The organism is Mycobacterium sp. 4D054 (genome assembly GCF_052245755.1).
Classification (GTDB): Bacteria; Actinomycetota; Actinomycetes; order Mycobacteriales; family Mycobacteriaceae; genus Mycobacterium.
The window spans coordinates 1-96807 of record NZ_JBQQCF010000021.1; the positions used below are offsets into that span (position 1 = coordinate 1).

A 96807-nucleotide genomic window follows, 5' to 3' on the forward strand; every position below is an offset into this window, starting at 1 on the left:
ATGCGATTCTACAATCATCAACGTAGGCACTCGGCGATCGGTCAGCGCTCACCAATTAGCTACGAACGCACCATGAGTGTCACCCTGGAAGCAAGCTAACCGCGTCCACTTTTTCTGGGGAACCCCAAGGACACAACCGGCATTGGCCCAGACGGCACCTTGTACTACTGTTCGCGACTGCAGTACACCGACGGCTACCAATGGTCGCGGACACCGGGCGTAATCCCGAATGTGCTTCCCCCACTGGATATTCCGCCCGGGAATCCATGCATGGTGCCCGGTAGTCAGGCCAACACAACATCAGGACCGATGTGGTGCAGGCCAACCGGCTACGGTGGCTGGGCATGGCTGCCGTAAGCTTCGCCACCACTAGACCCTGAACCGGTGACAATAATCGGAAGGTTGGTTGCGGCGAGGAGGCGTCGTCGATCGACCAGCGGGATCTAAGATTGCGCATCTGCTGCTGACGGGGGTTTCTTCAGCGATAGCTTGATCAATGCACCACCGGTCACCTGGATTCCTGGGCAACCGCTGTCATCACGATCATTGACGAATCGGCTTCACCGGAGTCACGATCTTTGACCTCTACGAGGTGGCGCCGAGAGCCGAAGTCGGGGGTTTGGGATCGCGACGTCGGTAGGCGAGCGGATACGCGTAGTTGTCGAGGTCTCCGGCGACGAGGAGGTCTCGCGAACTGGGCAGTCCGACGTCGAGGCGCAGCGCAGGGCGGCCGTCGATCCGTGAGGTGGCTACCAACGCCTCGGTGTCGTCCAGGTAGGCCCGGAGTCGAACTTGGTCTGGGATGGTCGGCTTTGTTCCATGACGCCAGCCGCGGCGCGACTTCAGCTCCAAGGCGTCGTTTTCTGGGCGGGCAAACCAGCAGACCCCTTCTTAGCCGATTCCCCTCAGAAGTGTCGGTGCGCAACGCTACTTGTGTCGATGCGTTGGATCTTCGCTGCATCTCGACAGCGGTCGAGTTGCAACGATGTTTAACAGACCACTTCGCGTGTTTCACAAGTTGTTAGCTGATGAAACTCAATCCGCCGCCACACTGGGTCAGGCGGCATCCAGGACGTCCCGCTCCTGGGCCCAGCGGGCGAATCCACCACCCCATACTGGTCCTCACAGGATGATCGAAAGCGAATCCCATGGCCCGACTTGCTAATACACCTGCTACCCGCTGCTCGTTCGACGTCAAGCCGTCCACCCAGGTGAGCCGTCGCGCGTGACTCCACCGTCCGGAATCGATCCGACCGCGGTGAACGTCTTCGGCTGAACCCAATCGAGAACGCCGTGGTTTGAGAGCGCGGCGCGCGGGTAGGCACGGCCGATGGGGTCAGCCCACATCACCGTGCACGTCGACGGCGTCGAGCGTTCGGCCCGCGTCGACAACCGTGTCACCATGCTCGACCTGTTGCGCGAGTACCTCGGTGTGACCACCCCTAATAAGGGCTGCGACCACGGCCGGTGCGGAACCTGCACCGTCTTGCTCGACGGCCGCCGCGCCACCACCTGCCTCGCCTTGGCGGTCTGCCACGACGGCGCGCACATCGTCACCGCTGCCGCCCTCGTCGGCGCCCCTGCCACCGAGGAGCCTTTCCGTCACGGCGCGGATGCCGAGCTGGAACGTGCAGAACCGTTGTCCGGCAACGAGTGCAAGGCCGATCTGGCCTGGCGCAGGTTGGTGGCCACGTTGACCGCCCTCGCGGAAGGAAGGCAGCAGTGACCGGCATTGAGCCTCGCGCCATCGGCACCGCGCTGACCCGGCTCGACGGGCGGGCCAAGGTCACCGGCACCGCCCCGTACGCGTTCGAGTACCGCGTGAAAGACCCGCTGTACCTGCACCCTGTGCAGGCCACGATCGCCAGAGGACGCATCACGGCGATGGACACCACCGAGGCCGACGCCGTAGACGGTGTCACGGCCGTGCTGACCGTGTTCGACGCGCCTCGTCTGGCTGATACCTCTGACGGCGACCTGACCATCCTGCAGGACGACCAGGTGCACTACCACGGCCAGATCATCGGCGGCGTCATCGCCGAAAGTGCTGAAAACGCCCGCCACGCTGCCAGTCTGGTGCGGGTGCGCTACGACGCCGATGCTCACGACACCGAACTGCGCTCCGACCACCCGGAGTTGTACGCGCCCGAGAAGGTCAAGTCGTTCCCTACCGACACCTCCGACGGCGATATCGAGGCCGCGCTGCGCGACGCGCCGGTCACGGTCGATCAGACGTACACCACGCCGCTCGAGCACAACAACCCGATGGAACCCCATGCCAGCATCGCGATTTGGGATACCGACGGCGACCGGCCACAGCTGACGCTGTACGACTCCACTCAGGGTGTGCACGCCTGCCGGAAGCAGATCGCGACGACGTTCGGCCTCGGCCAGGAGCAGGTGCGTGTCGTCGCGAAGAACGTCGGTGGCGGCTTCGGATCGAAGGGCGCACCGCATTCGCACAACGTCCTCGCCGTCATGGCCGCACAACGCGCCGAAGGGCGACCGGTGAAGTTGGCCGTCACCCGCCAGCAGATGTTCGCGTTCGTCGGCTACCGAACCCCGACCATCCAGCACATCCGCCTCGGTGCCCAGCGTGACGGAATGCTGACCGCAGTCAGCCACGACGTCGTCGAACAGAGTTCGCGGGTCAAGGAATACGCCGAGCAGACCGCGACGGCGACGCGGATGATGTATGCCGGCCCCAACCGCAAGACCTCACATCGGCTCGTGCCGCTCGACGTGGCCGTCCCATTCTGGATGCGGGCACCCGGCGTGTGCCCCGGCATGTACGCCCTCGAGGTCGCGATGGACGAGCTCGCCGTCGCCTGCGGCATCGACCCCATCGAGCTGCGCAGCCGCAACGAGCCCGATGTCGACCCCGAGACCGGCCACCCGTGGTCGGACCGCCGTCTCGTCGAATGCCTTCACACCGGCGCCGAGCGCTTCGGCTGGGTATCGCGCGATCCCACACCCGGAATCCGCAGCGACGGCGAATGGTTGGTCGGCGCCGGCGTCGCCTCGGCGGTATATCCGGCAAAAACTGTGCCCGGTAACGCAGCCCGTATCGAGACCGTCGCACCTGACCGCTACGCGGTGCAGATCGGGGCGGTGGACATCGGCACCGGAACCTGGACCGCGCTGACCCAGATCGCCGCCGACGCGCTCGGCTGCGAGACGACAGCTATCGAGCTGCAGATCGGGGACACGGCATTCCCGAACGCTTCGGTGGCCGGTGACTCGGCGGGCATCAGCTCGTGGGGTGGCGCCGTCGTCGCCGCCGCGCAGCGATTTCGGCGGGAACACGGCGAACAGCCGGCCGTCGGCGCCAGCACCACGGTCGAGGCGCCGAAGAACGAGGAGGCCCAGAACTACGGAATGTATTCGTTCGGAGCGCAGTTCGCCGAGGCGCGGGTCAACCGCGTCACCGGCGAGATCCGGGTGTCCCGCATGCTCGGTGTCTTCTCGATCGGCCGGGTGATCAACCCGACGACGCTGCGCTCACAGCTGATCGGCGGCATGACCATGGGTCTGTCGATGGCACTGCACGAAGAAAGCGTGCTCGACCACCGATTCGGCCACGTCGTCACCCAGGATCTGGCCACTTATCACATCAGCGCGCACGCCGACATCCCCGACATCGACGCCATCTGGCTCGACAGCGTCGACGCGCACTCCAACCCGATGGGGTCGCGCGGCGGGGGCGAGATCGGCATCGTCGGTGCGCCCGCAGCGGTGACCAACGCGATCTACCACGCCACCGGCCTGCGGGTGCGCGACCTGCCCATCACCTGCGACGCGCTACTGGCAGTGCCAGCCGGCGGCCGATCGTTGCCGATGAAGTCACCCGAAACGTAGTGACCGCAAACCGTTCTTGTGCAGCATGACGGGGCCGACGATGGTGGTGGCCCCATCGTCGGGTTGAACCCACCAGGCCCAGTTCGCCGGCGCAATGTTGCGCCGGCGGGGCGAAGCGCGGCTTGACGCGCTGCTGTGATGGTGAGTGCCATGAAGACGGCATCGCGTTCCGTAGCTCTTCCGGCGGACCTGGTCACGATCGACGCGGCATTCCCGCCGCCGACGCGACCACAGTCGCTCGAAATGCTTTGAGCCGGAGCCGAAACCACTCCCGCAGGAAAGGTAAGGACGATGTCGCAGATGACCGATGAGGAATACCGGCGGTTCCTGGGTGCGGGCACCAGAACCGCGAAAGTCGCGACCACCCGCGGCGACGGCCGTCCGCACGTGGTCCCGGTCTGGTTCCTGTTGGACCACGACGACCTTGTCTTCACCACCGGCAAGACGTCCGTCAAGGGCCGCAGCGTGCTGCGCAGCGGCCATGTCGCGGTGTGCGTCGATGACGAACGGCCCCCGTATGCGTTTGTCGCTGTCGACGGCAGGACCACGACCAACGACGATCCAGAGGAACTGCTCAGCTGGACGACCCGCATCGCAGCCCGATACGTCGGCCAGGAGCGCGCCGAGTACTACGGCAAGTTGAATGCCGGACCCGATCAGATGGTGGTGCGGGTCAGGCCGACGCGGGTTGTGTCCGGGAACAACGTCATGGGTGAGTAATCGTATGGCCCAGCCGTCGCGCACACGGTTCACAACGCTCCACCAGAGACTCTCCGAAATCACCGGGCGGTTGAACGCGTTGCCGGCCTCGGCGTGACTGCGCACTATTGCCGCCCTGCATCGCGGCGCGAGGGAGGTGGGGACGACGACTGTTGCGTACCAGACGGATTCGGGTATGTCAGGTAAGCGCGAAGCGCAGCCACGGGCACGTCCACCGCTGAGAACCGATGAGCCCCAGGCCCGAGGTGGTCATCGGTGAGCGCTAGCGGCAGGCGCCGCCGCGGGCATTGTCGTCGCCGCCCCGGCCGGCGTGCCACGATCGGCGCGAGCAGCACCGCATAGCCGGTGCATTTGAACAGAGGGGTGCTGGGAAGGCGGGACCAAGCTGGGCGGCACACCGCTATCGTCGAATAGGTGACATACCGTCGCGCGGAGGCTGACCAGTGTTGCCTGAGTCGCCGTGGCTGCTGATCGACCCCGGGCGTCAGCCGCGTCTCCCTTCGGTGGATCGGACACCGCGGCGGCTCGGGCAGCTGCCCTCACCGAGGCGACCCGCGACGATCCCGCCGGGCGCTTGCGTCTGCTCGAACGAACCTACCGTGGCCCGTACGACGAAGCCGGGAGACACCTGCCGTTTCGCCGCGCGGCCGTGTCGTTCATGGCGTGGCAGTTGCGGCGCGGCGTTCTGAATCCGCTGACGGACCGCCAGCCCGGCAGCCCGTGGTGGCGCGCGGTCAACGAACGGTTGCTGCGCGACCAGTGTGAGGCGGTCGCGGGTGCGGGCGGCGCGGGCGGCGCACCATCGTCACCGACGATCGCGCCGTGGACGGACTTCGTCCAGTCTCCAACAGGCCGCAACTGGTACCGGGCACACAACAAGAGCATCGTCGCTGCCTACGTCGACCACGAAGCGTCCGCGCGCCAGGAGAACGAGGCGGAGCGATTCTTCCTCAATGTGACGCTGGTGCGGGTGCTGTTCGCGCACGCACTGGCCGCGGCGCCCAAGATGGCGTTGGGCCCACTCAGCTCTGTGGCGCGCGTTCTCGGTGATCCCCGCCTGGGAGCTGTCGGACTGTTCATGTCACTGAGCAAGGTGGTGCCGACGGTTTATCCCGCCGATCGAGAGGTCAAGGTCTATCTCGCTGAGGAGAACCGGCTGAGCCGGCTGCTCGACTACGGGGTCATCGTGCCCCGCCTGCAGCGTCTCTACGGCTGGTCGGCCAGTGAACTCGAGCAACCTGAACTCCTGCGCTTCATTCAGGACGGCGCTCCGGTCTATGCCTGGCCGTACGAGTCGCGGTGGGTATGGCAACCCGCCACCCCCAAGCTGCCGACGCGGCTGGTCCGTGCGGCGACGGTGCCCCGTTAGACCGCCGGGCCGATCTTGTCCGCGAGCGCGGCCAGGGAGGCAATCGTAATGGGCCAGGTGCCTTCGGCGCGGGGATAGTCACGGGCGAAAGCGATTGTATCCAGCTGTATCTCGGCGCCGCCGAGGTCGACGGCGTACCCGCGTTCTCGGATGGTGGACAGCAGCTCGCGGCACTGCGCCACTTCGTCCTCACACAGTGGGGCTATACAGCTTCGCAAGCCACCGGTCGACCCGGTCTGGCGGCACCCCGCTGCGAATGCCGTGCCGAGCGGCGCCGTAAGCGGAAGGAGTCACCCTTCCGTGGCTGTCAATGGCCAGGTTGAGGTATCCGCTGGTGGCCAGGTGAACGTATCCACCCCGTGCGGTAGTTCCTAAGTTGGTGTGGGCTGCTCCTTCCGGTGTTGGGCGTCTTTCATGCGGTAGGAGTCTCCGTCGGTGATGACGGTCGCATGGTGCAGCAATCGGTCGAGGACCGCTGTTCGCGGACTTCGATACTTAGGTTGGTCGAATCATTGTGCAGCCATTCCTGATTCGCGCCAATATCAACAAGCGTGTACGCAAATCATCGACTGGGGAGATTCGGAGTTGGAAAGAAGCAGATCTAACTAACCACCACGGGATTTCGCGATGACCATCGAAATTTGCGGAAATGTTGCCGACCGCATCTGCGGATACGTCGCGCCGGATCAGCGGCCCTGCGCGCGTATGTAGGTGTTGAGCACATCGACCAACGTTCGGCGATCCCTGCTGGTGTCGAGCGGTTGCGGGGAAACCATCTGGGCGAGCACTATTCCCCGTAGCGTTGCCCAGATGAGGTTTCCGATCTCGGTGGCCTGGGGGGCGTCGAGATCTTCTCCGAGATGCCTGCCGAGTTCAGTGAATTGCCGCATCGTATCGGACAGTTGGGCATTGATGTCACTGTCACGCGCCGCGCGGGTGGAGATGAGGATCTCGAGCGCGGCCATGGAGGTGGGACTGGAGAACGCCTGCCACAGCGCGTCGACGACGACCTCGGTGCGGTGCTCGGTGGGCAGGTTCCCTGTTTCGTGGCGCAGTCTGTCGAGCGCCTCGGTGAGTTCGGTGATCCCCTGGTCGACCACTGCCATGAGCAGTCCGCCGAGGTCGCCGAAGTGGTACTGCACCACTCCCCAGGTGAGGCCGGCGCGTTCCATGATGCGCCGCACGCTGGGTGCGGCGAAGCCTTCGTCGAGTATGTAGCGCACCGTTTCGTCGATGACGGTTCGGCGGGTGCGTTCGGCGCGTTCCTGGTTGCCGCCGGGCGGGCGCCGGGGCGCTGGGGACCGTGCCATGCGCCCTATGTCACCACATCGTGCCCGGTAGATGGTCCAGGGGTCGCAAGTCGTGGGCGGCGAGGAAACCGGCGGGTGCCCGGCACACCGCGTCGATGGCGTTCACTGCGCGGGCAGCGGTGGCGACGACACCGCCGATGCGCAGGGGTCAACGCCCGACCCGCCGACATGAGTGTCGATCCGGATACCGGGATCGCCCTCGACGGTGACGCGGTGTACGCCCGGCCTGCCGTCGGGGGGATAGGCCCACTGCGGTGCGTCGGCCGGGGTCAGTCTGTTGATGTGCTCCATGGTGATGATGACCTCGCCGTCGCGCAGCCCTTCCACACCGAACCGGACCGCGGCCACCCGGCCGGGCGCGACGTCCATCATCGTGGTGGAGATCGGTTCGGGAGTGACCCATTTCTCGTGCCGCTCGCGTACCTCGTCGAGTGTCACGCCGAGGTCGCGGGCCAGGCTGCGCACCTGGATCCCCCACATCGACGCCAATATGCCGGGCGCGAAAAGGATCGGTTCGTGTTCGGGCTCGGTGCCGAAACCGAAGCTCACACCGGTGAATTCGGCATCGTCGTAGCTGCCGTACTCGCAGATCTCTTGGACGGTGATCGCAGTGGCGCGCCCGGCGAGGCTCAATGCTGTATACACCAGGGTGTCGCCGGAGAAGCCCGGATCGATGCCGTTGACGTACAGCGTCGAATTGCCGTCCCGGCACGCCTGCTGCAGTGGTTCACGCAACCATTCGTCGGTGAACTCTGGTGCCACCAACCAGACGAAGGATGTGCCGACGACGTTCGTGCCGGCACTCAAGAAGCGGATCAGATCGGCCATAGCCTCGTGCGGCCGTGTTTCGGCCTGCGATGTGTACACGACGCAGTCCGCTTGTAGCGCAACAAGTTCGTCGACGTCCGAAGTCGCGATCACCCCGGTCGGAGTGGGCATGCCGCAGAGATCTGCGGCGTCGTGCCCGACTTTGGCCGGCGATGCGGCATGCAGCCCGACGAGTTCGAGGTCCGGGCGCCCGATGATCGTGCGGAGCGCGTGGGTTCCGACGTTGCCGGAGGAGAATTGAATGACGCGGTGGCTCAATGCCTTTCCTTCAGAGTAGGTCGGTGATGGTCTTGAGGCCGGCATCGTAGAGAACGCCGGGGAGCATGCCGCCGTCGATCTCGATGGTGGTGCCGTTGATGTAGTCTGCTGCTCCAGAGGCGAGGAAGACGCAAGTGCGGCCCACTTCGGCGGGTTGACCGCCGCGCTTGAGCGGAATGGGGTCGAAGTACTTCTCGCCGTCCGGGTCATCATTGGGGAGGACAAAGGACTGGAAGTTCTCGGTCACGGTTGGCCCGAGCGCGACACAGTTCACCCGTACAGCCGGGCCCCACTCCTGGGCGAGCGATCGTGTCATCTGGTTGAGGCCTGCTTTGGCCGCACCATAGGACACCAGGGTGGGCGATCCGGCGGCGTGACTGGCTCCGCTGGAAATGTTGATGATGTAGCCGGTCCCGTCCTGCTTCTTCATCTGCTGGTAGGCGCGGATGGCGAACCAGAGCGGACTGATTAGGTTCATCTGCACGGCGAAGGCGTGGAACAGCACACTGCGTTCATAGTCGTCGTCGCTGGCGGGGGCCCCTTGGATGCGCGACACAAGGCTGGGCACGGCATCCACCGACGGGGACGGGACTGTGCCTCCGGCGTTGTTGACCAAGATATCGATGCGTCCGTAGTTGTCGACGACCTGGGTGACGAGGCGTCGATGGCCCGATAATCGGCTTGGTCGCAGACCATCTGTGCGGATCGCGCGGTCCAGGCCGAATCGTTTTCGGTACCGGGTAATGCGTCCATCGGTGCCCGTGAGCAGCCGATCACTGTCGCCCCGGCACGCAAGAGTTCGTGCGCGATGCCCACCCCGACGCCGCGGCTCGTCCCAGTGACAATCGCGACTTTCCCGTCCAATTCAGCCATGTGAGTACTCATCTCTGTGTTAACGGAAGATCGGTGGACAGCAGGGTGCCGCCGTCCCAGTCCAGCAGCACCCGCAGCCCGAAATCCTCGAGTTGAACTCGGAAAAGTGGAAGCGGTCGGATCCGACATGCCAAAAGATTACATCTGTTATCTTTCTAGGAGTGCGGAATCGCTAACCGAGGCGCACGTTGAAAGGGCAACGATGAGCAACGTTCCGAGTCGTCGCGCGCGCCTGGCGCACGCGGCAAAGCACGCTGAACTGTGGAATGCCGGCAAGAAGGAAGAGTGGGTGGCGTCGTGGCGCACCATCTGCCCGGGCGAGGTCCGGATGTTTGATCCGGTCGGTACCGAGGAGAAGCACGGCTTTGCCGCGGCCACCACGGACGCGTTCGACATGTTTCAGTCGATACTGAAGATCAGGATGATCACCGTGCAGGTCAACGGCGATGAGATGGCCTGGGTGTGCGAGAACTCGTTCGGTACGGTGCCCGACGTCCAGTCCGCGTACAGCATCGAGACTTTCGCGTGGGATCAAGCCGGCAACCTGCTGATCAAGACCTATTATCCGATGCCCGAAAGCGTTGGGGCCGACAGTGACCCGTACGCACACCTTCTCCGGGCCGACACGCCAGAATCCCGCTGAGTCGATGCCCGATTCAACGAGACCCACGCTGCGGGTAGCTCAGTGGACCACCGGCAACGTCGCCAGGGAAGCGGTGAAAGCCACACTGGCGCGACCGGATCTGGCCTTGGTCGGCGCGTACGCGTATTCATCGGAGAAGACCGGTATGGACGTGGGAACGTTGTGCGGGATCGGCCGTGAGCTCGGGGTGTACGCCACGAACGACGTGAGCGCGCTGCTGGCGCTGGCACCGGACTGCATCGTCTACACACCCCTGCACTTCGAGGTCGCAGAGGTGCGACAGATCCTGCGCGCAGGGGTCAACATCGTCACGAGTGCCGAGTTTCTGACGGGTATCAATCTGGGCCCCGATGACCGCATGCTGATAGAAGCTGCGGCCGGCGAAGGTGGAGCCACCATCTTCGGCAGCGGGATGAACCCCGGATACGCCCAGATGATCGCTGCGCTATCGAGCGGCATTTCCACCAACGTGCGCCACGCCTCGATGACCGAGTCCGTCGATGTCTCACAATTCATCGGCGACGCGAACTTCCAATCGGTCGGCTGGGGTCGGCCCAACAATGATCCGTCCCACACCGATGACGTGCGCCGAGGTACCGTAGTTTTCGCCGAAGCCGTCGATATGTTCGCGAGGCTAATGCACATCGACCTCGACGAAATCTCGTGCGATGTCGCCTTTGCCCACGCCACCGGAGACGTCGTCGCCGATGGAGTGTCGATACCAGCCGGGCACGTAGGTGGAATGGACGTCAAGTGGTACGGAACCTCTAATGGCCGTGAGGTTTTAGCGGTCAACCAACGCTGGATCGCCACCCCGCTGCTAGAACCGGCGTGGACCGTCGAACACGGATACCGCGTCGACATCGTCGGCGACCCCAATGTGCACGTCAAGGTCGACCTGATGCCGACGGTTGCAGATCTCGCTGAGCTGACGCCCTCCCGGATGCGGGGCATCGGCCTGCGGATCACAGCCGCCCCGCTGATCAACGCGATCCCAGCGGTTTGTGCGGCCGCACCCGGAATCGTCTCCTACGCCGACATCCCCGTGGTCGCGGCCCGCTTGCTGAGCGCGACAAGCGAATAACCGCAACAAAACAACGGCGTGAAGGATCTCGACCTCTACACCTTTGCGCGGAACCCCCAGCGTGGGGTATCCGTATCGCCGCCGCGGCGTTGCTGACTTCGGTGTGTCCGAGCATGGCCGACATTCCGATGATCATGATCTCGTGGGTAGACGCGTCGACATGGTGCAGGCACGGATCCCGAAGGTCACCGCTTCGCCCGCGTGCGTCGGGCGGCCGCGATCAGTGCGGCCGTGTACGGGTGCGCAGGCGCGTCGAACACCTCGGTGGTGCGCCCGTGCTCGACGACCCGACCCCGCCGCATGACGGCCACCCGCGCACAGCCGTGCCCGACCAGGGCGAGGTCGTGGGTGATGTGCAGGATCGCAACACCTTTGGTGACGGCCAGTTCGCTGATCAGGTCGACGATGTCGCGGCGCAGCGTCGCATCGAGCATCCGGGTGGGCTCGTCGGCGAGCACCAGCCGAGGCTCGGTCACCAGCGCCCTGGCGAAAGCCACTCGTTGCCGTTCGCCGCCGGATAGCTGATGCGGGTAGCGGGTGAGGTGGCGAGGATGCAGGTTGACGGCGTTCAGAGCATCGGCGGCTCGCTCCCGGTGCTCCTTCCGGTCACCGATGCGGTGGATGACCAGCGGTTCGGCGACGATGTCGAGGACTCGCAGCGTCGGGGGCAGGGCGGCGTACGGGTCCTGGGACACCAGGTGCAACCGCCGCCGCTGGCGCCGCGCGGCCCGGCGGCGCAGTCCCACGAGGTCAACCCCGTCCAGCCGGATGGCCCCCGAGTCGGGCGTGACGAGTCCGGCGACAGCTCTTGCGACGGTTGACTTTCCGACGCCGGACCCGCCGACGAGCCCGATGGTTTCCCCCGCCGCGATCGTGAGATCGAACTCGTCGACAGCCCGTACCCCACCGAAGCTCACGACGAGCCCCTCGACGTCGAGCGCGGGTGACTGTTCGCCCCTCACGAGGTTGTTCCCGCGGTCGTGAAACGCGGTACCGCGTCGACCAGACTGCGCGTGAAGGGGTGTGCCGATGCGGTGAGCACCTGTTCGGTCGGGCCGGTTTCGACGATCCGACCGGCCTGCATCACCGCGATCCGATCGGCGATCCGCCCGACCACGTTCAGATCGTGCGACACGATCAGCAATGCGAGGTTCAGCCGGCGACGGATGTCGTCGAGCAGATCGAGCACTTCGCCCTGAACGACGCCGTCGAGCCCACTGGTCGGTTCGTCGGCGACGACCACGGCGGGGTCGTTAATCAGTGCCATCGCAATGACGACACGTTGGCACATGCCGCCGGAGAACTGGTGCGGATAGTTCGCGCCGCGAGCCGGATCGAGCCCGACCAGGTCCAGCAGCTCGTCGGCCCGCGCGCGTGCCGCGGCCCGCGTGACCGGTCGGTGGGCGCGAACTGCTTCGGCGAGCTGCGAACGGACGGTACGGACCGGGTTCAGCGCGCTGATCGCGTCCTGCGGCACCAACGCGATCCGGTCGCCGCGCAGTGCCCGCAGCTCCTCGGCTGTGAGCGTCGCCAGGTCCCGGCCCTGAACCGCGACGGTGCCTTCGGTCACCGTCGCCGCTGGCGGCAGCAGCGCGATGGCGGCCGCAGTGACCGTGGATTTGCCGCTACCGGATTCCCCGACCAGGCCGACCAGCTCGCCTGCCCTGACGGTAAGGCTCAGATTGTCCACGGCGGTGACGACACCACGGTCGGATTGATACGTGACGGTCAGATTTCCGATCGCCAGCGGCGGGGCCTCCGCGTCGACCGGGCCGGCGGCACGGGCCGGCGCGGATCGAGACGGTAGACCGTCGCGCAGCGAGGGCCGGGCGCGTTCTTCGAACGCGTAGCCGAGTAGTGCGAAGGCCAGGACTGTGACCGCGATCGCCAGGCCCGGTGGGACCACCCACCACAGCCAGGCGTCGGTGAGGAATGCGTTGCGGGAGTGTGCGTTCGAGAGCGTGGAGCCCCAGCTCTTGGCGGTGACGTCACCGAGTCCGAGGAAGGCGAGGGACGCCTCCAACAGGATCGCGGACTTGGTGGCGAGGACGAACTGCGGCACCAGCAGCGGGGCAACCGCCGGCAGGATGTGCCGAGGGAGGACGTGGCCGGCACCGGCGCCCATGGCGCGCAGCGCCTGGATGTGGTCGCGTTCGCGCAGGGAAAGCACCTGCGCCCGCAGCTCGCGCGCGATACCGGCCCAGATCACGGCACTGATGACAATGACCTGGGTGATCAGGCCCGGGCCGGCGAACACCCCGATGACGATGGTCAACGGCAGTACCGGCAGTGCCAAGACCACGTCGACGAGGCGCATCAATACGGTGTCCACCCAGCCTCGGGCGTAGCCCGCGAGCAGTCCGATGCTCGCCCCGATGACCGTCGCCGCCAGCGCCGCGACGATCCCGATCAGCAGGGAGATGCGCGCGCCGTAGATAAGCTCGGTCAGCAGATCGTGCCCTACGTCGTTGGTGCCCAACAGATGCGCGGCCGACGGAGCCGAGAATGGCCGCGCGACCCGATCGCCTGGCGCGTAGGGCGCCAGCAGCGGTGCCGCCAGGGCAACGAATACCAGCACTCCGAGGAGGGTGAGGCCTACCATCGCGAGCCGCCGCGAGCGGGTTCTCATGACGGCACCGTCGGCGTCGCGGCCGGGTCTCGGTGTTCGCGCCGTACCCGAGGATCCAGGAGTGGATAGGTGAGGTCGGCCAGCAGATTCGCCGCCACGATCCCGATCGTGATCAAGAGGAAACCGCCCTGCAGCAAGGAGTAATCCCGTGCTGTGACCGCGTTGAACATCAACCGGCCGATCCCCGGGTACGCGAAGACCGTCTCGACGACGACGGCGCCGGACATCAACGTCCCGACGGCGAGCGTCACGTTGGTGTACACCGGCAGCAGCGCGTTCCGCAGCGCGTGGGTGAGCACGATCCGTCGTTCGGAGAGGCCCTTGGCCCGAGCGAGCCGGACGAACGGCTCATCCAGGACGGTTGTCATCGCAGCCCTGGCCAGCAGGAAGAACCCGCCGACAGTGGCCAGTACGAGCGTGGCCACCGGCAACACCATGCGAGCGGCGACGTCGGCGAGCCACTCCAGGCCGTCGCCGTCGATGGCCGCAGCACCGTAGGACGGGAAGAGCCCGAGCTGCACCGCGAACACGGCCACAAGGACCATGCCGATCCAGAAGCCGGGCATGGCGTCGAGCAGCAGGACACCGATGACCGAGCCCGCGTCGCGACGGGTGCCGCGCCGCCAGGCCGCCCACGCGCCGACAAGGGTGCCGATCAGGAAGGCGAGCAGGATCGATACGGCGGCCAGGGCAACCGTCCAGGGCAGGTAGTCCAGCAGAATGTCGACGACCGGCCGGTTGAACTCGATCGATGTTCCCAGGTCACCCCGTACCAAGTCAGCCCAGAACGAGCCGTACTGTTCGAGGATGGAGCGGTCCAAGCCGTAGCTGGCCCGGATCTCGTCCAACAGTTCCGGTGCCAGATCCCCATTCTGGCCGTACAGGTAGACGATCGGATCGCCACCGGAGAGGTGTGGCAGCGCGAAATTCATTGTGGCCGCGGCCCATAACACCAGTGCGTACTGCCCGATCCTCGCCAGTAGCCGGCCGGACTTCACCCGTCCGGGGCCGTGGTCCGCGCTTCGTGAGGCATACACGGGTGCCTCACGGCGTCACCACGGCGTTGGCCGCTTCAGCCCTGTCGCGCGGAATCAGCGACCATTTGTGCACGATGCCGTACCCCGGTGAGTCGACGAACCCGGCGTAGCTACCGGCCCGGTAGGCGAAGTACTTGTCGGGATGGTAGAGCGCCACCACCGGCGGCACCTCGTTCAGCAGCCGCTGGATCTCGAAGCCTGCCTCGCGCCGGTCTTCCAGCGTGGCGGTCTGCTTCCAGCTGTCGATCTTCTGCTCGAGTTCCGGGTACGGGTACTCGTCGAGATTCCAGGAGGAGCCCGAAAACAGGCTCAGCACATACTGTGTGGGGTCGGCCACGGTATGCGGGACTCCATCCCGAACCAGGAGATCAAAGGTCTCCATGTCCTTGCCGGAGGCAGCGTGCCGCCCAGCGTCCAACGGCCGCACATCGACTGCGAGGCCGACTTCACCGAGCTGTTCGGCGACTACCTCGGCAGCGCGGACCTGTGTGGGTTCGGCACCTTTCACCTCCACGGTGAGCGTGATCGGAGAGCCATCGGGACTCTCGCGCAGACCATCTCCGTTGACGTCGCGATAGCCGGCCTCGTCGAGGATCGCGCGTGCTCGCTCCGGGTCGGTCGGTGTGGAGGCCTCGGGATCTGCCCACGGTGAGTCGGGATGCATCCGTCCCAGCGTCGCTGCGCGTCCGCGACCCAGCACAACGACCTCGAGCAGCTCCTCCTTGTCCAGCGCCAGCGATACCGCGCTGCGCACCCGGGCGTCGGCGAACATCGGTTTGGTGTAGTTCATCCGGAGGTCGACCTGTTCGAGCGGGGTGGTGTTCACGACCTCGATCGTGTCGGAGGCCTCGAACGCGTCCAGCAACTCCGGCGGAACCTGACGGGCGGCCACGTCGATCTCACCCGAGCGCAACGCCGTGAATGTGGCCGAGGGATCCTCGATGACCGTCATCACCAGCTCGTTGACTTGGGGCTTGCCGCCGAAATACTCGTTGAATGCGGTGAATCGGTAGCCGGTGATCGGGTCGTACTCGGCGAGCCGGTATGGGCCGGTGCCGACCGGCAGCGCGGTGACCTCTTTGACGCTCTCCGGCGGAATCTGCGACCAGATGTGTTCGGGCAGGATCGGAAGGTCGGCAAGCGTCACCGTGCCGAGCTCCGGGCAGGGAAACGCGCACTCGAAACGTACTGTGTCACTGTTGATTCGGGTCGTCGAGGTGATCTCGGGAATCGTCGTGATGTGGTGGGTCCAGCGGCCGGTGTCGGCCTTTTGGCCGTAGGCGAAGGTGAACTCCACATCGGCGGCGGTGAACGGCTCGCCGTCGTGCCAGGTGACGTCGTCTCGGACGGTGACGTCCCAGGTGCTGGGGTCGACCATGGTGACCTCGGAGGCCAGCCACGGCTGCGGATCGTCGACAAACGGAGACGGTGCGACGAGCTTGTCGTAGACCAGCTCGCTGATCCATTCCTCGTGCTCGACGAAGATGTTGACCGGGCCGACGTCCAGCGGGATCGCCACGGTGAGCCGGTCAACCGTGTCCGGGCCGGCACTGGGTCCTGAGCCCTCGTCGGCACATCCGCCAATCATCAATGCAGACACGCACATCAGTGCGCTCCACCGGTATTTCATCGCACACTCCCGGGTAGCAGGGTCGTTGTCACCCAGGGCAGAAATGCGGCCAGGAAACGCGCGCTGGCGGGTGCCCGGGTATGGCCGAAATGCGCTAGTGGATCGATGGTGCTGACCATCAGCGTGCCGCCCGACGCCGGGCGCTCCAGATATGCGACGGCCGATCCGTCGGGTGCGCTGAGTAATACCTCGGCCCCGGCGGGCGCATCGAGGACACCGTGGTGGTGCAGGGCCTGTCCGGCGGCGCCCACCTCGTTGTGTGACCAGGCCCCGCCGAGGCGGGTCTGTCCGGCGCCACCGACCGGGCGGAAGGTCCAACGCAGCGATCGCGGCCATCCCCCCTGCTGCTCACCGAACATCAACACGATCCCCCCGCGCTCCAGCAGTGCCTCCAGCTGCGGAGCAAGCCGGGACAACCGGCGTTGGGGGGTCCCCTCGGGCACCCAGACCGCCTGCGCGTCGTCGATCGCCGAGTGGTCCGTCGAGCCCGTGTACACCACCGCATCGAGGTGCGCGCGGTGGTCCGGCTCGGCGAATGTCGCGGTTTCCGCAGCCGATCCGCTGGTCAGCGCGACCAGTCCGGTCATCGGGTGGCGCCCGCGATCCACTGGATCAGCTGCGGCATGATCCGTGCGGCCGTGGTGGTGGTGACGCCGTTCGCGATCAGGTTGTTGCCACTGTGCACCAGAACCGTGCCGGCTCCCGCCTTCGCGACGTAGGTGCCCGGTGTCTGGTCTGCTCGCCACGCGATCACCTCGGCATGCGCCGGTGGACGATGCCAGCCGTTGGCGTAGAGGAACGAGTGCCCGAGCTCTTCGGGCTTGACGCCGGCGAACACCGGGTGGTCGGCAAGCACCGGCAGTCCCGCGGTGTCCATGTTGCTTTGATGCCATTCGAATGTCGTGGTTTCGGGGAGCCAGTCTTCGGCGAGCTGGCCGCTGAACACCACGGTGCCGCCCCGGTCGAGTAGGCCGGCGATGCGCTGTTTCATTCCGGCAAGCAACAATTGGTCGGCGCGGCCCGCGATGATGAGACCGGCGAACCCGTCCAGATCGGCGTCGGGCAGGTCGTCCATGTCGAGCAGCGTCACTGGCATCGCGTCGAGCGCGGCGTCGCGGCCGTCGACTCCGCCGGCGAGGGTCCACAACCGGTGGATCTCGTCCCAGTCCGTCTCGCCGCTCTGGCCCGGCCCAGGCGTCGGGTGCACCGCGATGGCGACTTCATGCAGCCTGAGGTAACAGGTCACGGCAACTTCCTTAGGTTAGGCGAAGCATACCTGTCCTGTTTAGCACACCAACAAAGCTCCGGCTACCCTTACCGCAGGGGCGAAAGATGGTCGGAGCCAACGGACTTGTGCGCGCAGACCTCGGACGGGGGATTCGCGCCCAGCACGTCAAACCGCCTGGCGCGCTGTGCAACGTTGTGCCGGTTCACCCGGTGTCGACCCGAAAGTCGTTGCGGCGCACGCCTGGCGGTGTGACGGGTGCGGCAGCGCGAATTCGACGGTGGCGTAGTGCCAATTACGCACTGCCCCAGACGGTCCCGTGTGCGTCGGACCGCCTTCAACGCAGGATTACATCACCGAATTGTGGCGTCGTAGACTTCCTCGGCGGGGTGGCTCAGAAGGCGTTGTGCCATATCCTTCTTCAGCCAGACAAGACGCTCTTCCTCTTCAGGGCTGCGATCCTCTTTGCGTGCCAGCGTGATGAATTCGTCGGCAACCAGTCCGGGGCGCAGCGTGAGGTCGACGGTTCGGCCCCGGTACTTCAACCGGAACAGGTACCTACCCTTCGGACTTTGCAAGACATCGTCGCCGGCCAGCGCCACGTCGACGTGATAGCGCCCACCGGTCACGACCCGGGTGACGATCTCAAATGCGTCGCGGCCTCCCGGGCCGGGGAACGCGGTTTCTATGGAGAGGTCCGCCCGCTCGGGCGCGCTACCGTCGTCCAACAGCGGGAAGCCGCGTTCCATGACCTTGAATGCATGCGCCACCCCGCCGGGAAACTCGAAGCCGTGGTATCTCAACATTTCACCGAAGGTGAACTCGATTGGCTGGCCACCCTCGGTGACTGTCAGGGTCGCGGTATCAGGGTATGACATGTAATTCCTTCGGTTGTATCAAGAGATTGCACCTGCCGAGCGTTGATCGCCGAACGCCGTGGACGCGCGCACTGCGCGCTGTATGCCTGGCCTCAGGATGGGCGGCTGCGCAACTCCTTCCTGGGTACGAAACCACCCGCATAATAGCTCGGTCTCAGAGGTATTATGCAAGGTGTGTCCGGCCACTCCGAAATCGCAGCCGACATCTTCGACACCCTTGGGCGTTTCCGACGCCAGGTGCGTCGGACGGCCGGTCGTGCCTTCACCACCGGACTGCCCGAATCGCAAGCCGACCTGGTGCGGCTCATCGGCCGACAACCCGGCATCTCGGTGAGCGCTGCGGCGGCCGAACTCGGACTGGTGGCCAACACCGCTTCCACGCTGGTCTCCAAGCTGTCCGGCGACGGCTTGGTGATCCGCGAAGTTGACCCGACGGACAGGCGCGTGGGCCGACTGCGGCTCAGCGCGAAGGCACAGCGCATCGCCGACACTTCGCGCAAGGCCCGGCGTGCAGCGCTGGCGGGAATCCTCGACCAGCTCTCCGACGATGAGATCGACTCGCTCGCTGACGGATTGACGGTGCTCAACAAGATGATCGAGTTGCTCGACGAAGGACAGCCGTCGTAACCACCGAACCGGCTCTGCGCGGGGATCGACCTCGGGTTTGGGCTATTAGGCGGGTGTACAGGCCCTTCCGTGCGGCCAGGAGATTAGGCGCTACACCGTCCGGGGCGGATTGGGCGACGTGAGCAGCCTGGTGAAGTCCACAGGGAGCTGTGACATGAAGTCGTTGAACTCCTTCCGGTCGATCGCCTCCCGTAATGTCAGCAGCACCGCCTCCACACCGGTCATGGTCTCGGCCTTGGTCAGTCTGGTGCGGCCGCTGACGCGCACGATCAGATCATCCAGGTCGAACAGTTCCGGACCTTTGCTGTTCCACCGCACCGAGTTGACGAGCTCTTCAGGGAGCTGTCGGATGAGGTGCTTTACCTCTCCGGCGCTGACTCGCATCGACAAGACCTCAAGCACCGCGCGGGTCAAATCGGCTGCCTCCCCCTTCGAGAGCATCGTGCGCTCGGCGACTTCGCGATAAAACTCCTGGGCATCCATCGGATCATCTCCAACTGTCTGTGCCACAGACAGCTGAAGACTGTCTGTTCCACAGACGACGGTTCCACCGGAGAATGCCCGCTTCTGCGTTGCACCGCACCAACCTGTGGTGAGTAAGACTCGATGGAGCACCTGTTCTGGCAGATCGAGAGCGCCGCAAAGGACCCTCAGGTCTAGCGAAGCCGACAGTTTTCGCACCTGTGTGTCCAAGACCCGAGGCAATGTCAGCGGCAGCATGTCGACGAAGACGGTCGGATCATCAAAGGAGGTACTCGATGGCTCGAATACTGATTGTGCTCTCCGGCAGCGATCACTGGACGTTGTCTGATGGCACCCGCCATCCCACTGGATTCTGGGCCGAAGAATTCGTCGAACCCCATCGCACCTTCCGCGACGCGCAGGTCGACGTCGACATCGCCACCCCCGGTGGTGTCCGGCCGACCGTCGACCAGGTCAGCCTGGCGCCCGACCGGGCCGGCGGCGAAGAGCGTGCCGCCGAGCTTCGCAGCTACTTGGAATCGCTGGAGCACGAGCTCGCCGCGCCGATGTCGCTGGAGCACGCCGCCGACAACCTCGGCAACTACGACGCCGTCTTCATTCCGGGCGGCCACGGGCCGATGGAAGATCTGCCGGACTGTCGACCGCTCGGCCGAATTCTGACCGGTCTGTTCGCCACCGGACGTGTCGTCGCTGCGGTCTGCCACGGGCCGGCCGGATTGCTGGCGGGCCGCCGCGTGGACGGCGCCTGGCTGTTCGCCGGCCGACGGGTGACCGCCTTCACGAACGAGGAGGAGCGACAAGCGGGTCTGGCCGACCGTGCGAAGTGGCTCTTGGAGACCCGACTGCGCGAGGAGGGTGCGGACTTCGACCAGGGACCGCCCTGGCGTTCGCACGTGGTGGTGGACGGGCACCTTGTCACCGGCCAGAATCCGGCGTCCTCCAAGCAGGCAGCCGAACGCACGCTTGCCGTCCTCATGGCGGCACAGTCCCCGCCGCCGTGACGACTGAAGGAGCTACGGATGCATGTTCGGTACACGCTGATCACCGCCGACCCTGAACGGATTGACGACGCAATCGCCTACCTAGCTTCTGACGGCCGATCGAGCCTCGAGTCAGAACCTGGCGAGAGAGGAATGTCGCTGCAGGTATCTCCCGACCTGGCGGTCGCGGTCCTCGAGTCGTTCTGGGTCTCACACGACGCCATGCGAGAAAGCGAACGCGTAGAGGCCGGTGTCCGCGACGAGGCGATCCGCCTTGCGCTCGGCACCGCCTCGGTCGAACGTTTCCGGAGGGCGAGCGTGACTCGGGTCGGGCGAGAAGAGGCCGGAGCGGGCGTGCGCCACACCGTCTATCAGACGGATCCGGCCGTCCTCGACCAGGCGATCGCCGGATATGAAGACACAGTCGTGCCTTGGCTGACGGAAACCGTCGGGTTCGTCAGTGCAGCCCTGCTGGTGGACCGCCGGTCGGGACGACAACTCAGCCAGACGATTTGGCGTGACATCGATGCGTTGGTAAAGAGCCGTAGTCCTGCCGCAGCGATCCGGGTGGACGCCGTCGCGGCGACCGACAGCACCGTAGTCGCACTCGACGAGTTCGGGCTCGTGTTTCGGTCGGTCCGGGCGGAATGATCCAGTGCCGGTCCGACATCTCATCCCACTGGCAGACGCCGCGTACTGACACCTACCCGTCGAGGTTCACGAAGCGCACACTGAAATCATGTGCGGTAACGGCAGCGGGCTCGCCGACGAGGTGGCGGCTTCCAGCCCGCGCCGAGCAGAAGGCCCGGCGGTGGACCCGATCGCCTTGGAACCGGTCGATGAGGTAATCGTCACCACCCTGATGGACAACAGCTACGACGCGCTGATGGGCGATACCGGACCCGCCCGCCGCACCTCGTTCACCCGGGTACCCGAGGTTGCGGCTCCGCAATACGTAGACGGTCGCACAGTACCTGGTTTGGTCGCTGAGCACGGATTCTCGGCGCTCGTCTCGACTCGCCGCGGAAACACCACCCACACAGTCTTGTTCGATACCGGGGTCTCCCCGGAAGGCATGGCCACCAACATTGAGCGCCTAGGCCTGGACGTGACCGCGATCGAGGTGCTGGTGCTCAGCCACGGCCACTTCGACCACGCCGGCGGCTTTCCCGGCCTGGCCCGGCTGCGCGGACGAAGCGGGATGCCGCTCACGGTTCACCCTCTGGTGTGGAGTCGGCGCCGCCTGGCCCTACCCGACCAAGACCGCTGGACCATGCCGACCCTGAGCCGCTCGGCCCTGGAGTCCGAGGGGTTCGAGGTGATCGAACGGCGGCAACCTTCGCTGCTGCTGGACAAGTCGGTACTGATCACTGGAGAGGTCGACCGCACCACCGACTTCGAGCGCGGCATGCCGAATCACGAGCGGTGGCATGACGGGCGTTGGGAACCCGACCCGCTGATCCTCGACGAGCAAGGGCTGGTGGTGCACCTCCGCGGACGTGGGCTCGTCGTCATGACCGGATGCGGGCACGCCGGCGCGGTGAACATCGCCCGCCACGCGATGCGGTTGACCGGCGTGGACCGACTGCACGCACTGCTCGGCGGCTTCCACCTCACCGGCCCGGCGTTCGAACCCATCATCGAACCCACTGTCGCCGCCTTCACCGACATGGCGCCCGACCTGCTGGTCCCCGCGCACTGCACCGGCTGGAAGGCGCAGCACCGCCTTGCCGCCGCGTTCGTGCCGAATGCGGTCGGGACCTCGTACGCGTTGGCAGGATAAGTAGCCTGGCGATCCTCGAGTCAGCGAGTCGTGCGGCAGGCTGTCAGCGAATTATCCTGGGAAACACTGCTTTTAGCAGAGGGTCAGGACCGAAGTGATTCCTCGTGACAAGTTCGGGGGCTCAGAATCGAGCTGCTGGGTCGACCACTGCCGACGAACGAGTGAATACCGTTGACCGCATGGCTAAAAGCACAGAAAACCAGCAGACCACCGACACCCAAACCGAGAACCAGTCCACAGATTTAGCGGCGCCCGGAGGTAACCCGGACAACCGCGAAACCGTTCAGAACATGGACGCACCCGAACTACGCAATGCCGTGATAGAGCTGCTCACGATCATCGACGATTCCGATGACATGGACGTGGTCATCACGATTTCGGACGACGGCACCGTCGTCGTCGAGGCCGCGTAGTCCGACGAGCACTGGAGAGAATCTGATGACACAGGAACTTCGAGGCCAGCGCGTCGGCATATTGGCCGCCGACGGAGTCGAGCGGATCGAACTCGAGCAACCCCGCGGGGCGTTGCACGGCGCGGGTGCCATGACCGAGGTCATCTCGCTGCATCCCGGCGAGATTCAGGCTCGGCAATGGGACATGGAGTCGGCCGGAACCTTTCCCATCGACCGCGTTGTCGCCGACGTGTCCGTTGACGACTACGACGCGCTCCTGATGCCGGGCGGAACGGTCAACCCTGACCAACTGCGAATGAACGCCGACGCGGTCGGCTTCGTCAAGGCATTCGCGAACACTGGCAAACCGATCGGAGTGATCTGCCACGGTCCGTGGACTCTCGCCGAAGCGGACGTCATCCAGGGAGTGAGGATCACGTCATGGCCGAGCATCCGAACGGACCTCCGGCGAGCGGGAGCGGACGTCGTCGATGAGGAGGTGGTGATCGATCGTCAGTTCGTCTCCAGTCGATCACCCAACGACCTACCGGCTTTCTGCGCCGCAATAGTGGCCCAGTTCGCGAAGGCGAAACAGCACACCTGATCGCGCAGACCCGCAGCCCTCCGGCGGCGGGCGAAAGCACGGAAACGGCTCAGTGCGTTGCGGTCGGGCTGTCCTCGTGCCGAGGGGCACCGGCCGGGAGCTTTGCGGCGAGGACATCGGCTGTTTCGAGTACCGGGGTTTCCTCGAAGAGATGGTCATTGGCTTTGAGTGCTGCGGCAACCTTCCCGGTCAGATGAGCCTTCCTGGCGACCTCATCGGGAAACACCATGTACAAACCGAATTCGAGCAACCCGAAGCGAACAGCGAACCACGCAGTAGTGCCCGGTTCTTGCTCGACATCCGCGAGACCGCCGGACAGCAAATCCGCAACCTCTTGCGACTTGGTGGGCTTGGCCACGAGCCGCGCAGCCAACGCATATGTGGCGGTCATGATGTGCTCCTGAACAGTGGACAACGTAGCGGGAGTGTCGGTACTTCAGGCTAGGTTGGGCGGGCCTGGGGGAAATGGCACCGGCAGCAGCAACTGCGCACGCCCAATTCGGCCTGCCAGGTCGAATGTGCTGGTGAACGTCTGCTACACAACGATTCCCACCACCCCACCTTCCGCGGCAATTCTGCCGAACCAATTGGCGCACGTGCACTATGCATGGCACACGAGGCTGATTCGCCGCCAGAAATTCACCGCGCCAGACGGAGGTATCCGCCGTCTCGGCGGGGCACCATGTCGCCCTGATGAGGGGCGGCGCTTCTAGCGGCTGGGGCGCCATCCAAGCAGCCCAAATGCCCTTTCGATGGTGAGGACCGGCATGAATAACACCGCAGATGACCTGGCTCTCGCGCTGTCGTTGGCAGACGAGGCCGAATCGATGACGATGCCTCGGTTCACGGCCGTGGATCTCTACGCGAAGGCCAGGCTGGAGGACGAGCCACTAACAGATGCTTACCGCGACGTCGACGTCGCTCTCCGCAGAAGACTGGCCATGAAGCGACCGCAAGATGCGATTCTCGACGAAACGATCCGCGGCCCAGAGCTGTTGGCCGGACGACGCTGGGTCATCGAGCCGCTCGACGGCAGGAGGAATTTCCTCCGCGGGGTACCTTTCTGGGCCACCGTTGTCGCCCTGATAGTCGACGGCGTGCCAACCGTGGGTGTCGTCGCCGCCCCCGCTCTGCGTCGGCGGTGGTGGGCAGCAGCCGGGCAAGGCGCGTTCGCAACGCGGTGGACTGAGCCGACGCGACGGCTGGCTGTATCGGCGATCGATGACTTGGGGACAGCCAATCTGACCTTCTCCAGTCTGGCCGGATGGGGCATTCTCGGCATGCGCGAGCGCTTCATCGTCCTGACCGACGACGTCTGGCAGGCACGCGGTTACGGCGATTTCTACTCGTACTGCCTGGTGGCCGAGGGAGTCGCCGACATCGCATTGGCTGCGCAAGCGTCCACCCGGCAGTTCGCGGCCCTCGACGTCCTGGTGCGTGAGGCCGGCGGCACATTCACAGACCTGGAAGGTTCGCCCGGACCACACGGCAAGACCGCCGTCGCCACCAATGGCCCACTACACAATGCGGTCCTTGGCCGCTTCTACGGCGCCGCAGCGGTGCCTCAGCCGGTGTGAGCACCTGGCAGACAAGAAGCATCCGAGACCGTGCTTTTTGCCCTGGCGGGTCGAAGTCGGCCGGGCATGCCGTCAATACACTCGACACATATGGCGGCGACCACGCCCCGCGATAAACCGGGTTACCACGCGTTCGTTTTTGACATGGACGGCGTGGTCACCGACACCGCGAAGATTCACGCCGCGGCATGGAAAGCCCTGTTCGACGAGGTGCTGACCCGGATCGGAACACCCGGTCAACCGCCGTTCGATCCGGTACGCGACTACCTCACCTACATTGACGGCCGCACACGCGAGGACGGTGTCAGGGCCTTCCTGGCCGCCCGCGGCATCGAACTGCCGGAGGGCAGCCCGGACGACGGCCCGGATCGGATGACCGTTCACGGGCTCGCTGAACGTAAGCAGCAGCTGTTTGCCGAAGCCATCGCCCGCACCGGGGTCACGGTGTTCCCCGATGCCGCCGATCTTCTCGCCAAACTCCTCGACCGCGGCATTCCCACCGCGCTCGTCACCGCGAGCCGCAACGGCCGGGCCGTCATCGACGCCACCGGCCTTTCTGGCATGTTCACCACCATCGTCGATGGGTCCGACGTCGCGCGGCTCGGGTTGCGGGGCAAGCCCGACCCTGCGATGTTCCTCGAGGCTGTAGACCACCTTGGTGTGGAACCGGCCGACGCCGTCGTCCTCGAAGACGCCATCGCAGGCGTGAAGGCAGGTGTGGCAGGTGGTTTCGGGCTCGTCGTGGGAGTCGACCGGGTGGGACACGGCGCCGAGCTGGCCGCAGCGGGCGCCCATCTCGTTCTCACCAGCCTCGATCAACTCGACGCGGTGGTGCGTGACGGCGGGCAGGCCGGCAAGTGGATCGGCGGTGCCGACAGGACCAGCTCCGATGCTTGGCACCTCGTGTACGAGGACTTCAACCCACTGCTTGAGGGAACACGCGAGGCGCTCTGCACGCTCGGCAACGGGTACTGGGCGACGCGCGGCTCGGTACCGGGTTCCATCGCCGACGGCGTGCACTACCCGGGTACCTACGTCGCCAGGATCTACAACCGGGTCATCAGCACCATCGGCACGCGAACGATGGAGACCGAACACCTGGTGAACACGCCTGACTGGACATACCTGACGGTCCAAACGGCCGACGGGCCTGTGCTGCGTCCGGGTATTCCTGAAATGCTCTCCCACCACCAGGACCTTGATCTGCGTGCCGGAATGCTGACCCGCGTCAACAGGTATCGCGATCACGACGGACGAACCACGAAGATCACATCGCGTCAGATCGTCTCATTATGTGAAACGCACACCGCCGCCTTGGAAGTCACGATTGAGGCCGAGGACTGGTCGGGCGAGGCGACTGTGGAGTCCGTCATCAATGGCGCAGTCGCGAACCGAAATGTCGCTGCCGATCTTCAACTCACGTCGCAGCATCTCGAATCGGTCGGCTCGACGGTCGTCAACGACAACACAGTGCGCCTCGAGGTGCGGACCAACCAATCGGGTATCGACATCGCGGTGGCGGCGCGGCATCGCGTCGGCCCCGCCGAAAATGTTGCAGACCGGCGGCCGATCGCTGAGGAAAGCCGTGCCGGCCATGCGTTCACCATTGTCCTCCGGGCCGGCGTCCCGGTGACTGTCGAGAAGACCGTGGCCGTGGCGACCTCGCGCGACAGCGCCATCTCCACCGCAGCACTGGATGTGGACAAGCGCATCGCACGCGCGGGAAGGTTCGATGACCTCCTGGAAGGGCAACGCACCGTTTGGCGGGACATCTGGCAGCGGTTCGGCATCGGCCTGGAGATCGGGTTCGAGCAGGCATTGGCACTCAACTTGCACATCTTTCACGTGCTGCAGGTGGTCGTCGCGGCCGACACCGATCTCGATGCGGGCCTGCCCGCGCGCGGGTTGCACGGCGAGGGCTATCGCGGACACATCTTCTGGGACGAGCTTTACGTCTATCCGTTGCTGACCATGCGGAGGCCGGCACTGACCCGCTGCTTTCTGCTGTACCGATATCGGAGGCTACCCGCAGCGCGGGATTTGGCGTGGACCAACGGTTTTGATGGCGCGATGTTCCCCTGGCAGTCGGGCAGCGACGGCCGCGACGAGACGCCGAGCGAGCTGTTGAATCTCCGTAATGGCCAATGGATGCCGGACAATTCCCATCGACAGCGTCATGTCGGCCTGGCGGTGGCCTACAGCGCGTGGCAGTACTACCAGGCGACCGGCGACAAGGGCTTCCTCGAGGACTACGGCGCCGAGCTCATCGTGGAGGTCGCTCGGCTGTTCGCCAGCATGGCAGTTCACGATCCGGTCGATGACCGGTACAACATCAGCGGCGTGATGGGACCCGACGAGTATCACGACGGCTACCCGGATGCCCCGGGCCTGGGTGTCCGGAACAACGCCTACACAAATGTGTTGGCGGCCTGGGTATCAGCACGGGCAGTCGACACGGTCGACCTGCTGGTCGGCCGCGACTGTGTCCCGCTGTGGCGCCGACTGGACATCAGGCCGGGAGAACGCGAGCACTGGCAGCGGGTGAGCCGACGGATGCGGGTGCCGTTCCACGAAGGCGTCATCAGTCAGTTCGAAGGATACGAGGCGCTGCAGGAACTCGACTGGGAGAGCTACCGCGAGCGCTACGGAAACATCGGGCGGATGGACCTGATCCTGCAGGCAGAAGGCGACTCCACGAACAGATACAAGTTGTCCAAGCAGGCCGATGTCGTGATGCTGTTCTGTTTGTTCTCCACCGAAGAACTGCGTGAATTGTTCAACCAGATGGGTTACTCCCTTGATCCAGATCTCGTGCAGCGCACGGTGAAGTACTACGAGGCGCGCACGACGCACGGCTCTACGCTGAGCAGGGTCACCCACAGCTGGGTGTTGGCCCAAAGCGACGTCGCCCAGTCGTGGTCGTTGTTCACCGAAGCCCTCAAGGCAGACCTGCAGGACACTCAGGGCGGAACGACTCGCGAAGGGATCCACCTTGGGGCGATGGCCGGAACGGCCGACATAGTGCTGCGCTGCTACGCCGGTGTGGAGACACGGGGCGACGTGCTTCACCTCAACCCGATGCTGCCGAACGAGATCGGCCGGGCGTCGTTCGAGATCATCTACCGCGATCAGCCGGTGGACATCGAGTTGACCCACAAACATGCGCGGCTGCGGCTGTTGCCGTGCGCAGCCGACCCGATCGAGGTGTGCGTGAGGGGCACCAAGAAGACCCTGGGCCCGGGCCAATCGTGGGCGGCGCGTCTTCCCGCCCGCTAAAGGCCTGGACGTCGCCGGCGCCCCCGGGGGAACTCAGCGGGACGGGTCGCCGCGCCAGCTGAAGCTGTTGACGTACTTGCCCATATCCAGCGCGAGTTGGAGGTTGGCCGCCGAGGGTTTACCGGAACCGAAGTCGGGTCCGAACGCGCGGTACGGACCCACCGCTCCCGCGATCAGCGCCAGATCGTTCTTCACCGCGACCATCACGATGACGCGCATCCTGGTCGAACTGCTCATCGCACCCTGGGGCCAGAAATCGGCGGTGAACCCGAATCCACGGTGATAGCCGACCATCGTGTTCGGGATCTCGTAGGCGGTCGTGGTGTCCGGAAAGGTCTTGTTCACCAACTCGACGGCGATCTCCTGCGCGCTGCGCCCACCAGCGGGAAGGCTGAACAACCGCATCGTGCCTCCGTCACCGGCTTGCAGCACCGCGGTCACCCCGTCGGTGTGCGTGGTCACCTGGTAGGCGGATCCTTCGGACGGATACGACACCGAGAACGCCCCGTCCGCGGCGGTGAAGCGCGGGTTGATCTCTACCGCCCGGTTCGTCGGTGGACTACCGCAATCGGGTGGACAGACATACCTGGGCGCGGGTTTCGAAAGAAGGCCCGACAGCCCGACCAATCCACCGGCCAGCACCACGACGGAGACTCCGAGCGCCAGCGCCACGGTGCGGAACGACGACGTCGACGGCCGGTCCGCCGTGAAGGTGCCGGACTGGATCGAATAACCGGGCAACAATCCGACGACGATTTCTCCGGCCGCCGGGTCCTCGGCCAGCCGGATGGGACGATGCTCGCGGCGGGCCCGGCGTGACCGCTGTGAGCACGCCTGCATCGCAGCACCGCACCGGGCGCAGAACGGCGCATCGGGCACCACATGGTTGCACTCGACGCACAGAATGGGCTCGTCGACGTCGGATTCGTCGTGCGCCTCGTGCAGCAGCGCCAGATGCAATCCGATCCGCAGTGCGAACAACGCCATCGCCGCCAGCATCAAATGCACTGCCAGTTGCGCCAATTGGGGAAGTCGGGCCACGTCGGCCATCCCCAGCAGGGCATAGATGACAACCACCACGACCGCGATCAGGATCAGGGTCGTGCGCACGAAGCCTCGGTGCTGGTGGGCCTTGGTCGGTGGCCGGGTGAACCAGAGCGCGGTGCCGACGAGGCCGCCGACGGCCGCGGCGGTCAGCGGCATCGCGATGCCGCGGATCCCGGCCTCGACGAGCAGCCCGTCCAGCGGCCGCACGCGGTTGATCATTCCGGTGGTGACCTGGGGCGCCAACCGGGTCAAGGTGGCGGCGGCGGTGAACGTCAGGGCGCCCAGCGCGCCGATCACGTAGCCGTCCAAGGCTGCTCGGCGGCCGCGCCACGACCAGCGGGTCAGCAGGGCCGGGAACAGCATGAGCAGCATGCTGCCCAGCGGCACCCCGATTCCGTCGCGCAGGATTCGCGTCCCGGCGATGCCCGCGCCGAGCGGGACACCATAGGCGCGGGCGACCGCCGCGCCCGTCAACAATGCCCACCCGACGCCGAAGATGACTCCCAGGACCGCCGTCAGTACCAGTGGGCTGCGCGGAAGATCCCGGAACACATCGGATTCCCGGAGATAGAGGACAAACAGCAGCGGAAGACCGAGTGAGGCGATCGCGGTGAGTGCGGCAGGCATCCGTAGAAGCGTGGCGACGGCGAGTGCGGCGGCGAGCAGGCCGAGACCCATCAGAAACACCGTGCGCGACCGCGGTGTCAGGTGCGGGAACAGCGAACTGGTCAGCGCCGGCGTGAACAGCCGCTGTCCGGGGGCGGCACTGAACGCGCGTGCACGCAGCCAGTGGGGACCGTCGCCTTTGTGGTGTTCGGCCAGCGGCACACCGCACAGTCCGCAGTATTCGCCTGCGGGAACGTCCATCTGGCAGACCGGACACTCCACCATTGCCGGAGGCGCGCTCATCAGGCCTGTATCTTCTGGGCGATCTGGAGGTTGCGCACCAGGTTGTCGATATCCGGGGTGCCGAGCCCGGTGACCAGGTCGTAACCGGGACCGGCGTTGTCGACGGCGTTGCCACCCAACGTGATGTCCCGGTAGGCGGGGCGTGGAGCGCCCTCGGCGACGCGGTACAGCAGCGGGTTGATGTCACCGATGAGGGAGCCGTCGTGTTCGGTCAGATACTGATTCATGACGGCGGTCAAACCGGCCCAGATCGGCGCGGACTGTGAGGTGCCGCCGCCGACGAGCACCTGATCGTTGAGCACGATCCTCACGCCGGTGAACGGGTCGGCGACGGCAGCGATGTCCGGGGTCATGCGCTTGCCGCTGTGGCGGTCGGCCGGTACCGCGCCCGCGGCCGCACGCTGCCAGGGCGGCATGTCGAACAGCGCCGAGACGCCGCCACCGGTGCCCTGGGACAGCGGCACGTCGAACCAGGTCTGCTCGGACACCCAGGTCCCGTCCGCGTCAGTGGACAGGGTGGTGCCTCCGACACTGGTCATCTCGGGCAGCGACGCGATCGAGTCGAGGCCGATGTCCTGTTCGCTCGGCGGTGACGACCAGTCTTGTCCGCCACGGCATTCCATGCCGGCCAGGTCACCGCTGGCGTTGAACGCGGTGGTGCCGTGCGACTGGGCGATGCGCAGCGCCGACCGCACCGGGGCCAGGTCGGCGGCGGTGATGAGCTTGTCGCAGCCCCAGCCGATCGAGAAGCTCCACACCGCCCCCGGGAACCGGCGGTCGGTGTCCTCGAGCATCTCGCCGATCTTGCGATATCCGCCGTCGCCCTCGACGGTCGGGCGGGCGTTCACCACGACCTTGCGGGCGTCGGGTGCAATGGCATGTGCCACTTGAAGATCCATCGACAGCTCGCCTCGCGGCTCGCCGGGGGATCCGCCGACGACTTCCGGCGTGAACTGCGGCAAGCCGAACATGGTGGCGAACGTGTCGAGGTCGGACTGATGGAACCCGTCGAAGGCGAAGACCACGATGGTGGTGCCCTTACCGGTGAATCCGGCCCGGTTCAGATCGTCGGCGTTGTAGGTGTTCAGCAGGGCGTCGGGAGCCAGGCCCCGATCGGGAACATCGAGCGGGATGTGGTCGGGTCGCGACATGCGGTGCGGGAGGTAACTGAGGATCCGGCCCATTTCCGACACCTCGCCGCGCAGGTGCTCGGGCACCGCCGGCTGATGCGGTGACGCATAGAAGAGTCGCCCTGTCCGACCCCGGTAGTCACGCACCGAGACATCGAACGCCCGCCCGACCGCATCGGGGGAGCCCTCGACGATCACCCAGTCGTCACCTGGCCGCCACCGCACCGACAGTGACCGGTCCCGGGCCCACTCGATCAGCCCGGTGGGGCGAGACGGGTCGGTGAGGCTGGCGGTGAACTCGATGCTCTGCTCGCGCGCCGGCCCGAGGTCGGTGGACGCACCGAGCAGAGAGGCGTAAGGCCCCGCGATGAGTCTGTCCTCGGAGGGACGCTCGGCGGCGGATAGGTCAAGCGCCGCCAGCACTGCTCCGAAGAGAAGCAACGCGGCCAACCATCGAACGGTCGCCGTGGTCATGACTCGGACCCGAACTCAGCGCGTGCCCGGACAGTGTCCGGGCACGGCTCGCTCAGTTCCCGTAGTCGTCGCGGCCCGGGTTGAGCGTCGGCTGCGGCGCCCTGACCGGAGGAGTGAAGATGTTCGGGTTGCCGGGGTCGGGGGCCTTCTCGGTGGGGGTCAGCGGCGGCGGCGGCGTGGTGGTCGTGGTGGTCGTGGTCGTGGTGGTCGGCTCTTCGGGGGCCTCGCTCTCCGTGCCGCACGACGCGGTGAGGCCGATCATCGCGAGAACGGCAGCACCGCCCACCGCTGCCGAGATACGACGACCCAGACGATTCAATGCCATGTTCGGTCCTTTAGTTGTTGACTGCGTGGTATCTCCGGCCAGCGCGATCCGCCACCCTGTGGGACATGTCCATCCTAGGAGGAAAGTCGAGATTCGGCGTGTAACCGAAACCCGGCCCGCGGCATTCCCACCGGCAGCGGCGGTGAGGGCCGAGGCTGCTGCGGACAGCGGGACGGGGCGCAAGTTAGCTGGGTGGACATCGTCGGTGCCAGTTCGTACCCTCACCAAGACTCGACAGCCGGACCGGTACCGGTCTCTGCAGAGAAGGATCGTGATCATCCGAATCACCGCGGCGCGCCTTTGGGTTCGGCGGACGGCCTACGGTGCCGCGGCGACGGTCCTGGCGCTTGCGGTGTCGATCGGCGCCGTGGCGGCCGACCCGGCGTCAGACGCGCTGTCCCGGCTCAACGAATTGTCGCGTCAGGCGGTGCAGAGCCGCGAGGCGGTCACCGCGGCGCAACACGACGCAGACGCCAAACAGGCGGACCAGACCGCGGCCGAAGAGCGGCACCGCGGCGATCTGGAAGCGCTGGACGCCGCGAACGCGAAGCTGGCGCCCTATCAGGCCGCGGTGAATCGGGTCGCGGCGATGACCTATATGGGTGGTCGCACCGGCCAGGTGTCGGCCGTGCTCGGCGCGTCCTCCCCGCAGCAGCTCATCGACGAGCTGGCGGTGGAGCGTGCGGTGGCCGCCGAGATGGCCGCTCAGATGACGGCCTTCAAGACCGCACGTGAGCGCGCGGCCGCCGCTGCCCAGGCCTCGGACCGCTCGGCCGCCGAAGCTCGCGCCGCGGCCGAGCAGTCCGCTGCGGTGCGCGCGGACCTCGAAACCAAGTGGGCTGACCTGCAACGTCAGATACTCGCCGCGGAGGCGCAGTACGCGGCGCTGACACCGCGCCAGCAGGCGGTGATCGACAATGCCGCGGCAGTGCTGCCTCCGGCCCCGAATGCGCCCGGTCCGGCAGACCCCCCGCTGGCCGCGATTCCCGGCGTCCCCCCCGGCGACGTCGCTCCACCGCCCGCGGCGGTCCCGGACCTCCCGGAAGCGTTGCCGGTCGGTGTCGCGTCGGAGGCCGGGCTCCAGCCCAACACCATTCTGGCTGCCCGCGCCGTCAGCGCACGGTTTCCCCAGATCGCCGACATCGACGGAGTGCGGCCGGACTCGAAGCCGTGGCATCCGAGCGGACTGGCGATCGACATCATGATTCCCAACCACGACAGCCCCGAGGGCATCGCGCTCGGAAACGAGATCCTCGCCTTCATGATGGCCAACGCGGCACGCTTCGGGTTACAGGACGTGATCTGGCGCGGCACGTACTACACGCCGGGCGGTCCGCGGGGATCCGGTTACGGGCATTACGACCACGTGCACGTCACGACGACACCACGCCGCTGAGCGACGAGCGAGACGCTTTGCTACGGATGAAGATTCCACTGGCCGCAGTCCTGGGCCAGCACGTCGTTGACATCGACGCGGATGCCGCCGACTACCGGGCCGGGATTCGAGGCGGTGTCGATGATCCGCTGATAGAGAACCGCGGCGGGGTATATCTGACCGCGCGACCAGGACCGGGTCTGCCACGCCCACACGCGACCCGGCGTGCCTGACCGCCCGATGACACCGTCGGATGCGGCCCACTGGCAGGTGTTGATCCCGCCGTACACGCCGGTGCGCTGCACGCCGAGCACCGAGTTGATCCCGCGGAACCACGGCAGTGCGAGGGTGTCCCACGCATGGCGGTCTATGTCATCGTCGACGCTGAAGTAGATCGGCGCGCTCCGCCCGCCGCCTGCCGCGGTGTGCAGCTGCCAGGCGGTGCGTGCGTCGGCGACGCCGCCGGCGTATCCCCGCGTGAAATCCGAAGGGGCTGTCCCACCCGGCTTTCCGTACTGGTAGTTGCTGACGATGACCAGACCGGCGGCGGTCAGAGACTTGGCGTAGGGCAGGGTGATCGGCTTGGCGCCGAAGTTGGAGCCGGGCCGGGACGTGGACACGTAGTTGATGACCCCGGCGTGGCCGGCGGCCCGGATGTCTTGGGCCGGGATCTGGCGCATCGCGTAGTCGATCAGGGTCGGAGCGGCGGCCGACGCGGCATGCATGCCGGCGGCTGCCGACGCGGCACCGAGCCCGGCCAACGCGGACGCTGCGGCGGCGTAGCGCAGCGCGTCGCGGCGGGTCACCGGACGCGGGCGCTGTCCGCTGCTGGTTCCCGGCGTCTCACGCACCGGGGGAGGTTAACAATGTGACAGCTGTGAACTGTGTTGCCACGCCGCGGGCCGGTGATCGGCCGACCGCTATCCGCGATCTTGACCGGGCTGTGCCGCCAACCATGTGGCGACGATCCCGCCCTCATCCGCCTCGACCGACCGCAGCTCGGTCAGTGTCGGGTGCCCGGCGTCGAGCAGTGCGCTGTCGGTGCCCTCTTCCGGCTCGTCGGACACCTCCACCTCACTCAAGCGCACGCCGCCGTCGCGCACCTCCTCGACCCGGGTCTGCACCGCCCCGCCCCGGGCCAGCCGCGCGTGGCGGATCGGACCCACCTCCGCCGCGGGCCGATCGGGGACGTTGAGGGACAGCACGGTGCCCTCGGGTGTGTCGAACAGCAAATCCAGCACCGGTGCGAGCAGTCCGGCCGCCGTTCTCCAGTGCCGCTCGCCGGTGGGATTCAAGGCGACGTCCAGCGAGACCGCCAGGGCGCGGGTGTCGCTGATCTTGGCGGTGAGTGCCGCGCCGACGGTGCCGGAGTGCAAGACGGCCCGGCCGACGTTGGCGCCGTGGTTGATTCCGGACAGCACGAGATCCGGACGCGGATCGAACCAGCCGTTCAGGGCGGCGGCGACGATGTGTCCCGGTTGGGCATGCACCGCCCACGCCTGCACGTCGAGGCCGGGCAATTCCCGGGGCTCAACGACCGTGCGACCGTCGCGGCGGACGGCGCTGAGCGCGGCGCTCGCGCCGCTGGCCTGCTCGGCCGGCGCGGCCACGATGACGTCCAACCCGGCGTCCAGCGCTGCGAACGTCAGGGCGTGCAAGCCTGCGGAGTCGATCCCGTCGTCGTTGGTCACGAGTGCGAGGGGCACGAGCCAACCTCCTGAATCGGGACGGTCACTTCGTCCATGGGCGCAGCTCCACCCGTTCGGCGAGTGTCTCGACGGCCCGGGCACCGCCGGTACCCAGCCCGTGCCGCACCACGTTGAGCGCTCCGCAGGCCGCGCCGATCTGCAACGCCCGGGGCAGCGGGCGACCGCTCGCCAGCGCGGCGACGATGCCCGCGGTCATGGAGTCCCCGGCGCCCGCCGAATCCGCCGGCTCCAACGCCGGCATGCAGATCTCGACGACGTCACCGCCGCGCGTTCCGCCGCGGCCGGACTCCCGGTCGTCGAGCAGGGCGAGGGCCGGCGCTGAACCCGCCCGCGACACCACGATCGTGCCCGCACCCTCGTCTCGCATGGAGTGCATGGCCGCGACCAGATCCTGCGCGTCGTCGGACTTCGCCCGCCCGTCGTCGAGGAGCTCTTCGTGGCTGACCTTGATCAGGTCCGGCTTGCCGGCGAGCACCGCTTCGAGCCGGTCGCCGGAGAGGTCTGCGGCCACCTTGCAGCCGTTGGCGCCCAGATCGGTGGACAGTCGCCGGTAGAGGTCGGCGGGCACCACGTCCTTCTCCTGCGGCCCGGACAGCAGGACCCGGCCGTGGGTGAGTCCCTCGGTGAGAGTGAGCTCGTAGAGCGAGTCGAGTTCGTGGCGGTCCAGCGGAGTGCCCGAGGCCTCCGCGACGACTTCGCGCTTGCCCGAGCGACGGTCATGTACGTACGAGCCGTTTCGTGCGCTGACCGGCACCACGCGCAGGGTGACGTCGCAGATGGGCAGCAAGTGCCCGAGGACATCACCCGTCTCCCCGCCGAGCGCCGAACACAACACGACCGGCACACCGAGCGACGACATCATGCGCGACTGCCAGACACCCTGTCCTCCGGCATGGACGTGGATGTCGGCTTCGCCCGAACGGTCCTCGACCGTCACCGTGAGAACGGGGAGCGGAGCGAAGATGACGACGGGATGGCGATCATCTGACTGGTCGCCGCGAGGTTCCTGCTCTTCCGTGGGGTCTGCCATGGGCTTGGGTGTACCCACCCGCACCGGGAAGCCCACCCGGGGAGCACCGGTCATTCGATGCCCGGCGAGCCGTGCCTGACCGGAGCGGCAGCCGCTAGCGCATACCTATCCGGATGTTCTTGACTTGCTGGAACTCGTGCAGGCCGGCGGCGCCGCCGGTTCGGCCGAAGCCGCTCTGTTTGTATCCGCCGTAAGGCCCCTGCGGCGAGATTCGGCTGTTCTGGTTGACCCAGACCGAACCGGCTTCCAGTTGCCGTGCCACGCGATGTGCGCGGTTGAGGTCATTGGTGTGGACGAACGCGTTGAGTCCGTACCGGGTGTCGTTCGCGATGCGCACCGCGTCAGACTCCTCCGCAAAGCGCATGACCGACGACACCGGGCCGAAGGTTTCAATCTGCGCCAGATCCGAGGTGTTGTCCACGGCACCGAACACCGTCGGCTCGATGTAGTAGCCGGAGGCCAGAGCGCCGCCGAGTCGTGTTCCGCCAGTGAGTAGTTCACCGGATCCTGCTTCCGTGGCGGCGGCGATGACGGACAGGATGCGATCGGCTGAGGACTCGCTGATCACCGGTCCGAAAGAGACCGTGGGGTCGAAGGGGTCACCGATCTTGGCGACGGCGACCGCGGCGAGGAACTTCTCGATGAAGGCGTCGTAGACCGATTGATGAACCAGGATGCGGCTGGCGCACGCGCAGCTTTGACCCGACTGCATCAGTAGCCCCTGGTGCACGGACAGCGCCACCGCGAGCTCGAGATCGGCGTCGTCGAAGACGATGCCGGCTGACTTGCCGCCCAATTCCGCGACGACAGGGGTGAGATGCGTGGCGGCGTCCCGGATAACCCGTCGGGCGGTCTCGCCTCCGCCGGTGAAGCAGATCTTGCCGATGTCCTGGTGCCGAACGAGTGCGCTTCCGCCCTCGGCAGCGGCGGGTATGACGTTGACCAGACCGAGTGGCAGGCCGGCTTCGACGCACAGCTCACCGAATCGTCGTGCCGCCAACGGCGCCAGTTCGGAGGGCTTGAAGACCACGGCGTTTCCGGCGGCCAGGGCGGGCGCGACGCAGGAGGCGGCCACCGCCAGCGACCCGTTCCACGGTGCGAGAACGGCCACCACGCCGTACGGTTCCCGCTCCACGAAGTTGAGATCGGACGAGCCGCTCACCGGCGTGCTCGACCCGTGGGGTTTGTCGGCGTAACCCGCGAAATGCCTGAGGAACTGCTCCAGCATGAGGGCGGTCCCGGCGAAGGACACCGGTACCGCGTAGTCGTGCACGTTGAGTTCGGCGAGCTGCTCGAGGTCGTCATGCACCGCGTCGGCCAGGTCGATCATCAGGTCGCGCCGGCGGTCGACAGGCAGTTCCCGCCACTGCCGTTGAGCGTCCGCGGCCGAGGCGACCGCCGTGTCGACTTCCGCCTCACCCGCGAGCGCCACCGTGGCGTTGGGCAAGCCGGTCGCCGGGAAGATGTGGCTGTGCCGGGCGCCCGATGTCGTGGTGAGCCGGTCACCGCCGATGAGCGGGCCCACCACGTCACCGAACACGCCGGGTGGCATCGACGCGGAGTCTGTCACGAGGCTTCGTCCGCCCATTCTTCGGTCACCCGCTGCTTCTGCTCGGCGATCACCTGGTTGAGATGGCTGGCTTTGGGCCAGCCGTAGTAGGCGGCGAAATGCAGTGCAAGTTCGTCCATTTCATCGAAGGAAAGGTCCCGACTTTTCAGCGCCGCGTACACGTGGCTCAGAATCGGATAGGGCGCGTCCTGAAACGCCACACATGCCACCGTCACCAAGCGGCGCTCCCGCATCCCGAGGCCCGGGCGCAACCACATCTCCCCGAAGACGAAATTGAGGATGCCGGCACCGGAGAACGGATTGTCGCGGCCGGGGGCATACGGAAGACAGTTGACGGTCTTGAAGGTCTGCTCGCCGACTCTCAGCCGGGCCTCCGGATCACTGGGGGTGGGCAGGGGCAGCAGGGGTTCTGCCGGTGGGGTGCTCCGGCCGTGCTCGCGGTTGATCCTCTCCCACTGTTCGTCCACCACCATGTTGAACCGGGAGGCTTTCGGCCAGCCGCCATAGACGGCGAAATGCAATACGGTTTCCCGCATCTCGACGATCGATACGTCGCCGCTGTTGAGTGCTGCGTACACGTGATCGCGGAGCGCCCCCTCCGCGTCGGCGGCGGCCACGCAGGGCAGTGTGACGAACCGCCGGCTGCGTCGGGTCAGGGCCGGCCGTTGCCAGACCTCTGCGTAGACGAAGTCGAGCAGGGTGGTCGTCGCGGGGGAGGCGTCGTCGGGCGCCGGAAACGTCATCACCTCGGCGAAAGCTCTTCTGCCACGCTCCAAGCGGCCGGTCTCGACGCTGGTCATAGGGTGTCCTTTCCCAGGGTGCCGCTCATCGGAGCGTGACGCCGGCGTCGACCTTGAACTCCAACCCGGTGACGTACCGGGATTCATCGGAGATGAGGAACAGCACTGCATTGCTGATGTCGACGGCCTCGGCCATGACGATCGGAAGCGCGTTGCCGAACAGCGGTGCCAGGTCGGGTCGCTTTTCGGCGAGCAAGTGATGCAGCGAATCGGGGCGCATGCCGGTCGCGACGCCGGTCGGATGCACGGTGTTGACCCGGACATTGACCGCCGCGAGTTCGTTGGCCAGGGCGCGGCTCATCCCGACGACGGCGTGCTTGGACGCCGTGTACGGGGTGTGCAGAGGAGTGCCCTTCACCCCCGCCGCCGAACTGATGTTGATCAGGCTTCCCCCGCGCTCGATTAGGTGAGGCAGCGCCGCCGCGCAGGTGTTCCAGGCGCCGATGAGGTTGACGTCGACCACGGTGCGCCAGTGCTCGGCGGTAGTGGTGTCCCAGGTTCCGGCAGTCAACACCCCGGCGTTGGCGACCGCGGCGTCCAACCCGCCCAACTGCGACACACCGTCGGCGACGGCGGCCGCCAGCGCCGACTCGTCACGGACGTCGACGACGTAGGTGGCCGCTCGGCGTCCCAATGCAGCCACGAGTGACGCTGTCTCGTCGAGATCCTCGCGGGTGGCCAACGGGTATTCGACCGCGGGCAACGAGGCGCAGATGTCGACGAGGATCAGGTCGGCGCCTTCCTCGGCCAATCGGACCGCGTGGCTTCGGCCCATACCCCTCGCGGCGCCGGTGATGAGGACGCGCTTGCCTGCGGCCCGGCCGGTCGTTGTCGTCTCGGTCATCGTCGCCTACAGCTTGTTGCAGAAGCCGGCGTCGACGGGGAAGGTGACGCCGGTGACGTACCTGCCGGCATCCGAGACCAGGTAGGAGATCGCGGCGCTGACATCCTCGGGCTCGATCAGCGAGACCGGCATCGGGTTCTGCAGGTGAGGTCCACCGTCGGGATAATGTTCCAGGAACGCCGTCATGGCGGGGTTGTTCGCCATCATCGTGTTGACTGCGGTCGGATGGACGGTGTTGACGCGAATACTATGCGGTGCAAGGGCGTTCGCGAGTGTCCGCATCAGGCCGACGATCCCGTGCTTGGAGGCCGCGTAGCCGAGGCCGCCCCCCTGTATACCGCCGAATCCCCTCAGTCCGGCGGTGGAGCTGGTGAAGACGATGCAGCCGCCCCGGCCACCGTCGATCAGGTGCGGCATGGCGGCTCTGGCAGTGTGGAACGCCCCGACCAGGTTCACGTCCACCACGTCGGTCCACATCTCGAGTTCTTCCTCGATGGTCAACTGGCGGAAGCCCATCGCGGCGATACCGGCGTTGGCACAGACGATGTCGAGACGACCGAAGTGTTCGACACCGGCGTCCAGGGCCGTTCTCACCGCGTGGAAGTCTCGGACGTCTGCTACCGATCCGAGCATTTTGCCGCCCTGCGCCTCGACCAGCGCGACGGTCTCGTCCAGTTCCTCGCGCGAAGCCATCGGGTAGCCGTTCGAGGCGATGTCGGCGCAGATGTCGATACCGATAATGTCGGCACCGTCGGCGGCCAGGCGTAGCGCGTGACTGCGCCCCTGTCCGCGCGCCACACCGGTGATGAACGCGACCTTGCCGTCCAGAGAGCCCATCGATCCTCGTTTCGTACCGCGGGCCACGTCGTGCACACCGCTCGGGAATGAGTAACACGGTTACACCAGGTACGGTAACTGAGTTACTCAGACACGGCAAGGGGGTTCGGGTGGCTGACCCGGATAGCGGGGGGCGCGGTGGCGACGACGGCATCGTGGCCGTCGTGGTGGACATCCTCGAAACCGAAGGCTATGAAGCGGTGCAACTTCGTGAAGTCGCCCGGCGTGCTCGGACTTCTCTGGCCACCATCTACAAGCGGTACGGCACCCGTGACGAACTGATCGTCGCGGCCATCGAGGTCTGGCTGGCCGAGCACCGGTACTCAGGGGTGCAAGCGCGGCCACGGGAGCCGGGAACCACGCTCTACGCCGCTCTGATGGGGCTGATGCGGACCATCTTCGAGCCATGGGAGCGCCATCCCGGCATGCTCACGGCGTATTTCCGGGTGCGGTCGGCGCCGGGGGGGCTGAAACTGTTCCGGCGTGGGCTGGACATCGTGGGCCCGGCCGGCCTGGAGCTGCTGGCCGGTGTGGACGACGAGTTCGTGGCCAGCCTGGATGCGATCCTGTCGAATGTCATCTACGGGCTGCTCGGCAGATTCGCCGCCGGCGAGATCGCCATCACCGATATTCTTCCGACCCTCGATCGCACCGTGTACTGGCTGACCAAGGCGTACGAGGCGTCTCTCGACGCCCAGGGCTCCAGCTGACCATCGCAGTCTGCCGGCGACCCTCGATGGTGTGATGCCAAACCCGTTGGCCTACAACGGCACTGCGGCGCCGGTGCGTTCAGGCCCTTCCGACGAAGCCGCGGTGACGGTATCGAGTAGCGTCAGATTCGGCCGCCGGGGAACATCGTCCTGACTGCCTGGGTGATGTTCTCGCGGGCGCTGGCCTCATCGGTCGGGTCCAGCGAGCTGATCGCCATCACGTAGCGGCGGTCGGGGCCGATCACGCCGGTGGATACGTGCAACTGGTTGCCGCCGTTCCAGCAGCAGAACCAACCCTGTTTGACCGCAACGGGTTCGGCGTTGAGCCCGTCGGGGATGCCGAAGCGCTGCGGGTAGCCGTCGGTTCCTGTCGGAGTGGATCTCGCGAGGTTGTCGACGATGACGTCGGCCTGTTCGGGCGGTAGCCCTCCGGTGCCGTCCAGCAGCATGTCGTAGTAGCGGACGAGATCGCCTGCCGTGCTTTGGGTGACATCCCAGTGCCCGTTGTAGGGGGCCATGGTGCCCGTCAATCCGTACCGGTCGACGATGCGCGCGATCACGGCGTTCTGCCCGCCGCGGTCCCAGAAGTTCTGGGCGGCGCTGTCATCGGAGGAGCGAAGCATGACGTCGAGTGACTTGCGGTCGGCGGGGGAGAGCGGCGTCTCGCTCTGCGACGCCTGCAGCAGCAGGTCGTCGGCGATGAACAGCTTGACCACCGAGGCGATCGGGAAGGGCTTGTCGGCCCCGTTGGAGACGACCTGGCCGGTGTTGCGGTCCAATACGGCGATCTCGATGTCGGCCCCGGACGCGGCAGCGTCGGCGGTGGCTTGCTGCACCCGTGCGTCGAGCCCGGCGAATGACTCGGCCGGCCGGTCAGGAGGGGCTTGCGGCAGTGCAGGAGGCGGGGCCTGCGGGGCGGCGACGGTCGCCTGCGGGGCGTCCCCGGCGGCCGGGGGCGTACCCCAGACCTGGGCCTCACAACCGCTGACGAGCAGCGCGGCACAGACGAACGCCGTTCCCGTGATCGCCCGATTCAGCAGCGGCCGCCGACGCATGAGTCTCCTTCGAGAGGGTTTTCGACCAGAGGGCCGGGTCAACGCTGTACCCCGCGACCGACCCGCGCGACCGGCGGTCATCGAGCCGAGCCCACCGTGTCATTGGTGCGCAGTGGCGGCAGCACGGCCGGCAGCACGAGGCGACGACGCAACCGGCCGCTCGACACCCGAAAGAGCCGACCGTGCGTGACGAGATTTCCGCGAAGATCGTCGCGCGCAGTCAGGTAGGTCCAGCGGTCGGTGTCGGGCAGAGCGAAGAACTGATCGAAGAAGCCGGGCACCTCGCCCGGAGGCATCCGCAGCAGCGCTTCCAAACCGATGCGCCGCAGGCGGTGAACCACACGTGCCGCGAGCGGCCAGACCATGTCCTGGGCGGCAGCCAGCGCTTTGTCCGGACCGTCGGGCAGGCCGGCCGCGAGAGCGCCGGCCACCCGCGGGGCGAGCGTCAACGAGGCCGCCACGCTGAATCCGGTCGCCGGGTGGATCAGGGGCGCGGCCGCTCCGAATCCGAGCACGCCGTGGCCGCGATGCCGGGGATGGTCGACTCGAAACGAAACCTTCTCGCTGCGTGCGTCTTCCGGGACCGCAATGCCGTGCCGCGCCAGCCGCGAGTGGAGCCTTCGCCGCAGCGTCGCCAGCGGCAGGCCGGGCCGACGCGCCAGTGATGTCTCCTCCAGCAGCACCCGGCCGCCACCCAGCGGAACGGCGTAGAGGAAAGTCGGCCAACCGGTTTCGCCGTGATCGGCGCGCCAGTCCATGAACAGCGCATCGCCGGGGGCGACCCATGGCGCGGCCGCATCTTCGCCGACGATCAATCCATACGCGGTCTGTTCGGCAGGGGTGCGTTCCGGCGACGGGCGGTCCAGCGGGCGCCACCGGCCGGTGGCGTCCACGACGACCGAGGCGCGCAGCTGTGTCCCGTCCGCCAGGGCGACCACCCCCGGCTGCGGGGATCCCACGGCGCGGCCGCGATGGACTCGCACGCCGGTCAACTGGTCGGTCAGGTGCGCACGCAGCGCCGGTACGTCGAGTACGGCGTACTCCCACCCCAGCGTGTGCTCCGTCAGCGCGATCGCCCGGCCGGCCGATCGGGCCGCGACCACGGATTCGGGCAGGTCGGCGGGGAGTTCCCGACTCCACAGCCCGTACGTCGCCAGCCACGGCCGGTCCGGCGCCGGGTCGAGCACCCCGGTGGCCAGTCCGAGCCGGGCACAGGCCCCGGCCAGCGCCAACCCGGCGGGTCCGGCCCCGACCACCAAGACATCCATCGCTCCATACTGCCGCTAGTCGGCTGATCGACTGGGCGCCGAGTCCGCCGTGGTCGGTTTCCGGTGACCGGGAGCGCTCACCTCCTGACATCGCAGCCGGCGCGGTCCCAGCGGGTTCTGAGCTGCTCGTACGGCGCACCGGCCGCCGCGTCGTCCACAATGGTGCAGATGGACGGCGGTACCCGACCAGAGGCACACCAGCCGGACCCGTACCTTCGGGTCTACGCGTCCCGTGTGCACAACCTCAAGTCGGTGGATGTCGCCGCCCCCCGCGATTCCTTCGTCGTATTCACCGGGGTGTCGGGATCCGGGAAGTCGTCCCTGGCGTTCGGCACCATCTACGCCGAGGCCCAGCGCCGCTATTTCGAGTCGGTGGCGCCATATGCGCGCCGGTTGCTGCTGCCGCAGGACGCCCCGAAGGTCGATGACATCACCGGGCTGCCGCCGGCGGTCGCGCTGCAGCAGCGCCGCGGCAGTGCGACGTCGCGGTCGACCGTCGGTACCGTGACCACGCTGTCGAACCTGCTGCGCATGTTGTTCTCCCGCGCCGGCACCTATCCGCCCGGGGCCACGGAGCGCCTGGATTCCGACGCGTTCTCCCCGAACACCACGATCGGCGCGTGCCCGAAATGCCACGGTCTGGGACGCATCCACGAGGTGACCGAGCAGACGCTGGTGCCCGACCCGTCGCTGACCATCCGCGAAGGCGCGGTGGCGGCCTGGCCCGGAGCCTGGCAGGGGCAGAATCTCCGGGACATCCTCATCACGCTCGGCTACGACATCGACAAACCGTGGCGCAAACTTCCCAAACGGCAACGGGAGTGGATTCTCTTCACCGAGGACCAACCGACCGTTGAGATCGATCCGAGCCAGAATCCGGTCACCGCGGACTACTACTACAACGGCACCTTCTCCAGCGCCGAACGCCACGTTCGCCACACGCTGGCCAACTCGCAGAGCGCGGCGATGCGGCGCCGGGTGTTGCAGTTCGTGCACAGCACCGATTGCCCTGTCTGCGGCGGCACCGGGCTGCGACCCGAAGCGCTGGCGGTGACATTCGCCGGCCGCAACATCGCCGAGCTGTCGGCCCTACCACTGACGGCGCTCACTGAAGTTCTGACGCCGGCGGCGATCAGGACGGGATTTGCCGCGGCCTACGAATCCACCGAGTCGGGTGAATTCACCGAAGTGGCAACCATGATCGCTTCCGATCTGGTGGCCCGGATCGCCGTGCTGGTCGACTTGGGGCTCGGCTACCTGAGCCTGAACCGCCGCACACCGACGGTGTCGCCCGGCGAACTGCAGCGTCTGCGGCTGGCCACCCAGCTGCGGGCCGGGCTGTTCGGCGTCCTCTACGTGCTCGACGAGCCGTCGGCCGGTCTTCATCCGGCCGACGCCGAACCGCTGCTCAACGTGTTGGACAGGCTCCGGCGCGCCGGGAATTCGTTGTTCGTGGTCGAGCACGACATGGATGTGGTGCGCCGCGCCGACTGGATCGTCGATGTGGGCCCCGGCGCCGGTGAGTGGGGCGGCGACGTGCTCTACAGCGGGCCGGTGGCCGGCCTCGCGGACGTCGAGTCGTCGGTCACCCGTCGTTTCCTGTTCGCCGGCGGACCGCCCGCCCAGCGATCCGCACGCACGCCGTCTGGCGTTATGCGGTTGCGCGGCATCACTTTCCACAACCTGCATGACGTCGACGTCGAGATTCCCTTGGGGGTGTTCGTTGCCGTCACGGGGGTGTCAGGATCAGGCAAGTCGACGCTGGTCTGCAAGGTGCTCGGCGATGTGATGGCAAGGCAGTTGGGAAACTCCGTCGAACCCGACGACGTCGGCGCCGACGGTGAGGCCGAACTGCTGGACATCGACGCCGACTCCAGTGTGGGGGTGACCGTCGAGGGCGCCGAATTGATCGACCGTCTGGTTACCGTGGACCAGCGGCCGATCGGACGCACTCCGCGGTCGAACCTGGCGACCTACACCGGGCTTTTCGACGCAGTCCGTAAGGCGTTCGCCGGCACCGACGAAGCCCGTCGGCGAGGCTGGAGCGCAGGCCGCTTCTCGTTCAACGTCGCCGAGGGCCGCTGCCCCACCTGTCAGGGTGAGGGTTTCGTGGCGGTCGAACTGTTGTTCCTGCCGGGCACCTATGCCACCTGTCCCTCGTGTCACGGCGCCCGTTACTCGGACGAGACCCTCGAGGTCACCTACCGCGGCCGCACCATCGCCGACGTGCTGGCCCTCACCGTCGACGAGGCGGCCGACTTCCTGAGCGATCTACCCAGCGCGGCAAGGAGTTTGACGACGCTACGGGATGTGGGCCTTGGCTACCTGCGGCTGGGGCAGCCCGCGACCGAACTGTCCGGCGGCGAGGCGCAACGCATCAAGCTGGCCACGGAATTGCAGCGCGCCAAGCGCGGTCACACACTCTACGTGCTCGACGAACCCACCACGGGGCTGCACCCGGCCGATGTCGAACTGCTGGAGAATCAGCTGCACCGGCTCGTCGATGCCGGCAACACCGTGGTGGTGGCCGAGCACGACATGTCGGTGGTGGCGGGGGCGGATCACGTCATCGACCTCGGGCCTGGCGGCGGCGACGAGGGCGGCACCGTGGTGGTAGCCGGGCCCCCGGCTGTGGTCGCGGCTCACAAGCGAAGCCGCACCGCGCCGTACCTCGCCGCACAGCTGCGCTCGGGTTGACACGATGTGCACCTCCGCCGGAGTGCATCACGGACCTGCCCGCCGTCACCCCGCCGGGGTCACCTCCACGCCCGAGCCCTTGATCGCCGCCTTGGCGCGGTTCTCCGCGCGCACGGCTTTCTTGCCGCGCACGTACCCGGTCGCCGAGATCGATGCCGCCAGCACGGCGTCCTCACCCTTGACGAACGGATGGAAACCGACGCCGGCGCCGCCGCGGCCCTTGACCGGAATGTCGGCGACTTCAGTGACCTTCCAACTCTTTTCGGCCACGGACAGGATCGCCTCGCCGTTGCCGCACGACACCGGCAGCGCGGCGATCACCTCGTCCCCGTCGCCGGACAGCTTGACGCCGGCCACGCCGTTGCCCGCCACGCCCTGCGGGTTCACCGCGGCGGGGTCGATGCGCAGGATCTTGCCGCGTCGCGTCACGAGCGCCAGGTGGTAGCCGGACGGAAGCACCCCCGACCGCAGCAGCCCGGTGATGTCCGGCGCGACCGGGATATCGCGGATCTTGTACGGCAAGCCACCGCCGGTGGTGAACTTGATCCGGCCGTCGGTCCACACCGCCCAGCCGAGGCCGCCGGTGAGCAACTCGCCGTGGCTGTCGGAGAACACCCCGCGATCGTCCAGGCGCCAGGCAGTGTTGACCTTGCGCTCACGCGGCCCGTCCTCGTTCGAACCGGAGGACACCGGGGTGGCGTCGTAGTCGAGGACCGTGCGGCGATCGAACTCGGGGCCCTTGAACAGCTTCGCGGTCTCGACGAGCTCCTGATCGATCACCTTGCGGCGCGCGTCGGGGTTGGCCACCAACTCGGTGAGCTCGGCGAACTCGGCGTCCAGCTTCTCCGCCTCGGCCCGCAGTTCGATGACGTCGAGCTTGGTGAGTCGGCGAAGTTGAAGCGCCAGAACGTAATCGGCCTGCACCGCGTCGATTCCGAACCGCTCCTGCAGGCCCTGACGGGCCTCGTCGACGGTGTCGGAACCGCGGATGACCGCGACCGCGGCGTCGATGTCGAGGTGGATGGTCATCAGACCGGCCACCAGGTGGCGCCGGGCGGTGACCTTCTCCAGCCGGTATTCGCTGCGGTGCAGCACCACCGAATCCCGCAGCGACAGGAACGCGGCGATCAGCTCGCGCACCGACCACCAGCGCGGCACCCGGTTCTCGTCGAGCGCGACCAGGCTGGCGGCGAAGGTCGACTCCAGCGGGGTCAGCGCGAGCAGCTGGTCGCGGATCTGCTCGGCACTGTGGCCGCGTTTGGCGGTGACCACGATGCGCAGCCCGTTGCGTCGGTCGGTCAGGTCCGACATGTCCGCCACCCCGGACATCTCGCCGGACTCCACCAGCGCCCGGATCCGTTCCTGCACGGTGTTACTCGCGACACCCGGAGGCAGCTCGGTGATGATGCAGTTCTTGCCGTCGACCGACACGGTGCCGCGCACCGTGAACTGGCCGCGGCCGGTGGTGATGTATTCCCGCAGCCCGGCCGTACCGACCACGGAGGCCCCGCACCCCCAGTCGGGGCCCGGGATGAGTTTGACCAGCCGGTCGTCGGTCATGTTCGGCGTCTTCAGCAGCGCCCGGCACGCGGCCATGATCTCCCGGGGATTGTGGGCGGGCACCTTGGTGGCCCATCCCTCGGCGATGCCGACGGCGCCGTTGCACAGCAGCACCGGCCACTGGGCCGGGAGCACGGTGGGCTCGGTCCACTCGCCGTCGAACGTCGGCACCATCGGCACCGCGTGGCTGTCGAGTTCGGCGGTCAGCGCCGCACCGGGCGGTGACAACCGCATCTCGGTGTAGCGGTCGGCCGCCGGGATGTCGCCCTGTATGCGGGGGAAAGCGCCTTGTCCGTCAATGACTTTCACACGCTGGAAGTCGGCGGCCATCAGTGCGGCGGCGCCGTACATCGACGCGCCACCGTGCGGGTGCAGGTTGCCGGTGACCGCCGAGCACACCTTCGACGACTTCTGCGGCTTGTTTCCGGGCAGCAGTCGCGATTCGTGCATCTGGTAGAGCAGGCGCCGCTGGCCGGGCTTGAGGCCGTCGAACGCCGACGGAATGGCGCGGTCGCTGACGCTGTAGAGCGCGAAGGTCAGCTGGTAGTGGTTCCAGTACTCGTCGGCGCTCTGGTCGAGGACCAGGTCCGGGTTCTGTTCGGGAACGTCCAGGGTGGCGGTCACGGTGATTCCCCTACGTCAGGTCCAGCGAGGCGGTGTCGACGCGGGCGGCGACATCGGCCATCCACGTGCGCCGGCCCTCGGGCGGTCCGCCGAACAACGTGTGGTGCAGCTTCTTCTCGCCGTCGTCGGGATGCACCCGGATCACGGTGCGCCGCTGCGGATCCAGCACGGTGTTCCAGAAGTCGTCGGCGTCCATCTCGCCGAGGCCCTTGTTGCGCTGCACCTCGACCTTGCGTTTGGAGGTGGCCTTCAGCTGCGCCACCGCGGCGTCGCGCTCGGACTCGTCCTGGCAGTAGATGCGCTGCTGCCCGTCCTTGACCACGAACAGCGGCGGCAGCGTCACGTACACCATCCCCGCCTCGACGAGCGGGCGGTAGAAGTCCAGAAACATCGAGATCAGGCTCGAGTTGATGTTGCCGCCGTCGGGGTCGGCGTCGGAGGCGAACAAGATCCGGTCGTAGCGGCACAGTTCCGGGTCGCAGTTGTCGCGCACCCCGCAGCCCAGGATGCGTTCGATCGAATCGAACTCGTCTTTGGCCCGCGCCTTGCTCAGGGCGAACCCGTAGACGTTGGGAGGCTTGCCTTTCAGCGGGAATGCGGCCTGGAACGTGGCGTCGCGCGCGGCCTTGATAGTGCCCAGCGCCGAATCACCCTCGCAGAGAAACAGCTCGGCACCGGATCCGCGCCCGGTTTCCCTGCTGGGCAGCAACTTCGGCGGCAACGACAGGTTGGTTCCCAGGCCCTTGGCTTTCGACGCCGCGCGGGACCGGGCCTTGGCCCCTTCGGCGCTGCGCCGTGCCCTGGCCGATTCCAGCGCCAGCTTCGTCCACAGTGACACCGCGTCGGCGTTCGCGGGGTTGGCCGCCCAGATGGTCACGCTGCGGGCCACATCGGGGGCCATCGCCAGATTCAGCGACCGCGAGGACACCGCCGTCTTGGCCTGGGAGTCCCACGCCACGTCCGGTGCGCGGGTGTCGACGGCCAGCGCGGTGACCGCGGCGAAGTCCTGCGGTTCCGGGCCGTCCTCGCCCTTGGCGAGGCCCAGGTCGCGGATCCGGGAGGCGCGGTCGGCCAGGGCCTCGGAGAGGCCCTTCACCGCGGCGGTCAGGTGTGATCCGCCGCCGGGGGTTCGCACCGTGTTGCAGAACGCGGCGACCGTCGCGGGTTCGGCCGGGCCGGCGGTCAGTGACCAGCGGAACGGGGTCGGCCCGCGCCCGGTGGTGTACTCGCCGCGGCCTTCCACCTCCGCCCGTACCTCCGGTGCGGGCGTGCCGGCGGCGGTGCACATGAGATCGAGCAGTGTGTCGGTACCCCAGGGCCCGCTGAACGGTTCGAGCAGCGCCGGCGGCACCTCGTCGCCGGGCCAGCCTTCGTCGACGACGACCAGGTGCACACCGCGGGACATGCGCGCCGCGGCGTGGGCGCGGAGCAGCACCTCGCCGATGTCGACGGTGGAATCCGGTACGACGGCCGGATCGAACAGGATGCGCACCGTGGTGCCGTGCGCGTCGGGCTTGCGGTTACCGGTACCGCGCAGTTTCTGCGTGTCGGCGCGGGTGAACGGGGCGTCCGGATCGAAGTCCTTGCCCTCGAACACGCCGGGGTAGCCGCGGCCGAAGCTCTGCAGGTAGGTCTTGCCGCCCCGGCGGACGGTCACGTCGGTGCGGGCGGAGATGAAGACCGCGGCGGCGGCGCCGATGCCGTTCAGGCCGGCGCCCGTGCTGGCCGCGTCGGTGTGCGCGGAGAACTTGCCGCCCGCCCGGGCGGTGCCGAGGGTCTTGACGATGCCGTTCTTGCCGGTCGTCGGGTCCGTGTCGACGGGCAGTCCGCGGCCGTCGTCGGCGACGCTGACCGAGCCGTCGGCGTGCAGGGTGATGGTCACGCATGATCCGCCGTGACCCGGATCGGCCACCTCTTCGACCGCGTTGTCGATCAGCTCGCGCAAGGCGGTGTTCAGGACGTCGAGACCGAGGTTGACCGCCGGCCGCAGGCGTGTGTGCTGGACATCGTCGAGCTCGGTGATGTCGGCGGCGGTGTAACTCACTGCTGTTGCTTTCCGTCGAGGCTGGGCGGGGTGCCGCAGGAATGGTAGACGGCCGGACCGACATTTCCCCGCATCCGAGCCGTTGTGCGGAGCACGAGGTAATCTCCGCCACAGTGCGCCGGCCGGCTAGCTGCCGTAAAGATGCAGCGCACGGGCCGCTTCGGTGGCCACCGCGCCGCTCAGCGGCGCGATCGGTGGACCGCCGCGCTGATGGATCACATTCGCCAGCACGATCACGTAGGTGTCCGACCGCGGGTCCATCCACAGTGACACCCCGGTGAAGCCGGTGTGGCCGAAGCTACCGACAGGGAAGACCGACCCTCGGGGCCTGGAGTGCGCGGTGTCGATGTCCCAGCCGAGACCGCGCAGATCCTGTCCCGCCTCGATCTGAGCGGGATCGTGTCCGGGCTGCTGCGGCGTCGTCATCGCCTCGGCGCTCGGCTGCCGCAGCGGAAAAGCGCTGGGGCGGTGGGCGAGCCGGTCGAGCAGAGCCTGCGCGAACCGGCCCAGATCGTGCACGGTGGAGAACACCCCGGCGCTTCCGGACACCCCGCCCATGCGGCGGGCCGTGGGGTCGTGCACGGTCCCGCGAAGCGGGTGGCAGTGGTCGGGGTTCAGGGCCGGCGCGTCCTCGTCCCGGGCGGTCGGCGCGACGCGCGCCAGCAGCTCGGTGCTCCACGTGCCCGCCGGACAACGGCCCGGCTCCGGTCCGTGCGGATCCGGTGCGATCGCCGTACCCCGGATCCGACGTGGCCCACATGCTTTGGCGACGGGCAGATAGCGGGAGTCCGACATCCCGAGTGGGGCGAACACGTGGTCGTGGACGTAGACATCCTCGGGTTCGCCGCTGATTTTCTCCAGCAGCGCGCCCAGGATGATGAAGTTGATGTCGGAGTAGTGGAAGCGCTCGCCGGGATCGAACACCACCCACGCGGCGAGCGCGCGGCGGATTCCCTGGGCTTTGTCGGGCTTGTCCAGTCCCCACGGGCCGTCCAGACTGAGATCACCCGCGATGCCCGAGGTGTGGGTGAGCAGCATGCGCAGCGTCACCTGTGCGCGGCGCGGATCGCCGGCCGGGTTGAAGTCCGGCAGGTATGTCTGCACCGGTTCATCGATACGGATCTTGCCCTGCTCATAAAGCTGCATGACGGCAGTGGTGGTCGCGACGCTCTTGGTCAGCGACGCCAGGTCGAAGAGGGTGTCCTCGGTCATGGGTTCGGAGGGGGAGGGTTTCCCGTCCAGACCGGGTTCACCGGCGAGCTTGCGGGCGCCGAACGCCTGCCGGAAGACGATCTTGCCGGCGTGCCCGACCTGCACCACGGCGCCGGGTAGTCGATGCGCCGCGATCGCCTCCGCGACGAGCCGGGAGACGGCGGAGAAATCACCGGTCGGCGTCACCTCGGGGACCGCGGGTGCGGGTGACGCGGCCACCGGGGCGGACGGTATCGGTGCTGTCGGGGTGCCGGTGGACGGCGTAGGGGGCAGCGGATGCCCGCACGCCGCAGACACCATGATCAGCGCGACGGCCCCGACGGCGAAGAGCCGGGCACGTCGCGGTCGTGACTGCGTCACCAGGCCGACGGTAGCCGCGCCTGCTGCCTCCGGCACGGTTTCAGTCGTAGATGACGTCGAGCCCTTTGCGGCGCAACTCCTCCAGCCCGGCCCGAAACGCCTCAAGCTGCTCGGGCGGATGTCCCACCCAGTCGGTGAGCTCACCGACGATCCTCACCGGCTGGCGGCTGCGGTAGGAGTGGGTCGGGTTCCCCGGGAACTTCTTGTCCGTCACATTCGGGTCGTCCTCGACGGCCCCGAGCGGTTCGACCATGTACACGCGGCCGCGGCCCTCCCCGACAGCCAGCTCGGCCGCCCACACCGCCGCATCCAAAGTCCTGGTGATGTAGATGTGGTTCGAGACCCGGCCCGCGTCGAAGTTGGACGGCTGGCCCGGCATCAGCAGGTCGCCCACATCAAGGTCGGCTTTCGTGCCGTGCAGGTAGGCGCCTGACTCGTGAACCACGAATCGTTCTGGCGTACCGGTCATCTCCGACATACAAACCCCCTGCGTTCCTGTGGCCCGGCGATTGTGCCCGAGGTACGGGGCCTTGCCGCAAGCCCCCACCCCGGCCCTATAGTGAGACTGGGAACGGCATCGCCGCGCGAGCGCACTGCAAGATTCACGACACGACGACGATCTTCTCGGTCAGGTCGGACTCGTGACCCGTTACCCGATCGGCGGTAGCCGCGCGGCACTACGTTTCGGAAATCACTGACGCAGAACCGGTTTCGAGCGCCAGAAGCCGACGCGCGCTGGTCACGATGTGGTCTTCCAGCGTACAGCGAAGTTGTTCGGGTTCGTCATGCTCGATCGAGTTGAGAAGTACCCGGTGCTCTTCGGCGATTGCGAAGGGAGTCGAGTGCCGACGGGCCAAGCGGTGGATCTGCATTCTGATCCGGGGTTGCACGCTGGCCCACAGTTGCAGTGCGTGGTCGGAATGCGCGCTGCGAACGATTGATTCGTGGAACGTCACGTCGAGCTCATTGAGCTGATCCAGATCACCTGCTTGGGCGGCGACGTTCATCTGTTCCACGAGGTGCCGTAACTCGTCAAGTGTGGTGGGATCCGCGCCGGCTGTTCCGACAGCGAAGGATTCGATGGCCAACCGTACCGGCAACAGAACCCCGAGCAGTTCGTCGGAGCTCACCGAGGTGACGAAGGCTCCGCGATTGGGGATGTGCTGAACCAGTCCCTCGCTCTCGAGTTGACGCAGGGCCTCCCGGACCGGCCCCGGGCTGGTGCGCAGATGCGCGGCCAGGACGTCCTGTTTGAGTTGCGCTCCCGGTGCGATGAGACCTTTGACGATCTGCTCCCGCAGCCAATCCGCAATCTGGTGTCGGCGCGACGCGGCCAGTGGGGCTGGAGCGGTGGCACCCAGTCCCTCGGCGTGAGTCATGCGGTTTCTCCCTCTGCGCCGTGCCTGCGCGCATTTCATCCTAGGCATCCAGTGAGCGCGCGGGACCGCGAACTTCTCTCAGACACCCTTGCACAGATTACCGATTATAGATAATCTCCAAAAACTTGGATGGTGGGGCACCACACCTCGCCGCCGAACGGCCATCGAGCCGCCGACCTCTACCGAAGGATGACAATGCGAAAAGGCCTACTGGCAGTGGTTGTTGCGCTGATGACGGTTCTGGTGGTCACCAGCTGTACGTCATCGGGTTCGGGGAACGGTGCGGTGGGCGCCGGCCCGAGCGTTCTGACCAAGGTCCTCCAAACCAAGAAGGTGTCGATCGGGGTATTCGCCGATGCCCCGCCCTATGGGGTCATGAACAGCTCGGGCCAGTACGAAGGATTCGACATCGACAAGGCGCGCGCCCTGGCCGAATCGCTGGGCGCCGAGGTCGAGTTCATCAGCACCACCAACGCCAGTCGCATCCCGATGCTTGAGACCGGCAAGGTCGACGTCATCATCGCCGCGCTGACCAATCTGGACGAGCGGGCGCAGGTGGTCGCAATGACCCGTCCGTATGCCTCGGAAGGACAACTCGTGGTGGTGCCCGCGGGCAGCGACATCCGCACCTATGAGGACCTGACCGGAAGGAACGTCGCCGCCACCCGAGGAAGCGTGCCGGCCACGATCCTGGCGGCCCAGTTCCCGCAGGCGAATGCCAGCTTGTTCGAAGCAGTGGCGGATTCGATCCAAGCACTGCGCAGCGGGAAGGTCGATGCGCTGATGGAGAGCACAGCAGTGGTCGCCGACATCCGTGACAGCGAGGGCGACGCAGTCCGGGTTCTGGACGCCCCGGCGCTGGCACCGTCGCTGGTGTCCTTCGGGGTGAAGATGGGCGACCAGCTGTGGTTGAACTACCTGAACAACTTCATCATGAACTACAACATCGGGCAGGCCGCCAACGAGTCGTACAACAGATGGCTCGGGATGGACGTCCCCGAGCTCATCAAGTAAGGCCGAGCAGCCGAAGATGCAGCTCTACTACGGCGACGTTCTGCCCCACCTGGGTCCACTTCTGACGGGACTGGCGATCAGTATCGCGGTGAGTTTCGCCGCTGCGCTGGCCGGCGGCGCGCTGGGAATCCTCCTCTACGCCGGGCGCACCTCCGGCACTCGCGCCCTGCGCGCCGTGGCCGGCACCTACATCGAGATCATCCGTAACACACCGCTTCTCCTCCAGCTGTATCTGGTGTACTTCGCGCTGCCGCAGGCTGGTGTGAACCTGGATCCGATCGCAGCGGGCATCGTCGCGCTCACGGTCAACAACGCCGCATACATGGCCGAGATCTATCGGGCCGGATTCCAGTCTGTACCAGCAGGCCTGCGGGAAGCGGGGGAAGCGCTCGGGCTCAGCGCACGTGACACCTTCTGGCGGGTCCGGGTACCGCCGGCGATGCGCAATGTTCTGCCGGCGATCACCAACCAGACCATCCTCTTGTTCCTGGCATCCTCGGTGACCTCGGTGATTGCACTGCCCGACCTCATGCACGCGATGATGGGCATCACCTCAACCACATTCCGGACGATCGAGACGCTCACCGTCGGCGGCCTGATGTACTTCGGCGTCGCTTTCCTCATCGCCGGCGTTTCGCGGGTAATCGAAACGCGCCTCATCGCCTGGAAGGTGGCGTGATGTTCGAACAATTCGGTTGGCAGCACCTCTCTTTGATCCTGCAAGGCGCGGTGGTGACCATCCAGATCTGCGCGTTGTCGGTAGTGTTCGGCGGTCTTCTGGGGCTGGTGATCGGCTTGATGGCCGCCGGGACCGTGCGTCCCCTGAAATGGGTCAGCGCCATCTACATCGCGATCATCCGAGGTATCCCGGTGCTGCTCGTCATCTTCTTCGTGTACTTCGGGGTGCCACTGCTGGTGCCCGGCAGCGGTCTCGCCGAGTACTGGGCGGCGGTGATAGCGCTGTCGATCTTCGCCTCGGCGTACATCGGTGAGTTGGTGCGCGGCAGTATCGAGGCCGTATCGCGCGGGCAGTTCGAGGCGGCGGACGCTCTCGGCCTGAGCTACCCCGACCGAATGCGCTTCATCATCCTTCCGCAGGCGGCCCGCCTGATCGTCCCACCGGGCGTCGGTTTTCTGGTCATCCTCATCAAAGACAGCTCACTGGTGGCTGTCATAGGCCTGATCGAGTTGACGCGGGCTGCCAATATCGTCAGCTCGCAGACCGCGGATCCGATACTCGCCTACACCGTGGTCGGCGCCTTCTACTTCGTGATCTGTTTCGTGCTGTCCACATTGTCCCGCCGCTACGAACGCCGACTCGGCACCAGAGTGCCGGCGCCGAAGTTCGCAGATGCGCTCACCAACCTGACCCCGGGAGCAAGGAAATGATCGAAATTGAGGACCTCCGGCTGAGTTTCGGCGACAACGAGGTACTGCGGGGGATCTCGTGTTCGGTCAGCGAACGCGAGGTGGTGTGCATCATCGGCGCTTCCGGGTCGGGTAAGAGCACGTTGCTGCGGTGTATGAATGGGCTGGAACGCCCGTCACACGGCAGCATCGTCATCAACGGTCACCGACTCGGGCCCAATGAGTTGCCCGCCGATCTCGCCGTCATCCGCCGTGATGTGGGAATGGTGTTCCAGCACTTCAATCTCTTCCCGCACATGACGGTCATGGAGAACATCGCGCTGGCTCCCCAACGGGTGCTCAAGCACACCAAGAGCCAGGCCCGTGATCGCGGCCGGGCACTTCTCGATCGAGTCGGGCTGGCCGACAAGGCGCAGGTCTATCCCGACTCGCTCTCCGGTGGTCAGAAGCAGCGGGTGGCCATCGCCAGAGCGCTCGCCATGGATCCGGCGATCATGCTGTTCGACGAGCCGACCTCAGCGCTGGATCCGGAGATCGTCGGCGAGGTCCTTGCCGTCATGAAAGGTCTGGCCGCCGACGGGCTGACGATGGTGGTTGTCACCCACGAGATGGGATTCGCACGCGAGGTAGCCGACCGGGTGATCTACATGGACCACGGGTGCGTCATCGAAATCGACGAGCCAGCAGCGCTTTTCGGATCACCTCGGGAGCCCAGAACGCGCGAGTTCCTCAGCAAGGTGCTCTGACATGCCGGCTCTTGACACCCTGATAGTCGGGGGCGACATCGTCGACGGCGCAGGTGCAGTCCCCAGGCGCGGTGACATCGGCATCAAGGACGACCGCATCGCCTACCTCGGACTGTCGCACGACGTCCAGGCTCACCGGGTGGTGGACGCCAGCGGCATGTACGTCCTGCCCGGTTTGATCGACCCGCACAGCCACAGCGACTGGTCAGTGCTTGGGAATGCGGAGGCGTACAGCACAATTCACCAGGGCGTCACTACCGAGGTGGTGGGCAACTGTGGTGTCACCTACGCGCCGCTGGGGGCGGCTGACGTCGAATCCGCGCAGAGTGCGCTGCGGGCGATGGGCTACGAGGGGCCCGTCGACTGGCGCAGCTTCGGGTCCTTGTTGGAAACCGTGCACAGCGCCAGGACTGCGCAGAATTTGGTGTGGTTCGTCGGTCACACCGCGATCCGATCGGCAGCCAGATCCAATGCCGAATCGACCGGCGTCGACGAGTGCAGGGAGCGGATTCGGCTGGTAGAGGACGCCCTCGACGCCGGCGCGATCGGGCTGTCGAGCGGGTTGGAGTACGGTGGCGGACGATTCGCCGACCGCCAGGAGCTCGCCGACCTCGCCCGTGTCGTCGGTCGGCGGGATGGCATGTATGCCAGTCACATCCGGAATCGGGACAGTGGGCTCGACGCCGCCGTCGACGAGTTCTTCGACGTGGTCCATCAGGGCGGGGTGCGGGCTCAACTGTCACACCTCAACGTCCGGTACGGGACCGGGGCTGATCCCGGCGCATGGCACCGGGCGGTCGATCGGGTCGTCGACGAGCGTCGGCGCGGCAGCGAGGTGCTGGCCGACATGACGCCGTACCCGCACGGGATCGGGATGGCCGCGGGGCTGCTTCCGGGATGGCTCATCGAACGTCCCGCCGCCGAAGCCGCGCAGATGTTGCACGACAACGAGGTACGGGCCCGGGTGAGGGCTGACTGTGACCGGTATTGGCGCTTCGTCCACCGAGGCCAGTGGGAACGGGTCAGTCTCGGTGTGTCCATTACCCATCCGGAATGGGAAGGACTCACGTTCCCGGAGATCGCTGCTCGTCACGGCCGCGACGAGTGGGAGTGCTTGTTCGACATCCTGGCCGCCGCCGGAGCCGATATCGGCAACGTGCAGTTGCTCGGACGTCTGTTCACCGAGGACCACCTCGCAGACGCGATCGGTCACGACCACTTCCTGCTGGGCGTCGACGCTTTCACCACCCGGCGGGATGGCGCACTGCACACCCGCACCCGTCACCCGCTGTTCTACTTCGGTCATACGCATTACCTGGCCCATCACGTGCCTGCGGGCACGCTGACGTTCGAGGACGCGGTGCACCGGATGACCGGCATGGTCGCCGACCACTTCCGCATCCGCGACCGTGGATACCTGCGGCCGAACAAGTATGCCGACGTCGTGGTCCTTGACCCGGACATCCTCGCGCGCACCGACACCTGGGCGTTACCGCAGGCCTATGCCTCTGCGGCCCGCCACGTCTGGGTCAACGGGACGGCCGTGGTCACAGAGGGCCAGCACACCGGCACGCTGCCGGGCCGACTGCTGCGCTGACGTCGCACTCACAACACGAAGGAACACACCAGATGAAGATCGAACGCATCGAGACCTGCGGGCTGCGCGGGGCGACGCCGGAAGGCGGATGGTCCAACGAACTGCGCCCCGACGACGTTGTGCACACGCTCGTCGCAGTGCACACCGACACCGGCCATGTCGGCCTCGGTAGCTCGTTCACCGCGGAGGGGCTGGTGCGCGCCGCGCTGGATCTGCTGCGTCCCCAGATCATCGGACAGAGTGCTCTGGAGGTCGAACGAGTGACCGAGACTCTGCACCAGAGCGCCTTCTGGATGGGCCGCGGTGGGACACTGACCCACGCGACCAGCGCAGTCGACATCGCGCTGTGGGACCTGGCCGGTCAGGCGCTCGGGCAGCCCGTGGGCCGGCTGCTCGGGGGACGCTATCGAGATCGCGTCCGCCCGTACGCATCTGTGCTGATGGACGAGACACCCGCGATGACCGAGAACCTGGAGACCCTGGTCGCCCAGGGGTTCACCGCTTTCAAGATCGGATGGTGGAAATTCGGGCGTGTCGATTCTGCGACTGATGAGCGTACGGTGGCCGCGGCGCGCGACGCCGTCGGTGACCGGATGCTCGCTGTTGACGCAGGGGGATCGGAGGCGTTTTTCCCCGGCGGGTTGTCCTGGGCCAAACGCACGGCCGACATGCTCGCCGCCTACGATGTCGCCTGGTTTGAGGAGGCCCTTGCCCCCGACGACGTCGACGGGTTCGTCGCATTGCGCCGCCATTCCAAGATCCCGATCAGCGGCGGTGAGGTCCTCACGCGCCGCCAGTCGTTCGCTCCGTTCATCGAGGCCGGTGCTTTCGACATCGTGCAACCCGACACCACCAAGGGTGGTGGGTTGAGCGAGTCGCGACGGATCGGCTGGGCCGCTCAGGACCGGGGGATCCGACTGGTGCCGCATGGGTGGAATACCGGCGTCGGTCTGGCAGCTGATCTGCAACTGGCATCGGCGCTGGCCGCCACCGATCTGGTGGAGTACAAAACCGGGTCGGCCTACATCGACGACCTGATCCTGGGTGGCTGGGCCTTAGACGCCGAAGGGATGCTGGCGGTGCCCGACGTGCCTGGCCTCGGCGTGGCCCTCGACCCGGAAACTCTGCACCGGTACGGAACCGATCCGATGTTCGCGCAGGCCGGGTGAACGGTATGCAGCCTACTGATCTGCTCTTCTCGCACAACGTGATTCCGCTGGCATCCATAGCGGACATCGGTCATGTCGATGACATCGGCGCCGGACTCGTCGATGGCGGTTTGCCGGTGGTCGAGGTGGCCTTGCGGGGTCAGCACGGCATCCCTGCGATACGGCGGTTGACGCGACGCGGTGATCTGCTGGTCGGCGCCGGTACCGTACGCAGCACCGCGCAGGCTCACGAAGCCCTCGAGGCGGGTGCACGATTCGTGGTTTCACCCGGGCTGGACCCGGATGTCATCGAGGTGGCTCGGCACGCCGGCGTCCCGGTGATCCCGGGCGTGATGACGCCGTCCGAAGTGCAGGCGGCCGTACGTCTGGGGCTTGACCACCTCAAGCTCTTCCCGGCCGGTGCTGTGGATACGGCGGCCTGCCTGCGGTCGTACTCGCAGGTCTATCCCGACGTGCACTTCATGCCGTCCGGCGGTGTGGGTCCAAGCAATCTGAGCGAATATCTCTGTTTACCCACGGTTTTCGCGGTCAGCGGCAGCTGGATCACTGCCCGTGCGGATAGGGGTCGCGCTGCGGTGGCGCAGGCCTGCCGACAAGCGGTGGCCGCGGCCGAGTCGGTCCGCCCGCGGTGAGCACCCACCGGTTGGACGTGGTGACGGCAGGTGAGTCGCTGGGCCTGCTCACCGCCGACGATGTGGGGAGTCTGTGCCGAGTCAACAGGATGCGGATCGGATTCGGGGGCGCCGAGAGCAATGTCGCGATCGGCGTCGCCCGTCTGGGCGGCACGGCCGCGTGGATAGGTCGAGTGGGCGCCGATGCACTGGGCGAGCTGATCCTGCGTGAGCTGCGCGCTGAGATGGTGGAAACCCATGTGACAGTGGACCACGACGTCTCGACAGCGCTGATGCTCAAAGAACGTCCCCGGCCTGCAGCGAGCCGTATCACCTATTACCGGCGCGGCCACGCCGGCAGCAGGTTGTGCCCGAGCGATATCCCCGCCGAGATCATCGGCCGTGCCGGGATCGTCCACGTCACCGGCATCACCGCGGCGCTGGGTGAGCGGCCGTTGGCCGCGCTGCACAGCGTCATCGACCACGCCGGGCGGGCCGGTGCGAGGATCTCTTTCGACGTCAACCACCGCGCCGGTCTGTGGGCCGACACCGCCGACGCCGTCCTCATCTACCGCGACCTCATCACGCGAGCGCACATCGTGTTCGCCGGTGAGGACGAAGCGCAGCTGGTGACCGGTGAGCACGATCGGCAGCGGCAGCTCGATGCTCTGCTCGCGTTGGGCCCGGATCAGGTTGTGGTGAAGTGTGGGTCGCAGGGTGCGGTGGCGGCAACGGGCACCGGCACCCGCCTGTCCCGCGACGCACACCGGGTGACGGTGGTGGACACCGTCGGCGCCGGCGACGCGTTCGTGGCGGGCTGGCTGGCCGAGTCGACGCGAGGCTCTGATCTGAGCTCGTGTCTGGACGTGGCCTCCGCCTGTGGCGCGCTCGCCTGCACTACGCCCGGTGACTGGGAGGCTGCACCGACGCGAGCCGATCTCGCCCTGCTTGCCGACCCCGGACACGACCCGGTCAGCCGTTGAAAAGCGCTGGACCGACCTGGAATTGAGCTGACGCTTTCATTTCCCGGTGTTGATCCACGAGCAGCTGCCGGTCCAGCGGTCAGGCCAGCGCCCACAATCCGAGGCTGATCACGAACGCGCTGAGCCCCAGGGTCGTCTCCATCACCGTCCACGTCTTGAGGGTGGTCTTGACGTCCATGCCGAAGAACCGGCTCACCAACCAGAAACCGGAGTCGTTGACATGGGACAGGACCGTGGCACCGGCCGCGATCGCCATCACCAGCGCCGTGAGCTGGAGATTGCTCAGCTCGGCGGCGGCCACGGCGGCACTGAGCAGACCGGCGGTGGTCGTCAACGCGACGGTCGCCGAGCCCTGCGCCACACGCAGCAGCGTGGAGATCACGAACGCCTGCAGGATCAGCGAGATCCCGAGATTGGACAGTGAACCGCTCAGCGCGTCACCGATTCCGCTGAGCCGCAGCACTCCGCCGAACATGCCTCCGGCGCCCGTGATCAGGATGATCGCGCAGATCGGGCCGAGGGCTTTGTCGAGGATGTCGGTGACGGTGGCCATTGACCGGCCGCGCAACCCCAGCACCAGGATCGCCACGATCACGGTGATCAGCAGCGCGATCGAGGTGGTGCCGATCAACTTGAGGTACTCGGCCCACGTCGCACCCTCCTCGATCACCCCGGCAGTCATGAGTGTGTCGACGACGGTGTTGAACGAGATCAGGACGAACGGCAACAGCAACACCCCGAGCACCGTCCCAAAGGCGGGGGCGGTGCGGGTGGCGGTCGCGGTGGCGCCGGCACCCGTGGCTTCGTCGGTGTCGGTGTCGCGGCCGCCGTTCATCTCACCGAACAACGACGTAGGGATGTCGACGTGCACCCGCCTGCCCATCACCTGGGACACCAGGAAGGCGCCGACGTACCAGGACGCGACCGCGACAGGGGCCCCGACGAGCAGGGTGAGGCCGATGTTGGCGCCGAGGAGTTCGGCTGCCGCAACCGGACCGGGGTGCGGTGGGACCAGGGCGTGCATCGCCGCGAAGGCGCCTGCGGCCGGGAACGCGTACAGCAGAAGCGATCCGCCGAAGCGCCGGGCGACGGTCATGATGATGGGAAGGAAGACGACCAGCCCGGCGTCGAAGAAGATCGGGAAGCCGAACAGCAGCGCGGCGACACCGAGAGCGAACGGTGCGCGCTTTTCGCCGAACCGGCCGATGAGGGTGTCGGCGAGAACCTGTGCGCCACCGGTCACCTCGAGGAGCCGGCCGATCATGACACCGAAGCCGACGAGCAGGGCCACCGAGCCGAGGGTGTTGGAGAAGCCGAACGTCAGCGCGCTCGGGACGTCGGCCACCGGGATCCCGGCGGCCAGCGCGGTCAGCAGGCTCACCAGCACCAGGGCGATGAAGGCGTGCAGTCTGACCTTGATGATGAGGAACAGCAGCAGCGCGACCGCGGCCGCGGCGATCAGCAGCAGCGTACCGGTCCCGTATGCCGGATCAATCGCCTCCACGACGCCCCCTCACCGCAGTGCTGTCATTGCCTCGAATCATTGGGAATCCTCCTCGGCTGTTGGGGAATGCGTTGTGCTGACGAAGCGTTCGACGATGGCGTCGATACTCTGGTCGACGTCGATGGCGATACCGCGCTCATCGGGCTCCAGCGGTTCCAGCGTCTGGAACTGGGACTGCAACAGGTTGGCGGGCATGAAGTGCCCGGGCCTGCTGGCCTGCCGCCTGCCGATCGTCTCGACGGAGCCGGCCAGGTGCAGGAACTCGATGTCAGGGCAGTGCCGGCGCAGCTGATCCCGGTACGAGCGCTTCAAGGCGGAGCAGCTCATCACCCCGCCGTCGGGGTGGCCGGCCAGCCACTGGCCGATCGACTCCAGCCAGGGATAGCGGTCGTCGTCGTTCAGCGGGTGGCCGGCCGACATCTTCGCGATGTTGGCCGGCGGATGGAAGTCGTCGGCGTCGGCGAACGGGACGCGCAGGCGCTGCGCCAGCGCGGCGCCCACGGTCGACTTTCCGGAGCCGGAGACTCCCATGACGACGATCGGAACGGCCATGACCTCTGCCCTATCAGTGTGTGTGACGTCACACAGTGTCCATCAATGATCAGATCATTGCAATAGCGTTTCAGGAATCAGTAGCTCTTTTCGGGCCTCCGGTCGGTCTGGCATGATCAACCAGTGCTCGATCGGCCGTATGCAGGCGCGCTCCACGGCAGTCTGGTGACTGCGCTGGGCACCGGCATCGTGTCCGGGCGGTACCCGGCCGGCGGGGTTCTCACACTCGAGGGCGTCAGCGCCGAGCACGGGGTGTCCCGCAGCGTCGCGCGGGAGGCGGTCCGGGTGCTGGAGTCCATGGGCATGGTCGAATCGCGGCGCCGGGTCGGGATCACCGTCCAGCCCGCGGATAGGTGGAATGTCTTCGACCCCGTGGTGATCCGGTGGCGGCTGGACGTGGGCGACCGTAGCGCGCAACTGGTTTCACTCTCGGAACTGCGGCTGGGGTTCGAACCGGCGGCGGCGGCGCTGGCCGCGCGGCGGGCCAGTCCGCACCAGTGCCGGATCATGGCGACGGCGGTGTCGGACATGGTGGTGCACGGGCGGACCGGTGATCTGGACGCCTACCTCAACGCGGACAAGCTGTTTCATCAGACTCTGCTTGAGGCCAGCGGAAACGAGATGTTCCGGGCGCTGACCGGGGTGGTTGCCGAGGTACTCGCCGGTCGCACCCATCACGGCATGATGCCGGAGAAGCCCAACATTGCGGCGATCGCCTTGCACGACGAAGTGGCACGGGCGATCAGGATGGGCGAGGAGGAGCAGGCCGAACAGGCGATGCGCGCGATTATCGGCGAGTCTGCCGCGGCCATCGTCGAGGACTTCCCGCCGTCGCAGTAGCCGGGCAGCGCCGAGGATTCCGGCGCGGCCGACGCCGCCGACGGTAGCGCACGCGCTACCGTCAGCCGGGCGCGCAGGTGACCGACGTGGGACCCGTGCTCCGGTGGACTCAAGGGATGAATGCCTCATCGACGACCGGCTGCCGTAACCCCGTCGAGATCGCGCTGCGCGAACCGCCAGAACAGCGGCGCCGTGGCGTCCGCTGGTTTTTGGGCCTCGCGTTCCCCGGAGCGTGGATTCCGTGGACGGTGGTGCATCTCCTCGGTGGATCGCTCGACAACCCGCTGACCCAGCTGGCCACCGCGGCCTTCGTGCCGGCCATCGCGGCGTGCGTGGTCCGGCGGTGGATCACCCGACAGGGTTTCGCCGATTCCGGTCTGCGCCCGAACTGGCGGTCGTCCTGGCCGTATTACCTCGCCGCCACGACCATTCCGTGGGCAGTGCTGCTTCTCGCCGTGGCCGTCGCGGTGCTCGCCGGAATGTGGTCGCCGCAGCAGTTCGAGATGAGCACCGCCGCGTGGGTGTATCTGGCAGCCGGGCCGGCCGTATGCGTGGTGACGGCGCCGATCTTCTGGGGTGAGGAGTATGGGTGGACGGCGTATCTGCGGGACCGGTTGGTGCCCGGACGCCCGGTCGCTACCACTTTTCTGACCGGCCTCATCTGGGGGGTGTGGCATTGGCCGTTACCCTGGGTCGGCTACTTCGGCGGCGGAACCGTTGCGGCAGAGGCGATTTGGAGCATGCTGTGGTGGCTGCCGCTGAGCATTCTGCTGGAGTTCCTCATCGGCTGGCTGTGGTCGGCGACCGACTCGGTCTGGCCGGGCGCGATGCTGCACGCCGGTAGCAATCTCGTCGCCTCGGCCGGCATGCTCCACGTCTTCGGCGACACTGTCGGCATCAACGACACCACATTCCTGCTGTGCGTCGGCCTGCTGCCCTTCGTCACGGTGATCGTGATCAGCCGGAATACCGGTGGACCTAAACTCGCATGATGGTCCTGGCTCCGGCTCCGTCGTTGGGCGCTGCGATGGCGTCGGGGCCGCGGTATCTGCTGTCGGCGTGGCCCTGGCGGGCACTGGTGTGCACGTTGTTCGGTGGGGTACTGAGCGCCGTTCTGATCGTCGGTATGCCGTTGACACTAGTTCTGGGAGTGTCGCGTTCGTTGCGTAACGCGGTGTCGTCGCCGCTGTTGGAGGTGGAATGCGCCCGCCTGTCGCTGATCGACGAACAGACCGCGGAACGCATCCGCGGCGACCTGGCCGGGGCCCGTGCCGAGCAGCGCCTGCCAACCCCGCGTCAGGTCGGCTATGTGCTGTTCACCGCGTTGATCACCGGACCGCTGGGCGTGGTGATGGTGGGCTTCCTGGCGATTCTGACCACCGTGATGGTGGCCGCGCCGTGGCTGGTCCGGCCGGGCGAGCCGATCAACGTCGCGCTGTGGTTGGTCGACAGCTCCGGCGAGGCGTGGATCGCGGCGCTGCTGGGCGCCGGATTCCTGATCCTGACGGCCTATCTGGTCGGCGCCTACGCCGCCGCGCTGGGGCAGCTCGCCGGTGCCGCGCTGACCGATCCGCAGGCGTTGCAACGCGAAGTGGCCCGGCTCGAGCAATCCCGGACCGCGCTGTTGACCGCGGTCGAACAGGAGCGCCGGCGCATCGAGAGCGACCTGCACGACCGTGTGCAGCACCGGCTGGTGGCGCTGGCCCTGACGCTAGGGATCGCCGAGAACGCCCACGGCGACGACGACACGGGCCGTCTGGCCGCCGACGCGCACCGCCAGGTCGACGACATCGCTGCCGAACTGCGTTCGGTGCTGCTCGGCATCATGCCCCGGGCACTCACCGAGCACGGTCTGATCGCGGCCGTCACCGACCTGGTCGGCCCCTACCCGTTGCCGGTCCACGTCGCCTTCGGCGATACCGAGGTCCCCCGGCGCCTGCCGCCGGCGGTCGAGCACACCGCCTACCTAGTGCTCAACGAGGCGCTGACGAACATCGTCAAACACGCTTCGGCGTCGACCGTCACCCTCACCGCCGGACGGCATGAGGACCTGTGGCGGCTCACGATTCGCGACGACGGATGCGGCGGCGCCGTGCTCCGTCCCGGCCGGGGGCTGGCCACCTTGATCGCTCGCGTCGAGGCCGGCAACGGCACACTGACGATCTCGAGCCCCACTGGCGGACCCACCGAGGTGAGCATGCGATGCCCGGTGTGACGAGAGACGGTCGTGACCCTCTGAGGATCGTCCTCGCCGAGGACGCCCCGCTGCTGCGCGCCGGGATCGTCAGCGTCCTGGAATCGGACGGCCATAAGGTGTGCGCGGCGGTCGAATCGGCCGACGAGCTGCGCGCCGCGGCGCGGACTCATGCCCCGGACGTGGTGATCACCGACGTCCGGATGCCGCCTACGCACACCGATGAGGGCATCGGGATTGCGATCGAACTCCGGCGGGCCACACCCGGCCTTCCGGTGGTCATCCTGTCGCAATACACCTCGGTGGGCTCACTGGACCAACTGCTCGATCGCACCGCTGACACCGGCCGCGGCGGTCTCGGCTACCTCCTCAAAGACCGAGTCGCGCATGTCCGCCACTTCCTCGACGCGGTCCGTGACATCGCCGCCGGATCCATGATCATCGACCCTGATATCGTCGTCGCCCTCGTCGGCGCCTCGCGCAGGAAAGGCGTGCTGTCGGCGCTGACACCCCGCGAGGAGGAAGTCCTCGGACTCATGGCCCAGGGCCTGACCAACGCCCAGATCGCACAGCGGCTCGTCGTGTCCGAGGCGGCGGTGCGCAAGCACGTCGGCGGCATCTTCGCGAAGCTCCCGCTCTCCGACGACGGCGACCGCCGAGTCCTCGCGGTGCTGACCTACCTCAGCGAGTTCTGACCGAGTTCAAGCTGCGTCATTCGCTTCCGATACGTGGCTCGCCACTGGCGGTCACGGATGCGGGGAACGCCGTAGGTGGGCCCGGCAAGTACGACGCAGTCCAGATACACCACCCGTCGCTCCGGGAAATCGGAAGGCCCACGCGAACTCCGTTGACAAATTCGCCTGCCTCCGTGGCGATGATGCGGATCTGCGCGATGACATGATCCGAAATCTCGTGAGCAGTAAGCGTGGCGGGCAGAGTGATGTGCACTGCCTTCCATATGTTCATCCGTCTCCTACACCTTCGTATCGTGTTCGGGTCCGTCCAGTGGGAAGTGAAGCGGGAAGGTCGGCGGCGACGGCGAACGCTCACAGCCACCACGCCTGCGGTTCAGGCCACCGTCGGCTTATTTCCTGGGCTTCCCGGACAAGCTGACAGAACACCCTCCGGGGAGGAAGGGCTGATCTGCGCGGTCAGCCGAGGAAACGCTCGTCGCGCCGCGGGTCAGCTGCATCGTCCAACTGAGGTGTACCAGAACTATTCCACAAGAGGTCCGAAATCTTGGTCGTTTATCAAAAATCGCCGCAACGGCGCCAGCGAGAGGCGAGGCCCCTTGTCTAACGGCACACTTTCGGTACATAATGATCCACGTCACACAACGTGAAGAAGCATGGCCGGCTCGACCGCTTCCCTTGCGGGGCCTGCGGATGGAGCCGGCAGCTTGCGACCTTTTGCTTGTGAACCAGGTTGGAGAGTATCGATGTCGCCGAAAACCCTGCAGTGCGACGTGTTTCGGCGCGCTAGCTGCGCAGCTGCATCTTCAGCGCCAAGGCAGGCACGCGCGTGATGTGGCGCGCCCCTTCGTTCGGCACCGGAGAACGGGCTTAGTCGTACGCCCCGGCGCCACCCTTCTCGCGTGGATTACGGGCGCCGCCGCCGCAACTGTGAGCACATGTGAACCCGCGTAGTGAACCCGCAATGGCTTAGTTACGAATTGGAGGCAAGGTGAAGAAGATAGTGCTGGTCGGTTCGCTCGACACGAAGGGTCGCGAGTATGCGTACTTGCGAGATCGGCTGTACGACAATGGCGTTGATGTGATCGTTATTGATGCCGGCGTGCAGGATCCCGTCGGGATAGAAGCCGATCACAGTAACCAAGTAGTCGCTGAGCTTGCGGGAACGTCGCTCACGGAGCTTCGCGAGCGTGGAGACCGTGCCGAAGCACTCAACAAGATGGCGGCAGGCGCGGGCGTTCTTCTGCGGCGACTCCACGCCGAAGGCCATCTCGATGCGGTCGCCGGGCTTGGGGGCACGGGAGGTTCGACTCTTGTCAGCGCCGCGATGCGCGAGTTGCCGGTAGGCACGCCGAAACTCCTTGTGTCTACCGTTGCCTCTGGAGACACGCGGGCCTACGTGGGCAATACCGATATCACCATGATGAACTCGATAGTGGATATCGCCGGAATCAATCGGATCAGCGCGAAGATCCTCAACAACGCCGCGGCTGCAGCGGCCGGACTGGCGAAACGCACTGAAGTGCCGAGCTCGGGTCATGGGCGCGTTATCGGAGCGACCATGTTCGGCCTCACCACTCCTTGCGTCACTGCCGCCCGTGAGTACCTCGAGGCTCGTGGGTATGAAGTTCTCGTGTTTCATGCCACGGGGGCGGGCGGCCAGGCGCTCGAAGGCCTCATCGATGCCGGACTTGTGGACGGCATGTTGGACACAACCACCACCGAGTTGGCCGACAACCTCGTGGGCGGTGTCTTTTCCGCCGGACCGGATCGCCTGACGGCCGCTGGACGGCGCGGTATACCGCAGGTCGTTTCCGTCGGAGCCGTCGATATGGTGAACTTCGGCCCAGAAGATACTGTGCCAGAGAGGTTTTCGACACGTCGATTCCATCGGCACAATGCTACGGTTACCTTGATGCGGACCACTCCGTCGGAAAACGAGCTGATCGGTAAGGAAATTGCGTCGAAGGTTAATGCCGCGACTGGGCCTTCGGCGGTGTATTTTCCGTTACGGGGAGTGTCGGGCATTGACGTGGAAGGCGGGAGTTTCTTCTGGCCCGAAGCCGACGCAGCACTTGAGAAGGCGCTGTCAGAGAATCTCAACCCCGAGATTCCGCTGGAAGTGCTCGACATGACTCTGAATGATCCCGAGTTCGGCGTCGCAATGGCGTCGCGGCTACACGATCTGATGCAGGTGGCGTATCCAGATATTCGCGAAAGGCATTCATGAGCGGTCGCGTGTTACGTGTCCTGCGAGATGAGATCGCGACAGGACGCGTGATCATCGGCGCGGGCGCTGGAACCGGGCTGTCCGCCAAGTGTGCCGAAGCTGGTGGAGCAGACCTGATCGTCATCTACAACTCCGGTCGCTACAGGATGGCCGGACGTGGATCGCTGTCGGGCCTCATGCCCTACGGCGATGCCAATGCGGTGGTCTTGGATATGGCCCGCGAGATCCTCACTGTTGTAGACCACACTCCGGTCCTGGCCGGCGTCTGCGGCACCGATCCCTTTCGCGACATGGGTGTGTTCTTGCGCCAACTCGCTGACCTCGGTTTCGCCGGAGTGCAGAACTTTCCCACTGTCGGATTGATTGACGGTACCTTCCGCCTGAACCTGGAGGAGACCGGTATGAGCTACAGCCTGGAAGTCGAGATGGTGCGGCATGCCAGTGAGTTGGGTCTGCTCACGGCTCCCTATGTGTTCACACCTGACGACGCCAAAGCCATGGCAGAGGCCGGCGCCGATATCCTCGTGGCGCATATGGGGTTGACCCGGTCCGGCACGATCGGAGCCCAAACATCGAGATCGCTCGACGAGTGCGTGACGGCCGTTCAAGCGATCGCCGAAGCGGGGCGCGCTGTCGACTCCGACATTCTCGTGCTTTGTCACGGCGGGCCGATTGTCGAACCGGCGGATGTGCAATACGTCCTTGACCGGACCCAGGGTGTGAGTGGGTTCTTCGGCGCATCAAGCGTCGAGAGGATCCCGACCGAAGAAGCAATTACCGGGCAGATGCGCAAACTCAAGGCCAGCTCGCCGGCAGGGCGCGCTCGGCTCTAGGGGGACTGTGCCATGGAACGGGGGCATTGCGACATATGTCGCCGGCCTGTGTGGTTCGCTCACCACGAACCCACTTGGAGACTGGTATGCCTGGATCCCACACCGTCGGTTTCGGGAAAATACGCGGTATCTCGGAGCCACGATGGAACAATTGTCGTTCGCAGTGTCTACAACGTGGAACAGGTTGAGACCGCGCCCGCGGCCCTGTTCTCCGAGCATGGTTGCACCGCATCTGCAGTCCTCACGATTGATTGAGGGCAAGCGCAAGGACGTTGGGAGAACGCAAGATGTCACTTGAAGAGATTCCGTTCGGCCACACGGCGTGGTCAGCGCCATACAGATCCGTCGCCTCGCACGTTCTCAGTTCCAGCGTCGTCGCGCCGATGTCGCTGCACGAGCTGGCTGTGCTGACCGACGTCGACACCACCGAGTTCATCAACCCGACAACGGTATTCGATTACGGACCCACTGGTGGAAGTGTCGAGCTGCGCGAGGCCGTGGTCAGTGGGATGCCCGGCTTGATACCGGACAACGTTGCTATCAGCTCCGGAGCCGGTGACGCGCTGGCGACAGTGGCGCGTCTGTTGTGCGTTTCGGACCGGCATGTCATAGTCTCGCTGCCCAGTCACGAAAGCGTAGTCTCGATCGCGCGTGCGAGCGGTGTCGATGTCACATTCGTGCCACCGCCCCTGTCTGTGGACGACATCCTGCCTCATATCCGGCCGAACACCGCAGCAGCCTTTCTGAGTTCTCCACAGACCCCAACGGGCCAAGTCGTCCCTGCGGAATCCCTGACACGTCTCGCGCAAGAGCTCGCCCGTCACGGCGGCTTGCTGATCGTCGACGAAGTATTTCGGGGTGTGCCCATGGGTGTCCCCGCAGTACCTTTGCCTGTGGCTTCGCTTGTGCCCAACGGAGTCTCAATCGGTAGCCTGTCGAAGGTCCACGGGTTGCCCGGACTCCGTTTGGGTTGGGTCGCCGGCCCCACGTTGCTGGTCGACGATGTGCGATCCATGCAGCGGTGGACGTCACGAATGCCGTCGACTACGTCTGAACCGATAGCAATTTTGGCATTGCGGAACGCCGATGCACTCTTAGGTCGGGCCCGCTCGCTGATCTACGACAGTTTCGCTGAGTTCGCCGCTCTGGTCGACCATGAGCCGGGACTGGTAGACCTTTGCCTTCCCGACGGCGGTACTACCGCCTTTCCGGCCATCCACGTGCCCAATGCGGATGCGTGGTGTAACAGCGTCGCCGAAGAGTACGGACTGTTGCTGGCGCCAGGAGGAATTTGCTTCGGAATGCCGGGCAGATTCCGCATCAACCTCGGCTTGCGGCCTGAGGTGCGCTCCGCGGCGTTTCCGATCCTCGCGCGTGCGCTGGCACACGCGCGTCAACTTCAAACGTGAATCGTCGTCAACGGCAGTCAGTCGATCGCTGATTCCGTCCTCTGCCGATTGAAGCCGTCCGCCGTCGCCTTGGCCGAGTCCGGCGTCATCAATCTGGCCTTGAGGAAGGCGAGTTCGTTCGAGGTGATTCCAGTGCGATATTGGCGAAGTGCAACGCGGTCGTCGGTCGAGGGGGCCGGGACGTCGGCGGAATGTAGCAGGACGTCCAGACGCAACTCGCACTCCTTCGAAAGGGAATCGCGGCCAGTCAGCTCAACCTGCAAGTCGGGCCGGATTTCAGCGAGTCGGCGACATACGTAGCGGTATTCCGAGTCGTCGTGAGTCGCGATCCCAACGCGGGCCGCCGTCGGTAGCTCGCACACCGCCAGTCGTAGATCGGTATCCAGAGCGAGGCCTACTGAGAAGGTGTCGTTGACGCCGCTGACGCGGGCTCGCACGGCGGACACGTGTGCGACGGTAGCGACGAACACGGTGTTGGGCGTGGGTTCAACGGCGTCGAGTGTTACTGCTTGGACAGGGTGGGCAAGTAAGTGCGACAACAGTTCGGCGTCGATGGCGAAGTCCGATTCGTGACGGACGAACACGACACGAACCTCGTGGATGGACCGGTTCTCGAATGATCTGCGAGCAAGGGCGGTGAAATCCTCCTCCGACATCCCACTTCGCAGCGCGGCGTCCGCGGCCTCAGCGAGTAAGGCGTCGACGCTCTGCGGGGTCGCCGACGCGCAGACGAATCGACCGTTCTCTTTCCTCGCCACCAACCCTTCGCTTTCCAGCGCGGCGAATGCGGCGTGCACGGTCGCGCGATGGACACCAACGGTCTCCGCCACGCTTCGAACTGAGGGCAGAAGTTCGCCCACCTGCTGGCTTGCGATCCAACTTCTCAGTGTCGCAGCGAGCCGTGTCCGCAAATCCTTCCTGGAGCGTGAGTCCACGGACTCCAGTGCATCGCGGAGTGAAATGTCGAGATCAGCGAACCGTCGTTGACCAGTCACCCGGCCTCCTACCCCCTCGTTGCCTGTACCCACCCCAGGTCCTGATAGCTCAGCCTAGCCTCGGCACACTATTGGTACAACACTAACAGTTTTGCTGGCACCGTAGGGGCCCGTGTGAGGCGTGCCGTCGGAAGGAGCGCGTTCCCGCTGGGCGGTTTCGCCGGCGGCGGCCAATGCCGGCCGCCGGCGAAACCAGTGCGGCTCAGCCTGGTCAGGGCACCGGGCGAAGGGCGTCGGCGTCAAGACGCACCCGGATCTCTTCCGCGGCCAGCGCCGCCTCATGCACAGCGTCGTGGATGTCGCGTGGGCGCACACAGTCGCCCACCTGATGAACCTCCAATGTGTGATCGCGGGCCATGAGGGACTCATAGAGCGAATTCTCGGCGACACGACCTCCGATGACGACCGAGTCCGCTTTGAGCGTCCGGTACTCGCCCTTCTGTTGGATGCGAACGAACCCGGTTCCGATCTCCTCGGTAGTGCTTTCGGGAAGGAACTCGACGTTCGGCAGCGCTTCGATCTGGGCTTGAAGAAGTCCGCGCGCTGGATTGTCCTTGTTCACTGCCAACTCCGCGTTCGGGTCGACCAAGGTGATGTGCGCACCGCTGGTGGCAAGGTGGAGCGTCAGGTAGCAACTTTCCGCGTCTGCTCCCGAGACGACGATGCTCCCGTCCCATTCCTGCGCCGGCCGGTTGAAGGCGTCGAAGAGCGTATAGCTGGGAACACCATGGTCACCGCCGGCGTAGTCATGCCCGCCCGCAGCGCCTGTGGCGATGACCACCGCGTCGACAGGCATGTTCAGCAGATCGTCAACTGTCACTTGCTGATTGAGACGCACGTCGACGTGTAGCTTGTCCATCTGATGCGTCAGCCATGTGACAAAGTACCCGTAATCTTCGGCCACCTTCGAGGCATGGTTGAGCTGCCCTCCCAACTGAGACGAGGCTTCGTAAAGGGTCACGTGGTGACCTTGACGCGCCAGAATGCGTGCGGCAGTCATCCCTCCGGGACCACCTCCCACCACGACAACATCGCGGCGTCGTCCGGCCGGCCGAATCGCGCGGGTTCGTTCGAAAGTCGTATGTGGATTAACGGCGCAATGTGCCACCTTGCGGCCAAAGAAGAGGTTCAAGCAGGTGTGGCATCCGATACAGCGGTTGATGTCGGCGGGCCGGCCTTCTTGAATCTTGCGCACGAAGTGTGGATCGGCATGGAAGGCGCGCGTCATCGAGATGTAGTCGAAATCTTCTCGCGCCATCACCTCTTCAGCGAAGTCGGGATCACCGAGCTTCTGGGTGACACTCACCGGAACGCGGCCTTGCACCGCTCGCTTCAACTCGGCCGCCATGGCAACGAATCCGCCGCGCCGCTGCTCTGGACCGTGGAAAATCTGACCGCCGGTCTCATAGATCCCACCCGTGACGTCCAACAGATCAATGCCTGCGTCAACGAGCCGCAGACAGAAAGGAATCGTGAGTTCGGGAGTGAGGCCTCCCTCCAGGAACTCGTCGAGCGAGATGCGGTATCCGATCGGGTAATCCGGACCCACAACCTCGCGGACCGCCGCGAGCACCTCTAGGGCCAGACGGGCACGGTTCTCTTCGCTTCCTCCGTACTCATCTGTGCGCTGATTGCTCCATGGCGACAGGAACTGGCCCAGCACGTAGCCGTGCGCGCCGTGCAGATGGATCATGTCCACTCCTGCGTCCACGCACCTCTGGGCGGCGCGCGCGAAGGCCTGAACGACTTCCCGGATGTCCTCGAGGGTCATCTCTCGCGGGATAGGTACCGGGTCGAAAAACGTGCACGGCACGACCGATGGCGCCAAGGGTTGCCGCAGGCTCGCCGTCGATGCTGACTGTCGGCCCGCGAAGTAGAGCTCCATCGAGAGTTTGGCACCCTCGTCATGCAGAAGGGTGGCGAGCCGAGTCAACTGCGGCACAACGTGGTCGTCGTGGCATCCGATCTGAAAGGGATTGCCCAACCCACGCGGATCGACATACGTCGATTCGACGTTGATGAGTCCGGCCCCGCCACGCGCACGCTCGACGACGTAGTCGATGTAGCGCTGATTCAAACTTCCATCCCGATTCGCCATGGCCTTTTCCATCGGGCCCGCGATGATCCGGTTCTTCGTACGCATCCCGTTGATTCGGCCTTCGCGCAGCAGCTGTCGATACTCCATGGTGAGCCTTTCTTTCTGGTCGGCTTCAAGCGGCACCGGCGCTGATGAGTGGGGGAAGGGGCTGTGGGCTGAAGCGCCGAGTACGCCTTAGATGTACCAGATATGTACCCGCCGCGGACCGTTTTCGGGCAAAACTTCTTTTCGGCCACCGTTCTGGCGCGAGCCCTTGACATCCGGTACATAAGTGGTACATCGTGTGATGGCGGACACACCGCCCGAAACCCTAGCCCGCGCCCCCCTTTTCTTCAACGAACCGCGGTAGCAACCTTCAAGGAGATGGCACGTTTATGAACCAGATCATGGCTCGACTGCACGAGGAGATCGCCGCGGGGCGCCCCATCATCGGCGCCGGAGCGGGCACCGGTATCTCGGCCAAATGTGCTGAGGCCGGCGGAGCCGATCTGTTGATCATCTACAACTCGGGTCGATACCGTATGGCCGGCCGTGGCTCGCTCGCTGGGCTTCTTCCGTACGGGGACGCCAACGCCGTCGTGGTGGACATGGCGCGGGAGGTCCTACCCGCGGTGCGCAATGTCCCTGTGCTGGCCGGGGTTTGCGGTACCGACCCCTTCAGGGACATGGACGTGTTCCTGCGGGAGCTGCAGCGGCTCGGCTTCGCCGGAGTGCAGAATTTCCCGACCGTCGGTCTGATTGATGGCGCCTTCCGGCAGAACCTCGAGGAAACCGGCATGGGCTTCGATCTCGAGGTGCAGATGATTGCCAAAGCTCATGGTCTCGGGCTTCTCACGTCGCCCTATGTCTTCGATCCCATCGACGCAGCGAATATGACAAGGGCCGGAGCAGACATTCTGGTCGCGCACATGGGTTTGACGACAGCAGGAACCATCGGTGCAAAGACGGCCAAGACGCTGGATCAATGCGTAGAGGAGGTCCAGGCGATCCGGGACGAGGCGGTCGCCATCCGGGATGACGTAGTTGTGCTGTGCCATGGCGGCCCCATCGCCGAGCCCGACGACATCAATTACGTTCTCGACCGCACCACCGGCGTGGCCGGATTCTTTGGGGCCTCGTCAGTCGAACGTATTCCCACCGAAATCGCAATCACCGAGAACATGCGGCTGCTCAAAACGCTTCGTAACGCGGCCTCGACCAACGGCTCACGCAAGTAAGCACGCCGACACCACTTTCGTACCAGCCGAACTCGAATCACTGAACCTGACCAATAAGCTTGGAGGAACCCCGATGTCGCAACGAGATCGCGATCCCGGACAATTCATCATTTCGCGGAGAAACATGCTTCGCGGCACCGCCGTTGCAGGAGGCGCCCTCGCCTTCGGTGGACTTCTGTCGGCATGCGGCGGTAGCAACACCACCCGTGCGGTACCCACCGCCGCCGAAGGTGTCGGCGAACACGGCTGGACGGTGACCGACCAGTTCTACACCCTCAACAACGCCTACTTCCAGGGCTGGTCGCAGGGTTCCGAAGAAGCCGCGGCGGTCTTCCGCATCACGCGTAAGCAGCAAGTCGACGAGTTCAACAACGAGAAGGTCATCGCCATGTACCAGGCGGCGCCTTCTCAGAAGGTCAATGCCATCAGCTCGATGTTGGCCGACCCGGGCATCTCCCCGGAAATCCTGCGTATGGCACAACGAGAGAACATCTTTACGGTGCTGGGGTGGAATCTTGCCCCGTGGACCACCCCGTTCGACATAGGCGACAAGTTCTACACGTTCGTCACACCGAACAACATCGTGGGTGCTCAGACTCTGGCCGAGAAGCTCTTCAAGAAGATGGGCGGGGCCGGAGAACTCATTCACATCACCGGTGTCCCCGGAAACAGTGTCGACATCACCCGCACCGTCGGCGTTGACGCCGCGCTGAAGAAGTTCCCGAACATCAATATGGTCGCCCGCCAGCCAGGTGAATTCGATCGCGGATCAACAACACCGGTGATCGAGTCGCTGCTCACCGCTCACCCGAACGTCAAGGGCATCTTCTGTCAGAACGACGACTCGGCCGTCGCGGTGGTCAATGCTCTCAACGCTCGCGGTATGACAGTGCCGGTCACCGGCATCGACGCGATACCCGACTTTCTCAAGGCGATGCAAAGCCGACCGGAAGTCGCCTTCGCGACATGGGCGCACCACGGCGCCTGGCTCGGCGCCGCGTTGATGGTCAAGGCATACGATGCACTCGCAGGGGTCAAACTCTCCGCGTCTGAGCGAATGATGTTCTCAGGCGGCTTCATCGTTGACACGGACAAAGCCGCCGATGCGTATCAGAAGCTGATGTACAGCGGCTCCCAGTTCCCGTTCGATTACGCGAAGATGTCCAAAGCCCTCCACCCCGATGACTGGGACCCACAAAATCTGATGGCGCCCATCGAGTTTGAGTCCTACTTCGCGCTACAGCGGCCGAAGCCTGCCGGCTACGTGATTCCGGAGGCGTACCGCCAGGCTTACGAAAGCGGCGAACTCGACCGCACCGCCGAACTGTACCGCAGCCATTACAAGTCCGATCCGTTTGCTGATGTCCGCAAGCTGTGCGGCGACGGCGGGGCCGAGCTCTCCCTCTGGGGCTGAAAGAGAAACGTGATGATGGTTTCCAGCAATGCCGACACCTTTGAACGCGGCGACGCTCCAAGCGCTGGGTTCTTGCTCGAGGTCAAAGGTCTGACAAGAACTTTCGGACCTGTGCATGCCCTCAAGAATGTCTCGTTCTCAGTTCGACGCGGGGAAGTGGTCGGCCTGATCGGCGAAAACGGGGCGGGCAAGTCGACCTTGCTCAACATCATCAGTGGCACCGACTCAGCCGACGCCGGCACATTGTCGATCCGTGGAAACACGGTGACAATGCGGTCGTACAAGGAGGCCAACAGTCACGGCGTGTTCCGAGTGTTCCAAGAGCTGGCCCTTTTACCCAACATGACGGTATGGGAGAACCTGTTCCTTGGGCATGAGTCCCTGTTCTCGCGAGCCGGGGTGCTCGACCGCAACGCGGCAATCCAGCACGCGCGCGAAATCATGCACGAATACGGCCATGACTGGATCGATGTGTCCGCCCGCGTCGGTGATCTACCGTTCCCGGCCCAACAGCTCGTGGAGATCCTGAAAGCCTTCGCGCTGGCACGCCTGCTCGGTTACGACGAGCCGATCGTGTTGCTCGATGAGCCGACGACCTCGCTGTCCGGGGAGGAAGTTGAATTCCTTCACCGACTGATCGACACCGTACGTCAGCAGAGCGCGATGGTTTTCGTATCTCACCGGCTACCGGAGCTCATTGGGTGGAGTGACCGCATCGTCATCATGAAAGACGGGGAGCTCGTCGGTGAAGCGGCCGCAGACGCTCTCACCGAAGACGAGTTGCACTACCGCATGGTGGGGCGAGAGCGCAAAGGGAGCTTCTACCGAGAGGACCGTCAACGCGAACCAAATGATGTTGAAGTGCTACGCGTCCAATCGCTCAGTGACGACAAGCATTTCCGCGATGTCAGCCTGTCTGTGAGGGAAGGCGAAATCGTGGGAGTTGCCGGGGTTCTGGGATCCGGCAAGAACCTTCTCGGTCGCGCCATCTTCGGTGGTTCGAAGATCAGCAGTGGCATTGTCGAGTACAAGGGTAAGGCTCTGTCTCAAGACTCTCCCCGGACCTCGGTACGCAAGGGCATCGGTTATGTCAGTGCGGACCGCAAACTCGACGGAATGATCGAGACCTTCTCTGTCGGGCAGAACATCACTGTCGGTAGTTACACCACCGTGGGAAAGCCGCTTGTCAAACGAAGGTCTGAACGTCGCACCGCCGTCGAACTCATCGCCAGGTTGCGCATCAAGACCAAGTCGCACAGCTCCCCCATCACATCTCTCAGTGGTGGCAACCAACAGAAGGCGCTACTCGCGAGGTGGCTGGCGACCGGAGCGGAGCTGCTCATTCTGGACAACCCGACCAGAGGTGTCGATGCCGGCGCCAAAGAAGAGATTTACGACGTAATGCGAGACCTGGCTGATAACGGCGTTGCCATCCTTCTCATTAGCGATGACCTGCTCGAAATCATTGGTCTATCCAACCGACTGGTCGTCATGAACAGCGGCGTCGTAACCGACACCCTACCCGCCGCCCCGGAGGCCAAGCCGTCCGAGGCGCAACTGATCGCAAGGATGGTGTGAAACCCATGACCTCGTTGAAACCTGTTGTTGAACAGCATGTTCCCGGAATCAAGACTGAATCAACGTCCACGCGTGAACGTGCCCTGAAGGTGATCGACAATCTCGGTCCCGCAGTTGTGCTTGCGGCGCTGATCGTCGGATTCGCATTGGCCAGTCCGGTGTTCCTGTCATTTCAGAACATGACGAACATTCTGAGTGCGTCGTCAGTCCTGCTGGTGATCACCCTGGCCTCGACCACGGTAATCCTCACCGGCAGCATCGATCTATCGGTGGGTTCCACACTGACGCTATGTGCTGTGGTCGGAGCAATGCTCGCTGAGTATGCCGGAACCAACACCCTCTTGCTGATGCTGCCCCTGCTCGGCCTGGTTTGCGGCCTTCTCAACGGCGCCGTGGTGTCGTTCGGAAAGCTGCCGTCATTCCTGGTCACGTTGGGCACACTTTTCGCATTCGACGGTCTCGCCAACTTCCTCTCCGGCGGTCAACCGATCACGCTGATGCCGGGTGGATTCGCGGATCTCTTCACGGGCAGGATCGCCGGTCTTCCGAGAATTGCCCTGTGGGCGATCGCGGTGCTCGTCGTGACGATTCTGGCCTATCGCTACACACGTTTCGGTCGCTACCTGTACGCGATCGGCGGAAATGAACGCACCGCCCGGCTCTGCGGGGTCCCCGTCACGCAAGTCAAACTCTATGCGTTCATGATCAGTGGCCTGCTCGTTGGCATCGCGGCGCTCCTCCAGCTCACGCGTGCGTCCAGCGCGAGCCCTGGGATGGGCGAGCCATTCCTGCTTTTGGCGATCGGGGCCACCGTCATGGGCGGAACGGGTCTTGCCGGCGGCACTGGTGGCGCCGCCAACTCCATTATCGGCGTTCTGGTGATTGCGATCCTGAACAACGGTATGGTCCTGACCAACGTCAACCCCCACCTGCAGAACGTGGTGATGGGCATCGTTGTCGTCATCGCAGTAGCCCTCACTATGCACCGTCGTAGGCCAGACGTCGTGAAATAGTCGGCCCCGCAACGGTTTACGTGACGTGCGCAATGCATGAACTCCGTCGCCTCGAAAGGGGTTTCGATAACTGAACTCTCGACGAAATTCTGCGATTCAATCGCTCGCCAAAATTGAGAAGAAACAGATATGAAAGGGATAATCATGGCTAACCTGCAGGGAAAGGTCGCCTTCGTCACCGGCGCGGCACGCGGTCAGGGACGGGCTCACGCACTGGCACTCGCGGAGGCCGGCGCCGACATCGTCGCCATCGACATCGTCGACGACATCAGCACAGTGCCCTACGAACTCGCCAATGATCACGACTTCCAAAGTGTGGCCAAGGAGGTCGAGGCACTGGGCCGGGGCGCGGTGTTCGTCAAGGCCGATGTCCGTCAGCAGGCGGAAATCGATGCCGCCGTGCAGCAGGGCATCGACCAGTTCGGCCATATCGACATTCTGGTGGCCAATGCCGGCATCTACTCCCAGGCCAACTTCTGGGAGATGACCGACGACATGTGGCAGGACATGATCGATGTGAATCTGACCGGCGTGTGGCGTAGTGCGAAGGCCGTGGCTCCGCACATGATCGAGCGTCAGTCCGGTGCAATGGTTCTCACCTCGTCAGTGAACGGATTTCAACCCGGGTACCAGTTGGCCCACTATGTGGCAACCAAACACGGTGTCATCGGCCTGACGAAGAACTTCGCAAACGAGCTGGCCCCCTACAACGTTCGGTGCAACGCGGTATGCCCGGGAGCCATCGACACGACCATGCTGAACAATCCTCCGCAGTACGAGCGATTCGCAGGAAAGGCGGATGGTACTCGCGAGGAGGCGTGGGAGAGCGTGCGCCACTTCCACCTGCTCAAGAATCGATCGATGCTTCCCGCGGATGCCGTGAGCAAGGGCATCCTGTACCTCGTGAGCGACGACGCTGAGCATGTCACGGGTATCGCGCTGCCGGTCGATGCAGGTCACCTGGCTATGGATGGATACAACCCGTACCCGTTCAAGTAAGCCAGCGTTCTCGGTCAGCTCAAGACTGACCCGGACGCCGACGACGAAATCTCCGGAGCAGGAATCCCCGCTCCGGAGATTTCGTCGTGGTACCCCCACACCGAACCTGGCAAGTCGGTGAATTCTCGTCAGGGCATCTGGTCAGACCGCTGATCGGCGCGCACACTCGAGGTGTCGCCAATTTAGGGAGCCGCGATGAGCGAGCAACGGTATGACTTCTTCGGCGAGGTCTTCCGACGGTATTTCCGCCCCGCGATGGACGCCTACCCCAGGTGGGACGGGGGACCGGTGAAGAGAATGTTCACGTTGACCGACGCCGTTCAGGACCCGCTGGAACAGGGCCGCCGCGAGGCAGTGGCCTGGGGGCACGCCGAGGTCGGTCACGGCCGGTTCGTCGCCGAACTGTTCGTCGTCACCCAGCAGGGACTGATCTATGGCGCCGAGCTGAACAATCCCCCGCACGCGCTGTACTACCTGGCCACGCCGCCGGCGTTGTTCGATCCGCTCGTCGATCAGGCCGAACAGGCCGACCTGCCGGACAGCACGGTGGTGGTCGTGGACAGCGGAGTCGGTCACGACCTCGCATCGGCGCACCCGATGGACGCCGCGCTGCGCCGCATCCTCGACGAGCACTGGGCGCTGCGCGTCGAGCTCACCCCGGCCGCCCCGGGCTAACGTCCCGCGGGCCCGCCGCGATGACACAGGCATGACCCGGTTGCGAGCTCCTGGCGCGGTGGCGGCCGCGCTGACCGTGCCGTGGCTGACGGTGGCCGCCGCGCATGCCGACACCTACGCGGAGCTGCCACCGGTTCCGGTAGTGGCGTCCCCGGCCTGCGCGGGCACCGTCAGCGGCGAGGCGCAGGTGGCACCGGTCCAGACCTACGATCGGGTGGAGAACGGCGTCCGGGTCTCGATCAACTACGACGCCGGCATCTACGACGGATCCTGCTCGCTGACCGTGACCGCCGGGTGGTCCAATCTCGACACCGGAGCCTCCGGTAGCGGGGAGATCACCGCCGTCTCGACGATCGACGGGCACTACGGCTTCATCGGGTACGCCAACACCATGTTGGAAACGGGCAGCGGCACGGTTCTCGTCACGCTCAGCTCGCACCCCGGAGCCGAAATGCTGGTCAGCGCCTAGGGTGGCAGTCCGGGCGTGCATGAAATACCCTGATTACCAGCATGTTTCAAGTCCCGCCGGTCTGGGTCCGGCCGGGAGGAATCGCCGGTGCACGGTGACGACGGCGTCTTCACGCCGCGAATCGGCCCTGTGCGCGCGGTGGGCGTCTATGGTGGGGCACATGGCCGAGTTGGTCGACCTGCTCTCCGAAGACCGCGTTGCCCTTGACGTCCCCGCCGAGAGCTGGCGGGCGGCGATCACCGCGGCCGGCAGGCTGTTGGAACACGCGGGCATCGCCGAGACCGCCTACACCGACTCGATGATCGCGAATGTCGAAGCCAACGGCCCCTACATCGTGGTGGCACCGGGTTTCGCGTTCGCGCACGCACGGTCCTCGCCGGCCGTCCACCGCACCGGCATGTCCTGGGTCCGTCTGGCCGACCCGGTGGCGTTCGGGCACAAGACCAATGACCCGGTGACACTGGTGGTGGCGCTGGCCGCCAGCGACGCCGGTGCGCATACCGCGGCGATGGCGCAACTGGCCAAGGTGCTCGGGGATCCGGCCCGGCGCGCAGCGCTGGATTCCGCGGCGACACCGGCCGAGGTCCTGGCGGCACTGGGCGACCCGCGCTCGGCGACCGGGAACGCGGCGCCGGCCAAGACCAACAACCTGATCCTCACCGTGTGCGGAAACGGTCTGGGCACCAGCCTTTTTCTGAAGAACACGCTCGAGCAGGTGCTGCAGACCTGGGGCTGGGCGCCCTTCATCACCGTCGAGGCCACCGACACGATCTCGGCGAAAGGCAAGGCCAACAGCGCCGACCTCATCCTGACCTCAGGCGAGATCGCCCGGACCCTCGGAGACGTCGGGGTGCCCGTCAAGGTGATCGACAACTTCACCTCCACCTCCGAAGTGGACGGCGCACTGCGCGATTCCTACGACGTCTAGGAGCCCGATGAACTGGCTGGTCGGCACCGCCGAATTCCTGGTCAACGAAATCCTCTCCGTCCCGGCCTATCTGATCGGCATCATCACCGCGATCGGCCTGATCGCACTGCGCAAGTCCGCCGGGCAGGTGATCGGCGGAGCACTCAAGGCGACCCTGGGCTTCCTGCTGGTCAGCGCGGGCGCCACCCTGGTGGTCAGCTCCCTGGACCCGCTCGGGGTGATGATCCAGGGCGCCGCGGGCACCCAGGGCGTGGTCCCCACCAACGAGGCGATCGTCGGTATCGCGCAGGAACAGTACGGCGCCCAGGTGGCGTGGCTGATGATCCTCGGGTTCGCCGTGAGCCTGCTGCTGGCCCGGTTCACGCCGCTGCACTACGTGTTCCTCACCGGCCACCACACGCTGTTCATGGCGACGCTGCTGACCATTGTGCTGGCCACCGCCGGCTTGGACACCCCGGTCGTGATCCTGCTCGGCGGCTTCCTGCTGGGTGTGGTGATGGTGTCGCTGCCGGCCCTGGCCCAGCCCTGGACCAAACGGATCACCGGCGACGACAGCATCGCGATCGGTCACTTCGGCACCCTGGGTTATATCGCCTCCGGTGTCACGGGCCGGTTCGTGGGCGGCAGCAAGAGCCGGTCGACCGAAGACCTCAAACTCCCGGAAACGCTGCGTTTCCTGCGTGATTCGATGGTCGCTACCGCGTTGTCGATGGTGCTGATGTACCTGGTGGTGTCGCTGATCTACCTGGTCAGAGCCGGCCGGGATACCGCGTTCGCCGCGTTCGCCGACGACACCGGCGCCGGCGCCGCCGTCGATGTCGGCAACTACCTGATGAAGGGCGTCACCGAGGGCCTCAGCTTCGGCGTGGCCGTCGCGGTGATCCTGTTCGGGGTGCGGACCATCCTCGGCGAGCTGGTGCCGGCGTTCCAGGGCATCGCCGAACGGGTGGTCCCGGGAGCGGTGCCCGCACTGGACGCCCCGATCGTGTTCCCGTACGCCCAGAACGCGGTGCTGATCGGTTTCGTCTCGAGCTTTGTCGCCGGCCTGGTCGGCCTGGCGGTGCTGTCGGTGTGGCTCGGACCCGCGTTCGGCTGGGTGCTGGTGCTGCCCGGCCTGGTACCGCACTTCTTCACCGGCGGCGCCGCAGGGGTGTACGGCAATGCCACCGGCGGCAGACGGGGCGCGATCGCCGGCGGTTTCGTCAACGGGCTGCTGATCACATTCCTGCCTGCGTTGCTGGTGCGTGTGCTGGGAGCATTCGGTGAGGAGAACACCACCTTCGGCGACACCGACTTCGGTTGGTACGGAATCGTTCTGGGCAACGCCGCCAAGCTGGGCACGGTGTGGGGCATGGTGTCGATGCTGATGATCGGCGGGATCCTGCTGGGACTGGCGATCGCGGTGCAGAAGCGGCTGGTCGACACCGACTGGGATCCTGCCCCGGGGCGTCCGGCTCCGGCCGGCGCGGGGGCAGGTGCGGGGTCCGGGGGCGAGCATCCCGGGGCCCGCAGCTACCCCAAGATCGCACCGCCGGTCGGCGCACCACCGCCCCCGCCGGCGCCCCGCACCTGACGGTCGGCACCGCCGCTCACTGGGCCCCACTCCCTATGGAGCGGGTGCGCCTGCCGGCTCGACGTGGATGAAGGTCTCGGTGTGCGGCAGTGCTGCGTCGATGTCGGCTTCCAGCCGGTCGGCGAGGTCGTGTGCCGCCTGCACGGTCCACTGCCCGGGCACGGTGACGACAACGAAAACGAGACGCTGGCGGCCGGATTCGACCGTGCGCAGCGGCGCGAACTCGATGGGATACGCGCAGCGGTATCGGTCCAGGACCGCGTCCACCGCGGCGTGATCGTCGTCGGGGAGGGCGGCGCTGAGCAGACTGCTCATCGAGCCGCGCAGTAACCGGTAACCCGTCCAGAGAATGTTGACCCCGACCGCCAACGCGACGATCGGATCGAGTGGGTACCAGCCCGTCAGCGCGACAAGGGAGATGCCTACGATCACGCCGGCGGAGGTCCATACATCGGTCATCAGGTGCTTGCCGTCGGCGACGAGGGTGGCCGAGCGATGTTGTCGGCCCACCCGGTGCAGGGTGACCCCAACGACGAGGTTGACCACTGCCGCGACGGTGGACAGGGCCAGCCCCAATCCGGGCTGGACTAGCGGCGCGGGGCTCATCAGGCGTTCGACGGCGCTCCAGATGATCGCCGTGGCGGCCACGAAGATCATCGCGCCCTCGACCAGAGCTGACAGGTACTCGGCCTTGCCATGACCGAAGTGGTGGTCGGCGTCGCGCGGGCGGGCCGCTACCCGCAGCGCCCACAGCGCCACCACGGCCGCAACAAGATTGACACCGGATTCCAACGCGTCGGACAGGAACCCGACCGAACCGGTGACCACGGCGGCAGCCGCCTTCAGCGCCATGGTCACGAGTGCGGCGGCCAGGCTCAGCAGCATGAAACGTGACAGCAGACGGTGCTCCTGCTGCTTGGACAACGGAATCGCAGTCATCTCCGGCTCATCCGATCTCTCGCGGGGCCGCCGCCGCGGAAGGCGCGCGCGCAGCACCAGCTTGCGGAGTTCATCGAACCACAGCACCAAGCCAAGGCAGCCGCTAAGGTTTCCCGACCGCCCGGCCCAGGTACCGCGCGAGGAAACGTTCGATCGCGCGATACATCTCGATCACGTTCTCGGGGTTCACCGCGCCGTGGCCCTCATCGGCCTGGACCAGGTATTCGACCTCGACACCGCGGGCGCGCAGTGCGTCCACCAGGTTGTCGGACTCGGCCTGCACGACCCGGACGTCGTTGGCGCCCTGGATCACCATCAGCGGGGTGCGGATCTGATCCACCTTGGTGATCGGGGAGCGCGCCATCATGTCCGCCAGCTGTTCGGGGTCGTCGGGATCGCCGACGTAGCGGTGCCAGTTGTTGGCCAGGTGCGGCCGCGCCACCGGCGGCAGGGTCCGCATGAAGTTCGCCAGATCACTGATGCCGACGTAGTCGACGGCGGCGGCGAACACGTCCGGGGTGAACGTGACGCCGACCAGCGCCGCGTAACCGCCGTAGGAGCCGCCGAGGATGGCGACCCGGTCTCGGTCGGCGTAGCCCTGCTCGACCGCCCAGTTCACCCCGTCGATCAGGTCGTCGTGCATCCTGCCCGCGAACTCGCCGATCGCGGCCTTGAGGAACGACTTGCCGTAGCCGAGCGACCCCCGGAAGTTGACCTGCAGCACCGCATATCCGCGGTTGGCCAGCAGCTGCACGCCGGGGTGATAGTCCCAGCTGTCGCGGTACCACGGTCCGCCGTGCACCATCAGGACTAGCGGCAGCCCCTTCGGCGGCACCCCGAGCGGCAGGGTCAGATACGAGTGCAGGGTCAGGCCGTCCCGTGACGTGATCGCCACCGGCTGCATCGGGGCCAACTGGTCGGGATCGAGATGCGGGAACGGCCGGTACAGCAGCCGGCTCACGCCGGTCTCATGGTCGTAGAGGTAGGTCACGTGGGGATCCTGGTCGTGGGTGAAGCTGACGACCCACCGCCGGCCGGCCTCGTCGGAGGTGATCCGGCCGATGTCACCGTCGGAGAGCTTCTCCAGCTTCGAGAGAACGTCGGCGAATCGGGGATTGAGCGCGTGAATGACCTGTCGCTCGCGGGCGTAGCGTACGCCGAGCAGTTCGCCGGTCCGACGGTCCTGGATCAGCGGCTGCGACATGAACGGGTTGACCACGCCGCGGTGATCGAGATCGAACTGGGGGTGACTGTCGACCTCGGCTTCCTGGCCGGTGGCCAGATCGATCCGGACCAGGCGGGAACGGTCGCTGCCGCGGTAGGACCCCATCCAAACCCCCGTGCCGTCGGGGGTCAGCACGAGCGGATGGATGCCGACGGGATGGTCGGATCCGTCGAAGGTCGTGATGGACCGCAATGTCGCTGACTCGCTGTCCCAGCGCGACAGATCGAGATTGCCGTCCGGCGTCAGCGATGTCGCGAACAGACGCCCGTTGTCGCTGCGCAGCCAGTTCGACGCGGTTCCCGGGTTCTCGGCGAGCAAGGTCAGATCGCCGGTGGCGATATCGAGTTCATAGACGTCGAACAACTGCGCGTTGCGCTGGTTCGTGATGACCGCGACCTTGCCGTTCTTGACGTCCCCGATCGGCGAGGCGATGACGCCGGGAAAAGGGGTGAGGTCGACGGTGGCACCGGCCGGAGCGTCCAGGTCGATGCGGTGGATGTGCCAGTTCTCGTCGCCGTCGGTGTCCTGCAGGTAGATGATCCAGCGCGGATCGTCGGTCCAGTCGAAGTGATGCACGCTGCGGCGGTCATCGCTGGTGACACAGCGCGCTTCGCCGTCGGAGTCGATGTCCTGGACCCACACGTTGAGCCGGTTCCGCCAGGGCGCGAGAAATGCGATGCGCGATCCGTCGGGGGAGATCGCCGCGCCGGCGCGGGTGGGCGGGTTGAAGAAGTCCTCCACCGAGATGTACGCGGGCTGTGTCATGAAAACCTTTCTGAGTAGGCAGGCAGCGTCATTCCCGCGGCCGGGTCAAGCCCTCGGACGGAGTGACGTGCCTATGCGATTGTGGTGCTTCGGATTTCGATCAGGTGTCGACGGGACCACCGAAACGGCCGTTGGTGGCGTCCCTGACGGCACGGTCGATCAGGTCCAGGGCCTCTTCCTGGCTGACCGTCTCGTCTTCGAGGATGACCCTGCGGCCCACGTCCTCGTCGATGACACGGAACGCCCCGGTCACCGCGGCGGCGCACAGGCGGACCGTGAGGTGTTGCTGCGGCAGCTGAAGCCGTTCGGCGACAACAGGAATGAAGTCGCGCTCCATCTGGTCGTGCACCATCAGATACGAAGTCCGCAGCGCGGGCTCGTCCACCGAGACGGCGGTGATGCGCAGCGCGCGCCGCACGTCGGCGATCTCCTCGTCGTCCAGCGGGTTGGCCGCGGTGTAGGCCGCCATGTGGTCGGCCAAGGACAGCTCGGCCGGCCACTGGTGTGCCAGCGTGAGGAAACGCTGCGCCGACAACGCCAGCACGGGCTCCACACAGGCCTCCTTACTGCGGAAGTACCGCCACACCGTGCGAGTGGAAAGCCCTGCCGCCGAAGCGATGTCGTCACCGCTTGTCGCAGAGACGCCTTGCTCCCAGAACAGGTCGCACGCGTGCCGGGACACCTCCAGGCGCGCCAGCGCCTGCTTGTCGTGGGTGTCGATGACCGCTACCTCCTTGTCACTTAGTGACAGCACCCACTGTGTCACTAAGTGACAACGCCGTCAAGGGCAGGTGCGCCGGAGGTGACCGCACCTAAAGGGCAGCGCTAACCTTCCGGACATGACTGATGCCACGCTGACCGATTCCGTTGCGAGCGCGGGGGCCGCCGTCGAAAAGGCGGTTGCGGTGTTCATGCTGCATCCCGAGACCTTCGGCGGGAGCGTCGCAGCCGGCTACCAGAACCCGCTGGCGGGCTACATCGCCGGGCGCGGCGGAGTGCTGGGCGAGGCCACCGGCAGGACGGTGGCCGCGGTGTTCGCCGTCTTCGAACCGACCGGTGTGGCCGCGCTGTGGGACGAGGGTGTCGCGGTGCGCGGCGCAGCCGGCGCGGCGCAGACCTACTGGGAGCAGACCGCCGAGTTCGGGCGCAAGTACCTGTCCGGCGCCTCCGGGCTGGACCGCATCGCGGCGCTGGGGGAGAAGCTCATCGCGGCGACGCCGATCGCGGCCCTACCGCTGTTTGCCGGCTGGCGTGAGATGCCGTTGGCCGAGGACGCCCCCGCCCGGGCGCTGCAGGTGATGTTCGTGCTGCGGGAACTGCGGGCCGGGGTGCACTTCAACGTCCTGTCGCTGTCGGGGATTACACCGATCGAGGCGCACATGCTCAACAAGGGCCCGCAGTACGCGGCGATGTTCGGCTGGCCCGAACCGTTCGCCGACGGTGCGGACAAGAAGGATCGGTACGACGAGATCGAAGAGGCGACCAACCGGCGGATGGCCGACCTCTTCACCGAGGCGCTGGACGCCGAGGAGGCCGCCGAGTTCGCCCGGCTCGCCACCGAGGCGTTGGCGACCTTGAAGGCCAACGTGCCGGCCTGACCTAGCCTGCCGCGGTCGCCACGGCGGCGCGCACAGTCGGCCGTAGCGTGTGGCACAGAACGAAAGCGCCCTCCAACGCGGTGAGCGTGATCATCGCCGGCCGCCGGCTCTCCTCTTCGCCGACACCGACCAGGCCGAACCGTGCCGCGAGACCTGTCGCGCATCGAGTGCCGGAAGCATACCGTTTCGGTAGGTAGAACGAGCTATCCAGGAGGGGCGAATGCGCACCGTCGACGTGCCGGCTGGATCGATCGCCTACGGAGACACCGGAGGGGACGGACCGGTCCTGGTGTTCGGACACGGGCTGCTCATGGACGGGCGGCAGTGGCGCAAGGTCATCCCGCTGCTGCCGGGCTACCGGTGCATCACGCCGACCCTGCCACTGGGTGCGCACACGATGCCGATGGTTGACGACGCCGACCTCACACAGACCGGCGTCGCGGGCATCCTCGCCGACTTCCTCGATGCGCTCGACCTCGACGATGTGACCCTTGTCCTCAACGACTGGGGCGGAGGACAATTCGTGATCAGCGAAGGTCGCGACGAGCGCGTCGGGCGACTGGTGCTCGCTTCCTGCGAAGCCTTCGACAACTTCCCGCCCGCGCCGGCCCGCCCCGCCGCACTGCTGTGCCGACTGCCCGGCGGTGGCTGGGTACTGAGCAGGCTGCTCGGCACCCGTTTCTTCCGACACAGCCGCCGGGCGTACGGAGCGATGGCCAAGAACGGGATCCCGGACAGTCTGTTCGACGAGTGGTTCGGTCCCGCCGCGCGCAACGCCGCAATACGTCGCGACCTGGTCAAGTTCGCCACGGGCGCGCCCCCGCGTCGCCGCCTACTCGAAATGTCACAAAAATTGGCGGGTTTCGGTCGGCCGGTGCTCGTCGTGTGGGCGCGCGAGGACCGGATGATGCCGCTCGCGCATGCCGATCGGCTGGTCGAGCTCTATCCCGACGCGCGCAAGGTGATCGTTGACGACTCCTGGACGTTGATACCCGAGGACCAACCGGCGATCATGGCGCAGCTGCTGCGGGACTTCGTGGGCTGACCCATCGCGAGCAGACACAAACTCGCATCATTTCGGCGTCTCCCGTGCGAGTTTGTGTCTGCTCGCGATACTCACGGCGGCGGCGCACACGGCTAAGACGGATTCGAAAAGCCCGGTGGCCGAGGCGCGTTGAGCTGGTAGCGGACGCCGAGCATCCGAATCACGAAGCACACCGCCGCCGCCCCGAGCGCGGCGGCCAGTCCATAGACATCCAGGCCGATGGCCGCCACGGTGATCGCGGCGGCCACCAGCGCCGGAATCGCGTACAGCTCGCTCCGCAGCACCGTCGGGACCTGCCCGACCAGGGAGTCACGAATGGTGCCGCCGCCGACCGCGGTGATCACGCCGAGCAGCACCGCGGGGCCGGCCCCGAGGCCGAACTCCACCGCCTTGCTCGCGCCGATCACGGCGAACACGCTCAACCCGACGGCGTCGAGGACCGTGATCGACATGCCGAGCCGGTCCAGCCAGTGATTGAGCACGAACGCGATGAGCGCACCGCAGACCGCGAGGGTGAAGTACGGCCAGTACAGGAACGTCGCCGGCGGCACCGCGCCGATCAGCACATCGCGGATCACCCCGCCGCCTAACGCGGTCATCATGCCGAGGGTCACCACGCCGACCACGTCGAGATGGGTCACCCGCAAGGCCGTCAGCGCCCCGTTCAGCCCGAACACGAACGTGCCGGTCAGGTCGAGCGCAAACAACAGCGGCGGTTGGGTGTTCACCCGTCCTGCCTATCACGCGCGGCCCGTACGCTGAGCAACGATGCGGGAGGGAGGCGATGCGATGAGCTCCGCGGAGGAGGAACCGGACTACCGCTTCACGCTGGCCAACGAGCGCACCTTCCTGGCGTGGATCCGCACGGCTCTGGCGTTGATCGCCGGCGGCATCGCCGTGGTCCAGTTCGTGCCGTCGTTCGGGATCCCCGGCGTACGGCACGGTCTCAGCGTGGTGCTGACCGCCGGCGGCGGGGTGCTGGCCATATTGGCGGTGCGCCGCTGGCAGCGCGTGCAGGCGGCCATGCGCCGCGATGAGGAGCTGCCGCCGACCCATATCCCGGTGCTGCTCGGCGGCGCGATCTTCATCGTGACGCTGGCGGTCCTCGCGGTGCTGGTGATCTGGCCGCCAACCGGACAGTGAGATGCCCCGCCGCGAACCCTCCAAGCCGGGCCTGCCCGCCGAGCGCACGTTGCTGTCTTGGGAGAGAAGCTCATTCGGGTTTCTCGTGGGCGGAGCCCTGGTGCTGCTGCGTCAGCACGGACCGCTCGGGCCCGGACGGATCCTGCTCGCCTTCACCGCGGCGCTGCTCGCGCTGCTGGTGCTGGCGCTCGGCTACCGCCGGTCGCGCAAGATCAGGGACAGCCCGGTCGTCGCCGGCCGGGTGGTCACCGGGGCGCCGCAGGCGGAGGTGCTGCTGATCGGCAGCGCCACGGTGGTATTCGCCGCCGCTGTCCTCGGCGCATTGTTGTTCGCGATCAACTGACCAGACCGAGTTTCTCCGCCTGCTCGAACGCGTCGTCGACGAGGACCACCGTGCGGCCGGGTCGGTCGATCATCGAGGCGGCAATCGAGGAGCGGTATCCGGAGGCGCAGTGCACCCAGACCTCGCCGTCGGGTACATCCTGGAGGCGCTTGCTCAGCTCATGCAGCGGGATGTTGACCGCGCCGGGGATGTGCCCCTCGGCGAACTCGCCGCTCTGTCGGACGTCGAGGACGGCCGGTCGCTGCCCGCGGTTGGCCTCGCCCAGCGCGGCGAAGTCGGCGACGCGGTAGGACCGCAATGGCGTGCCCGCGGCCAGCGCGCCGATGTCGCCGACCGCGGAGCCCGTGAGGTTGTCCACCCCGATTCGGGCGAGTTCCCTTCGTGCATCGGCGATCTGGTCGACCTCATCGCCGATGAGCGTCAGCGGTGACCCCCACGAATACAGCCACCCCAGATAGGTGACGAAGGAGTCCGACAACTCGAAGCCGAGCGTGCCGCCGAGATGCCCGGCGGCGAACGCGGTGCGGTTGCGCAGGTCCACCACCCATTCGCGGGCTTCGATACGGCGCCGCAGTTCGTCGGGATCGACCGGTTCGGGCAGCGACAGGTCGACGGGCTGCGGGCCGGCGGTGTTGATGACGCCCATGTGCGCGTAATACGCGGGGTAGGCGCCCAACCCGGCGATCAGTTCGTCGACATAGCTCTGCTCGTCCTGGGTGAGCGCCGGATTGGTCTGGCGTTGATCGGCGATCGTGGAGGAATCCCCGCTGGCAGGGGTGGCCGAGCAGAAGCTGCCGAAACCGTGGGTGGGGTACACCTGGGTGGTGTCGGGCAGTTCGGCGGCGAGCCGACGCACCGAATGGAACTGTGCGTGGCTGAGTTCCTGGGTGTGCTCGGCGCCGAGCAGGTCTGTGCGCCCGGTCGTGCCGTGCAGCATCGACCCGCCGGTGAACACCCCGACCACCGAATCACCGGAATCACGCGCCACGTAACTGACGTGGTGATGGGTGTGGCCGGGGGTGTGCATCACCTGCAGCCGGACCGGGCCGGCGTCCACCACGTCGCCGTCGCTCACCGCGCGGCGCCGGTATCCCACGTCGTCGCCGGCGGGCACCACGTACTCGGCGCCGGTGACGCGGGACAGCTCCAGGCCGCCGGTCACATAGTCATTGTGGATGTGCGTCTCGAGGACATGGGTGATCCGCACCGCGCGCTCGCGGGCCAGATCGAGCACCCGGTCGATGTCGCGTTGCGGGTCGACCACGACGGCGGTGCCGTCGGCGCTGATCAGGTAACTCCGGTCACCCAGGCCCGAGGTCTCGATGATCGCGACGTCCACGGTTGAGTCCATGTCGAATCGACGTTCCTAACGGTTGTTGGCGGATTCCAGTGCTTCGATCGCGGCCCGCAGCTTGGCGGCGGCCTCGTCGGCCACCTCGCGTAGCCCCGGCTGATCCGAGACCTGGACCATGATCTGCGGGTCCATCGCGTCGACGATCACCGTGTCGCCGCCGGCCGAGGTGTCGGCGCGGACAGCGACGTTGCAGGGCAGCAGCAACCCGATCTGGCGATCGGCGTTGACCGCTCGATGCGCCAGCGGCGGATTGCACGCCCCGAGGATCAGGTAGTCCTCCATGTCCTCGCCCAGCTTCGCCTTCAGGGTGGCTTTCATGTCGATCTCGGTGAGCACACCGAAACCCTGGTCCGCCAACGCTTTCCGGGTGCGTTCCACCGCATCCTCAAACGTTGTGTGCAGCGTGGTCGACAATGCGTAACCCATGATTTTTCCGATCTGTTGGTTTTCAGGCCAGAGCCAGGAACAGCTTCTCCAGCTCGGCCTCGGACATCGGCTTCTGGCCGTCGGCGGCTTCTCCGGTCAGGCATTCCCGCAACCCGGTGGCGACAATCTTGAAGCCGGCCTTGTCCAGCGCTCTAGACACCGCCGCCAGCTGCGTGACGACGTCCTTGCAGTCCCGGCCCTGTTCGATCATCGAGATCACCCCGGCAAGCTGACCCTGCGCCCTGCGCAGCCTGTTGAGCACCGCGGCGATCGCGTCTTCGTCACCAACCATGGCGCATCTCCTTTCATCGGACGTTACAGCGATGGTACCCGCGGGGGTATTCCCCGCGTCACGCCGGCGCGCCCCGCGAGGCCCCGACGCCGGTGATCCGACGCAGCGGGCAATGCCCGTACCGGCTGCAGGCGAGCGTCATGAGCGCGGCGGCCGCGGTCGATGCCGCCGCGGCGATCCCGACGCCGATGTGGATCTCCTGGGCCAGGATCACCGACGACATCGCCAGCACGAACCAGCCAAACGCCTTGCGCAGCGAATCGGGGTTGACCATCGCGGCCAGCCGCGCGCCGATCAGTGCGCCTACCACGGCCGCGGCCGTCACGGCCAGCGCCACCGTCCAGTCGATCTGCACGCTGGACAGGTATCCCCCCAGACCCGCGAACGACTTCATCGCGATCACGATCAACGAGGTTCCGACCGCGACCGGCATCGGCAGTCCGCCGAGCAGCGCAAGTGCGGGCACCACGAGGAAGCCGCCGCCGGCGCCGACGAGGCCCGTGACCAGGCCGACCACCAGGCCCTCGGCGATGATCGTGGGAACGGGCAGTCGATGGGTGCCCTCGGCAATCTGAACGTTCTTCCGCCCGCGCAGCATGGCGACAGCGGTGGCGATCATCATCAACGCGAAGCCGATGAGCAGCACGGTGCCCGGGATGAAGCGGGCCAGCAGGCCACCACCATAGGCGCCGGCCATACCCGCGGCCCCGAAGATCAGCCCGGTCCGCCATTGCACACGCCCGGCCCGGGCGTGTGAGACGGCGCCGATGGCACTGGTGACACCGACGACCAGCAGTGAGGTGGCGATGGCCTGTTTGGCGTCCATGCCGGCCACGTAGGCCAGCAGCGGGACGGTCAGGATCGAGCCGCCGCCCCCGAGCAGTCCCAGCGCGACACCGACGAACACGGCCAGGCCGATGGCGAGCGCGATCATCGCTCGACCAGCTGGCTGACGATGGTCTGGGCGTCGCACGAGGCGCCTCGGTTGTACGGCAACTTCGACAGCAGCATGCCCATCGCGCAGGTGTTGGACACGCCCGCGAACGTCAGTCCGCCGCCGACCGCGCCGGCCACCCACTTCAGCTTCGGGGCGGCGATGCTGCCCAGGATGGTCGACAGCACGATCGAGCCGGCCACGAACCGGACCTGACGCTCCAGATCCCAACGCGCAGCGCCGCGGTTCACCGCGAATCCCTCAGCCTCCCAGGCGGTGATTCCGCCGTCGAGGATGTGCATGTTCGACAGGCCGGCGTTGCGCAGAGTCTCCTCGGCCTGGGCGGCGCGCTGGCCGGACCGGCAGACCAGGACCACGTCCTCGTCGAGGTGCTTGATGATCCCATCGCGGTGCTCACGCAGCAGGTCCAGCGGCACGTTGTAGGCCCCGGCGATATGGGCGGTCTCGAACTCGCCCGGGGTGCGCACGTCGAGCACCCGCGGCGGGGCGGCCGACCCGAGCATCCGGTTCAGGTCGTGGGAATCGATGGTGGCGAGTGCGGTCATTCTTTGAGTCCTTTCCTCTGAGCGGCTCGGATCTGCCGATACCACGGGGGGTATGCTGACCGCCATGGTACACATACCCCCAGGGGTACGTACCAGATGCAATTCTTATACCCCATGGGGTACTTGACATACCCATGGGGGTATCGGCAGTCTGGAATGCAGAAGGTCGGACCCAGCTACCGAATGAAAGGACCACCGTCATGAAGTTCATCCAGTACTACCTGGACTGCCTGTCCCACGCGTCCTATCTGATCGCCGACGAAACCACCGGGCGCGCAGTCGTTGTCGACCCGCAGCGGGACGTGGCCGAGTACCTGTCCGACGCCGAGGAGTTCGGCTACACGATCGAACTCGTGATCGAGACGCACTTCCACGCCGACTTCCTGTCCGGCCACCTGGAGCTGGCCAAGGCGACCGGCGCCAAGATCGTGTACTCCTCGGTCGCCGAGACCGAGTTCGACTCGATGGGCGTGGCCGACGGAGAGCGCTACTCGCTGGGCGAGGTGACGCTGGAGTTCCGGCACACTCCCGGCCACACGCCGGAGTCGATGAGCATCGTGGTGTACGAGCACGCCGACGACGAGGTGCCCCACGGGGTGCTGACCGGCGATGCGCTGTTCATCGGTGATGTCGGCCGTCCCGACCTGCTGGCCTCGATCGGGTTCAGCCGCGAGGAGCTGGCCGAGAAGCTCTACGACTCGCTGCACCACAAGCTGATGACGCTGCCCGACGCCACCCGGGTCTACCCGGCCCACGGCGCGGGCTCGGCCTGCGGCAAGAACCTGTCGACCGATCTGTGGTCGACGATGGGCGAGCAGAAAGAGACCAACTACGCGCTGCGCGCGCCCGACAAGGACACGTTCATGGCGCTGGTCACCGAAGGTCAGCCGCCGGCGCCGAGCTACTTCGTCTACGACGCGATCCTCAACCGTAAGGACCGGGAATTGCTGGACGAGACCAAGATGCCGGCAGCCATGACCTACGAGCAGGTGCGTGACGCGATGGCCGGCGGCGCGGTCCTGGTCGACGGGCGCGGACCCGAGGAGTTCGCGATGGGCCACCTGCGCGGCGCGATCAACATCGGGCTGGAGGGCCGCTACGCCGAGTTCGCCGGATCGGTCGTCCCCACCGACGTCGACATCGTGCTGTTCACCGAACCGGGCCAGGAGCTGGAAGCCAAAACCCGCCTCGCCCGCATCGGATTCGACCGGGTCATCGGCTATCTGGATCGCCCGTTCGAGGTGATGTCCGCCCATCAGGACGACGTCCAGAGGGCGTCGCGGCTGACGGCCAAGGCCTTCGATCAGCGCGCCGCGGAACTGGCCGACCTGCAGGTCGTCGATGTCCGCAACCCGGGTGAGGTGGCCGCGGGGACCATCCCGGACGCGCTCACCATCCCGGTGGGCCAGCTGCCGGCCAGGCTGAGCGAACTGGATCCGGCCAAACCGACCGTCGTGTACTGCGCCGGCGGATACAGGTCCTCGGTGGCCGCAAGCCTGTTGCGGCGCAATGGTTTCACCGACGTCAGCGACATCCTGGGCGGATTCGGCGCCTGGGAAGAGTCCCGGCAGAACGCCTGAGCATGCCGTAGTCCGCGGCGACCGCGCCGAGGTTCACACCATGCAACATGTGCGGTATCCCAACGTGTTCAGCCTCGGCGACGCCGGATCGTCCCCGAACTCCAGGGCCGGTGCCGCGATCCGCCGACAGGCGCCGGTGGTGGTCGAGAACATCGCCTCCCTGCTGAAGGACCGTCCACTGACTATGACCTCAACCTCACGCCGTCGTTCCCGCTGATCAACCCGACCAAGCCGCACCGGGGCTACTGGTACCTGAAGAAATACGGCCTGCCGTTCATGTACTGGAACCTGATGCTCAAGGGCCTGGCCTGACGGTTCGATCCCCACTGCCACACACGGACACTCGAGAAAGGAAACGTCAATGGCGACCACAAGCCTGACCTACGACGACTTCGAGTCCACCATCACCGGCAACGCGATTGTGCTGGTTGACTTCTGGGCCTCATGGTGCGGCCCGTGCCGCGCGTTCGCCCCGGTGTACGAGCGGTCATCCCAAGCGCATCCCGAGGTCGTGTACGCCAAGGTCGACACCCAGCACGAACGCGACCTGGCCGCCACGCTGGAGATCACGTCGATCCCGACCGTGATGGCCTTCCGGGACGGCGTACTCGTCTACCGGCAGGCCGGCGCCATGCACCCCGCGGCGCTGGAGGACCTGATCGACCGCGTCAAGGCGCTCGACATGGATGATGTCCGCGCCAAAATCGCCGCCCGCAAGGCCGCCGCCCAGGTGTAGCGGTGGAGGTCCTGTTGCCTCATGTCAAGATGCGCGCGAAGGCTGATTCGTTGCCTCACGTGAACGTGCGCGCTTGGTGACTGGGGCCTTAGTGGCGGGACCAGCTTTGCTGGTGGTGATCGTCAAGAGCTGGGCGG

General features: G+C 66.2%; 88 protein-coding genes and 5 pseudogenes. 48 read left to right on the forward strand and 45 right to left on the reverse strand.

What is annotated here, in order from left to right:
* Positions 1-585 precede the first annotated feature (585 nt).
* Positions 586-852, reverse strand: coding sequence for a hypothetical protein (locus ACTWP6_RS16345; RefSeq protein ID WP_443188241.1), 267 nt, complete (start codon positions 850-852; stop codon positions 586-588).
* 478 nt (positions 853-1330) lie between these two features.
* On the opposite strand from ACTWP6_RS16345, the pseudogene ACTWP6_RS16350 reads away from it, so the two are divergent.
* The 4 genes and pseudogenes from ACTWP6_RS16350 to ACTWP6_RS16365 form a co-directional block, all read left to right on the forward strand.
* Positions 1331-1570: pseudogene (locus ACTWP6_RS16350) on the forward strand (2Fe-2S iron-sulfur cluster-binding protein); the annotation flags it as partial.
* A gap of 152 nt (positions 1571-1722) precedes the next feature.
* Complete coding sequence (locus ACTWP6_RS16355; RefSeq protein ID WP_443188242.1) at positions 1723-3858, forward strand: xanthine dehydrogenase family protein molybdopterin-binding subunit; 2136 nt, start codon at positions 1723-1725, stop codon at positions 3856-3858.
* A gap of 300 nt (positions 3859-4158) precedes the next feature.
* Positions 4159-4578, forward strand: a complete 420-nt coding sequence (locus ACTWP6_RS16360; RefSeq protein WP_443188243.1) for a PPOX class F420-dependent oxidoreductase — start codon at positions 4159-4161, stop codon at positions 4576-4578.
* Positions 4579-5038: 460 nt separating this feature from the next.
* A complete protein-coding gene (locus tag ACTWP6_RS16365) occupies positions 5039-5947 on the forward strand; it encodes a hypothetical protein (RefSeq protein WP_443188244.1) in 909 nt (302 codons plus the stop codon).
* Here ACTWP6_RS16365 and ACTWP6_RS16370 read toward each other — a convergent pair.
* The 5 genes and pseudogenes from ACTWP6_RS16370 to ACTWP6_RS16390 all read right to left on the reverse strand — a co-directional run bounded on the left by ACTWP6_RS16370 (position 5944) and on the right by ACTWP6_RS16390 (position 9216).
* Positions 5944-6129, reverse strand: a complete 186-nt coding sequence (locus tag ACTWP6_RS16370) for a hypothetical protein (RefSeq protein ID WP_443188245.1) — start codon at positions 6127-6129, stop codon at positions 5944-5946. The genes ACTWP6_RS16365 and ACTWP6_RS16370 overlap by 4 nt on opposite strands.
* Before the next feature lie 189 nt (positions 6130-6318).
* Positions 6319-6423: pseudogene (locus tag ACTWP6_RS16375) on the reverse strand (ATP-binding protein); the annotation flags it as partial.
* 210 nt (positions 6424-6633) lie between these two features.
* The gene (locus ACTWP6_RS16380; RefSeq protein ID WP_443188246.1) at positions 6634-7257 is read right to left on the reverse strand and encodes a TetR/AcrR family transcriptional regulator; all 624 of its coding nucleotides are present in this window, start codon (positions 7255-7257) and stop codon (positions 6634-6636) included.
* 10 nt (positions 7258-7267) lie between these two features.
* Positions 7268-8388 (reverse strand): annotated as a pseudogene (locus tag ACTWP6_RS16385) (NAD(P)H-dependent amine dehydrogenase family protein).
* A pseudogene (locus ACTWP6_RS16390) lies at positions 8354-9216 on the reverse strand (SDR family NAD(P)-dependent oxidoreductase). The pseudogenes ACTWP6_RS16385 and ACTWP6_RS16390 overlap by 35 nt, the downstream one beginning before the upstream one ends.
* A 202-nt stretch (positions 9217-9418) precedes the next feature.
* On the opposite strand from ACTWP6_RS16390, the gene ACTWP6_RS16395 reads away from it, so the two are divergent.
* Complete coding sequence (locus ACTWP6_RS16395; RefSeq protein WP_443188247.1) at positions 9419-9859, forward strand: hypothetical protein; 441 nt, start codon at positions 9419-9421, stop codon at positions 9857-9859.
* 4 nt (positions 9860-9863) lie between these two features.
* A complete protein-coding gene (locus ACTWP6_RS16400) occupies positions 9864-10943 on the forward strand; it encodes an NAD(P)H-dependent amine dehydrogenase family protein (RefSeq protein WP_443188248.1) in 1080 nt (359 codons plus the stop codon).
* A 185-nt stretch (positions 10944-11128) separates the two neighbouring features.
* Here ACTWP6_RS16400 and ACTWP6_RS16405 read toward each other — a convergent pair whose 3' ends face one another.
* The 7 genes from ACTWP6_RS16405 to ACTWP6_RS16435 all read right to left on the reverse strand — a co-directional run bounded on the left by ACTWP6_RS16405 (position 11129) and on the right by ACTWP6_RS16435 (position 18342).
* Positions 11129-11905, reverse strand: a complete 777-nt coding sequence (locus ACTWP6_RS16405; RefSeq protein ID WP_443188249.1) for an ABC transporter ATP-binding protein — start codon at positions 11903-11905, stop codon at positions 11129-11131.
* Positions 11902-13572: a dipeptide/oligopeptide/nickel ABC transporter permease/ATP-binding protein gene (locus tag ACTWP6_RS16410; RefSeq protein WP_260756071.1), complete on the reverse strand. Its 1671-nt coding sequence runs from the start codon at positions 13570-13572 to the stop codon at positions 11902-11904. Before ACTWP6_RS16410 ends, ACTWP6_RS16405 begins: the two co-directional genes overlap by 4 nt.
* Positions 13569-14609, reverse strand: a complete 1041-nt coding sequence (locus tag ACTWP6_RS16415; RefSeq protein ID WP_443188250.1) for an ABC transporter permease — start codon at positions 14607-14609, stop codon at positions 13569-13571. The genes ACTWP6_RS16410 and ACTWP6_RS16415 overlap by 4 nt, the downstream gene beginning before the upstream one ends.
* Positions 14610-14616: 7 nt before the next feature.
* Positions 14617-16209 carry an ABC transporter substrate-binding protein gene (locus ACTWP6_RS16420; RefSeq protein ID WP_443188251.1) on the reverse strand — a complete coding sequence of 531 codons (1593 nt, stop codon included), beginning with the start codon at positions 16207-16209 and terminating at the stop codon, positions 14617-14619.
* Between the two features lie 26 nt (positions 16210-16235).
* Positions 16236-16826: a hypothetical protein gene (locus tag ACTWP6_RS16425; protein WP_443188252.1), complete on the reverse strand. Its 591-nt coding sequence runs from the start codon at positions 16824-16826 to the stop codon at positions 16236-16238.
* Positions 16823-17485, reverse strand: coding sequence for a hypothetical protein (locus ACTWP6_RS16430; protein WP_443188253.1), 663 nt, complete (start codon positions 17483-17485; stop codon positions 16823-16825). The genes ACTWP6_RS16425 and ACTWP6_RS16430 overlap by 4 nt, the downstream gene beginning before the upstream one ends.
* A 332-nt stretch (positions 17486-17817) precedes the next feature.
* Positions 17818-18342 carry a hypothetical protein gene (locus ACTWP6_RS16435; RefSeq protein WP_443188254.1) on the reverse strand — a complete coding sequence of 175 codons (525 nt, stop codon included), beginning with the start codon at positions 18340-18342 and terminating at the stop codon, positions 17818-17820.
* Between the two features lie 165 nt (positions 18343-18507).
* Between ACTWP6_RS16435 and ACTWP6_RS16440 the strand changes: the two genes are divergently transcribed.
* Positions 18508-18969 carry a MarR family winged helix-turn-helix transcriptional regulator gene (locus ACTWP6_RS16440; protein ID WP_443188255.1) on the forward strand — a complete coding sequence of 154 codons (462 nt, stop codon included), beginning with the start codon at positions 18508-18510 and terminating at the stop codon, positions 18967-18969.
* A gap of 90 nt (positions 18970-19059) precedes the next feature.
* On the opposite strand, the gene ACTWP6_RS16445 is transcribed toward ACTWP6_RS16440, so the two are convergent.
* A complete protein-coding gene (locus ACTWP6_RS16445; RefSeq protein ID WP_443188256.1) occupies positions 19060-19452 on the reverse strand; it encodes a DUF2267 domain-containing protein in 393 nt (130 codons plus the stop codon).
* 275 nt (positions 19453-19727) lie between these two features.
* Between ACTWP6_RS16445 and ACTWP6_RS16450 the strand changes: the two genes are divergently transcribed.
* The 5 genes from ACTWP6_RS16450 to ACTWP6_RS16470 all read left to right on the forward strand — a co-directional run bounded on the left by ACTWP6_RS16450 (position 19728) and on the right by ACTWP6_RS16470 (position 23211).
* Entirely contained in the window at positions 19728-20453 is a 726-nt protein-coding gene (locus ACTWP6_RS16450) for a type 1 glutamine amidotransferase domain-containing protein (protein ID WP_443188257.1), read from the forward strand.
* 18 nt (positions 20454-20471) lie between these two features.
* Positions 20472-21083 (forward strand): hypothetical protein, encoded by a 612-nt coding sequence (locus ACTWP6_RS16455; RefSeq protein WP_443188258.1) that lies wholly within the window; start codon positions 20472-20474, stop codon positions 21081-21083.
* 88 nt (positions 21084-21171) lie between these two features.
* The gene (locus ACTWP6_RS16460) at positions 21172-22215 is read left to right on the forward strand and encodes an MBL fold metallo-hydrolase (protein WP_443188259.1); all 1044 of its coding nucleotides are present in this window, start codon (positions 21172-21174) and stop codon (positions 22213-22215) included.
* A gap of 179 nt (positions 22216-22394) precedes the next feature.
* A complete protein-coding gene (locus tag ACTWP6_RS16465) occupies positions 22395-22628 on the forward strand; it encodes a hypothetical protein (protein WP_443188260.1) in 234 nt (77 codons plus the stop codon).
* Between the two features lie 25 nt (positions 22629-22653).
* Positions 22654-23211, forward strand: a complete 558-nt coding sequence (locus tag ACTWP6_RS16470) for a type 1 glutamine amidotransferase domain-containing protein (RefSeq protein ID WP_443188261.1) — start codon at positions 22654-22656, stop codon at positions 23209-23211.
* 49 nt (positions 23212-23260) lie between these two features.
* Here the strand turns inward: ACTWP6_RS16470 and ACTWP6_RS16475 are convergent, their stop codons facing one another.
* The gene (locus ACTWP6_RS16475; RefSeq protein ID WP_443188262.1) at positions 23261-23602 is read right to left on the reverse strand and encodes a putative quinol monooxygenase; all 342 of its coding nucleotides are present in this window, start codon (positions 23600-23602) and stop codon (positions 23261-23263) included.
* Positions 23603-23978: 376 nt separating this feature from the next.
* On the opposite strand from ACTWP6_RS16475, the gene ACTWP6_RS16480 reads away from it, so the two are divergent.
* Together ACTWP6_RS16480 and ACTWP6_RS16485 are read left to right on the forward strand one after the other, a co-directional pair.
* Positions 23979-24788 carry an inositol monophosphatase family protein gene (locus tag ACTWP6_RS16480; RefSeq protein ID WP_443188263.1) on the forward strand — a complete coding sequence of 270 codons (810 nt, stop codon included), beginning with the start codon at positions 23979-23981 and terminating at the stop codon, positions 24786-24788.
* Between the two features lie 90 nt (positions 24789-24878).
* Complete coding sequence (locus ACTWP6_RS16485) at positions 24879-28064, forward strand: beta-phosphoglucomutase family hydrolase (RefSeq protein WP_443188264.1); 3186 nt, start codon at positions 24879-24881, stop codon at positions 28062-28064.
* 33 nt (positions 28065-28097) lie between these two features.
* Here ACTWP6_RS16485 and ACTWP6_RS16490 read toward each other — a convergent pair whose 3' ends face one another.
* Genes ACTWP6_RS16490 through ACTWP6_RS16500 form a run of 3 tightly spaced genes read right to left on the reverse strand, consistent with a single transcriptional unit; the run spans position 28098 to position 31949 of the window.
* Positions 28098-30020 carry a zinc ribbon domain-containing protein gene (locus tag ACTWP6_RS16490; RefSeq protein WP_443188265.1) on the reverse strand — a complete coding sequence of 641 codons (1923 nt, stop codon included), beginning with the start codon at positions 30018-30020 and terminating at the stop codon, positions 28098-28100.
* Positions 30020-31624 (reverse strand): S53 family peptidase, encoded by a 1605-nt coding sequence (locus ACTWP6_RS16495; protein WP_443188266.1) that lies wholly within the window; start codon positions 31622-31624, stop codon positions 30020-30022. Before ACTWP6_RS16495 ends, ACTWP6_RS16490 begins: the two co-directional genes overlap by 1 nt.
* Positions 31625-31676: 52 nt before the next feature.
* Positions 31677-31949 (reverse strand): hypothetical protein, encoded by a 273-nt coding sequence (locus tag ACTWP6_RS16500; RefSeq protein ID WP_443188267.1) that lies wholly within the window; start codon positions 31947-31949, stop codon positions 31677-31679.
* Between the two features lie 283 nt (positions 31950-32232).
* On the opposite strand from ACTWP6_RS16500, the gene ACTWP6_RS16505 reads away from it, so the two are divergent.
* On the forward strand, positions 32233-33345 hold the full coding sequence (locus ACTWP6_RS16505) for a coiled-coil domain-containing protein (RefSeq protein ID WP_443188293.1): 1113 nt from the start codon (positions 32233-32235) through the stop codon (positions 33343-33345).
* 20 nt (positions 33346-33365) lie between these two features.
* Here the strand turns inward: ACTWP6_RS16505 and ACTWP6_RS16510 are convergent, their stop codons facing one another.
* The 7 genes from ACTWP6_RS16510 to ACTWP6_RS16540 all read right to left on the reverse strand — a co-directional run bounded on the left by ACTWP6_RS16510 (position 33366) and on the right by ACTWP6_RS16540 (position 40114).
* Entirely contained in the window at positions 33366-34175 is an 810-nt protein-coding gene (locus ACTWP6_RS16510; RefSeq protein ID WP_443188268.1) for a DUF1906 domain-containing protein, read from the reverse strand.
* A 69-nt stretch (positions 34176-34244) separates the two neighbouring features.
* Positions 34245-35030, reverse strand: coding sequence for a 5'/3'-nucleotidase SurE (gene surE, locus ACTWP6_RS16515; protein ID WP_443188269.1), 786 nt, complete (start codon positions 35028-35030; stop codon positions 34245-34247).
* A gap of 25 nt (positions 35031-35055) precedes the next feature.
* Positions 35056-36063 carry a 1-phosphofructokinase family hexose kinase gene (locus ACTWP6_RS16520; RefSeq protein WP_260756052.1) on the reverse strand — a complete coding sequence of 336 codons (1008 nt, stop codon included), beginning with the start codon at positions 36061-36063 and terminating at the stop codon, positions 35056-35058.
* Positions 36064-36157: 94 nt separating this feature from the next.
* Positions 36158-37615, reverse strand: a complete 1458-nt coding sequence (locus ACTWP6_RS16525) for an aldehyde dehydrogenase family protein (RefSeq protein ID WP_260757874.1) — start codon at positions 37613-37615, stop codon at positions 36158-36160.
* Positions 37616-37629: 14 nt separating this feature from the next.
* Positions 37630-38433 (reverse strand): carboxymuconolactone decarboxylase family protein, encoded by an 804-nt coding sequence (locus tag ACTWP6_RS16530; protein WP_260756051.1) that lies wholly within the window; start codon positions 38431-38433, stop codon positions 37630-37632.
* Positions 38434-38458: 25 nt separating this feature from the next.
* On the reverse strand, positions 38459-39277 hold the full coding sequence (locus ACTWP6_RS16535) for a mycofactocin-coupled SDR family oxidoreductase (protein ID WP_260756050.1): 819 nt from the start codon (positions 39275-39277) through the stop codon (positions 38459-38461).
* A 6-nt stretch (positions 39278-39283) separates the two neighbouring features.
* Complete coding sequence (locus tag ACTWP6_RS16540; RefSeq protein ID WP_260756049.1) at positions 39284-40114, reverse strand: mycofactocin-coupled SDR family oxidoreductase; 831 nt, start codon at positions 40112-40114, stop codon at positions 39284-39286.
* Between the two features lie 110 nt (positions 40115-40224).
* Here ACTWP6_RS16540 and ACTWP6_RS16545 point away from each other — a divergent pair, with 110 nt between their 5' ends.
* Positions 40225-40824: a TetR family transcriptional regulator gene (locus ACTWP6_RS16545; protein ID WP_443188270.1), complete on the forward strand. Its 600-nt coding sequence runs from the start codon at positions 40225-40227 to the stop codon at positions 40822-40824.
* A 122-nt stretch (positions 40825-40946) separates the two neighbouring features.
* Here the strand turns inward: ACTWP6_RS16545 and ACTWP6_RS16550 are convergent, their stop codons facing one another.
* A complete protein-coding gene (locus ACTWP6_RS16550; RefSeq protein ID WP_443188271.1) occupies positions 40947-41879 on the reverse strand; it encodes a serine hydrolase in 933 nt (310 codons plus the stop codon).
* A gap of 77 nt (positions 41880-41956) precedes the next feature.
* Complete coding sequence (locus ACTWP6_RS16555; protein WP_260756046.1) at positions 41957-43147, reverse strand: lycopene cyclase family protein; 1191 nt, start codon at positions 43145-43147, stop codon at positions 41957-41959.
* Positions 43148-43315: 168 nt separating this feature from the next.
* Here ACTWP6_RS16555 and ACTWP6_RS16560 point away from each other — a divergent pair, with 168 nt between their 5' ends.
* Positions 43316-45844 carry an excinuclease ABC subunit UvrA gene (locus ACTWP6_RS16560; protein WP_260756045.1) on the forward strand — a complete coding sequence of 843 codons (2529 nt, stop codon included), beginning with the start codon at positions 43316-43318 and terminating at the stop codon, positions 45842-45844.
* Between the two features lie 45 nt (positions 45845-45889).
* On the opposite strand, the gene ACTWP6_RS16565 is transcribed toward ACTWP6_RS16560, so the two are convergent.
* The 5 genes from ACTWP6_RS16565 to ACTWP6_RS16585 all read right to left on the reverse strand — a co-directional run bounded on the left by ACTWP6_RS16565 (position 45890) and on the right by ACTWP6_RS16585 (position 53023).
* On the reverse strand, positions 45890-48028 hold the full coding sequence (locus ACTWP6_RS16565) for a DNA gyrase subunit A (RefSeq protein ID WP_260756044.1): 2139 nt from the start codon (positions 48026-48028) through the stop codon (positions 45890-45892).
* Positions 48029-48038: 10 nt separating this feature from the next.
* Positions 48039-50072 carry a toprim domain-containing protein gene (locus tag ACTWP6_RS16570; protein ID WP_260756043.1) on the reverse strand — a complete coding sequence of 678 codons (2034 nt, stop codon included), beginning with the start codon at positions 50070-50072 and terminating at the stop codon, positions 48039-48041.
* A 126-nt stretch (positions 50073-50198) separates the two neighbouring features.
* Positions 50199-51644 carry a serine hydrolase domain-containing protein gene (locus ACTWP6_RS16575; RefSeq protein WP_260756042.1) on the reverse strand — a complete coding sequence of 482 codons (1446 nt, stop codon included), beginning with the start codon at positions 51642-51644 and terminating at the stop codon, positions 50199-50201.
* Between the two features lie 40 nt (positions 51645-51684).
* The gene (arr, locus tag ACTWP6_RS16580; protein ID WP_396884763.1) at positions 51685-52122 is read right to left on the reverse strand and encodes an NAD(+)--rifampin ADP-ribosyltransferase; all 438 of its coding nucleotides are present in this window, start codon (positions 52120-52122) and stop codon (positions 51685-51687) included.
* A 199-nt stretch (positions 52123-52321) separates the two neighbouring features.
* Positions 52322-53023, reverse strand: coding sequence for a GntR family transcriptional regulator (locus ACTWP6_RS16585; protein ID WP_260756040.1), 702 nt, complete (start codon positions 53021-53023; stop codon positions 52322-52324).
* A gap of 231 nt (positions 53024-53254) precedes the next feature.
* On the opposite strand from ACTWP6_RS16585, the gene ACTWP6_RS16590 reads away from it, so the two are divergent.
* The 8 genes from ACTWP6_RS16590 to ACTWP6_RS16625 are packed head-to-tail and all read left to right on the forward strand — an operon-like array spanning position 53255 to position 60511.
* Positions 53255-54037, forward strand: a complete 783-nt coding sequence (locus ACTWP6_RS16590; protein ID WP_260756039.1) for a transporter substrate-binding domain-containing protein — start codon at positions 53255-53257, stop codon at positions 54035-54037.
* A gap of 16 nt (positions 54038-54053) precedes the next feature.
* The gene (locus tag ACTWP6_RS16595) at positions 54054-54716 is read left to right on the forward strand and encodes an amino acid ABC transporter permease (RefSeq protein WP_443188272.1); all 663 of its coding nucleotides are present in this window, start codon (positions 54054-54056) and stop codon (positions 54714-54716) included.
* Positions 54716-55426, forward strand: a complete 711-nt coding sequence (locus ACTWP6_RS16600) for an amino acid ABC transporter permease (RefSeq protein WP_260756037.1) — start codon at positions 54716-54718, stop codon at positions 55424-55426. Before ACTWP6_RS16595 ends, ACTWP6_RS16600 begins: the two co-directional genes overlap by 1 nt.
* Complete coding sequence (locus ACTWP6_RS16605; protein ID WP_443188273.1) at positions 55423-56151, forward strand: amino acid ABC transporter ATP-binding protein; 729 nt, start codon at positions 55423-55425, stop codon at positions 56149-56151. The genes ACTWP6_RS16600 and ACTWP6_RS16605 overlap by 4 nt, the downstream gene beginning before the upstream one ends.
* Before the next feature lies 1 nt (position 56152).
* Entirely contained in the window at positions 56153-57748 is a 1596-nt protein-coding gene (locus ACTWP6_RS16610; RefSeq protein WP_443188274.1) for an N-acyl-D-amino-acid deacylase family protein, read from the forward strand.
* A gap of 32 nt (positions 57749-57780) precedes the next feature.
* The gene (locus ACTWP6_RS16615; protein WP_260756034.1) at positions 57781-58917 is read left to right on the forward strand and encodes a mandelate racemase/muconate lactonizing enzyme family protein; all 1137 of its coding nucleotides are present in this window, start codon (positions 57781-57783) and stop codon (positions 58915-58917) included.
* A 5-nt stretch (positions 58918-58922) separates the two neighbouring features.
* Positions 58923-59549, forward strand: a complete 627-nt coding sequence (locus tag ACTWP6_RS16620) for a bifunctional 4-hydroxy-2-oxoglutarate aldolase/2-dehydro-3-deoxy-phosphogluconate aldolase (protein ID WP_260756033.1) — start codon at positions 58923-58925, stop codon at positions 59547-59549.
* A complete protein-coding gene (locus ACTWP6_RS16625; RefSeq protein WP_260756032.1) occupies positions 59546-60511 on the forward strand; it encodes a sugar kinase in 966 nt (321 codons plus the stop codon). Before ACTWP6_RS16620 ends, ACTWP6_RS16625 begins: the two co-directional genes overlap by 4 nt.
* 79 nt (positions 60512-60590) lie before the next feature.
* Here the strand turns inward: ACTWP6_RS16625 and ACTWP6_RS16630 are convergent, their stop codons facing one another.
* A complete protein-coding gene (locus tag ACTWP6_RS16630; RefSeq protein ID WP_260756031.1) occupies positions 60591-62015 on the reverse strand; it encodes a GntP family permease in 1425 nt (474 codons plus the stop codon).
* A 36-nt stretch (positions 62016-62051) separates the two neighbouring features.
* Complete coding sequence (locus ACTWP6_RS16635; protein ID WP_260756030.1) at positions 62052-62567, reverse strand: gluconokinase; 516 nt, start codon at positions 62565-62567, stop codon at positions 62052-62054.
* Positions 62568-62690: 123 nt separating this feature from the next.
* On the opposite strand from ACTWP6_RS16635, the gene ACTWP6_RS16640 reads away from it, so the two are divergent.
* The 7 genes from ACTWP6_RS16640 (at position 62691) to ACTWP6_RS16670 (ending at position 70765) form a co-directional block, all read left to right on the forward strand.
* Positions 62691-63407 (forward strand): FadR/GntR family transcriptional regulator, encoded by a 717-nt coding sequence (locus ACTWP6_RS16640; RefSeq protein ID WP_260756029.1) that lies wholly within the window; start codon positions 62691-62693, stop codon positions 63405-63407.
* A 116-nt stretch (positions 63408-63523) separates the two neighbouring features.
* Positions 63524-64399, forward strand: coding sequence for a CPBP family intramembrane glutamic endopeptidase (locus tag ACTWP6_RS16645; RefSeq protein WP_260756028.1), 876 nt, complete (start codon positions 63524-63526; stop codon positions 64397-64399).
* On the forward strand, positions 64399-65622 hold the full coding sequence (locus ACTWP6_RS16650; RefSeq protein WP_260756027.1) for a sensor histidine kinase: 1224 nt from the start codon (positions 64399-64401) through the stop codon (positions 65620-65622). The genes ACTWP6_RS16645 and ACTWP6_RS16650 overlap by 1 nt, the downstream gene beginning before the upstream one ends.
* Positions 65619-66296 carry a response regulator gene (locus tag ACTWP6_RS16655; protein ID WP_443188275.1) on the forward strand — a complete coding sequence of 226 codons (678 nt, stop codon included), beginning with the start codon at positions 65619-65621 and terminating at the stop codon, positions 66294-66296. The genes ACTWP6_RS16650 and ACTWP6_RS16655 overlap by 4 nt, the downstream gene beginning before the upstream one ends.
* A gap of 988 nt (positions 66297-67284) precedes the next feature.
* The gene (locus ACTWP6_RS16660; RefSeq protein WP_260756025.1) at positions 67285-68523 is read left to right on the forward strand and encodes a Tm-1-like ATP-binding domain-containing protein; all 1239 of its coding nucleotides are present in this window, start codon (positions 67285-67287) and stop codon (positions 68521-68523) included.
* Positions 68520-69356: a phosphoenolpyruvate hydrolase family protein gene (locus tag ACTWP6_RS16665; protein WP_260756024.1), complete on the forward strand. Its 837-nt coding sequence runs from the start codon at positions 68520-68522 to the stop codon at positions 69354-69356. Before ACTWP6_RS16660 ends, ACTWP6_RS16665 begins: the two co-directional genes overlap by 4 nt.
* A gap of 287 nt (positions 69357-69643) precedes the next feature.
* Entirely contained in the window at positions 69644-70765 is a 1122-nt protein-coding gene (locus tag ACTWP6_RS16670) for an aminotransferase class I/II-fold pyridoxal phosphate-dependent enzyme (RefSeq protein ID WP_443188276.1), read from the forward strand.
* A 17-nt stretch (positions 70766-70782) separates the two neighbouring features.
* Here ACTWP6_RS16670 and ACTWP6_RS16675 read toward each other — a convergent pair whose 3' ends face one another.
* Both ACTWP6_RS16675 and ACTWP6_RS16680 read right to left on the reverse strand, forming a co-directional pair.
* Positions 70783-71793: a GntR family transcriptional regulator gene (locus tag ACTWP6_RS16675; RefSeq protein ID WP_443188277.1), complete on the reverse strand. Its 1011-nt coding sequence runs from the start codon at positions 71791-71793 to the stop codon at positions 70783-70785.
* 178 nt (positions 71794-71971) lie between these two features.
* On the reverse strand, positions 71972-73981 hold the full coding sequence (locus ACTWP6_RS16680) for an FAD-dependent oxidoreductase (protein WP_260756022.1): 2010 nt from the start codon (positions 73979-73981) through the stop codon (positions 71972-71974).
* A gap of 251 nt (positions 73982-74232) precedes the next feature.
* Here ACTWP6_RS16680 and ACTWP6_RS16685 point away from each other — a divergent pair, with 251 nt between their 5' ends.
* The 9 genes from ACTWP6_RS16685 (at position 74233) to ACTWP6_RS16725 (ending at position 83724) form a co-directional block, all read left to right on the forward strand.
* Positions 74233-75075 (forward strand): phosphoenolpyruvate hydrolase family protein, encoded by an 843-nt coding sequence (locus tag ACTWP6_RS16685; protein ID WP_443188278.1) that lies wholly within the window; start codon positions 74233-74235, stop codon positions 75073-75075.
* A gap of 73 nt (positions 75076-75148) precedes the next feature.
* A complete protein-coding gene (locus ACTWP6_RS16690; RefSeq protein ID WP_443188279.1) occupies positions 75149-76489 on the forward strand; it encodes a sugar ABC transporter substrate-binding protein in 1341 nt (446 codons plus the stop codon).
* 12 nt (positions 76490-76501) lie between these two features.
* Positions 76502-78067: a sugar ABC transporter ATP-binding protein gene (locus tag ACTWP6_RS16695; RefSeq protein WP_443188280.1), complete on the forward strand. Its 1566-nt coding sequence runs from the start codon at positions 76502-76504 to the stop codon at positions 78065-78067.
* A 5-nt stretch (positions 78068-78072) separates the two neighbouring features.
* Entirely contained in the window at positions 78073-79080 is a 1008-nt protein-coding gene (locus ACTWP6_RS16700; RefSeq protein ID WP_443188281.1) for an ABC transporter permease, read from the forward strand.
* A gap of 129 nt (positions 79081-79209) precedes the next feature.
* Positions 79210-80079 (forward strand): mycofactocin-coupled SDR family oxidoreductase, encoded by an 870-nt coding sequence (locus ACTWP6_RS16705; RefSeq protein ID WP_313901358.1) that lies wholly within the window; start codon positions 79210-79212, stop codon positions 80077-80079.
* A 195-nt stretch (positions 80080-80274) separates the two neighbouring features.
* Positions 80275-80754: a glucose-6-phosphate dehydrogenase gene (locus tag ACTWP6_RS16710; protein WP_260756014.1), complete on the forward strand. Its 480-nt coding sequence runs from the start codon at positions 80275-80277 to the stop codon at positions 80752-80754.
* Positions 80755-80785: 31 nt separating this feature from the next.
* Positions 80786-81223, forward strand: coding sequence for a hypothetical protein (locus ACTWP6_RS16715; protein WP_260756013.1), 438 nt, complete (start codon positions 80786-80788; stop codon positions 81221-81223).
* A gap of 160 nt (positions 81224-81383) precedes the next feature.
* Complete coding sequence (locus ACTWP6_RS16720) at positions 81384-82151, forward strand: PTS sugar transporter subunit IIA (protein ID WP_260756012.1); 768 nt, start codon at positions 81384-81386, stop codon at positions 82149-82151.
* A 7-nt stretch (positions 82152-82158) separates the two neighbouring features.
* A complete protein-coding gene (locus ACTWP6_RS16725) occupies positions 82159-83724 on the forward strand; it encodes a PTS ascorbate transporter subunit IIC (protein ID WP_443188282.1) in 1566 nt (521 codons plus the stop codon).
* A 33-nt stretch (positions 83725-83757) separates the two neighbouring features.
* Here the strand turns inward: ACTWP6_RS16725 and ACTWP6_RS16730 are convergent, their stop codons facing one another.
* The 3 genes from ACTWP6_RS16730 to ACTWP6_RS16740 form a co-directional block, all read right to left on the reverse strand.
* Positions 83758-84663: a cation diffusion facilitator family transporter gene (locus ACTWP6_RS16730; protein ID WP_260757871.1), complete on the reverse strand. Its 906-nt coding sequence runs from the start codon at positions 84661-84663 to the stop codon at positions 83758-83760.
* A gap of 103 nt (positions 84664-84766) precedes the next feature.
* On the reverse strand, positions 84767-86653 hold the full coding sequence (locus ACTWP6_RS16735) for an alpha/beta fold hydrolase (RefSeq protein WP_443188283.1): 1887 nt from the start codon (positions 86651-86653) through the stop codon (positions 84767-84769).
* A 100-nt stretch (positions 86654-86753) separates the two neighbouring features.
* Positions 86754-87407 carry a TetR/AcrR family transcriptional regulator gene (locus ACTWP6_RS16740; protein ID WP_443188284.1) on the reverse strand — a complete coding sequence of 218 codons (654 nt, stop codon included), beginning with the start codon at positions 87405-87407 and terminating at the stop codon, positions 86754-86756.
* An 85-nt stretch (positions 87408-87492) separates the two neighbouring features.
* Here ACTWP6_RS16740 and ACTWP6_RS16745 point away from each other — a divergent pair, with 85 nt between their 5' ends.
* A complete protein-coding gene (locus ACTWP6_RS16745) occupies positions 87493-88251 on the forward strand; it encodes an SCO6745 family protein (RefSeq protein ID WP_443188285.1) in 759 nt (252 codons plus the stop codon).
* Between the two features lie 220 nt (positions 88252-88471).
* Positions 88472-89296: an alpha/beta fold hydrolase gene (locus ACTWP6_RS16750; RefSeq protein WP_443188286.1), complete on the forward strand. Its 825-nt coding sequence runs from the start codon at positions 88472-88474 to the stop codon at positions 89294-89296.
* A 92-nt stretch (positions 89297-89388) separates the two neighbouring features.
* On the opposite strand, the gene ACTWP6_RS16755 is transcribed toward ACTWP6_RS16750, so the two are convergent.
* The gene (locus ACTWP6_RS16755) at positions 89389-90024 is read right to left on the reverse strand and encodes a trimeric intracellular cation channel family protein (protein ID WP_443188287.1); all 636 of its coding nucleotides are present in this window, start codon (positions 90022-90024) and stop codon (positions 89389-89391) included.
* A gap of 61 nt (positions 90025-90085) precedes the next feature.
* Between ACTWP6_RS16755 and ACTWP6_RS16760 the strand changes: the two genes are divergently transcribed.
* Complete coding sequence (locus ACTWP6_RS16760) at positions 90086-90439, forward strand: YidH family protein (RefSeq protein WP_443188288.1); 354 nt, start codon at positions 90086-90088, stop codon at positions 90437-90439.
* Position 90440: 1 nt separating this feature from the next.
* Positions 90441-90782 carry a DUF202 domain-containing protein gene (locus ACTWP6_RS16765; protein ID WP_443188289.1) on the forward strand — a complete coding sequence of 114 codons (342 nt, stop codon included), beginning with the start codon at positions 90441-90443 and terminating at the stop codon, positions 90780-90782.
* On the opposite strand, the gene ACTWP6_RS16770 is transcribed toward ACTWP6_RS16765, so the two are convergent.
* Genes ACTWP6_RS16770 through ACTWP6_RS16790 form a run of 5 tightly spaced genes read right to left on the reverse strand, consistent with a single transcriptional unit; the run spans position 90775 to position 94354 of the window.
* Positions 90775-92121: an MBL fold metallo-hydrolase gene (locus ACTWP6_RS16770; protein WP_443188294.1), complete on the reverse strand. Its 1347-nt coding sequence runs from the start codon at positions 92119-92121 to the stop codon at positions 90775-90777. The two genes, ACTWP6_RS16765 and ACTWP6_RS16770, sit on opposite strands and share 8 nt — an antisense overlap.
* Before the next feature lie 27 nt (positions 92122-92148).
* Positions 92149-92562: a DUF302 domain-containing protein gene (locus ACTWP6_RS16775; protein ID WP_443188290.1), complete on the reverse strand. Its 414-nt coding sequence runs from the start codon at positions 92560-92562 to the stop codon at positions 92149-92151.
* 22 nt (positions 92563-92584) lie between these two features.
* Positions 92585-92854: a metal-sensitive transcriptional regulator gene (locus ACTWP6_RS16780; RefSeq protein WP_260756003.1), complete on the reverse strand. Its 270-nt coding sequence runs from the start codon at positions 92852-92854 to the stop codon at positions 92585-92587.
* A 58-nt stretch (positions 92855-92912) separates the two neighbouring features.
* Positions 92913-93788, reverse strand: a complete 876-nt coding sequence (locus ACTWP6_RS16785; protein ID WP_443188291.1) for a sulfite exporter TauE/SafE family protein — start codon at positions 93786-93788, stop codon at positions 92913-92915.
* The gene (locus tag ACTWP6_RS16790; protein ID WP_260756001.1) at positions 93785-94354 is read right to left on the reverse strand and encodes a rhodanese-like domain-containing protein; all 570 of its coding nucleotides are present in this window, start codon (positions 94352-94354) and stop codon (positions 93785-93787) included. Before ACTWP6_RS16790 ends, ACTWP6_RS16785 begins: the two co-directional genes overlap by 4 nt.
* A 200-nt stretch (positions 94355-94554) precedes the next feature.
* Here ACTWP6_RS16790 and ACTWP6_RS16795 point away from each other — a divergent pair, with 200 nt between their 5' ends.
* The 3 genes and pseudogenes from ACTWP6_RS16795 to trxA all read left to right on the forward strand — a co-directional run bounded on the left by ACTWP6_RS16795 (position 94555) and on the right by trxA (position 96670).
* The gene (locus ACTWP6_RS16795; protein WP_443188292.1) at positions 94555-95934 is read left to right on the forward strand and encodes an MBL fold metallo-hydrolase; all 1380 of its coding nucleotides are present in this window, start codon (positions 94555-94557) and stop codon (positions 95932-95934) included.
* Positions 95879-96246: pseudogene (locus ACTWP6_RS16800) on the forward strand (pyridine nucleotide-disulfide oxidoreductase); the annotation flags it as partial. The gene ACTWP6_RS16795 and the pseudogene ACTWP6_RS16800, both read left to right, overlap by 56 nt.
* A gap of 49 nt (positions 96247-96295) precedes the next feature.
* Entirely contained in the window at positions 96296-96670 is a 375-nt protein-coding gene (trxA, locus tag ACTWP6_RS16805) for a thioredoxin (protein WP_260755998.1), read from the forward strand.
* Positions 96671-96807 lie beyond the last annotated feature (137 nt).

What these genes read in the sequence shown, in the direction of transcription:
- trxA (WP_260755998.1), top strand. Translation starts at nt 96,296, where the DNA reads ATGGCGACCACAAGCCTGACCTACGACGACTTCGAGTCCACCATCACC.
- ACTWP6_RS16765 (WP_443188289.1), top strand. Translation starts at nt 90,441, where the DNA reads ATGCCCCGCCGCGAACCCTCCAAGCCGGGCCTGCCCGCCGAGCGCACG.
- ACTWP6_RS16395 (WP_443188247.1), top strand. Translation starts at nt 9,419, where the DNA reads ATGAGCAACGTTCCGAGTCGTCGCGCGCGCCTGGCGCACGCGGCAAAG.
- ACTWP6_RS16480 (WP_443188263.1), top strand. Translation starts at nt 23,979, where the DNA reads ATGAATAACACCGCAGATGACCTGGCTCTCGCGCTGTCGTTGGCAGAC.
- ACTWP6_RS16780 (WP_260756003.1), bottom strand. Translation starts at nt 92,854, where the DNA reads ATGGTTGGTGACGAAGACGCGATCGCCGCGGTGCTCAACAGGCTGCGC.
- ACTWP6_RS16785 (WP_443188291.1), bottom strand. Translation starts at nt 93,788, where the DNA reads ATGATCGCGCTCGCCATCGGCCTGGCCGTGTTCGTCGGTGTCGCGCTG.
- ACTWP6_RS16450 (WP_443188257.1), top strand. Translation starts at nt 19,728, where the DNA reads ATGGCTCGAATACTGATTGTGCTCTCCGGCAGCGATCACTGGACGTTG.
- ACTWP6_RS16700 (WP_443188281.1), top strand. Translation starts at nt 78,073, where the DNA reads ATGACCTCGTTGAAACCTGTTGTTGAACAGCATGTTCCCGGAATCAAG.
- ACTWP6_RS16360 (WP_443188243.1), top strand. Translation starts at nt 4,159, where the DNA reads ATGACCGATGAGGAATACCGGCGGTTCCTGGGTGCGGGCACCAGAACC.
- ACTWP6_RS16735 (WP_443188283.1), bottom strand. Translation starts at nt 86,653, where the DNA reads ATGACACAGCCCGCGTACATCTCGGTGGAGGACTTCTTCAACCCGCCC.
- ACTWP6_RS16745 (WP_443188285.1), top strand. Translation starts at nt 87,493, where the DNA reads ATGACTGATGCCACGCTGACCGATTCCGTTGCGAGCGCGGGGGCCGCC.
- ACTWP6_RS16550 (WP_443188271.1), bottom strand. Translation starts at nt 41,879, where the DNA reads ATGCGTCGGCGGCCGCTGCTGAATCGGGCGATCACGGGAACGGCGTTC.
- ACTWP6_RS16555 (WP_260756046.1), bottom strand. Translation starts at nt 43,147, where the DNA reads ATGGATGTCTTGGTGGTCGGGGCCGGACCCGCCGGGTTGGCGCTGGCC.
- ACTWP6_RS16760 (WP_443188288.1), top strand. Translation starts at nt 90,086, where the DNA reads ATGAGCTCCGCGGAGGAGGAACCGGACTACCGCTTCACGCTGGCCAAC.
- ACTWP6_RS16645 (WP_260756028.1), top strand. Translation starts at nt 63,524, where the DNA reads ATGAATGCCTCATCGACGACCGGCTGCCGTAACCCCGTCGAGATCGCG.
- ACTWP6_RS16435 (WP_443188254.1), bottom strand. Translation starts at nt 18,342, where the DNA reads ATGTCATACCCTGATACCGCGACCCTGACAGTCACCGAGGGTGGCCAG.
- ACTWP6_RS16795 (WP_443188292.1), top strand. Translation starts at nt 94,555, where the DNA reads ATGAAGTTCATCCAGTACTACCTGGACTGCCTGTCCCACGCGTCCTAT.
- ACTWP6_RS16610 (WP_443188274.1), top strand. Translation starts at nt 56,153, where the DNA reads ATGCCGGCTCTTGACACCCTGATAGTCGGGGGCGACATCGTCGACGGC.
- ACTWP6_RS16595 (WP_443188272.1), top strand. Translation starts at nt 54,054, where the DNA reads ATGCAGCTCTACTACGGCGACGTTCTGCCCCACCTGGGTCCACTTCTG.
- ACTWP6_RS16690 (WP_443188279.1), top strand. Translation starts at nt 75,149, where the DNA reads ATGTCGCAACGAGATCGCGATCCCGGACAATTCATCATTTCGCGGAGA.
- ACTWP6_RS16790 (WP_260756001.1), bottom strand. Translation starts at nt 94,354, where the DNA reads ATGACCGCACTCGCCACCATCGATTCCCACGACCTGAACCGGATGCTC.
- ACTWP6_RS16535 (WP_260756050.1), bottom strand. Translation starts at nt 39,277, where the DNA reads ATGACCGAGACGACAACGACCGGCCGGGCCGCAGGCAAGCGCGTCCTC.
- ACTWP6_RS16775 (WP_443188290.1), bottom strand. Translation starts at nt 92,562, where the DNA reads ATGGGTTACGCATTGTCGACCACGCTGCACACAACGTTTGAGGATGCG.
- ACTWP6_RS16615 (WP_260756034.1), top strand. Translation starts at nt 57,781, where the DNA reads ATGAAGATCGAACGCATCGAGACCTGCGGGCTGCGCGGGGCGACGCCG.
- ACTWP6_RS16425 (WP_443188252.1), bottom strand. Translation starts at nt 16,826, where the DNA reads ATGACCGGACTGGTCGCGCTGACCAGCGGATCGGCTGCGGAAACCGCG.
- ACTWP6_RS16650 (WP_260756027.1), top strand. Translation starts at nt 64,399, where the DNA reads ATGGTCCTGGCTCCGGCTCCGTCGTTGGGCGCTGCGATGGCGTCGGGG.
- ACTWP6_RS16705 (WP_313901358.1), top strand. Translation starts at nt 79,210, where the DNA reads ATGAAAGGGATAATCATGGCTAACCTGCAGGGAAAGGTCGCCTTCGTC.
- ACTWP6_RS16715 (WP_260756013.1), top strand. Translation starts at nt 80,786, where the DNA reads ATGACCCGGTTGCGAGCTCCTGGCGCGGTGGCGGCCGCGCTGACCGTG.
- ACTWP6_RS16720 (WP_260756012.1), top strand. Translation starts at nt 81,384, where the DNA reads ATGGCCGAGTTGGTCGACCTGCTCTCCGAAGACCGCGTTGCCCTTGAC.
- ACTWP6_RS16520 (WP_260756052.1), bottom strand. Translation starts at nt 36,063, where the DNA reads ATGGCAGACCCCACGGAAGAGCAGGAACCTCGCGGCGACCAGTCAGAT.
- ACTWP6_RS16380 (WP_443188246.1), bottom strand. Translation starts at nt 7,257, where the DNA reads ATGGCACGGTCCCCAGCGCCCCGGCGCCCGCCCGGCGGCAACCAGGAA.
- ACTWP6_RS16500 (WP_443188267.1), bottom strand. Translation starts at nt 31,949, where the DNA reads ATGGCATTGAATCGTCTGGGTCGTCGTATCTCGGCAGCGGTGGGCGGT.
- ACTWP6_RS16465 (WP_443188260.1), top strand. Translation starts at nt 22,395, where the DNA reads ATGGCTAAAAGCACAGAAAACCAGCAGACCACCGACACCCAAACCGAG.
- ACTWP6_RS16685 (WP_443188278.1), top strand. Translation starts at nt 74,233, where the DNA reads ATGAACCAGATCATGGCTCGACTGCACGAGGAGATCGCCGCGGGGCGC.
- ACTWP6_RS16695 (WP_443188280.1), top strand. Translation starts at nt 76,502, where the DNA reads ATGATGGTTTCCAGCAATGCCGACACCTTTGAACGCGGCGACGCTCCA.
- ACTWP6_RS16585 (WP_260756040.1), bottom strand. Translation starts at nt 53,023, where the DNA reads ATGACTCACGCCGAGGGACTGGGTGCCACCGCTCCAGCCCCACTGGCC.
- ACTWP6_RS16605 (WP_443188273.1), top strand. Translation starts at nt 55,423, where the DNA reads ATGATCGAAATTGAGGACCTCCGGCTGAGTTTCGGCGACAACGAGGTA.
- ACTWP6_RS16670 (WP_443188276.1), top strand. Translation starts at nt 69,644, where the DNA reads ATGTCACTTGAAGAGATTCCGTTCGGCCACACGGCGTGGTCAGCGCCA.
- ACTWP6_RS16530 (WP_260756051.1), bottom strand. Translation starts at nt 38,433, where the DNA reads ATGACCAGCGTCGAGACCGGCCGCTTGGAGCGTGGCAGAAGAGCTTTC.
- ACTWP6_RS16440 (WP_443188255.1), top strand. Translation starts at nt 18,508, where the DNA reads ATGCAAGGTGTGTCCGGCCACTCCGAAATCGCAGCCGACATCTTCGAC.
- ACTWP6_RS16540 (WP_260756049.1), bottom strand. Translation starts at nt 40,114, where the DNA reads ATGGGCTCTCTGGACGGCAAGGTCGCGTTCATCACCGGTGTGGCGCGC.
- ACTWP6_RS16730 (WP_260757871.1), bottom strand. Translation starts at nt 84,663, where the DNA reads ATGACTGCGATTCCGTTGTCCAAGCAGCAGGAGCACCGTCTGCTGTCA.
- ACTWP6_RS16665 (WP_260756024.1), top strand. Translation starts at nt 68,520, where the DNA reads ATGAGCGGTCGCGTGTTACGTGTCCTGCGAGATGAGATCGCGACAGGA.
- ACTWP6_RS16620 (WP_260756033.1), top strand. Translation starts at nt 58,923, where the DNA reads ATGCAGCCTACTGATCTGCTCTTCTCGCACAACGTGATTCCGCTGGCA.
- ACTWP6_RS16525 (WP_260757874.1), bottom strand. Translation starts at nt 37,615, where the DNA reads ATGCCACCCGGCGTGTTCGGTGACGTGGTGGGCCCGCTCATCGGCGGT.
- ACTWP6_RS16750 (WP_443188286.1), top strand. Translation starts at nt 88,472, where the DNA reads ATGCGCACCGTCGACGTGCCGGCTGGATCGATCGCCTACGGAGACACC.
- ACTWP6_RS16455 (WP_443188258.1), top strand. Translation starts at nt 20,472, where the DNA reads ATGCATGTTCGGTACACGCTGATCACCGCCGACCCTGAACGGATTGAC.
- ACTWP6_RS16400 (WP_443188248.1), top strand. Translation starts at nt 9,864, where the DNA reads ATGCCCGATTCAACGAGACCCACGCTGCGGGTAGCTCAGTGGACCACC.
- ACTWP6_RS16495 (WP_443188266.1), bottom strand. Translation starts at nt 31,624, where the DNA reads ATGACCACGGCGACCGTTCGATGGTTGGCCGCGTTGCTTCTCTTCGGA.
- ACTWP6_RS16590 (WP_260756039.1), top strand. Translation starts at nt 53,255, where the DNA reads ATGACGGTTCTGGTGGTCACCAGCTGTACGTCATCGGGTTCGGGGAAC.
- ACTWP6_RS16410 (WP_260756071.1), bottom strand. Translation starts at nt 13,572, where the DNA reads ATGAGAACCCGCTCGCGGCGGCTCGCGATGGTAGGCCTCACCCTCCTC.
- ACTWP6_RS16475 (WP_443188262.1), bottom strand. Translation starts at nt 23,602, where the DNA reads ATGACCGCCACATATGCGTTGGCTGCGCGGCTCGTGGCCAAGCCCACC.
- ACTWP6_RS16635 (WP_260756030.1), bottom strand. Translation starts at nt 62,567, where the DNA reads ATGGCCGTTCCGATCGTCGTCATGGGAGTCTCCGGCTCCGGAAAGTCG.
- ACTWP6_RS16560 (WP_260756045.1), top strand. Translation starts at nt 43,316, where the DNA reads ATGGACGGCGGTACCCGACCAGAGGCACACCAGCCGGACCCGTACCTT.
- ACTWP6_RS16445 (WP_443188256.1), bottom strand. Translation starts at nt 19,452, where the DNA reads ATGGATGCCCAGGAGTTTTATCGCGAAGTCGCCGAGCGCACGATGCTC.
- ACTWP6_RS16710 (WP_260756014.1), top strand. Translation starts at nt 80,275, where the DNA reads ATGAGCGAGCAACGGTATGACTTCTTCGGCGAGGTCTTCCGACGGTAT.
- ACTWP6_RS16725 (WP_443188282.1), top strand. Translation starts at nt 82,159, where the DNA reads ATGAACTGGCTGGTCGGCACCGCCGAATTCCTGGTCAACGAAATCCTC.
- ACTWP6_RS16460 (WP_443188259.1), top strand. Translation starts at nt 21,172, where the DNA reads ATGTGCGGTAACGGCAGCGGGCTCGCCGACGAGGTGGCGGCTTCCAGC.
- ACTWP6_RS16490 (WP_443188265.1), bottom strand. Translation starts at nt 30,020, where the DNA reads ATGAGCGCGCCTCCGGCAATGGTGGAGTGTCCGGTCTGCCAGATGGAC.
- ACTWP6_RS16485 (WP_443188264.1), top strand. Translation starts at nt 24,879, where the DNA reads ATGGCGGCGACCACGCCCCGCGATAAACCGGGTTACCACGCGTTCGTT.
- arr (WP_396884763.1), bottom strand. Translation starts at nt 52,122, where the DNA reads ATGTCGGAGATGACCGGTACGCCAGAACGATTCGTGGTTCACGAGTCA.
- ACTWP6_RS16470 (WP_443188261.1), top strand. Translation starts at nt 22,654, where the DNA reads ATGACACAGGAACTTCGAGGCCAGCGCGTCGGCATATTGGCCGCCGAC.
- ACTWP6_RS16600 (WP_260756037.1), top strand. Translation starts at nt 54,716, where the DNA reads ATGTTCGAACAATTCGGTTGGCAGCACCTCTCTTTGATCCTGCAAGGC.